101 protein-coding genes (1 of these 101 cut by a window edge) are annotated in these 114024 nt (G+C 61.3%); 42 read left to right on the top strand and 59 right to left on the bottom strand.

The genetic code is table 11. The features are described 5' to 3' along the window. The 4 genes from U862_RS0118810 to U862_RS0118795 all read left to right on the top strand — a co-directional run. Positions 1-26 carry the final stretch of a YgiQ family radical SAM protein gene (locus tag U862_RS0118810; RefSeq protein WP_025111843.1) on the top strand. It extends 2278 nt beyond the left edge of the window, so 26 of the gene's 2304 nt are visible here — the last part of the coding sequence; the start codon falls outside the window, past its left edge; it ends in the stop codon at positions 24-26. Positions 27-364: 338 nt separating this feature from the next. Next, positions 365-3640, top strand: a complete 3276-nt coding sequence (locus tag U862_RS0118805) for a DUF2126 domain-containing protein (RefSeq protein WP_025111842.1) — start codon at positions 365-367, stop codon at positions 3638-3640. An 88-nt stretch (positions 3641-3728) separates the two neighbouring features. Continuing rightward, positions 3729-6215 carry a circularly permuted type 2 ATP-grasp protein gene (locus U862_RS0118800; RefSeq protein ID WP_025111841.1) on the top strand — a complete coding sequence of 829 codons (2487 nt, stop codon included), beginning with the start codon at positions 3729-3731 and terminating at the stop codon, positions 6213-6215. Then, the gene (locus U862_RS0118795; RefSeq protein WP_025111840.1) at positions 6215-7108 is read left to right on the top strand and encodes a transglutaminase family protein; all 894 of its coding nucleotides are present in this window, start codon (positions 6215-6217) and stop codon (positions 7106-7108) included. The genes U862_RS0118800 and U862_RS0118795 overlap by 1 nt, the downstream gene beginning before the upstream one ends. A 127-nt stretch (positions 7109-7235) precedes the next feature. On the opposite strand, the gene U862_RS0118790 is transcribed toward U862_RS0118795, so the two are convergent. Together U862_RS0118790 and U862_RS0118785 are read right to left on the bottom strand one after the other, a co-directional pair. Beyond that, positions 7236-7421, bottom strand: coding sequence for a hypothetical protein (locus tag U862_RS0118790; protein WP_025111839.1), 186 nt, complete (start codon positions 7419-7421; stop codon positions 7236-7238). Positions 7422-7489: 68 nt separating this feature from the next. Continuing rightward, entirely contained in the window at positions 7490-8077 is a 588-nt protein-coding gene (locus U862_RS0118785; RefSeq protein ID WP_025111838.1) for a TIGR00730 family Rossman fold protein, read from the bottom strand. A 340-nt stretch (positions 8078-8417) separates the two neighbouring features. On the opposite strand from U862_RS0118785, the gene azu reads away from it, so the two are divergent. Next, positions 8418-8864, top strand: coding sequence for an azurin (azu, locus tag U862_RS0118775; protein WP_025111837.1), 447 nt, complete (start codon positions 8418-8420; stop codon positions 8862-8864). Positions 8865-9039: 175 nt separating this feature from the next. Here azu and nadE read toward each other — a convergent pair whose 3' ends face one another. The 4 genes from nadE to U862_RS0118755 form a co-directional block, all read right to left on the bottom strand. Beyond that, a complete protein-coding gene (gene nadE, locus U862_RS0118770; protein WP_025111836.1) occupies positions 9040-9867 on the bottom strand; it encodes an ammonia-dependent NAD(+) synthetase in 828 nt (275 codons plus the stop codon). Between the two features lie 4 nt (positions 9868-9871). Further along, on the bottom strand, positions 9872-11095 hold the full coding sequence (pncB, locus tag U862_RS0118765) for a nicotinate phosphoribosyltransferase (RefSeq protein WP_025111835.1): 1224 nt from the start codon (positions 11093-11095) through the stop codon (positions 9872-9874). 50 nt (positions 11096-11145) lie between these two features. Beyond that, a complete protein-coding gene (locus U862_RS0118760) occupies positions 11146-11400 on the bottom strand; it encodes a hypothetical protein (RefSeq protein WP_025111834.1) in 255 nt (84 codons plus the stop codon). Positions 11401-11582: 182 nt separating this feature from the next. After that, on the bottom strand, positions 11583-13037 hold the full coding sequence (locus U862_RS0118755) for a sodium:alanine symporter family protein (protein WP_025111833.1): 1455 nt from the start codon (positions 13035-13037) through the stop codon (positions 11583-11585). 163 nt (positions 13038-13200) lie between these two features. Between U862_RS0118755 and U862_RS0118750 the strand changes: the two genes are divergently transcribed. Beyond that, positions 13201-14010, top strand: a complete 810-nt coding sequence (locus tag U862_RS0118750) for a helix-turn-helix transcriptional regulator (RefSeq protein ID WP_025111832.1) — start codon at positions 13201-13203, stop codon at positions 14008-14010. Positions 14011-14038: 28 nt separating this feature from the next. On the opposite strand, the gene U862_RS0118745 is transcribed toward U862_RS0118750, so the two are convergent. Beyond that, positions 14039-14944 (bottom strand): LysR family transcriptional regulator, encoded by a 906-nt coding sequence (locus tag U862_RS0118745; RefSeq protein ID WP_025111831.1) that lies wholly within the window; start codon positions 14942-14944, stop codon positions 14039-14041. Between the two features lie 165 nt (positions 14945-15109). On the opposite strand from U862_RS0118745, the gene U862_RS0118740 reads away from it, so the two are divergent. From U862_RS0118740 to U862_RS0118700, 9 genes are all read left to right on the top strand, one after another. Then, positions 15110-16600: an aldehyde dehydrogenase family protein gene (locus U862_RS0118740; protein WP_025111830.1), complete on the top strand. Its 1491-nt coding sequence runs from the start codon at positions 15110-15112 to the stop codon at positions 16598-16600. A 147-nt stretch (positions 16601-16747) separates the two neighbouring features. Then, positions 16748-18031 (top strand): FAD-binding oxidoreductase, encoded by a 1284-nt coding sequence (locus U862_RS0118735; protein ID WP_025111829.1) that lies wholly within the window; start codon positions 16748-16750, stop codon positions 18029-18031. Between the two features lie 368 nt (positions 18032-18399). Beyond that, complete coding sequence (locus U862_RS0118730) at positions 18400-19533, top strand: ABC transporter substrate-binding protein (RefSeq protein ID WP_025111828.1); 1134 nt, start codon at positions 18400-18402, stop codon at positions 19531-19533. Positions 19534-19774: 241 nt separating this feature from the next. After that, positions 19775-20689 carry a branched-chain amino acid ABC transporter permease gene (locus U862_RS0118725; RefSeq protein WP_003221160.1) on the top strand — a complete coding sequence of 305 codons (915 nt, stop codon included), beginning with the start codon at positions 19775-19777 and terminating at the stop codon, positions 20687-20689. Between the two features lie 3 nt (positions 20690-20692). Then, positions 20693-21994: a high-affinity branched-chain amino acid ABC transporter permease LivM gene (gene livM / locus U862_RS0118720; protein WP_025111827.1), complete on the top strand. Its 1302-nt coding sequence runs from the start codon at positions 20693-20695 to the stop codon at positions 21992-21994. Then, positions 21991-22863 carry an ABC transporter ATP-binding protein gene (locus U862_RS0118715; RefSeq protein WP_025111826.1) on the top strand — a complete coding sequence of 291 codons (873 nt, stop codon included), beginning with the start codon at positions 21991-21993 and terminating at the stop codon, positions 22861-22863. The genes livM and U862_RS0118715 overlap by 4 nt, the downstream gene beginning before the upstream one ends. Next, a complete protein-coding gene (locus tag U862_RS0118710; protein WP_025111825.1) occupies positions 22860-23576 on the top strand; it encodes an ABC transporter ATP-binding protein in 717 nt (238 codons plus the stop codon). Before U862_RS0118715 ends, U862_RS0118710 begins: the two co-directional genes overlap by 4 nt. A gap of 746 nt (positions 23577-24322) precedes the next feature. Next, the gene (locus tag U862_RS0118705) at positions 24323-25087 is read left to right on the top strand and encodes an SDR family oxidoreductase (RefSeq protein ID WP_025111824.1); all 765 of its coding nucleotides are present in this window, start codon (positions 24323-24325) and stop codon (positions 25085-25087) included. 174 nt (positions 25088-25261) lie between these two features. Then, entirely contained in the window at positions 25262-26167 is a 906-nt protein-coding gene (locus U862_RS0118700; RefSeq protein WP_025111823.1) for a cation diffusion facilitator family transporter, read from the top strand. A gap of 123 nt (positions 26168-26290) precedes the next feature. Here U862_RS0118700 and U862_RS0118695 read toward each other — a convergent pair whose 3' ends face one another. The 7 genes from U862_RS0118695 to U862_RS0118665 form a co-directional block, all read right to left on the bottom strand. Continuing rightward, a complete protein-coding gene (locus tag U862_RS0118695; RefSeq protein ID WP_025111822.1) occupies positions 26291-27424 on the bottom strand; it encodes an AGE family epimerase/isomerase in 1134 nt (377 codons plus the stop codon). 179 nt (positions 27425-27603) lie between these two features. After that, positions 27604-28176: a HupE/UreJ family protein gene (locus U862_RS0118690; protein WP_025111821.1), complete on the bottom strand. Its 573-nt coding sequence runs from the start codon at positions 28174-28176 to the stop codon at positions 27604-27606. A 27-nt stretch (positions 28177-28203) separates the two neighbouring features. Beyond that, positions 28204-28818 (bottom strand): urease accessory protein UreG, encoded by a 615-nt coding sequence (gene ureG, locus U862_RS0118685; RefSeq protein WP_025111820.1) that lies wholly within the window; start codon positions 28816-28818, stop codon positions 28204-28206. 23 nt (positions 28819-28841) lie between these two features. Further along, on the bottom strand, positions 28842-29516 hold the full coding sequence (locus U862_RS0118680) for an urease accessory protein UreF (RefSeq protein WP_025111819.1): 675 nt from the start codon (positions 29514-29516) through the stop codon (positions 28842-28844). After that, on the bottom strand, positions 29513-30013 hold the full coding sequence (gene ureE / locus U862_RS0118675) for an urease accessory protein UreE (RefSeq protein WP_025111818.1): 501 nt from the start codon (positions 30011-30013) through the stop codon (positions 29513-29515). Before ureE ends, U862_RS0118680 begins: the two co-directional genes overlap by 4 nt. A gap of 306 nt (positions 30014-30319) precedes the next feature. Further along, entirely contained in the window at positions 30320-30952 is a 633-nt protein-coding gene (locus U862_RS0118670; protein WP_025111817.1) for a TetR family transcriptional regulator, read from the bottom strand. A gap of 173 nt (positions 30953-31125) precedes the next feature. After that, a complete protein-coding gene (locus U862_RS0118665; protein ID WP_025111816.1) occupies positions 31126-31590 on the bottom strand; it encodes a hypothetical protein in 465 nt (154 codons plus the stop codon). 385 nt (positions 31591-31975) lie between these two features. Between U862_RS0118665 and U862_RS0118660 the strand changes: the two genes are divergently transcribed. After that, positions 31976-34051 carry an AsmA family protein gene (locus U862_RS0118660; RefSeq protein ID WP_025111815.1) on the top strand — a complete coding sequence of 692 codons (2076 nt, stop codon included), beginning with the start codon at positions 31976-31978 and terminating at the stop codon, positions 34049-34051. Positions 34052-34170: 119 nt separating this feature from the next. On the opposite strand, the gene U862_RS0118655 is transcribed toward U862_RS0118660, so the two are convergent. Together U862_RS0118655 and U862_RS0118650 are read right to left on the bottom strand one after the other, a co-directional pair. Further along, positions 34171-34704, bottom strand: coding sequence for a bacterioferritin (locus U862_RS0118655; protein WP_025111814.1), 534 nt, complete (start codon positions 34702-34704; stop codon positions 34171-34173). Between the two features lie 91 nt (positions 34705-34795). Further along, entirely contained in the window at positions 34796-35713 is a 918-nt protein-coding gene (locus U862_RS0118650) for a LysR substrate-binding domain-containing protein (protein ID WP_025111813.1), read from the bottom strand. 120 nt (positions 35714-35833) lie between these two features. Here U862_RS0118650 and U862_RS0118645 point away from each other — a divergent pair, with 120 nt between their 5' ends. The 3 genes from U862_RS0118645 (at position 35834) to U862_RS0118635 (ending at position 37760) form a co-directional block, all read left to right on the top strand. Next, positions 35834-36472, top strand: a complete 639-nt coding sequence (locus U862_RS0118645) for an FMN-dependent NADH-azoreductase (protein WP_025111812.1) — start codon at positions 35834-35836, stop codon at positions 36470-36472. Further along, positions 36473-36778 (top strand): multidrug efflux SMR transporter, encoded by a 306-nt coding sequence (locus U862_RS0118640; RefSeq protein WP_025111811.1) that lies wholly within the window; start codon positions 36473-36475, stop codon positions 36776-36778. 91 nt (positions 36779-36869) lie between these two features. Then, positions 36870-37760 carry a triacylglycerol lipase gene (locus U862_RS0118635; RefSeq protein ID WP_025111810.1) on the top strand — a complete coding sequence of 297 codons (891 nt, stop codon included), beginning with the start codon at positions 36870-36872 and terminating at the stop codon, positions 37758-37760. A 159-nt stretch (positions 37761-37919) separates the two neighbouring features. Here the strand turns inward: U862_RS0118635 and U862_RS0118630 are convergent, their stop codons facing one another. Beyond that, entirely contained in the window at positions 37920-38807 is an 888-nt protein-coding gene (locus U862_RS0118630; protein WP_025111809.1) for a DMT family transporter, read from the bottom strand. A 96-nt stretch (positions 38808-38903) separates the two neighbouring features. On the opposite strand from U862_RS0118630, the gene U862_RS0118625 reads away from it, so the two are divergent. The 3 genes from U862_RS0118625 (at position 38904) to U862_RS0118615 (ending at position 41389) form a co-directional block, all read left to right on the top strand. Next, positions 38904-39698 (top strand): helix-turn-helix transcriptional regulator, encoded by a 795-nt coding sequence (locus tag U862_RS0118625; protein WP_025111808.1) that lies wholly within the window; start codon positions 38904-38906, stop codon positions 39696-39698. A 63-nt stretch (positions 39699-39761) separates the two neighbouring features. Then, complete coding sequence (locus U862_RS0118620) at positions 39762-40067, top strand: PsiF family protein (RefSeq protein ID WP_025111807.1); 306 nt, start codon at positions 39762-39764, stop codon at positions 40065-40067. A gap of 308 nt (positions 40068-40375) precedes the next feature. After that, positions 40376-41389: an AI-2E family transporter gene (locus U862_RS0118615; protein WP_025111806.1), complete on the top strand. Its 1014-nt coding sequence runs from the start codon at positions 40376-40378 to the stop codon at positions 41387-41389. 114 nt (positions 41390-41503) lie between these two features. On the opposite strand, the gene U862_RS0118610 is transcribed toward U862_RS0118615, so the two are convergent. Then, on the bottom strand, positions 41504-42778 hold the full coding sequence (locus U862_RS0118610; protein ID WP_025111805.1) for an Hsp70 family protein: 1275 nt from the start codon (positions 42776-42778) through the stop codon (positions 41504-41506). A 292-nt stretch (positions 42779-43070) separates the two neighbouring features. Between U862_RS0118610 and U862_RS0118605 the strand changes: the two genes are divergently transcribed. Beyond that, positions 43071-44021, top strand: coding sequence for a DnaJ C-terminal domain-containing protein (locus U862_RS0118605; protein WP_025111804.1), 951 nt, complete (start codon positions 43071-43073; stop codon positions 44019-44021). 23 nt (positions 44022-44044) lie between these two features. Continuing rightward, positions 44045-44350, top strand: a complete 306-nt coding sequence (locus U862_RS0118600; RefSeq protein ID WP_025111803.1) for a chaperone modulator CbpM — start codon at positions 44045-44047, stop codon at positions 44348-44350. 123 nt (positions 44351-44473) lie between these two features. On the opposite strand, the gene U862_RS0118595 is transcribed toward U862_RS0118600, so the two are convergent. The 26 genes from U862_RS0118595 to U862_RS0118470 form a co-directional block, all read right to left on the bottom strand. After that, positions 44474-45601 (bottom strand): sensor histidine kinase KdpD, encoded by a 1128-nt coding sequence (locus tag U862_RS0118595; protein ID WP_025111802.1) that lies wholly within the window; start codon positions 45599-45601, stop codon positions 44474-44476. Between the two features lie 157 nt (positions 45602-45758). Then, complete coding sequence (gene ureC, locus U862_RS0118590) at positions 45759-47459, bottom strand: urease subunit alpha (protein ID WP_025111801.1); 1701 nt, start codon at positions 47457-47459, stop codon at positions 45759-45761. A gap of 158 nt (positions 47460-47617) precedes the next feature. Further along, positions 47618-47923: an urease subunit beta gene (locus tag U862_RS0118585; protein WP_025111800.1), complete on the bottom strand. Its 306-nt coding sequence runs from the start codon at positions 47921-47923 to the stop codon at positions 47618-47620. Next, positions 47920-48456 (bottom strand): GNAT family N-acetyltransferase, encoded by a 537-nt coding sequence (locus tag U862_RS0118580; RefSeq protein ID WP_025111799.1) that lies wholly within the window; start codon positions 48454-48456, stop codon positions 47920-47922. Before U862_RS0118580 ends, U862_RS0118585 begins: the two co-directional genes overlap by 4 nt. Positions 48457-48461: 5 nt before the next feature. Continuing rightward, on the bottom strand, positions 48462-48995 hold the full coding sequence (locus U862_RS0118575) for a GNAT family N-acetyltransferase (protein WP_025111798.1): 534 nt from the start codon (positions 48993-48995) through the stop codon (positions 48462-48464). Positions 48996-49004: 9 nt separating this feature from the next. Continuing rightward, positions 49005-49307, bottom strand: coding sequence for an urease subunit gamma (gene ureA, locus U862_RS0118570; protein WP_025111797.1), 303 nt, complete (start codon positions 49305-49307; stop codon positions 49005-49007). Positions 49308-49464: 157 nt separating this feature from the next. Further along, on the bottom strand, positions 49465-50304 hold the full coding sequence (locus tag U862_RS0118565; RefSeq protein ID WP_025111796.1) for an urease accessory protein UreD: 840 nt from the start codon (positions 50302-50304) through the stop codon (positions 49465-49467). 30 nt (positions 50305-50334) lie between these two features. Further along, on the bottom strand, positions 50335-51033 hold the full coding sequence (gene urtE / locus U862_RS0118560) for an urea ABC transporter ATP-binding subunit UrtE (protein WP_025111795.1): 699 nt from the start codon (positions 51031-51033) through the stop codon (positions 50335-50337). Positions 51034-51173: 140 nt separating this feature from the next. Beyond that, positions 51174-52046 carry an urea ABC transporter ATP-binding protein UrtD gene (urtD, locus tag U862_RS0118555; RefSeq protein WP_025111794.1) on the bottom strand — a complete coding sequence of 291 codons (873 nt, stop codon included), beginning with the start codon at positions 52044-52046 and terminating at the stop codon, positions 51174-51176. Next, on the bottom strand, positions 52043-53122 hold the full coding sequence (gene urtC, locus U862_RS0118550; RefSeq protein ID WP_025111793.1) for an urea ABC transporter permease subunit UrtC: 1080 nt from the start codon (positions 53120-53122) through the stop codon (positions 52043-52045). Before urtC ends, urtD begins: the two co-directional genes overlap by 4 nt. Beyond that, positions 53122-54624, bottom strand: coding sequence for an urea ABC transporter permease subunit UrtB (gene urtB, locus U862_RS0118545; RefSeq protein ID WP_025111792.1), 1503 nt, complete (start codon positions 54622-54624; stop codon positions 53122-53124). The genes urtC and urtB overlap by 1 nt, the downstream gene beginning before the upstream one ends. Before the next feature lie 164 nt (positions 54625-54788). Beyond that, on the bottom strand, positions 54789-56054 hold the full coding sequence (urtA, locus tag U862_RS0118540; RefSeq protein ID WP_025111791.1) for an urea ABC transporter substrate-binding protein: 1266 nt from the start codon (positions 56052-56054) through the stop codon (positions 54789-54791). A gap of 323 nt (positions 56055-56377) precedes the next feature. Next, positions 56378-57388 (bottom strand): iron ABC transporter permease, encoded by a 1011-nt coding sequence (locus U862_RS0118535; RefSeq protein WP_025111790.1) that lies wholly within the window; start codon positions 57386-57388, stop codon positions 56378-56380. Further along, complete coding sequence (locus U862_RS0118530; RefSeq protein WP_025111789.1) at positions 57385-58332, bottom strand: ABC transporter substrate-binding protein; 948 nt, start codon at positions 58330-58332, stop codon at positions 57385-57387. Before U862_RS0118530 ends, U862_RS0118535 begins: the two co-directional genes overlap by 4 nt. Further along, the gene (locus U862_RS0118525; RefSeq protein ID WP_025111788.1) at positions 58329-59117 is read right to left on the bottom strand and encodes an ABC transporter ATP-binding protein; all 789 of its coding nucleotides are present in this window, start codon (positions 59115-59117) and stop codon (positions 58329-58331) included. Before U862_RS0118525 ends, U862_RS0118530 begins: the two co-directional genes overlap by 4 nt. A 113-nt stretch (positions 59118-59230) precedes the next feature. After that, complete coding sequence (locus tag U862_RS0118520; RefSeq protein WP_025111787.1) at positions 59231-61354, bottom strand: TonB-dependent siderophore receptor; 2124 nt, start codon at positions 61352-61354, stop codon at positions 59231-59233. A 150-nt stretch (positions 61355-61504) separates the two neighbouring features. Continuing rightward, positions 61505-62884 carry a PepSY domain-containing protein gene (locus U862_RS0118515; RefSeq protein ID WP_025111786.1) on the bottom strand — a complete coding sequence of 460 codons (1380 nt, stop codon included), beginning with the start codon at positions 62882-62884 and terminating at the stop codon, positions 61505-61507. A gap of 176 nt (positions 62885-63060) precedes the next feature. Next, entirely contained in the window at positions 63061-65181 is a 2121-nt protein-coding gene (locus tag U862_RS0118510; RefSeq protein WP_025111785.1) for a TonB-dependent copper receptor, read from the bottom strand. Between the two features lie 85 nt (positions 65182-65266). Next, positions 65267-65713, bottom strand: a complete 447-nt coding sequence (locus tag U862_RS0118505; protein WP_025111784.1) for a DUF2946 domain-containing protein — start codon at positions 65711-65713, stop codon at positions 65267-65269. A 21-nt stretch (positions 65714-65734) separates the two neighbouring features. After that, positions 65735-66214: a copper chaperone PCu(A)C gene (locus tag U862_RS0118500; RefSeq protein ID WP_025111783.1), complete on the bottom strand. Its 480-nt coding sequence runs from the start codon at positions 66212-66214 to the stop codon at positions 65735-65737. 48 nt (positions 66215-66262) lie between these two features. Beyond that, positions 66263-66661 (bottom strand): DUF2946 domain-containing protein, encoded by a 399-nt coding sequence (locus U862_RS0118495; protein ID WP_025111782.1) that lies wholly within the window; start codon positions 66659-66661, stop codon positions 66263-66265. Between the two features lie 112 nt (positions 66662-66773). Continuing rightward, a complete protein-coding gene (locus U862_RS0118490; protein ID WP_025111781.1) occupies positions 66774-67097 on the bottom strand; it encodes a DNA-binding protein in 324 nt (107 codons plus the stop codon). A gap of 3 nt (positions 67098-67100) precedes the next feature. Then, on the bottom strand, positions 67101-67436 hold the full coding sequence (locus tag U862_RS0118485; RefSeq protein ID WP_025111780.1) for a type II toxin-antitoxin system RelE/ParE family toxin: 336 nt from the start codon (positions 67434-67436) through the stop codon (positions 67101-67103). 56 nt (positions 67437-67492) lie between these two features. Beyond that, positions 67493-68218, bottom strand: a complete 726-nt coding sequence (locus tag U862_RS0118480) for a cobalt-precorrin-6A reductase (RefSeq protein WP_025111779.1) — start codon at positions 68216-68218, stop codon at positions 67493-67495. Then, positions 68215-69312, bottom strand: a complete 1098-nt coding sequence (locus tag U862_RS0118475) for a cobalt-precorrin-5B (C(1))-methyltransferase (RefSeq protein ID WP_025111778.1) — start codon at positions 69310-69312, stop codon at positions 68215-68217. The genes U862_RS0118480 and U862_RS0118475 overlap by 4 nt, the downstream gene beginning before the upstream one ends. Beyond that, positions 69305-70516 carry a bifunctional cobalt-precorrin-7 (C(5))-methyltransferase/cobalt-precorrin-6B (C(15))-methyltransferase gene (locus U862_RS0118470; protein WP_025111777.1) on the bottom strand — a complete coding sequence of 404 codons (1212 nt, stop codon included), beginning with the start codon at positions 70514-70516 and terminating at the stop codon, positions 69305-69307. The genes U862_RS0118475 and U862_RS0118470 overlap by 8 nt, the downstream gene beginning before the upstream one ends. A 232-nt stretch (positions 70517-70748) precedes the next feature. Here U862_RS0118470 and U862_RS0118465 point away from each other — a divergent pair, with 232 nt between their 5' ends. The 6 genes from U862_RS0118465 (at position 70749) to U862_RS0118440 (ending at position 83480) form a co-directional block, all read left to right on the top strand. Further along, complete coding sequence (locus tag U862_RS0118465; RefSeq protein WP_025111776.1) at positions 70749-71405, top strand: hypothetical protein; 657 nt, start codon at positions 70749-70751, stop codon at positions 71403-71405. 146 nt (positions 71406-71551) lie between these two features. Then, complete coding sequence (gene cobG / locus U862_RS0118460) at positions 71552-72850, top strand: precorrin-3B synthase (protein WP_025111775.1); 1299 nt, start codon at positions 71552-71554, stop codon at positions 72848-72850. Beyond that, the gene (locus U862_RS0118455) at positions 72843-73469 is read left to right on the top strand and encodes a precorrin-8X methylmutase (protein WP_025111774.1); all 627 of its coding nucleotides are present in this window, start codon (positions 72843-72845) and stop codon (positions 73467-73469) included. The genes cobG and U862_RS0118455 overlap by 8 nt, the downstream gene beginning before the upstream one ends. Then, positions 73466-74200: a precorrin-2 C(20)-methyltransferase gene (locus U862_RS0118450; RefSeq protein ID WP_115675182.1), complete on the top strand. Its 735-nt coding sequence runs from the start codon at positions 73466-73468 to the stop codon at positions 74198-74200. The genes U862_RS0118455 and U862_RS0118450 overlap by 4 nt, the downstream gene beginning before the upstream one ends. Continuing rightward, positions 74200-75900 carry a precorrin-3B C(17)-methyltransferase gene (cobJ, locus tag U862_RS0118445; RefSeq protein WP_025111772.1) on the top strand — a complete coding sequence of 567 codons (1701 nt, stop codon included), beginning with the start codon at positions 74200-74202 and terminating at the stop codon, positions 75898-75900. The genes U862_RS0118450 and cobJ overlap by 1 nt, the downstream gene beginning before the upstream one ends. 515 nt (positions 75901-76415) lie before the next feature. Beyond that, complete coding sequence (locus U862_RS0118440; protein WP_025111771.1) at positions 76416-83480, top strand: TcdA/TcdB pore-forming domain-containing protein; 7065 nt, start codon at positions 76416-76418, stop codon at positions 83478-83480. A gap of 91 nt (positions 83481-83571) precedes the next feature. Here U862_RS0118440 and U862_RS0118435 read toward each other — a convergent pair whose 3' ends face one another. Next, a complete protein-coding gene (locus tag U862_RS0118435) occupies positions 83572-84168 on the bottom strand; it encodes a MarC family protein (RefSeq protein ID WP_025111770.1) in 597 nt (198 codons plus the stop codon). Between the two features lie 255 nt (positions 84169-84423). On the opposite strand from U862_RS0118435, the gene U862_RS0118430 reads away from it, so the two are divergent. Both U862_RS0118430 and U862_RS0118425 read left to right on the top strand, forming a co-directional pair. Continuing rightward, positions 84424-85215 carry a hypothetical protein gene (locus U862_RS0118430; RefSeq protein WP_025111769.1) on the top strand — a complete coding sequence of 264 codons (792 nt, stop codon included), beginning with the start codon at positions 84424-84426 and terminating at the stop codon, positions 85213-85215. A 54-nt stretch (positions 85216-85269) separates the two neighbouring features. Continuing rightward, positions 85270-85980 (top strand): hypothetical protein, encoded by a 711-nt coding sequence (locus U862_RS0118425; RefSeq protein ID WP_025111768.1) that lies wholly within the window; start codon positions 85270-85272, stop codon positions 85978-85980. Between the two features lie 30 nt (positions 85981-86010). On the opposite strand, the gene U862_RS0118420 is transcribed toward U862_RS0118425, so the two are convergent. From U862_RS0118420 to gcbA, 12 genes are all read right to left on the bottom strand, one after another. Further along, positions 86011-88785 (bottom strand): hybrid sensor histidine kinase/response regulator, encoded by a 2775-nt coding sequence (locus tag U862_RS0118420; RefSeq protein WP_025111767.1) that lies wholly within the window; start codon positions 88783-88785, stop codon positions 86011-86013. A gap of 99 nt (positions 88786-88884) precedes the next feature. Further along, entirely contained in the window at positions 88885-90180 is a 1296-nt protein-coding gene (purD, locus tag U862_RS0118415; RefSeq protein ID WP_025111766.1) for a phosphoribosylamine--glycine ligase, read from the bottom strand. A gap of 147 nt (positions 90181-90327) precedes the next feature. Continuing rightward, the gene (purH, locus tag U862_RS0118410; RefSeq protein WP_025111765.1) at positions 90328-91935 is read right to left on the bottom strand and encodes a bifunctional phosphoribosylaminoimidazolecarboxamide formyltransferase/IMP cyclohydrolase; all 1608 of its coding nucleotides are present in this window, start codon (positions 91933-91935) and stop codon (positions 90328-90330) included. An 82-nt stretch (positions 91936-92017) separates the two neighbouring features. Beyond that, positions 92018-92338, bottom strand: coding sequence for a DNA-binding transcriptional regulator Fis (gene fis, locus U862_RS0118405; protein ID WP_002555375.1), 321 nt, complete (start codon positions 92336-92338; stop codon positions 92018-92020). Next, positions 92335-93345, bottom strand: a complete 1011-nt coding sequence (dusB, locus tag U862_RS0118400; RefSeq protein WP_025111764.1) for a tRNA dihydrouridine synthase DusB — start codon at positions 93343-93345, stop codon at positions 92335-92337. The genes fis and dusB overlap by 4 nt, the downstream gene beginning before the upstream one ends. A 185-nt stretch (positions 93346-93530) precedes the next feature. Then, positions 93531-94838, bottom strand: coding sequence for a DUF3426 domain-containing protein (locus U862_RS0118395; RefSeq protein WP_025111763.1), 1308 nt, complete (start codon positions 94836-94838; stop codon positions 93531-93533). A 30-nt stretch (positions 94839-94868) separates the two neighbouring features. Continuing rightward, on the bottom strand, positions 94869-95747 hold the full coding sequence (gene prmA, locus U862_RS0118390) for a 50S ribosomal protein L11 methyltransferase (RefSeq protein WP_025111762.1): 879 nt from the start codon (positions 95745-95747) through the stop codon (positions 94869-94871). 267 nt (positions 95748-96014) lie between these two features. Beyond that, on the bottom strand, positions 96015-97373 hold the full coding sequence (accC, locus tag U862_RS0118385) for an acetyl-CoA carboxylase biotin carboxylase subunit (protein ID WP_025111761.1): 1359 nt from the start codon (positions 97371-97373) through the stop codon (positions 96015-96017). Positions 97374-97390: 17 nt separating this feature from the next. After that, on the bottom strand, positions 97391-97855 hold the full coding sequence (gene accB, locus U862_RS0118380; RefSeq protein WP_025111760.1) for an acetyl-CoA carboxylase biotin carboxyl carrier protein: 465 nt from the start codon (positions 97853-97855) through the stop codon (positions 97391-97393). Positions 97856-97903: 48 nt separating this feature from the next. Continuing rightward, positions 97904-98356 carry a type II 3-dehydroquinate dehydratase gene (gene aroQ, locus U862_RS0118375; protein WP_025111759.1) on the bottom strand — a complete coding sequence of 151 codons (453 nt, stop codon included), beginning with the start codon at positions 98354-98356 and terminating at the stop codon, positions 97904-97906. Between the two features lie 241 nt (positions 98357-98597). Further along, positions 98598-99641: a methyl-accepting chemotaxis protein gene (locus tag U862_RS31510; protein ID WP_371262582.1), complete on the bottom strand. Its 1044-nt coding sequence runs from the start codon at positions 99639-99641 to the stop codon at positions 98598-98600. 954 nt (positions 99642-100595) lie between these two features. Then, a complete protein-coding gene (gene gcbA / locus U862_RS0118365) occupies positions 100596-102266 on the bottom strand; it encodes a diguanylate cyclase GcbA (RefSeq protein ID WP_025111757.1) in 1671 nt (556 codons plus the stop codon). A gap of 425 nt (positions 102267-102691) precedes the next feature. Between gcbA and U862_RS0118360 the strand changes: the two genes are divergently transcribed. The 7 genes from U862_RS0118360 (at position 102692) to U862_RS0118330 (ending at position 110262) form a co-directional block, all read left to right on the top strand. Next, the gene (locus U862_RS0118360; protein ID WP_025111756.1) at positions 102692-103759 is read left to right on the top strand and encodes a DUF2333 family protein; all 1068 of its coding nucleotides are present in this window, start codon (positions 102692-102694) and stop codon (positions 103757-103759) included. Between the two features lie 3 nt (positions 103760-103762). After that, entirely contained in the window at positions 103763-104320 is a 558-nt protein-coding gene (locus U862_RS0118355) for an NUDIX hydrolase (RefSeq protein WP_025111755.1), read from the top strand. A 187-nt stretch (positions 104321-104507) separates the two neighbouring features. Beyond that, positions 104508-104879, top strand: coding sequence for a translation initiation factor Sui1 (locus U862_RS0118350; protein ID WP_007914613.1), 372 nt, complete (start codon positions 104508-104510; stop codon positions 104877-104879). Positions 104880-105096: 217 nt separating this feature from the next. After that, positions 105097-107010, top strand: coding sequence for an arginine decarboxylase (gene speA / locus U862_RS0118345; RefSeq protein WP_025111754.1), 1914 nt, complete (start codon positions 105097-105099; stop codon positions 107008-107010). 232 nt (positions 107011-107242) lie between these two features. Continuing rightward, positions 107243-108583 carry a contractile injection system protein, VgrG/Pvc8 family gene (locus tag U862_RS0118340; protein ID WP_025111753.1) on the top strand — a complete coding sequence of 447 codons (1341 nt, stop codon included), beginning with the start codon at positions 107243-107245 and terminating at the stop codon, positions 108581-108583. Beyond that, positions 108580-109374, top strand: coding sequence for a DUF4123 domain-containing protein (locus U862_RS0118335; protein ID WP_025111752.1), 795 nt, complete (start codon positions 108580-108582; stop codon positions 109372-109374). Before U862_RS0118340 ends, U862_RS0118335 begins: the two co-directional genes overlap by 4 nt. A 12-nt stretch (positions 109375-109386) precedes the next feature. Continuing rightward, positions 109387-110262, top strand: coding sequence for an alpha/beta hydrolase (locus U862_RS0118330; RefSeq protein WP_025111751.1), 876 nt, complete (start codon positions 109387-109389; stop codon positions 110260-110262). Here U862_RS0118330 and U862_RS0118325 read toward each other — a convergent pair. Together U862_RS0118325 and U862_RS0118320 are read right to left on the bottom strand one after the other, a co-directional pair. Continuing rightward, positions 110256-111605 (bottom strand): MATE family efflux transporter, encoded by a 1350-nt coding sequence (locus tag U862_RS0118325; protein WP_025111750.1) that lies wholly within the window; start codon positions 111603-111605, stop codon positions 110256-110258. The two genes, U862_RS0118330 and U862_RS0118325, sit on opposite strands and share 7 nt — an antisense overlap. 162 nt (positions 111606-111767) lie before the next feature. Continuing rightward, a complete protein-coding gene (locus U862_RS0118320) occupies positions 111768-112061 on the bottom strand; it encodes a hypothetical protein (RefSeq protein ID WP_007963021.1) in 294 nt (97 codons plus the stop codon). A gap of 246 nt (positions 112062-112307) precedes the next feature. On the opposite strand from U862_RS0118320, the gene U862_RS0118315 reads away from it, so the two are divergent. The 3 genes from U862_RS0118315 to U862_RS0118305 are packed head-to-tail and all read left to right on the top strand — an operon-like array spanning position 112308 to position 113980. Then, the gene (locus U862_RS0118315; protein WP_025111749.1) at positions 112308-112610 is read left to right on the top strand and encodes a MazG-like family protein; all 303 of its coding nucleotides are present in this window, start codon (positions 112308-112310) and stop codon (positions 112608-112610) included. After that, on the top strand, positions 112610-113359 hold the full coding sequence (locus tag U862_RS0118310) for a methyltransferase (RefSeq protein ID WP_025111748.1): 750 nt from the start codon (positions 112610-112612) through the stop codon (positions 113357-113359). The genes U862_RS0118315 and U862_RS0118310 overlap by 1 nt, the downstream gene beginning before the upstream one ends. Positions 113360-113371: 12 nt before the next feature. Next, positions 113372-113980 (top strand): DUF4136 domain-containing protein, encoded by a 609-nt coding sequence (locus tag U862_RS0118305; protein WP_025111747.1) that lies wholly within the window; start codon positions 113372-113374, stop codon positions 113978-113980. Positions 113981-114024 lie beyond the last annotated feature (44 nt).

The raw sequence follows: 114024 nt of genomic DNA, 5'->3' as shown, positions 1-114024 counted from the left end.
CTCGCAAGCCAGTGGTCCCGCGCTAAGCCGCTTTTCAGCTCAACAGAACGCCAACCTTCGGGTTGGCGTTTTGCATTTCAGGGTTCAAGAAATGTGCTGAAACGACTGACCCCTTCGCAAGCAAGCCCGCTCCCACATTTGGAATACGCTCTCCGGTGGGAGCGGGCTTGCTCGCGAAGGCGTCCTCAAAGGCGCCGCATCAACAAATGCCGCCACATTTAGGCGCAACTTCGCTAAACCATTTCCCCGCATCGCCCGATTTTGGTGCTGTACTGCCCTGAGCATTCCGGGAAAGCGCCCAAGCCCCTGCATGGCATAAGTCTTGCGCGCTTTCGAATACGCTTAGGCTCGCAGGAGGCACGCCGTGTCGATTCATGTCGCATTGCATCACGTCACGCATTACCGCTACGACCGTGCTGTCGAACTCGGTCCGCAGATCGTTCGCCTGCGCCCGGCTGCCCACAGCCGCACGCGGATACTGTCGTATGCGCTGAAAGTCTCGCCCGAGCAGCATTTCATCAACTGGCAGCAGGACCCGCAGGGCAACTACCTCGCGCGTCTGGTCTTCCCCGAGAAAACCGACGAACTGCGCATCGAGGTTGATCTGCTGGCCGAAATGGCTGTGTTCAACCCGTTCGACTTCTTCCTCGAACCCTACGCCGAGACAATCCCCTTCGCCTACGCGGTCGATGAACGTAAGGAACTGGCGCCGTACCTCGAAACCCTGCCGCTGACCCCGGCTTTCAAAGCCTATCTGGACGGCATCGATCGCACGCCGCTGCCCGCCGTGGATTTCCTGGTGATGCTCAACCAGCGCCTCAGCGAAGACATCCGCTACCTGATCCGCATGGAGCCGGGTGTGCAGACCCCGGAGCACACCCTCGAACACGCCTCCGGCTCCTGCCGCGATTCGGCGTGGCTGTTGGTGCAGTTGCTGCGTAATCTCGGGTTGGCCGCACGGTTTGTCTCCGGTTATCTGATTCAACTCACCGCCGACGTGAAAAGCCTCGACGGCCCGTCCGGCACCGAAGTCGACTTCACCGACCTGCACGCCTGGTGCGAGGTGTACTTGCCCGGTGCCGGCTGGATCGGTCTGGATGCCACGTCCGGATTATTCGCCGGTGAAGGGCATATCCCGTTGGCCTGTAGTCCCGATCCGTCCTCGGCAGCGCCGATCAGCGGCTTGGTCGAGCCATGCGAATGCCAGTTCAGCCACGAGATGTCGGTGGAGCGGATCTGGGAAGCGCCACGGGTGACCAAGCCCTACACCGACGAGCAGTGGCAGGCGATTCAATCGCTGGGCCGACAGATCGATGCCGATCTGCTGCAAGGCGATGTTCGCCTGACCATGGGCGGCGAACCGACCTTTGTCTCCATCGACGACCCTGACGGCGCCGAGTGGAACACCGCCGCGCTAGGCCCGGACAAGCGCCGGCTCTCCGCCGAACTGTTTCAGCGCATGCGCAAGCATTACGCGCCGAAAGGCCTGGTGCATTTCGGTCAGGGCAAGTGGTACCCGGGCGAGCAATTGCCGCGCTGGTCGCTGAACTGTTACTGGCGCCGGGACGGCGTGCCGATCTGGCACAACAATGCGCTGATCGCCGACGAACAGCAGGATTACGGCGCCGACGGCGTGCTGGCCGGGCGTTTTCTGGCGAGTGTCGCCGAGCGCCTGAAGTTGCCCGCCCGCTTTGTGTTTGCGGCCTACGAAGACAACTTCTATTACCTCTGGCGCGAGGGCGCGCTGCCGAGCAACGTCAGCGCCGAAGACTCACGGCTGGAAGAACCGCTGGAGCGCGCGCGTCTGCGCAAAGTCTTCAGTCAGGGCCTGGATAAAGTGATCGGCCAGGTGCTGCCGCTGGCGCGCACCGCCAAGGGCGATCAATGGCAGAGCGGGCGCTGGTATCTGCGTGACGAGCATTGCCGACTGGTGCCGGGAGACTCGCCGCTGGGTTATCGCCTGCCGCTCGGTTCGCAGCCATGGGTGAAGGCCGCCGAGTATCCGTTCATTCATCCCAACGATCCGAATCAGGACTTCCCACCGCTACCGGATGCGGCCCAGCTCAACAGCCACGGCGAGGCGGCCCCGGCGCAGGAGCGCGCAGCGAAAGTCGACGAGTCCGCCGACTGGCTGACTCGCACCGCATTCTGTGCCGAGGCGCGCGAAGGGCGTCTGTATCTGTTCATGCCGCCGCTGGAGCGTGTCGAGGATTATCTGGAACTGGTGGCGGCTATCGAGGCCACCGCCGAAGAGCTGCATTGCCCGGTGCTGCTGGAAGGTTATGAGCCGCCGAGTGATCCGCGCCTGAGCAACTTCCGTATCACCCCGGACCCGGGCGTGATCGAGGTCAACGTGCAGCCGTCCGCGTCCTGGGACGAACTGGTCGAGCGCACCGAGTTTCTCTATGAAGAGGCACGGCAAACTCGCCTGACCACCGAAAAATTCATGATCGACGGGCGTCACACCGGCACTGGCGGCGGCAACCATTTTGTCCTCGGTGGCGCGACCCCGGCGGACTCGCCGTTCCTGCGCCGCCCGGATCTGTTGCGCAGTCTGATCAGCTATTGGCATAACCACCCGTCGTTGTCCTACCTGTTTTCCGGCTTGTTCATCGGCCCGACCTCGCAGGCGCCACGGGTCGACGAGGCGCGCAACGACGCCTTGTACGAACTGGAAATCGCTTTTGCGCAGATGCCGCAAGCGGGCGAGGAGTGTCCGCCGTGGTTGGTGGATCGGCTGCTGCGCAATTTGCTGATCGACGTCACCGGCAATACTCACCGTGCCGAGTTCTGCATCGACAAACTGTATTCGCCGGACGGGGCGACCGGGCGCCTCGGTCTGCTCGAGTTGCGCGCGTTTGAAATGCCGCCGCATGCGCGCATGAGTCTGGCTCAGCAGTTGTTGCTGCGGGCGCTGGTTGCGCGATTCTGGCGTGAACCGTATGCGCCGCCAAAACTGGCGCGCTGGGGCACCGAACTGCACGACCGGTTCATGCTGCCGCACTTCATCGAGCAGGATTTTGCCGACGTCATCGTCGAACTCAACAGTGCCGGTTATCCATTGCGCGCCGAGTGGTTCGCCGCGCATCTGGAGTTCCGTTTCCCCAAGGTCGGCGATTGGGCGGTCAATGGCATCGAACTGGAACTGCGCCAGGCGCTGGAGCCTTGGCATGTGCTGGGTGAGGAGGGCACGGCGGGCGGCACGGTGCGCTATGTCGATTCGTCGCTGGAGCGTCTGCAGATCAAACTCAACGGGCTGCCGCCACAACGTTACCTGCTGACCTGCAACGGCGTCCCGGTGCCGCTGCAGCCGACCGGGCGCATCGGCGAGTTTGTTGCCGGAGTGCGCTTTCGGGCCTGGCAACCGGCCAACTGCCTGCAACCGACCATCCCGGTGCACGCGCCGCTGGTGTTCGACCTGCTCGACACCTGGATGCAGCGCTCGCTGGGCGGCTGTCAGTACCACGTGGCGCACCCGGGCGGGCGCAACTACGAGACGCTGCCGGTCAATGCCAACGAAGCGGAGAGCCGGCGCATGGCGCGGTTTTTCCGCATCGGCCACACGCCAGGGAAACTTCCGATACCGAACCTGACAATCTCCGACGAGCTGCCAATGACGCTCGATTTGCGACGTTTCTGAGCCCTGCACGACATGCGGATTTTTCGTATATCCGCGTGTCATGCGCCTGCGTTAGTCTGACCGTTCCTTGCTGTCTGCCGAGCTTTCCATGCCTGACCTGCTAGACCGCTACCCGCGCACTGCGGGCACTTATCACGAACTGCTGGATGACAGCGGGGAGGTGCGCGCGCATTGGCGGCGGCTGTTTGATCAGTTACAGCGCAGCAGCCCGGCGCAACTGGTGCAGCGTCAGGCGTTGCTGGCGCGGCAGATCCAGGAAAACGGCGTCACCTATAACGTTTATGCCGATCCAAAAGGCGCGGATCGGCCGTGGGAGCTTGACCTGCTGCCGCACGTGATCGCCGCTGACGAGTGGCAGCATCTGTCAGCCGGGATTGCCCAGCGTGCGCGCCTGCTCAATGCCGTGCTGGCCGATCTGTATGGCCCGCAGCGGTTGATCAGCGAAGGACTGTTGCCGGCGGAACTGGTCTTTGGCCACAACAACTTTCTTTGGCCCTGCCAGGGCATTGCGCCGCCGGAAGAGGCCTTTCTGCATCTGTACGCCGTGGACCTAGCGCGCACGCCAGACGGTCGCTGGTGGGTCACCGCGGATCGCACCCAAGCGCCTTCGGGAGCGGGTTATGCGCTGGAAAACCGTACGATCGTGTCCCGCGCCTTTCCCGAGTTGTACCGCGACTTGAAGGTGCAACATCTGGCCGGATTCTTCCGCACGTTGCAGGAAACCCTCGCGCGTCAAGCACCGAGCGACGATGACGCACCGCTGGTGGTGCTGCTGACGCCCGGACGCTTCAACGAAAGCTATTTCGAACACCTGTATCTGGCGCGCCAGCTCGGTTATCCACTGGTGGAGGGCGGCGACCTGACGGTGCGCGACGCCACCGTGTACCTGAAAACCCTCAGTGGCTTGCGTCGGGTGCACGCGATCATGCGCCGTCTGGATGATGACTTCTGCGATCCGCTGGAGCTGCGCACCGATTCGGCACTTGGTGTTCCCGGTCTGCTTGAGGCGGTGCGCCAAGGGCGCGTGCTGGTCGCCAATGCACTGGGCAGCGGCGTGCTGGAGTCTCCGGGACTGCTCGGGTTTCTGCCAAAGATCAATCAGTACCTGTTCGGCGAAGAGTTGATCCTGCCATCCATCGCCACCTGGTGGTGCGGTGAGCCACCGGTGCTGGCGCAGGCGCTGGAAAAACTGCCGGAGCTGCTGATCAAACCGGCGTTCCCCTCACAAAGCTTTGCGCCGGTGTTCGGCCGGGATCTGAGTGAACAACAGCGTCAGGCGCTCGCCGAACGCATGCAGGCCCGGCCTTATGCCTACGTGGCGCAAGAGCTGGCGCAGCTGTCACAGGCACCGATCTGGCAAGCCGTGGACGGCCAGTTGCAACCGCGGGCCATCGGCATGCGCATGTACGCCGTGGCCAGTCGCGATGGTTATCGCGTGTTGCCCGGCGGCCTGACCCGGGTGGCCGCCGAGGCCGATGCCGAAGTGGTGTCGATGCAGCGCGGCGGGGCGAGCAAGGACACCTGGGTGTTGGGCGAGCGCCCGCCCAGTGGCGAGCAGTGGAAGACTCAACGCAACGTCGGCGTGCACGATCTGGTACGACGCGACCCGTACTTGCCGTCGCGGGTGGTGGAGAATCTGTTCTGGTTCGGCCGCTATTGCGAGCGTTGTGACGACAGTGCGCGATTGCTGCGAATCATGCTTGCGCGCTATGTCGACGGTGACGACCCGCAAGCCTTGCAGGCGGCGGTCGAACTGGGCGAGCGCCTGATGTTGTTGCCGGAGGAGGGCGAGCTGCCGGAGCGCTTGCTGGCAGCGCTGCTTGGCGAAGACTGGTCGTTCAGCCTGCGTTCCAACCTGCAACGCCTGCAGTGGGCGGCCTCGCAGGTGCGCGGCAAACTCTCGCGGGAAAACTGGCAGGCTCTGGTGGAGTTGCAGCGCGAAGCTATGGAGCTGGACACTGACGAGCCGGACTTCGGCGAGCTGCTGGATTTTCTCAACCGTTTGGTGATGTCACTGGCGGCGCTGTCCGGTTTTGCCCTGGACGACATGACCCGCGACGAAGGCTGGCGCTTCCTGATGATCGGCCGGCGCATCGAGCGCCTGCAGTTCCTCAGCAGCAGCCTCGCGGCGTTCCTGCGCGGTAGCGCCGCGTTCGATCAGGCGGGGCTGGAGTGGCTGCTGGAACTGGGCAACAGCAGCATCACTTACCGTTCCCGTTATCTGGCGGTGGCGCAGTTGATTCCGGTGCTCGACTTGTTGCTGCTCGACGAACAGAACCCGCATGCGGTGTTGTTCCAGTTGAAACTGGTGACCCGCACGCTGAAGCGCTTGAACGATGATTTTGGAGTGCCCCGCGAGGCCGGGCTGCCGCAACTGGTCGAGCGGCTGGCACGCTTTGATCTGGGTTGCCTGGAAAATTCGCTGTTCGGCGAGTCCAGCGTGCGCGCCGCACTCGATGGTCTGGCGGGCTTGTTGCAAGACATCGCCGAGGCCAGCGGGCAAGTCTCGGATCGTCTGGCCCTGCGTCACTTTGCCCATGTCGATGATGTCAGTCAGCGCACGGTGTCCGTCTGATGAGCGCGCATTACCAGATCTTCCACGACACCTGTTATCACTACGACAGTCCGGTGTCGCTGGCGCAGCAATTGGCGCACCTGTGGCCCCGTGAATGCACATGGCAGCGCTGCACCGAACAGCAATTGCTGATCAGTCCGGAGCCGACGAGCCGGCGCGATGAACTCGATGTCTTCGGCAACCCGCTGACCCGTCTGGCGTTCGAGCGACCGCACGACGAGTTGCAGGTCAACGCACGGCTCACCGTTGAAGTGCTGGCGCGGCCGCTGGCGGACTTCAGTCTCTCCCCGGCGTGGGAGCAGACGCGCAATGCGCTGACCTACAGCAGCCAGCCGTTGTCGGCCCCGATGCTGGAGGCTTGTCGTTATCGCTTTCAGTCACCCTACGTGCACCTGAAGCGCAGCTTTGTCGAGTTCTCTGAAAGCTGCTTCCCGCCGGGCCGGCCCTTGATGCTCGGCGTGCAAGCCTTGATGCAGAAGATTTTCAGCGAGTTCACCTTCGATGCCGAGGCCACTCAGGTGGCGACGCCGCTGGTGGAGGTGCTGGAGCGACGGCGTGGCGTGTGTCAGGACTTCGCCCATCTGATGCTCGCCTGCGTGCGCTCGCGGGGGCTGGCAGCGCGTTACATCAGCGGTTATCTGCTGACCCAGCCACCGCCGGGTCAGCCGCGGCTGATCGGTGCCGATGCGTCGCATGCCTGGGTGTCGGTGTTCTGTCCGGTGTTGGGCTGGGTGGATTTTGATCCGACCAACAATGTGCAGCCGGCGCTGGAGCACATCACCCTGGCGTGGGGCCGGGACTTTTCTGATGTGTCGCCGTTGCGGGGGGTGATTCTGGGGGGCGGCAGTCACGACCCGGAAGTGCGGGTCACCGTAATGCCACTGGAGGAGTGAAGATCAAATGTGGGAGCGGGCTTGCTCGCGAAAGCAATTGTTCAGTCACATCCAGAGTGAATGTTCCGACGCTTTCGCGAGCAAGCCCGCTCCCACAGGGATTGTGTTCAAGGTTTCAGCAGTTTGCTCAGGCGTCGGGCGCCTGATCTTTCGGTGCATCAACATCATCATCGTTGTCAGTCGCCACTTCACCGTCAGGGTTCAGTGCCGCTTCTTCAGCCATTTGTTTCTTGCGCTGAAGCTTTTCCTCTTTCTTCTGCTCCTTTGCCAGGTCTCGTTGACGTTTGGCGAAGGAGTAATTGGGTTTGGCCATGGGCGATCCTCTTGGGTCGAAGGTGAGGTTGAGCGGCGCGTATTCTGCCCTGTATCGGTGTCCGGCGGTTAGCCGGGTTTTTGGTCGACCCACTTGGGGGTGACGGTCGGCTTCCACTGATCGAGGGCGTCGAGCAGGGTTTGTGGCGATTCGCTCACTTGCAGCATGTCACGGTGTGGAGCGCGAACGAAGCCTTCGCCGACGATATGGTCGAGAAAAGCGGTGAGTTTGCTGTAAAAACCATTCACTTCCAGCAGGCCCAGCGGCTTGCCGTGATAGCCAAGCTGGCCCCAGGTCCAGACTTCGAACAGCTCTTCCAGCGTGCCGAGGCCGCCGGGCAGCGCGATGAACGCATCGCTCAGTTCGGCCATGCGTGCCTTGCGCGCGTGCATGCCGTCGACCACTTCGAGGCGGGTCAGGCTTTTGTGGCCGATTTCCTTGTCCATCAGGCTTTGCGGGATGATCCCGATCACTTCCCCGCCGGCGGCCAGTGCGGCGTCGGCGACAAGCCCCATCAACCCCACGGCGCCACCGCCATAGACCAGGGTCAACTGGCGCTCGGCCAGCGCGCGGCCAAGCGCTTTGGCGGCTTCGGTGTAAGCCGGATCAGTGCCGGCGTTGGCACCGCAAAATACACACACGGATTTGAGAGACATGCCTTCCTCCTGGGTCAATCCGTCACAGGGTAATGGCTGGCACGCCTTGATCCAAGGGCTAAACTTCGCGCTCTGGCGATTCAAAGGTACCGCTGGCGCCACAGGCGTAGGCGGCGAGCAAACTGCACAACAGACCGTTAAAGAACATGACAGGCACTCCGTCTCAGTAGATGGGCCGATCATAGGGCCGGCCGGGGAATCTGGCCGGTAGATTGTTTCGATGAGTGTCATAGCCTGAAAGTTGTATACAATTTTTGACTCAAGTCATAGGAACTTGCGAAGATTTCAGGCAGTCTTTCCACCATTCGTGTTTTTGTTAACCCTGCCTTGGAGATTCACCATGTTTTCCAAAGTTGTTGCGGTATCCCTGCTGGCGCTGGCCAGCAGCCAATTGATGGCTGCCGAGTGCAAAACCACCGTTGACTCCACCGACCAGATGTCCTTCAACACCAAGGAGATCGTGATCGACAAGAGCTGCAAGACCTTCACCGTCGAGCTGACCCACTCCGGCAGCCTGCCGAAGAACGTCATGGGCCATAACCTGGTCGTCAGCAAAACCGCTGACATGCAGCCGATCGCCACTGACGGCCTGGCCGCAGGCATCGACAAGAACTACCTGAAAGACGGCGACGAGCGCGTTATCGCTCACACCAAGATCATCGGTGCCGGCGAGAAAGACACGCTGACCATCGACGTATCGAAGCTGGCCGCTGGCACTGATTACGGCTTCTTCTGCTCGTTCCCGGGCCACATCTCGATGATGAAAGGCACCATTGCTGTCAAGTAAGCAGGTTTACCGCGTCATCGTTCTTCGCGAGCAGGCTCGCTCCCACAGGTTCTGTGTCTGACACCTGAAACCCTGTGGGAGCGAGCCTGCTCGCGAAGGGGCCCGACAGATGACCTGGTCAAAGAAAAGCCCGCTGAGGATCATTCCTCAGCGGGCTTTTTCATTCCATCGGCGATCAAGGCGCGAACGGCATGACACGCTTGTGATGGGTCTTGTTGTAGGTCGCGACGATGATATCGAACGCTTCCTGGCGCACCGGCTCGCCGTGCAGGAACGCGTCGATCTCGGCGTAGGTCACGCCATGGGACGCTTCGTCCGGTTTGCCCGGTGACAGGTCTTCCAGATCCGCGGTCGGCACTTTCTCCACCAGCGACTCCGGCGCACCGAAGCTGCGTGCGATTGCCCGGACCTGGTTTTTCACCAGGCCGCTGAGCGGCGCCAGATCACAAGCGCCGTCACCAAACTTGGTAAAGAAACCCATCACGGCTTCTGCCGCATGGTCGGTGCCGATCACCAGACCGTGCGCTGCGCCGGCGATGGTGTACTGGGCGACCATGCGCATCCGCGCCTTGGTGTTGCCGAGCACAAAGTCCACCGACACCGCGTGCTTGCCTTCAAACGCCGCGACTTCACTGGCCAGCGACTTGACCGCCGGGCCGATGTTGACGGTGTGGCGCTCGTCCGGGGCGATGAAGTCCACCGAAGCTTGTGCGTCGTGCTCATCGAACTGGGTTTCGTACGGCAGGCGCACGGCGATGAACTTGTAGCTGTGGTCGCCGGTGCGCTCGCGCAGTTCGCGCATGGCGCGCTGGGCCAAGAGACCTGCGGTCAGCGAATCGACACCGCCACTGATGCCCAGCACCAAGGTCTTGAGACCGGAGTTGACCAGGCAGTCCTGGATGAAGGTGATGCGCCGGGCGATTTCCGCTTCGAGGGCCTGGTGGCCGGCGAATGGCGGTTGGACCTTGAGCTGTTCAGCAATCTCACGCTGTACGGCTTGCATGAATTCACTCCTTGCTAGATAGACTGGAAACGGCAGGAACCTGGAAAACGTGTCGCAAATAGGCGACAAAGTTGGGGTCTTTACAGTGAGTCTTGCCGGGCTCGTCGGAGATCTTCGCCACCGGCTGGCCGTTGCAGGCAGTCATTTTAAGCACGATGCTCATCGGTTCGACACCCGGAATGTCACAGGTCAGGTTGGTGCCGATGCCAAAGCTGACGTTGATCCGACCGTGCAGCGCGCGGAAGATCTCCAGCGACTTTGGCAGGCTCAGGCTGTCGGAGAACACCAACGTCTTGCTCATCGGGTCGATGCCGAGCTTGTGGTAGTGGGCGATGCACTTTTCGCCCCACTGCACCGGATCCCCGGAATCGTGGCGCAGGCCGTCGAAGAGCTTGGCGAAGAACAGGTCGAAATCGCCGAGGAAGGCATCGGTGGTGATGCAGTCGGTGAGGGCGATCCCCAGCAAACCACGGTATTCCCGTACCCAACAATCGAGGGCGGCGATCTGGCTGTCGATCAGCCGTGGGCCGAGTTGCTGGTGGGCCATGATCCACTCGTGGGCCATGGTGCCCAGCGGTTTCATGTCCAGTTCTCGGGACAGATGCACGTTGCTGGTGCCGACGAAGCGCCCTGGGAAATCGTGCTTGAGCACGTTCACCACTTCTTCCTGCACGCGATACGAAAAGCGCCGGCGGGTGCCGAAATCGGCGACCTGCAACTGCGCCAGTTCATCGGCCGAGGCGTTGGCGCTGAGCCAGTCGAACTTGCGATACAGCTGTTCACGCGCCTGCACCAGTTCAATTTCCCGGTAGCGATAGCGGTTGCGCACTTCGCTGACGATCGCCAGCAGCGGCACCTCGTACAAAATCACATGCAGCCACGGGCCACGCAGACGGATGAACAGTTCGCCGTTTTCGATGCCGGTGTGCAGGTAGCGCAGGTTGAAGCGGAACAGCCCGAGAAACCGCAGGAAATCCGGTTTGAGGAAGCTGATGCGCTCGAGAAAACTCAACTGGTCGGCGCTCAGGCTCAGGTCGGCCAGACGCTCGATCTGATAGCGGATCTCGGCCAGATACGGCCGCAGGTCCTCGCTGTTACGGCAACGGAACTCCCATTCGACTTCGACGTTGGGGTAGTTGTGCAGCACCGCCTGCATCATCGTCAGTTTGTAGAAGTCGGTGTCGAGCAGGTTCTGCACGATGCGATCGGCAAACACACTCTCGCTCATAAACGGGGTCTCCTGGTGCACCGCGCATGGCGCGGTATCAAACAATGGTGCTAGTGGCGCATATCAGCGGTGGGGATTGCCAGCGCTTTTTTGCTTTCAGGTGAAAGATCCTCTGACGCCATACACCCTAGCCCACAGAACTTGGCTATTTTCGGTTGCGCCTCAAGCGCGGCTTGAATGACTTGCTCAAGTTGTTCCCCGCTTTTTAAATAATCAGCCAATAGAGAGTGTTTGGATATTAGAGGGATTTCAACTGCTTTGATCAAGGCTGCTCTGAGCATTTCTTGGGTGACTATTTTATACATGAATCACACCTCCTTTGAAGGTGATCTGTTCCAGTGTGTCGACGCCGAGTAATGTCCTTCGATTTTTTTTCAATCGTGACAGTTCGAAAAAAAGCATTGCTCTTTAAAGTTTATGTTTCAGTGGTAACTAGGTTTTTTCGGCAAAGCCATTATTTATTCTAATGGCTTTGTATTTTTTTGAACTAAGTTTGAATAGGCTGTTTGCTGATGTTTGAGGACTGAACGCACTCGCGATGAGGGCCGCGGTGCCGTGGCGGCCACGCTATAGGATCAAGATCCAGATCAAGGAATTTGCTTGAATCGAAAACTGGAGTCTTGACGCCGGCACGGCGTTGTTCGTCGTAGTCGCGCAAAACACGCATGCTGATTTTGAAGAGCAGGAACATGGCGACCAGGTTGACGAGCGCCAGCAGCGTCATGGTGATGTCGGCGAAAGCCAGAACAGTTGACAGATCTTCGACAGCCCCCCAGAACACTAATATCAACACCAGCGCACGATAGAAAAACAGCGTTTTTCGTGGTTCAGCAAATATGAACCGCAAGCTGTTTTCTCCCAAGTAGTAGTTGTACAACATTGCGGTAAAGACGAATAACGCAAGCATTATGCTGATAAATATCCGCCCCCATTCCCCGACGACGGCTGCCAGCGAGTTTTGCGCCAGAGCAATCCCGTCACCTTCAAACCCCGGTGTGTAGAAACCTGAAAGCAAAATCAATAACGCTGTACAGGTACAGATGACGAATGTATCGATGAAAACACTCAGCGCTTGTACGGCGCCTTGTGCAACCGGGTGTTCGATCTTCGCTACCGAGGCGACATTGGGAGCACTGCCGAGTCCTGCCTCGTTGGAGAAAACGCCTCGTCTGACACCCATGATGATTGCACTGCCAACCATTCCCCCAAACGCCTGATCCAGACCAAACGCGCTTTTGATAATGGTCATCAGCATGGCCGGTACCTGATCGAACTGCAGAGCGATCACATAGGTAGTGACGCCGACGTAGGCGAGAACCTTCAGTGGAACCAGAAGATCGGCTACCGCAGCTATGCGTTTTATTCCGCCGACGAAGACAGCTCCCAACATCAATGAAAGTACGAGCCCCGAGTACGTAGGCGACAAGCCAAATGCATCGTTTAGTGAGTGTGATACCGCATGGGATTCGAGACCATTGATTGCAAAACCGAAGGTCACCAGCAATAACACTGCCGAGATCATCCCGAGCCAGCGCTTGTCCAGACCGTGCTGGATGTACCAGGACGGGCCTCCGCGATACAGGCCTTTGCCATCGCTGCGCTTATACAGTTGCCCTAACGTACACTCGAAGAAGCTGCTCGACATGCCTAGAAGAGCGGTCATCCACATCCAGAATACTGCGCCGGGCCCGCCCATGCTCACTGCAATCCCGACGCCAACTATATTGCCAGTACCGACACGGCCGGCAAGGCTGAGCGTCAATGCCTGAAATGAACTCAAATGATGGCTGCTAGCGCGCCAGCTGCCGTGGAGAACGCCGAACATATGGGGGAAATATCTGAACTGGACAAATTTCGACCGGATGGTGAAGTAGCCTCCCAGTCCTAGAACTAAAGGTATCAATACCTTGCCCGACAGAAAGTCGTTGATGATGTCTAGCATTCAAAGCTCCTTGCTATTTAGAGTGCTGGCGTATTAATGGTGTCTGCGTTTCAGGAGTCGTAATATCCAGCCATATTTCATTCGATGCAATTTCGCAAGTTGCTTAAATGTGATGCGAGTTGCTGCTATGGTTGCCGCCTCTTGATTTCTGTTGGGTCATTGTATGTGTGAATTTCTTCCGGCTAACTTGAAGCTGCTGTGTGGTCACTACAGATCTGTCGCAGAAGTTTGTAGGAAACTTCGAATTAATCGTGGGCAATTCAATAAGTATCTTTGTGGGAAAAGCGTTCCAACACCTTTCAATCTCAAACGCATTTGTGATTTTTTTGGCGTGGAAGAGTTTGAGATAGGTTTGCCGCCGGAGCAATTTATTGCCCTGATTGGCGATAAGGCTAATAAGAATCAGGCCTCGGGAGCAGCGGTGGCATCACGGATAATGCATGAACACCTTCGTCAACAGTCTTCACCTGAACTGAAAACCCATGTCGGCTACTACTATGAGTATTACCATGCTATGACTGAACCTGGCTCCATCCTGTGTTCGCTTGTGCACGTGCGGGAGGAAGGTGATGACATTGTTTACGAGCGAAACGAGCGCTTACAGATTGCCGGGGCGGGAGGGGATTTTGAACGGTATCAATATCTGGGTATTGCTTATTACCTGCGCGATCGCCTGTTTTTTGTCGATTATGAATCGCTGACTTCAAACGAGATCAGCCAAACCATTCTCATCCCGAGTTTCAAAAGCTGTATCACGCGGCTCAATGGTTTGAAGTTGGGGGTTTCTGCTGCTGATCACCGTGCTCCTTCTTGTTCAAGGGTCGTTTGGGAGTTTCTTGGGCGCGATATCAATCGGGTCGATGCTTATCGGCGCGTTCGGCTGTACAAGCCGGATGATTGCGCTATAGACGCCGATTTGCGTGCACGTCTCGCTCAAGCCCAGGTTGTGGATAGCTTGTTTGTGATCGCCTGACGAATTCCCTGGAGCTGCCGAAGGGAAATCAGTCGTCGTCGGGGCTATCGATCTGCTCCAGCATCCACTTCACAAAATCGCGCACCTTCGGCACTTCCGCCGCATGTTCCGGGTAAGCCAGGTAATAGGCGTCGGAACTGGGCATTGCATGCTGCCAGGGAATGACCAGTTTGCCGTCGGCCAATTCCTCTTCCACCAGAAAGCGTGGCAACAGCGCCACGCCGCAGCCGACCTGGGCGGCGCGGATGCACATATAAAAGGTTTCGAAACGCGGCCCGTGGTAGCTGTGTTCGGTGTGGTAACCCTGACTGTCGAACCAGTCGTGCCACGCCTGTGGGCGCGAGGCGTTTTGCAGCAGCACCAGATCGGTCAGATGCGTCGGGTCGGTGAATGGCTGATCCGGCAGGCTGCCCGGCGCACAGACCGGCACCAGCTCTTCGCCGAACAGCTTCAGGCACTCGGTGCCGGGGCGTGAACCCTGGCCGAAATAGAACGCCAGATCGCTGCGCCCCTGCAGCAAATCATCCGCCTCTTGCTCGTTGCAAAGATCGAGATGGATCGACGGATGGCGCAGACGCCAGCCCTTCAGGCGCGGTACCAGCCAGCGGGCGCCGAAGGTCGAGGGCGTAGAGACGCGCAGGACTTCGGTCTCGCCGCCGTAGGAACGCAGGTAATGCGTCGACATTTCCACTTGGGTGAGGATTTTTCGGACTTCCACCAGGTACAAATCCCCGGCCGGGGTCATTTGCAGGCGACGACGCACTCGCCGGAACAACAAGTGCTGCAACAATTCCTCAAGCTGCGCCACTTGCTTGCTGACAGCGCTCTGGGTCAGGTTCAGTTCCTCGGCGGCCCGGGTAAAACTCAGGTGCCGGGTCACGGCCTCGAAGCACTGCAATGCGGTGATCGACGGCAGGTGGCGTTTATTCAGCATGGGTGATCCCTTTTTCTTGTCTTTCTATGCGCAGCATGAATAAACGGAATGATATCTCGCGTAAAGGTCGTTTGTTGCCTCGTCGTACTGACGCTACAACTAAAGGCCTGCCCGGTCGTGAACATTCGGCCGCACCCATTCAGTTTTTCGCTTGAGGAGTGACCCATGGTTGCCGCATTGCTTGATCGTCTTGGCGTGAACCCGGCCCTGTACCAGAACGGCAAAGTGCCGGTGCATTCGCCCATTGACGGCAGCCGCATCGCCGCCGTGAACTGGGAAGGCCCGGCCGAAGTCGAGCAGCACATCAGTCGCGCAGATCATGCGTTCGAACAATGGCGCAAGGTGCCGGCCCCGCGTCGTGGCGAGCTGGTGCGCCAGTTCGGCGAAGTGTTGCGCGAGTACAAGGCTGACCTCGGCGAGCTGGTGTCGTGGGAGGCGGGCAAGATCACCCAGGAAGGTTTGGGCGAAGTGCAGGAGATGATCGACATCTGCGACTTCGCCGTCGGCCTGTCCCGTCAACTGTACGGCTTGACCATCGCCTCCGAGCGCCCGGGCCACCACATGCGTGAAACCTGGCATCCGCTGGGCGTGGTCGGCGTGATCAGTGCCTTCAACTTCCCGGTTGCGGTGTGGGCGTGGAACACCACGCTGGCGCTGGTCTGCGGTAACCCGGTGGTGTGGAAACCGTCAGAAAAGACCCCGCTGACCGCGCTGGCCTGCCAGGCGCTGTTCGATCGCGTGGTGAAGAATTTCACCGATGCTCCGGCGCATCTGTGCCAGGTGATCATCGGTGGTCGCGATGCCGGCGAGGCGCTGGTGGATGACCCGCGCGTTGCGCTGATCAGCGCCACCGGCAGCACCCGCATGGGCCGCGAAGTGGCGCCGAAAGTCGCCGCGCGTTTTGCCCGCAGCATCCTCGAACTGGGCGGCAACAACGCGATGATCCTCGGCCCGAGCGCCGATCTGGACATGGCCGTGCGCGCCATTCTGTTCAGTGCGGTCGGCACTGCCGGTCAGCGTTGCACCACCTTGCGCCGCTTGATTGCCCATGAGTCGGTGAAGGAAGAGATCGTCACCCGTCTCAAGGCCGCCTACGCGAAAGTGCGCATCGGCCATCCGCTGGAAGGCAATCTGGTCGGCCCGCTGATCGACAAGCACAGCTTTGAAAACATGCAGGACGCGCTGGAGCAGGCGTTGAGCGAGGGCGGCCGGGTGTTTGGCGGCAAGCGTCAGCTTGAAGCGCAATTTCCCAACGCCTACTACGTGTCGCCGGCGATCGTTGAAATGCCGGAGCAGAGCGATGTGGTCTGCAGCGAAACCTTCGCGCCGATCCTCTACGTGGTCGGTTACAGCGACTTCCAGGAAGCGTTGCGCCTGAACAACGCAGTGCCACAAGGCCTGTCGTCGTGCATCTTCACCACTGACGTGCGCGAGGCCGAGCAGTTCATGTCGGCGGTCGGCAGCGACTGCGGCATCGCCAACGTCAACATCGGGCCGAGCGGCGCGGAAATCGGCGGGGCGTTTGGTGGCGAGAAAGAGACCGGCGGTGGTCGCGAGTCGGGCTCAGACGCCTGGCGCGCGTACATGCGCCGCCAGACCAACACCGTGAACTACTCGCTGGAGTTGCCGCTGGCGCAGGGCATTACCTTCGACTGACAGGTGGATCCCCCCCCTGTGGGAGCGAGCCTGCTCGCGAAAGCGCTGGGTCAGACGACATCGATGTTGGCTGATATACCGCTTTCGCGGGCAAGCCCGCTCCCACAGGGTATGCAGTGTTTGGCAGGTTTCTGTTGGAGTCTGGCAATGCCGTTACGCGAAGAATGTCTGTGGGAAAAACTCACGCCGCAACGCCCGGATAACGCCGCGCTGCGCGGCGCAGTCAAAGTCGATGTCTGCGTGATCGGCGCCGGGTTTACCGGGTTGTCGGCGGCGCTGCATCTGTTGGAAAAAGGCAAGCGCGTCTGCGTGCTGGAAGCGCATCGCGCCGGGCACGGCGGTTCCGGACGCAACGTCGGGCTGGTCAACGCGGGGATGTGGATCCCGCCGGACGAGATCGAGGCCGGGTTTGGCGAGGCCGTTGGCAGCCAGCTCAACCGCATGCTCGGGGCGGCGCCGGCGCTGGTGTTCAGCCTTGTGGATAAATACCACATCGATTGCCAGTTGCGCCGCGAAGGCACCCTGCACATGGCGCACAACGCCAAGGGCGAGGCGGATCTGCGCAGTCGCGAGCAGCAATGGAAACGCCGCGGCGCTCCGGTCGAACTGCTGACTGGCAAGGCCTGCGAGCAGGCCACTGGCACGCAAAAAATCGCTGCCGCACTGCTCGACCGCCGCGCGGGCACCCTCAACCCGATGGCCTATGTCACCGGGCTGGCCAATGCGGTGAAAGGCCTGGGCGGGCAGATGTTCGATCACTCGCCCGTCACCCGCCTCGAACGCCAGGGCCAGCAATGGTCGGTGCAAACCGAGCAGGGCTCAGTGCTTGCCGAACAAGTGGTCATCGCCTCCAACGCCTACACCGAAGGCGACTGGACCGAACTCAAGCGCAATTTCTTCCCCGGTTATTACTATCAGGTCGCTTCGGTGCCGCTGACCGAAGACGCGGCCCAGGAAATCCTCCCGGGCGGGCAGGGCTCGTGGGACACGCGGCAGGTGCTGAGCAGTATTCGCCGCGACAAGGACGGCCGGTTGTTGCTGGGCAGTCTGGGTAACGGCAATCAGAAACCGACCTGGTTTCTCAAGGCCTGGGCCGACCGGGTACAGCAACATTACTTCCCCAACCTGAAACCGGTGGAGTGGGAGTGCACCTGGACCGGGCGCATCGCCTTCACGCCCGATCACCTGATGCGCCTGTTCGAGCCGGCGCCCGGCCTGGTCGCCGTCACCGGTTACAACGGTCGCGGCGTGACCACTGGCACCGTGGTCGGCAAGGCCTTCGCCGATTACCTGTGTCACGGCAATCCTCAAGCCCTGCCGATCCCCTTCGCACCGATGCAGCCCTTGGCCGGTGTCGGCTTGCGCAGTTGCCTGTACGAGGCCGGGTTCTCGCTGTATCACGCGGGCCAGTGCCTGCGCATCGTCATTTGAGTGTTGAAATATGTTGCCGGAAGCGGCGCTTTTCGACGCAACGACTAGCCTGTAATGGTGCGGGTTGTAGCAGTCCCGCACCAGCAGTGTGCAGTTCGGTGACGCGAGCTGTTACAGGCTGGTTGCACGTCGTTTGGTGCCGCGGTTGCAATGATGGCGCAAGCGGGTTGCGCCCACGATTTAAAAAGGTTTCACCTTCCGCGGTTTAGACGGTTGCACGCCCAATGAAAATGGGAACGAAACAGTCGAAATAACAAGAAAGCAGCGACTTTTTGAAGAATAAAAAACCGATGGCACGGCGCTTGCTCAGAGCATTCAGTGAAGTGAAGTCGCAGTGCCAACTAAAAAAAACCTTGGAGCACCACCTCATGTCCCAGACGTTTTACAAGAAAGGCTTTCTGGCCCTCGCAGTCGCAACTGCGCTGGGTGTTTCTGCGTTTGCTCAAGCTGATGTGAAAATCGGTGTAGCGGGTCCAATGACTGGCGCCAACGCGGCATTTGGCGAGCAGTACATGAAGGGTGCACAGGCAGCGGCGGACGCGGTCAACGCGGCAGGCGGCGTCAACGGCGAGAAAATCGTACTGGTCAAGGGCGATGACGCCTGCGAACCGAAACAGGCGGTGACGGTCGCCAAGGACCTGGTCAACCAGAAGGTTGCCGGTGTGGTCGGTCACTTCTGCTCTTCCTCCACCATTCCAGCCTCGGAAATCTACGACGAAGCCGGCGTCATCGCGATCACCCCGGGTTCCACCAACCCGCAAGTGACCGAGCGCGGCCTGAGCGCCATGTTCCGTATGTGCGGGCGTGACGACCAGCAAGGCATCGTGGCTGGCGACTACATCGTCGACGTGCTCAAGGGCAAGAAAGTCGCGGTGATCCATGACAAGGACACCTATGGTCAAGGTCTGGCCGATGCGACCAAGGCGCAGCTGATCAAGCGCGGCGTGACCCCGGTGATCTACGAAGGCCTGACCCGTGGCGAGAAAGACTTCAGCGCCCTGGTTACCAAGATCCGCGCTGCGGGCGCCGATGTCGTGTACTTCGGCGGCCTGCACCCGGAAGCCGGTCCGCTGGTCAAGCAACTGCGCACCGAAGGCCTGAAAGACGTGAAGTTCATGTCTGACGACGGCATCGTCACCGACGAACTGGTGACCACTGCCGGTGGCCCGCAATACGTCGATGGCGTGCTGATGACCTTCGGCGCCGACCCGCGCCTGCTGCCGGAAAGCAAGGCGGTGGTCGAGCAGTTCCGCAAGGCTGGCACCGAGCCTGAAGGCTACACCCTGTACGCCTATGCTTCGATCCAGACCTTGGCCGCCGGTTTCAACGGCGCCAAGTCCAACAGTGGCGAGAAAGCCGCCGAGTGGCTGAAAGCCAACCCGGTGAAAACCGTCATGGGCGAGAAAGCCTGGGACAAGAAGGGCGACCTGAAAGTGTCCGACTACGTGGTTTACCAGTGGGACGCGAGCGGCAAATACCATCAGCTGGAAAAACAGAAGTAAGGGCTGACGCGATCAGCTGAACAGCCATTGCTCCATGTGGGAGCGAGCCTGCTCGCGAAGACGGAATGACTGCCAACACATGTGTTGAATGTTCAACCGCTTTCGCGAGCAGGCTCGCTCCCACAGTGGACAGAGGCGGTTTGACTGATCGTGTCTGCATTGCTCCGACGTAAATCTGTATTTTTCCTAGAAGAGCCGCCCGCCCACCGGTGGGCAGGTTCTCATTGCGTGAGATTGCGTTATGGATGGTATTTTCCTGCAGCAACTGGTCAACGGCCTGACCCTCGGGTCGGTCTATGGCCTGATCGCCATCGGCTACACAATGGTCTACGGCATCATCGGCATGATCAACTTCGCCCACGGCGAGGTTTACATGATTTCTGCTTACCTGGCGGCAATCAGTCTGGCTCTGCTGGCTTACTTCGGTATCGAATCCTTCCCGCTGTTGATGCTCGGCACGCTGGTCTTCACCATCGTCGTCACTGGCGTTTATGGCTGGGTGATCGAACGCGTCGCCTACAAACCTCTGCGCAACTCCACCCGACTGGCACCACTGATCAGCGCCATCGGGATCTCCCTGATCCTGCAAAACTATGCCCAGATCAGCCAGGGCGCCCGTCAACAGGGTGTTCCAACGCTGCTCACCGGTGCCTGGCGCATCGACGTCGGCACAGGCTTCGTCCAACTGACCTACACCAAGGTGTTCATTCTCGTCGCCGCGTTCGTCGGCATGGGCCTGCTGACCTACGTGATCAAGTACACCAAGCTCGGCCGCATGTGCCGCGCCACCCAGCAAGACCGCAAGATGGCTTCGATTCTGGGGATCAACACCGACCGGGTGATTTCCTACGTGTTCATCATCGGTGCAGCGATGGCGGCCCTGGCCGGCGTGCTGATCACCATGAACTACGGCACGTTCGACTTCTACGCAGGCTTTGTCATCGGCATCAAGGCGTTCACTGCCGCGGTGCTTGGCGGGATCGGCTCGCTGCCCGGCGCGATGCTTGGCGGGATCATCCTTGGCATCTCCGAGTCGCTGTTCTCGGGCCTGGTCAACTCCGACTACAAAGACGTGTTCAGCTTCTCGCTGCTCGTACTTGTTCTGGTCTTCCGGCCGCAGGGCCTGTTGGGCCGTCCTCTTGTGTCGAAGGTGTAAGCGATGTCTTCAACCACTCAAAAAAACATCGATATCAAAAAAAGCCTGGTTGAGGCGATTCTTGCCGGCCTCATTGCCCTGATCGTCTTTGGCCCGATTGTCGGCGTGGTGCTCGAGGGTTACAGCTTCAACCTCCAACCGACCCGCGTGGCCTGGATCATCGGCATTGTCATGATTGGCCGCTTTGCCCTCAGCCTGTTCCTGCAAACGCCCAGAGGCCTGAAGATTCTCGACGGATTCGAGAGCACCGGTTCCGGTGTGCATGTGCTGCCTGCCGATCACAAGTCCTCGCTGCGCTGGATTATCCCGTTACTGATTGTGCTTGCGGTCATCGTGCCGTTTGTTTCCAACTCCTATCTGTTGGGCGTGGTCATCCTCGGGCTGATCTACGTGCTGCTGGGGCTGGGGCTCAATATCGTGGTCGGCCTCGCTGGTCTGCTCGACCTCGGTTATGTGGCGTTCTACGCCATCGGTGCCTACGGTCTGGCGCTGGGTTATCAATACCTCGGGCTGGGCTTCTGGACCGTGCTGCCACTGGCGGCGATCACCGCAGGTCTTGCCGGCTGCATCCTCGGTTTCCCGGTGTTGCGTCTTCACGGTGACTATCTGGCGATCGTGACCCTGGGCTTCGGTGAAATCATTCGCCTGATCCTCAACAACTGGCTGTCGCTGACCGGTGGCCCGAACGGCATGCCGGCGCCGCTGCCGACGTTCTTTGGTCTGGAGTTCGGCAAGCGGGCGAAGGATGGCGGGGTGCCGTTTCACGAGTTCTTCGGCATCGCCTACAACCCGGACGTGAAGTATTACTTCATTTACGCGGTGTTGTTCCTGGTGGTGCTGGCTGTGCTGTACATCAAGCATCGTCTGGTGAAGATGCCGGTAGGCCGCGCCTGGGAAGCTTTGCGTGAAGACGAAATCGCCTGTCGCTCGATGGGCCTCAATCACGTGCTGGTCAAACTCTCGGCGTTCACTATTGGAGCATCGACAGCCGGTCTGGCCGGGGTGTTCTTCGCCACCTATCAAGGCTTCGTCAACCCGACCTCGTTCACCTTCTTCGAATCGGCGCTGATCCTCGCCATCGTCGTGCTCGGCGGTATGGGTTCGACCATCGGCGTGGTGATCGCGGCGTTCGTGCTGACCGTTGCCCCGGAACTGCTGCGCGGCTTCGCTGAATACCGCGTGCTGCTGTTCGGCATCCTGATGGTGTTGATGATGATCTGGCGACCACGCGGGCTGATCCGCATCAGCCGTACCGGGGTCACTCCACGCAAAGGTGCCATTCACTATGAGAGGACTGCGCCATGAGTGAAGTCGTACTCTCTGTGGAAAAACTGATGATGCACTTCGGTGGCATCAAGGCCCTGAGCGATGTCAGCCTCAAGGTCAAACGCAACTCGATCTTCGCCCTGATCGGCCCCAACGGCGCAGGCAAGACCACCGTGTTCAACTGCCTGACCGGCTTCTACAAGGCCTCTGGCGGCAAGATCGAACTCAACGTGCGCGGCCAGCAGACCAACGTCATCAAACTGTTGGGCGAGTCGTTCAAACCGACCGATTTCGTTTCGCCGAAATCCTTCCTCAGTCGCCTGTACTACAAGATGTTCGGCGGTACGCACCTGGTGAACCGTGCTGGCCTGGCCCGGACGTTCCAGAACATTCGCCTGTTCAAGGAAATGTCGGTGCTGGAAAACCTGCTGGTGGCCCAGCACATGTGGGTCAACCGCAACATGCTGGCCGGCATCCTCAACACCAAGGGCTATCGCAAGGCCGAAAGCGACGCGCTGGATTGCGCGTTCTACTGGCTGGAAGTGGTGGATCTGGTGGACTGCGCCAACCGCCTGGCCGGTGAGCTGTCCTACGGCCAGCAACGCCGTCTGGAAATTGCCCGGGCCATGTGCACGCGACCGCAGATCATCTGCCTCGACGAACCGGCCGCCGGCCTCAACCCTCAGGAAACCGAAGCGCTGAGCGCGATGATCCGGCTGCTGCGCGACGAGCACGATCTGACCGTGGTGCTGATCGAACACGACATGGGCATGGTAATGAGCATTTCCGACCACATCGTGGTGCTGGATCACGGCGTTGTCATCGCCGAGGGCGGCCCCGAGCAAATCCGTCACGATCCGAAAGTGATTGCCGCCTACCTGGGCGCCGACGAAGAGGAGCTGGTATGACCCGACCGATCCTCGAACTCAAAGACCTCGACGTGTTCTACGGTCCGATCCAGGCCCTCAAGGGCGTATCGCTGCAGATCAACGAAGGGGAGACCGTGAGCCTGATCGGTTCCAACGGCGCGGGCAAATCCACGCTGCTGATGTCGATCTTCGGCCAGCCACGGGCCGCGGGCGGGCAGATCCTTTATCAAGGCGTCGACATTACCCACAAGTCATCGCACTACATCGCCTCCAACGGCATTGCGCAGTCGCCTGAAGGGCGGCGGGTGTTCCCCGACATGACCGTCGAGGAAAACCTGCTGATGGGCACCATCCCGATTGGTGACAAGTATGCCAAGGAGGACATGCAGCGCATGTTCACGCTGTTCCCGCGGCTCGAAGAGCGCCGCACTCAGCGGGCGATGACCATGTCCGGCGGCGAGCAGCAGATGCTTGCCATTGCCCGGGCATTGATGAGTCGGCCAAAGCTGTTGCTGCTCGATGAACCGAGCCTGGGCCTGGCGCCGATCGTGGTGAAGCAGATCTTCGCAACGCTGCGCGAACTGGCGAAAACCGGGATGACGATCTTTCTGGTCGAACAGAACGCCAACCATGCGTTGAAGCTGTCGGATCGCGCGTATGTGATGGTCAACGGCGAGATTCGCCTGACCGGTACCGGCAAGGAACTGCTGGTGAACGAGGAGGTGCGCAACGCCTATCTGGGCGGGCACTGACGCTTCTTGAGTTGTCCACAAGCCCCGCGACGAAAGTCCCGGGGCTTTTTACATCTCAAACTCACCGCAAGTTCTGATCTTCGCCATTTTTCAGAATTGTGGAAAACAAATTCCCGAAGCTGCCAAAGCGCGACATATAGACGCTGCAAATGGCTGTTTTTCCACAGTTTTGACTTGTCCCCGTTTGCTGTGGAACTGGCTGTGAATAACGTGGGAGTAGCTGGCTGCAGCCCTTTTGAAACGTGGCTTGCAGGGCGGTGAGTGTTTTTTGATCAGGCGTTTTTACTGGAGCTGAAGCCGTCGTTGTCAACCTTTTTATACTCGCGACCAGACAGACGATTCCATGTGAGCAAGCCTGTGGATAAGTCTGTGACTAAACTCTGGAAAGACCGCGCTGAGGGCCGTAATTACTGGCCTCGCGCAATCACTGAGGTGACTGGTCGGTCGTGCAAAATGCCATGCCCGGCACAACTGCCGCTTCAGGGTCAAGCAAAAAACTTTCTATTTCCCGCGCAAAGCCTTGTGTGGCGTGGCTTTGCGCGTTTCCACTTGCCCCCGGAAACTGTGGAAGGGACTGTGGATAAGGTGCGCGCACATGGCTACAGGCCACGGTCGCTATAGGTTTGGCAGGGTTGGTTGTTTTTTGTACAGCTTGTGGGTGTTGCCCGTGAAAGCGCGGGCGGGCATGCTGCCTGCTGATTTTCTATTCCAGGGGCTGCCCCGGCGGCCGAAGCAAGGAGAACACGATGTCCAACACCCTGTTTATCACCGGCGCGACGTCCGGATTTGGTGAAGCCTGTGCCCGCCGTTTTGCCGAGGCTGGCTGGAAACTGGTGCTGACCGGCCGTCGTGAAGAACGCCTCAGCGCTCTGTGCGCCGAGTTGTCGAAGCAGACCGAAGTGCATGGCCTGGTGCTTGATGTGCGTGATCGCAAGGCGATGGAAGAGGCAATCGCCAATCTGCCGCCATCCTTCGCCAAGCTGCGTGGCCTGATCAACAACGCCGGGCTGGCGCTGGGCGTCGATCCGGCGCCCAAGTGCGACCTCGACGACTGGGACACCATGGTCGACACCAACGTCAAAGGCCTGATGTACAGCACCCGTCTGCTGCTGCCGCGTCTGATCGCGCATGGTCGCGGTGCCGCCATCGTCAACCTCGGCTCCATCGCCGGTAACTATCCTTACCCGGGCAGCCACGTGTATGGCGCGACCAAGGCGTTCGTTAAACAGTTTTCGCTGAACCTGCGTTGCGACCTGCAAGGCACTGGCGTGCGCGTCAGCAACATCGAGCCGGGTCTGTGCGAAAGCGAGTTCTCGCTGGTGCGTTTTGCCGGTGACCAGGAGCGTTACAACGCCACTTACGCCGGGGCCGAGCCGATCCAGCCGCAGGACATCGCCGAGACCATCTTCTGGGTGATGAATGCGCCGGCGCACATCAATATCAACAGCCTCGAGCTGATGCCGGTGAGCCAGACCTGGGCCGGGTTTGCCATCGAGCGTAACAAGGCCTGAGACCGGGTTGAGGCCATTCGCGAGCAGGCTCGCTCCCACTTTGCAATGCATTCCTGTGTGGGAGCGAGCCTGCTCGCGAAGGGGGCAAATCAGCCAAAATAGGGCAATAAGGTAAACTCATCTCCGATAAACCCCACCGCGCCCCGCGGTTCAAGGGTTTTTAGAGGAGGCTACGTGAGTAACCGAGGTGAGCAGGCGCTGCTCAAACAATCGACCATCCTGATGTTCGCGGTGTCGATCGCCGGGATCGTCACCGGTTTTATTTCTGGTTCGCAATCCATCCTTTTCGATGGTTTTTTCTCGCTGATCGCCACCTTCATCAAAGTACTGATGCTGATCACCGCCAGGCTGATCGCCAAAGAGAGCAATCATCGCTTCCAGTTCGGCTTCTGGCATCTGGAGCCGATGGTGTTGCTGATCGAGGGCAGTTTCCTGCTGTTGATCGCCATCTATGCGTTTCTCAACGGTGTGTTCGGCATCATCAACGGTGGCCGCGAGATCGAACTGGGGCTGGTGATCATTTATGCGGCGGTGTTCACCGTCGTTGAATTCGCCTACTTCTTCTACGTGCGTCGACGCAATCGCAAACTCAAGTCCAGCCTGATCCAGTTCGACAACATCAGTTGGCTGGTGGACGCGATGCTGTCGGTCGGCCTGTTGATCAGTTTTCTCGCGGCGCTGTTGCTCAAGGCTCAGGGCTTTGAGGAGTGGGCAAAGTTTGTCGACCCGCTGATCCTGATCGTGCTGGCCCTGACCATGTTGCCACCGGCATTCAAGATCCTTGGCCCGGCGCTGCGCGATGTACTGGGCATTGCCCCGGACACGCTGGATGACCAGGTGCGGCAGGTGATGGAGGCGGCGAAGGTCGAGCATGGTTTCGACGATTACGTGACCTACGTGCAGAAGCACGGGCGGGCGCGATTCATCGAGATTCATGTGGTGTTGCCGGCCGATTATGCGCTGAGCAGCGTGGGTCAGCTGGATACGCTGCGTGAGGAGATTTCGGCGCAGTTGGGCGAGCCGGATGCGGCGCGATGGTTGACCATCAGCTTTACCGGCGACAAGAAGTGGATTGCCTAGAGACCGTGTAATGGCTATTCGCGAGCAGGCTCGCTCCCACACTGGAATTGTGCCGGACACAATATTTGTGAACAGCACAGGTCAACTGTGGGAGCGAGCCTGCCCGCGAAAGCTGTCTGTCAATCAACGCAGATAGTCGGCCAGCCCGCTGTAGCACGTCGCCAAGTGATAAGGCGTCGTCGACGGCATGTCCTTGCGGCTGACTTCACCCTGCTCATCCCGGCACTCATGCCACCCGCCCGCATGCAGAAACCGCTGCTGCAGCGCTTGCAACTGGCACAGCACCGTAGCTTCGCTGCCCGGGCGCAATGTCAGTGCACGCAGGTATTCCGCCTGAGCCCAGATGCGCTGGGTCGAATCCTTCGGCCGTCCATCCAGTTGCAGATCGAGCATCGCCCGCACCGCACCTGAAGGCTGTTCAACGCCGAACTGTTCGGTGAAAGCGAATGCCCGGTCCAGCGCCGCGTGCAGTTTCGAGCCGCGCAGCAATGGCGACGATTCCAGCAGGAAATACCATTCGAACTGATGGCCCGGTTCGTACCAGTTATCCACAGCGCCCAGCGGTTTCTCCATCAGCACGTTGTCTTGCGGGTCGACGAAGTGTTTGTGCATGGCTGTGCATAACTCGACCAATGCTTGCTGCGTCTGCGCATCTTCGCGCACGGCGAGGGTGGCGAGGAATGCTTCGGCCAGGTGCATCAGCGGGTTTTGCAACGGGCCGGTTTGCAGGCTGCTCCAGTCGCGGTCCAGGCATGCTTCGTACAAGCCATCGCCGGTGGCAAAGCGTTGGGCGATAACTTCCAGTGCGGCGTTGAGCGTGGATTCCACCAGTGGCTCGCCGGACTTGGCCCAGTAATGTGCGCAGGCGAACAGGATGAAGGCGTGGGTGTAGAGGTCTTTGCGTTGATCCAGCGGCTGGCCCTGCGCATCGATGCTGTAGAACCAGCCACCGTGCTCGGCATCGTGGAAGTGCCGTTGCAGCGAGCGGAACAGTGCGGCGGCGCGCACATCGGCGTTATCCACAACCCCGATCAGGCTGGAAAACAGATACAGCTGCCGTGCGCAGGCCATCGCTCGATAGCGTTGTGGCAACAGCGGCTGGTGGGCGGCGTCCAGTGCTTCGTAAGGCAGCGCCATGTCGGCGTTCCAGCCCGGGCCTTGCCAGAGCGGCACGATCACGTTCAGAAAGTGCTGTTGCACGTCGCTGAACAGGGCGGTCAATTCAGGCAGGGAGGTGGAGCGGGAAGCATGGGGCATTGGCGGACGTCGTCACGGCTGGGGCGATTGCGCGACATGGTAGCAGAGCGGCGGCCTGATGAGACGGGTGTCTGTCAGTCCGCCTTCGCGAGCAAGCCCGCTCCCACAGTGGATTTGCAGCGTACACAAAACCTGTGAGAGCGGGCTTGCTTGCGAAGGGGCAGTTCAGGCGATAGAGATCAACCGGCCAGCAACCACGCGCCAGTCACTGCCGAAGCCGCACCCGCCAGTCGCACCAGCGGCGCGGCAGCCTGTGGCAGGACGCGAACAACCGCATAACCCGCCGCATGCAACGCAGCAGTCGCAGCCACGAAACCGGCGGCATACGCCCAAGGGCTGGTCATGTCCGGCAACTCCAGGCCATGCGCCACACCATGGAACAACGCAAACAGCGCCGTTGCGGCCACCGCGATCACCAGCGGCGGACGCACGGCCAGCGCCACCGCCAGACCCAGCGCCAGCACGGACGCGGCGATCCCGCTTTCCAGCGCCGGCAGCTCCAGCCCTTCGAACCCGAGCATCCCGCCGATCAGCATAGTGCCGACAAACGTGCACGGCAGCGCCCAGCGCGCGGCCCCTTGCTGCTGCGCCGCCCACAGGCCGACCGCGACCATCGCCAGCAAGTGGTCGAGGCCGCCGATCGGGTGGCTGATACCGGCGACCAGACCGCTGTCGCCGTGGCCCGGGTGGGCGAAGGCCAGTGCCGGGGTCAGCAGCAGCGCCACGGCGCCGAGAATGCGTTTGAGTGTCATGGATAAGCTTCCTTGTTGGTCAATAAGTCAGGCGGCGTTCAGCAGGCCCTGGCGCTCGATGAAGGCGATGATCTCGTCCAGGCCCTGGCCGGTTTTCTGGTTACTGAAGACAAATGGCTTGCCGTTGCGCATGCGCTTGGTGTCGCTATCCATCATTACCAGCGAAGCGCCGACCAGCGGCGCCAAGTCAATTTTGTTGATCACCAGCAAGTCCGACTTGCAGATACCGGGCCCACCTTTGCGCGGGAGTTTGTCGCCGGCCGAGACGTCGATCACGTAGATGGTCAGGTCAGACAATTCCGGGCTGAACGTTGCCGACAGGTTGTCGCCGCCGGACTCCACCAGAATCAGGTCCAGCCCCGGAAAGCGCCGGTTCAGTTGGTCGACCGCCTCGAGGTTGATCGAGGCGTCTTCACGAATCGCCGTGTGCGGGCAGCCACCGGTTTCCACGCCGATGATCCGTTCAGGTGCCAGCGCTTCGTTGCGCACCAGAAAATCGGCGTCTTCGCGGGTGTAGATGTCGTTGGTGACGACGGCCAGGTTGTAGCGTTCGCGCAGCGCCAGGCACAGGGCCAGGGTCAATGCGGTCTTGCCGGAACCGACCGGACCGCCGATGCCGACGCGCAGGGGTTGTGTGTTCATGTGCTTCTCCAAGATGACAGGCCCTAGGAACGGAACAGGCGGCTGTACTGGCGCTCATGCGCCATGCACGCCAGGGACAGGCCAAACGCGGCGCTGCCCAGGTGTTCGGGATTGATGCGGGTGGCGTCCTGCTGCGTCTGTTGCAGCAGTGGCAGCAGTTCGCTGGTCAAGCGCTGGGCGGCTTGCTGGCCCAGCGGCAGGGTTTTCATCAAGACGGCGAGCTGGTTTTCCAGCCAGCTCCACAGCCACGCCGCGAGGGCGTCCTGCGGGCTGATGCCCCAGGCGCGAGCGGCGAGTGCCCAGCCGAGGGCCAGATGCGGCTCGGCGCATCGTTCGAGAAAGGTCCTGGCCGGTGCGTCGAGTTCCGGCAAACCGTTGAGCAATTGCTGCAACGAGTAACCCATCTGCCGGCTCTCCAGATGCAACTCGCGGGTCTCGCGGCTGGCGCGGTGGGTTTCGCAGATGCGCAGCAGTTCATCCCAGTTTTCCTCGGCCGCCGCCTGACAATGGGCGAGCAACAGCGGCGCTTCGAAACGGGCAAGGTTGAGCCGCAACTGATCGCTGATCCAGCGGCGGGCGCTTTCCGGGTTGTTCACGCGGCCGTTATCCACCGCCATTTCCAGGCCTTGCGAATAGCTGTAGCCGCCAATCGGCAATTGCGGACTGGCCAGGCGCAGCAGCGCCCAGGCCGGATTCACAGGCGTACGCCGAACTGATGGAGTTTGGGCGCGTAGTTGAAGTCTTCGTCGCCGTGCCGCGAATGGTGATGGCCACCGCCGTAGGCGCCGTGTTCTGGCTGGAACGGCGCTTCAATCGCCTCGACCTGCGCGCCGAGCTGTTCAAGCATGGCCTTGAGCACATAGTCGTCGAGCAGGCGCAGCCAGCCATCGCCCACTTGCAGCGCAACGTGGCGGTTGCCCAAGTGATAGGCGGCGCGGGTCAGTTCGAAGGCATTGGCACAGGTGACGTGCAGCAGTTGTTCGGGGCGGGCGCAGACGCGAACGATGCGGCCGTCCTCGGCCTGCAGGCATTCGCCGTCATATAACGGCGGCTGACCGCGCTCCAGAAACAACCCGACGTCTTCGCCATCGGCACTGAAACAGCGCAGACGGCTTTTGCTACGCGCTTCGAAGGTCAGGTGCAACTCAGCGGACCAGACAGGTTGAGGGTCGATTCTGCGATGAATCACCAGCATCGGAAAGCTTCCAGCAATGGACTTGTAGGGAGGGCTAGAGCAAGGGGCTTGCCAACCGGACGAGATGTAGGAAATCCCTGTCGGAGCGTAGTGGATGTTTCAAGATGTTGCAGAATTTTGGAAGATTTTGGTGCGTGAAGATTTTTACATGCACCAAATGTGAGCTTCGACACATAACCAATGTGGTAGCGGGCTTGCTCGCGAAAGCGCTCTTGCAGTCAATTCATGGCTGACTGAACGGACGCTTTCGCGAGCAAGCCCGCTCTCACAGGGGATCTGAGTTGTGTCTGAAAAAGAAAGAGGGGATTACTCGGTGCTGCCCAGCCCTTGCCAGTGCTTGAGGCCGATAAAGATGAAGCGCAGTTGCTGGGTGATCTTCGCCTGTGGCGTCAGATGTTCCGGCAGGGCTTCGGCGGGCGGGTCGATGATGTCCGGCAGGGTGGCGAACACCGATTTGACGATCAGGTCGGCCATCACGCTCAGGCCGGCAGCGTCCAGATGTTGCAGCTTGGGCATCAGCGTCAGGTCGGCCGCGAGGTCGGCGCTGATGTTCTCGCGCAGACGGCCAATCGCCTGGCGCACCGGCAGCGAGCCGCCGTACTGCTCGCGAGCGAGAAAGAGGAACTGCGAGCGGTTGGCGCTGACCACGTCGAGAAAGATCCGCACCGAGGCATCGATGATGCCGCCCATGACGAATTCGTTGTGGCGCACCAGGCGGATGGTCTCGCGGAAGGTCTGGCCGACTTCACTGACCAACACCAGGCCCAGCTCGTCCATGTCGGCAAAGTGCCGATAGAAACCGGTGGGCACGATGCCGGCGGTCTTGGTCACTTCGCGCAGGCTCAGGCTGCCGAATCCTCGGCCGCTTTCCATCAAATGGCGGGCAGCGTCCATCAGGGCATTGCGGGTCTGTTGTTTCTGTTCGGCGCGGGGCAGCATCGCAATGGCGTTTTCTTGAGCGGGACAAGCGCCGCACTCTAGCAAATCGGCTTTGTCGGCGTCGAACGGCAGGGGAGCGTCAGCGAGGGGAAATACGGTTTTGCGATGGGCCGGGGCTTAAAAAGTCAAAAGCCCAATCGGCTGATTGGGCTTTTTTCCAGGCCGCCACGGGCTTAGCTCAAGGCGCTGTTGCGTTCGATCACGCGGTCACCACCACCTTCGGCCAGCGTTTGACCTTGTGGGGTTTTGTCGTAGCCGTCGGAAGCCAGGGTCTGACCTTGTGGGGTTTTGTCGTAGCCGTCGGAAGCCAGGGCCTGACCTTGTGGAGTCTTGTCATAGCCGTCCTGAACCAGGCCTTTCTCTTCGAGGCGATCACGGCCACCTTCTGCTACAGCTTGACCTTGTGGCGTCTTGTCGTAGCCATCTTGTACCAGGCCTTTTTCTTCCAGGCGATTACGGCCGTTTTCAGCCAGGGTCTGACCTTGAGGAGTGCGGTCGCCACCGTCAGCAGCAACAGTCTGGCTGAACACCGAGTGGTTCGATTTCACTTGTGGGGTAGCCTGATCGGCAGCGGGCAGGGCGAAAGCAGCGCTGGCTAGCATCGACAGGGTAAGGCTGAGCAGTAATTGGCGTTTCATGATGGGTTGCTCCTTGGGAGGGCGATAAAGTGGGTACGAAGCCAATGCTACTCTCGATAAGTCGATATAAAAGTTCATAAACGCAATGGTAATAATCAACAGAATTGATTGTTCTGCCGAGGCGCTCTAGCTCGGGCGTTTGCGGACGGTGGTTTTGCACCGCAGTGGGTATTTTCCACTCACTCGCGCCTCGCAAATGTGCGGGTGGCGGTAACGCTGTTCGACCATTCGGTCAGCATTCGGGCGATTTTTTGTCCTGGAATCTATATTCCGATTAAACCTGCGCACTGTTTGTCAGTCGTAGATTTCATGAGGGCCGCTTTGGCCCGCCGTTTCAGCTGTGCGTCGCGAAGTCGGCGTGCGGTCGTCATCAGGAGTCTTGTGCATGACGCGCACCGGAAAAATCTTCAGTTGGACCTTCGCCACTCTCGTACTGCTGCTGGCAATGATGGTTCTGATCATCGTGTTCTTCGATTGGAACCGGATCAAACCGCCGCTCAACGCCAAAGTCTCGGAAGAACTGCATCGACCGTTTGCCATCAATGGCAACCTCGCGGTGCTCTGGCAGCGCGAGCCGGACGAAGGTGGCTGGCGGGCCTGGGTGCCATGGCCGCACGTGGTGGCTGAAGACTTGACGCTGGGCAATCCCGATTGGTCCAGGCAGCCGCAGATGGTCACGCTCAAGCGCGTGGAACTGCGTATCTCGCCACTGGCACTGCTGGCGCAGCGAGTGACGATCCCGCGCATCGACCTGACCGAGCCCAACGCGCAACTGCAACGCCTGGCCGATGGCCGCGCCAACTGGACGTTCAAGTTCGATCCGAAGGACCCGAATGCCGAGCCGTCCAGTTGGGTGGTGGACATCGGTGCAATTGGCTTCGACAAGGGCCACGTCACGCTGGACGACCAGACGCTGAAGACCAATCTGGACGTGGTGATCGATCCGCTGGGCAAGCCGATTCCGTTCAGCGAGATTGTCGGTGACAAGGCCGCGAAGACCGCGCAGGACAAGGGTGCCGCGCCACAGGACTATGCCTTTGCGCTGAAGGTCAAAGGTCAGTACCACGGTCAGAATCTCACCGGCCAGGGCAAGATCGGCGGGCTGTTGGCGCTGCAGGACGCGAACAAACCGTTCCCGCTGCAGGCCCAGGCGAAGATCGGTGCCACCAGCATTGAACTGGCCGGCACCCTGACTGACCCGCTCAACCTCGGCGCCCTCGATCTACGTCTGAAACTGGCCGGCGCCAGCCTCGGCAACCTCTATCCGCTGACCGGGGTGACGCTGCCGGACACGCCGCCGTATTCCACCGACGGTCACTTGATCGCCAAATTGCATGACGCCGCAGGTGCCAGATTCACCTATGAGCAGTTCAACGGCAAGATCGGCGGCAGTGACATTCACGGTGACCTGACCTACGTCGCCAGCCAGCCACGGCCAAAACTCAGCGGTGCGTTGCTGTCCAATCAACTGCTGTTCGCTGACCTCGCGCCGCTGATCGGTGCCGACTCCAACGACAAGCAAAAGGCCCGCGGTGGCGAGAGCAAACAGCCGACGGACAAGGTGCTGCCGGTCGAGGAGTTCAAGACCGACCGCTGGCGCGCGATGGACGCCGACGTCGAGTTCACCGGCAAGCGCATCGTGCACAGCGAAAAACTGCCGTTCACTGACCTTTACACCCACCTGAAACTCAACGATGGCGAACTCAGCCTCGAGCCGCTGCGCTTTGGCGTGGCCGGCGGCAATCTGGATGCGCAGATTCGCCTCAACGGCCGTACCGAGCCGCTGGAGGGCCGGGCCAGACTGACCGCGCGCGGCTTCAAGCTCAAGCAGTTGTTCCCGACCTTCGAACCGATGAAAACCAGCTTCGGTGAGCTCAATGGCGATGCCGACATCAGCGGTCGCGGCAACTCCGTCGCCCAACTGCTGGGCGGTGCCAACGGCAACCTGAAGATGCTGATCAACGACGGTGCGATCAGCCGTGAGCTGATGGAACTGGCGGGGCTCAACGTCGGCAACTACGTGGTCGGCAAGATCTTTGGCGACAAGGAAGTGAAGATCAATTGCGCCGCAGCGGATTTCGACATCAAGACTGGCCTGGCGACCACACGCCTGTTTGTCTTCGATACCGAGAACGCGATCATCTATATCGACGGCACGGCGAATATGGCCACCGAGCAACTGGACCTGACCGTGACCCCGGAATCCAAGGGCTGGCGTTTGATTTCGCTGCGCTCGCCGTTGTACGTGCGCGGCAAGTTCATCAAGCCCGATGCTGGGGTGAAGGCGGTGCCGCTGTTGTTGCGCGGGGCGGGAATGGTCGCGTTAGGCGTGATCGCTGCGCCGGCGGCGGGGCTGCTGGCGCTGGTGGCGCCGAGTGGTGGTGAGCCGAATCAGTGTGCGCCGTTGCTGCAACAGATGAAGGCGGGCAAGGCGCCCGTCACCGTCAAGCCTACAAAGTGATCGGTGACTGACAGGGCCGCTTCGCGAGCAAGCCCGCTCCCACCCTCGACCGTATTTCATCTGGATAAATACGGCCGAGGGTGGGAGCGGGCTTGCTCGCGAAGGCGGTTTTGAATGGCTTACAGGTCTTTCAGAATGTCGGCCATGTCATCGGCATGCTCTTCTTCCTGCGCCAGGATGTCTTCGAAGATGCGTCGGGTGGTCGGGTCTTTTTCGCCGATGTACTGAATGATCTCGCGGTAGCTGTCGATCGCAATCCGCTCCGCCACCAGGTCTTCGTAGACCATTTCCTTCAAGGTGTTCCCGGCCACGTACTGGGCATGGGACATTTTTGACAGCAGGTCCGGGTTGAACTCCGGCTCACCGCCCAGTTGCACGATGCGCTCGGCCAGACGGTCGGCGTGTTGCGCTTCCTGGGTGGCGTGTTCGAGGAATTCGTCAGCCGCCACATTGGCCTTCAGGCCGTTAGCCATGAAGTAGTGACGCTTGTAACGCAGTACGCAGACAAGCTCGGTGGCCAGCGATTCATTGAGCAAGCGCAGCACTTCCTCGCGGTTGGCGCTGTAGCTCTCGGTTACCGCGCCGTTCTCGACGTGTTGCCGTGCGCGTGCGCGCAGGGTTTGTACATCAGACAAATGCAGGTCATCGCTCATTTCGATCTCCAGGAGGCTAATCCAATGGGCGCCACGCTCTACAGGCGTGATCGCGTACCCAAGTTGTGAGTCATGCGCGATGCAAAAAGTTTTATGAGATTTCGGGCGACCTTGGCGTCAGCCCGGACAACTGCGCTTCCTCACGCAACCAGGCAAAAAATGCCCGCACCGGCGGATGCCGCTCGCGCCCCGGCACGCACAGTGCGCTATAGCCCGCGCCATCGACCTGCGCCTGGCCCTTGTACGGCACCAGCAAGCCACTGGCGACGCTTTGCGAGACCAGAATATTGCTCGCCAGCACCAGGCCTTGCCCGGCAATCGCTGCTTGCAGGGCGTAATGCTCCTCGTCGTATTCTCGGACCGCCGGTTGCTGCTTGAGCCAGTGTTCGCCGGATTTGGCGCACCACGCCTCCCAGCCATGGGCATATAGCTTTGAGTTGTGCCACCGCACGCTGATCAGCGCCGGCGTGCGCCGGGCGGCCAGCGCCACCTGCTCCGGCGAGCCATATACGCCGAACGACTCATCGAACAGGCACAAGCCGTAGAGAGTGGGGTAGTCGTCGAGGCTGTAGCGCAGCACCAGATCGACGCTGGCGTCCTGATGCAGGTCGATGACTTCGCAGTGGGTGTCGAGCCGCACGTTGATGTTCGGGTGTTGTGCATAAAAACGCCCGAGGCGCGGCACCAGCCACAACGCGGCAAACGCGGCGGTGGTCGACAGCGTCAGGCTGCTGCCGCTGCGGTGCGGGCGCAGGGTGTCGACGCTCTGCGCGACTTCCAGCAGTGCGCCGTGCAGGCTGCGAAACAGCCGCTCACCGCCCTCGGTCAGGCGCACCTGACGCGGCAAGCGTTCGAACAGCGCCACGCCGAGCCAGTCTTCCAGCGAACGGATCTGATGGGAAATGGCCGTGGGCGTGACCGACAACTCTTCAGCGGCAGCCTTGAAACTCAGCAGGCGCGAGGCGGACTCGAAGGCGCGCAAGGCGGTCAGCGGCAACGAAGCGAACATTTGAAAACTCCATGGATGAAATAGATTCATCCAGACTGATTTTTACTCATTTGAGGCTGTGCTGATCTGCCAGCAATCTGGCGCTACACACCACTCAAGTCTAGTCTCAAGGAGTTTCAGATGAGCAAGATTCTTGCGATTCATGCCAGCCCACGCGGTGACCGTTCACACTCACGGCGCCTGGCGGAAAGCTTCCTCAGTGCCTGGCAAGTGCGCCACCCACAGGCGCAGGTCACCCGTCGCGAAGTCGGACGGGCACTCATTCCGGCAGTCAACGAGGCATTCGTGGCGGCGGCGTTCTACCCGCAACCGCAAGCGCGGCCGTTGTCGATGCAGGCGGATCTGGCGCTCAGCGATCAACTGGTCGGCGAGTTGTTCGAGCATGACCTGCTGCTGATTTCCACGCCGATGTACAACTTCAGCGTGCCCAGTGGCCTCAAGGCCTGGGTCGATCAGATCGTGCGCCTGGGCCTGACCTTCGATCACACCCTCGACAACGGCGTGGCCCAGTACACACCGCTGCTGCAAGGCAAGAAAGCACTGATCGTCACCAGTCGCGGCGGGTCCGGTTTCGGCCCCGGCGGTGAACTGGAAGCACTGAATCACGCCGATCCGTGGCTGCGCACCGCGCTGGGGTTTGTCGGCATCAACGACGTCAGCGTGGTCGCGGCCGAGGGTGAAGAGTCGGCGGAACGCACCTTCGCGGTGTCGGTGGCCGAGGCCGAGCAGTGTTTGCTCGACCTCGCCCTGGTGTTCTAGATGGCCTGGCTGTTACTGCTGATCGCCGCCGGGTTCGAAGTCACGTTCGCCATGAGCATGAAGTACGCCGAAGGCTTCACCCGCTTGTGGCCGTCATTGATCACTGTGGCGGCGGCGATTGGCGGGATCTGCTTCCTGACGTTGGCGATGCGCGAGTTGCCGGTGAGCGTCGCCTACCCGATCTGGACGGCGATCGGCTCGTTGGGCACGGTGTTTCTCGGTTTTGCCCTGCTCGGCGAAAGCCTGACCCTGGTCAAACTGCTATCGGTGGGGCTGATTGTGGCGGGGGTGGTGGGGCTGAAGTAGGCTGGTCGTGGCGTTGTCATCATCGAGGAGGATGCTTGGCGGGCGTTTTGCACGTCTGGCATCCACTCAGCGACCACAAGGATGTTTGCCCATGTCACAAGGTACGGCGACACGTTATCCATTGGTGCTGGTGCCGGGCATGCTCGGCTTTATCCGGCTGCTGCTGTACCCGTACTGGTACGGGATCATCAAGGCGTTGCGCCGCGGTGGTGCGACGGTGATCGCGGTGCAGGTGTCGCCGCTGCATTCCACCGAAGTGCGCGGCGAGCAGTTGCTGGCGCGGATCGACGAGATTCTGCGCGAGACCGGCGCGGCCAAGGTCAATCTGTTCGGCCACAGTCAGGGTTCGTTGACCGCCCGTTATGCCGCTGCCAGGCGACCGGATCTGGTCGCGTCGGTGACCTCGGTGGCCGGGCCCAATCACGGTTCGGAACTGGCTGACTATCTGCAAAAACACTACCCGGCGGACAGCGCCAAGGGTCGCCTGCTTGAGGCCCTGCTGCGTTTTGTCGGCTGGCTGATGGCGGTGCTGGAAACCGGTTACCACGGGCCGAAACTGCCGGTCGATATCCACGCTTCGCACCAATCGCTGACCCACGAGGGTGTGGCGCTGTTCAATCAGCGTTATCCACAGGGCCTGCCCGAGAACTGGGGCGGACACGGGCCGGAAGAGGTCAACGGCGTGCGGTATTACTCGTGGTCGGGCACGTTGCAACCCGGCAAGACCGATCGCGGCGGCAACCTGTTTGATGGCACCAACCGCAGTTGTCGGCTGTTCGCGAAAACCTTCGTGCGCGAGCCAGGGCAGTGTGACGGGATGGTCGGGCGGTACAGCTCGCACCTGGGCACGGTGATTGGCGACGACTATCCGCTGGATCACTTCGACATCGTCAACCAGTCGCTGGGGCTGGTGGGCAAGGGTGCGGACCCGGTGCGGTTGTTTGTCGAGCATGCGGCGCGGCTCAAGGCTGCCGGCGTGTGAAGGTCAGTTACACCGCGTTATCGTTCTTCGCGAGCAAGCCCGCTCCCACATTTGGAATGCGTTCCCCTTTGGGAGCAATCCTGCTCCTACAGTTGTCCGCATTCCACCTGTTGGAACTCGGTCGAATGTGGGAGCGAGCCTGCTCGCGAAGAGGCAGGATCAAGCGACGCTGAGTTTGCGGCCCAACACCGTGGTCCAGCGCTCGGAAAGAATCACCCCGCCCAACGTCAGCAGACCACCGACCAGGTGATACATCGCCAACTCTTCCTTCAACACCACCGCGGCAATCAGCGCGGTAATCAGCGGCAGCAGGTTGAAAAACAACGTCGTGCGGCTCGGTCCCAGGCGCTGCACAGCCTGCATCCACGCCAGCGGCGCGAGCATCGACGCCAGCAGGCACGCATACAACACCAGCGGAATATTCTGCAGGGTCAGGCCGGTTTTCGGCGACGCGGCATACAGCGGAAACAGCACCACAATCGCCACCAGCACCTGCAGGTACAGCAACACCAGCGGCGGCAGGCGCAACTGCCATTTTTTCAGCAAGGTGCTGTAGATCGCATAGGCCAGGGTGGCGATCAACATCATCGCATCGCCCATGTTCACCCCGTGTTGCAGCAAGGCGCCGAGGCTGCCGGACGACACCACCACCAGTACGCCGGCGAACGACAGCACCGCGCCGAACAATGCACCGGCGGTCAGGCGCTGGCCGAGGCTGATGATCGCCATGGCCAGGGACATCAGCGGCATCAGCGACAGAATGATGCCCATGTTGGTTGCTGTGGTCAGGGTCGCGGCGAAGTAGGCCAGGCTTTGATAGACCGCCATGCCCAGCACGCCGAGGATGAAGATCTTGCCCAGGTTCGGGCGAATCTGCGGCCAGTGCGCGATCACTGCCTTGAGCATGAAGGGGGTGAACAGCAGGCCGGCCAGTAGCCAGCGGTAGAAACCGATCTCGGCGGGGAAGATCGCCCCGACGGCCAGTTTGTTGATCACGGTATTGCCGGCCCAGATGAAAATCGCCAGCAGGGGAAACGCGTATTGCATGGGTTAAAACCAGAACGTTGATGAACGGTGATTATCCCCTGTCTGGATGCAGCCCTATACTGCGAACCAGACAACCTGCCTCTGAAACCGGACAGCATGAACAGTAAACACATCGATCTGCTGGATTTCAGCGAACTGCCGTCAGCGGTGTACTTCCGCTACGCCGACTTCAACACCCATGAATACGCCGCGCCGCACCGTCATCCGTGGGGCACGCTGGAGTATGCGGCCCACGGTGTGCTGCACATGGACGTCGACGGCAGCCGCTTCATGTCGCCGCCGCAATATGCGGTGTGGGTGCCGCCGCAGGTCGAGCACAGTTTCTACAGCCACCAGCCGGTCAATTATCGCGCGGTGTGCCTCGATCCCAAGGTCTGTGTCGATCTGCCGGCACGGGCCTGCACGCTGGCGATCAGCGACATCCTCAAGGCGATTCTCAAGGACTTCGCCGCCCGTGACGTGAAAATCCCCGAACTCGCTGCCGACCAGCGCCTGGCCCAGGTGCTGGTCGATCAGTTGCAACAGGCGCCGGTGCATGAATGCTATCTGCCGTATGCGAGCCATCCCGGGTTGCTGGCGATCCTCGACGCGCTGCAGGCCGACCCCGGGAGCAATCAGCCGCTGGCGCACTGGGCGGCGCAGGTGCACGTCAGCGAGCGCACGCTGGCCCGGCAGTTTGTGCGCGAGCTGGGGATGAGTTTCGGCGAATGGCGCCAGCGCCTGCGTTATCTGGCAGCGATCGAGGCACTGGAAAGTACCCGGAGCGTGCAGGAGATCGCCTTCGACCTGGGTTACAGCAGCGGCTCGGCGTTCATTGCCATGTTTGCCCGGCAGGCGGGGTGCACGCCGGAGCAGTATCGTCGCAGCCACCTGGAAGGCAGGAAGGTGTAACAAGATTTGGCTACACTTCAGCGGAGGCCGCATCCATCGGTGCGGCGACAAGGAGAAAACTCCATGAAGATGTTGCGTGTCCCTTTGTTGATGATCGGTCTGCTCCTGTGTTCCCAGGGTTTCGCCGCCACGGCGCAACAGAACAAAATGACCACCTGCAATGCCGACGCTACCGCCAAGAGCCTCAAGGGCGATGAGCGCAAGACTTTCATGAGCACCTGCCTCAAGGCCGCGCCGGCCGCCAACGACGCCAAGACCCTGACCCCGCAGCAGGAAAAAATGAAAACCTGCAACGCCGACGCGAAAACCAAAGCCCTGACCGGCGATGCGCGCAAGACATTCATGAGTGATTGCCTGAAGAAAAAATGATTCTCTGATCAGTGGGTGAGCGTGCCGGCCTCATCGCGAGCAGGCTCACTCCTACAGGGGAACGCATTTCAAGTGTAGGAGTGAGCCTGCTCGCGATGGCGTCTGCTGCTGCACCGCCAATCTCAAACCCTGCATAACCCAGGGGTTGCCACATGGGTGGTGAATGCAGCAGTTCCAATGTGGGAGCGAGCCTGCTCGCGAAGAGGACGGTCATGGCACCGCCAATCTCAAACCCTGCATATTTCTAGTGCTCACCCCGGATCGCTGGCAGACTGCCAATCCTTTTACGCCGTTCGTTTTGAGGCTGTATGCCAACGTTTTCTGAGCGTCATGTTGTGTTTTGGGTCAGTTGCATCATCATTTGCGGCGGTTTGCTGCTGGCGTTGCCGTTGCGCTTGTTGCCCAGCCTGCTGGCCGGTCTGCTGGTGTTCGAGCTGGTCAACATGCTCACCCCGCAACTGCAACGGCTGATCGAAGGCCGGCGCGCGCGCTGGCTGGCGGTGGCGCTGCTGGGCACGCTGGTGGTCAGTGTGCTGGCGCTGATTTTTGCCGGGGCCATCAGTTTCCTGCTGCACGAAGCGGAAAATCCCGGCGCCTCGCTCGATAAATTCATGGGCGTGGTCGATCGCGCTCGCGGTCAACTGCCGCCATTTCTCGACAGTTACCTGCCTGCCAGCGCCGCCGAATTCCGCGTGGCCATTGGCGACTGGGCGAGTAAGCACCTGGCCGACCTGCAACTGGTGGGCAAGGACGCCGCGCACATGTTCGTCACCTTGCTGATCGGCATGGTGCTGGGCGCGATCATCGCCCTGCAGCGAGTGCCGGACCTGACCAAACGCAAACCGCTGGCCGCCGCGCTGTTCGACCGTTTGCACCTGCTGGTGCAGGCGTTCCGCAATATCGTCTTCGCGCAGATCAAGATTTCCCTGCTGAACACCTTCTTCACCGCGATCTTCCTCGCGGTGATCCTGCCGCTGTTCGGCATCAAGCTGCCGCTGACCAAGACTTTGATCGTCCTGACCTTCCTGCTCGGCCTGCTGCCGGTGATCGGTAACCTGATGTCGAACACGCTGATCACCATCGTCGGCCTGTCGCTGTCGATCTGGGTGGCAGTGGCGGCGCTGGGCTATCTGATTTTCATCCACAAGCTCGAATACTTCCTCAACGCGCGCATTGTCGGCGGGCAGATCAGTGCCAAGTCGTGGGAGTTGCTGCTGGCGATGCTGGTGTTCGAAGCCGCGTTCGGCCTGCCGGGAGTGGTGGCGGGGCCGATTTATTACGCGTATCTGAAGAGTGAGTTGAAGCTGGGCGGGATGGTCTGATCCAGGCTTTGTAGCGTCTGAGCCGGCGCTGTCGCGAGCAAGCCCGCTCCCACAGGATCACACCGAACCTGTGGGAGCGGGCTTGCTCGCGAAGGGCGCACCGCTCATTCTGGATCAGTTCATCGAGCCATAACGTTTCATGGCCTCGATCGCCAGACCGCTGCCGATGCTGCCAAAGATGTTGCCTTCCACGTGCCGCGCGTTCGGCAGCATTGCCGAGACGCTGTTGCGCAGCGCCGGGATGCCGCTGGAGCCGCCGGTGAAGAACACTGTGTCGACCTGACCCACGGCCACGTTCGCGTCGTTCAACAACTGCGTGACGCTGCCACGCACGCGCTCAAGCAGCGCGTCGATGGACGATTCGAACAAGGCGCGGCTCAGTTCCACGCTCAGGCCTGGCTCGATCCGGTCCAGCGGCACATGACGGCTGTCGGTGTGGGTCAGCTGGATCTTGGTTTCTTCGACTTCCATCGCCAGCCAGTGCCCGGCGCGCTGTTCGATCAGCTTGAACAGGCGATCGATGCCGCCAGTGTCCTCGATGTCATAGCGCATGCTGCCCAGCGCCAGGCTGGATTTTTGCGAGTACACCGAGTTGATGGTGTGCCAGGTCGCCAGGTTCATGTGGTGGCTGGTCGGCATGTAGGCGCCGCTTTTCATGCGGCTGCCATAGCCGAACAGCGGCATCAGGCCTTGCAGGCTCAGCTGTTTATCGAAGTCGGTACCGCCGATGTGCACGCCGCCGGTGGCGAGGATGTCGTCGTGGCGGTTGTCCATGCCGCGACGCTCGGGCGACAGGCGCACCAGCGAGAAGTCGGACGTACCACCGCCGATGTCGACGATCAGTACCAGCTCTTCTTTTTCGATGGTCGACTCGTAGTCGAAGGCTGCGGCAATCGGCTCGTACTGGAACGAGACGTCCTTGAAGCCGAGCTTGCGCGCCACTTCCACCAAAGTGTCTTCGGCTTCCTGGTCGGCCAGCGGATCGTCATCGACGAAAAATACCGGGCGACCCAGTACCACTTGTTCGAATTCCCGACCGGCGGCCGTTTCGGCGCGGCTCTTCAGTTGTCCGATGAACAGGCCGAGCAAGTCCTTGAACGGCATCGCCGTGCCGAGGACGCTGGTGTCGTGCTTGATCAGCTTGGAACCGAGCAGGCTCTTGAGCGAGCGCATCAGGCGGCCTTCGTAGCCTTCCAGGTACTCGTGCAGCGCCAGGCGACCGTAAACCGGGCGGCGCTCCTCGATGTTGAAGAAGACCACCGACGGCAGGGTGATCTTGTCGTCTTCCAGCGCGATCATCGTTTCCATGCCGGGGCGCAGCCAGCCGACGGTGGAGTTGGACGTGCCGAAGTCGATGCCGCAGGCACGGGCTGGAGAGGCGTCTTTCATGTCTTTCGGTTCCGGTCAAAAAAACGGCCGCGCAGTGTATGTCAGTGCGCGCCAGATTCGAAGGCCGGTCATCAGCTATTTCGCGACTAGACTGGGTTGAAAGCGCGGACTTTGCCCCAAACTTGCTGGCATGGGCCGGCAGAACCACCGGCGGTCGCAAGAACCGCCGTCCACTGCCGATAAACTTCTGCTGCGCCACCCGGTCACAACCTTGAGATCGGTCAACCTGGCGTGCGCACATTGGCGCATGCTGGCATCGGCGCGAAATCGATAACGGATGGTGATTCCTTCGATGGACTTCAAAGACTATTACAAGATACTCGGCGTGGAGCCGACGGCAGACGACAAGGCGATCAAGGCGGCCTATCGCAAGCTGGCGCGCAAATACCACCCCGATGTCAGCAAGGAAAAAGACGCCGAGGCCAAGTTCAAGGACGCCTCGGAAGCCTATGAAGCGCTGAAAAGTGCCGACAAGCGCGCCGAGTACGACGAACTGCGTCGCTACGGCCAGCACGGTCAGCCGTTCCAGGGGCCACCGGGCTGGCAGAGCCGTGGCGGCTTTGGTGGCGGTGGCGGTGACACCGGCGACTTCTCGGACTTCTTCAGTTCGATCTTCGGCAATCGCGGCCCCGGTTTCGGTGGCGGCGAAGGTCGGCAACAACGCAGTGCAGGGCGCCGAGGGCAAGACGTGGAAATGGAACTGCCGATCTTCCTTGAGGAGACGCTGTCGGACGAGTCGAAGAAAGTCAGCTTCCAGGTGCCGCAATACAACGCCAACGGCCAGCACGTCAGCAACACCAGCAAGAGCCTGAACGTGAAGATCCCGGCGGGCGTGACCGATGGCGAGCGTATCCGCCTCAAGGGCCAGGGCGCGCCGGGCATCGGTGGCGGGGCCAATGGCGACCTGTACCTGACCATTCGCTTTGCGCCGCACCCGAAATTCGATGTCGAAGGCGACAATCTGATCATCACCCTGCCGCTGGCGCCGTGGGAACTGGCACTGGGCGCCGAAGTGGCCGTGCCGACCCTGACCGGCAAGATCAACCTCAAGGTTCCGGCCGGCAGCCAGAATGGCCAGCGCATGCGCGCCAAGGGTCATGGCTTGAAAAACAAGGCCGGTGAGCGCGGTTATCTGTTCGTGCAGCTCAAAGCCGTGATGCCGAAAGCCTCGGACGACGAGGTCAAGGCGCTGTGGCAGGAGCTGGCAAAGAAAGCCGCCTTCAATCCGCGAGAGAACTTCTAAATTCGACGACGGAGTAGCCCATCATGAGCAGCCCCCTGATCGTTCAACTGGACATGGCAGAATTTTGTGAGGCGGCCGATTTATCGGACGTCTACGTGATCGAAATCGTCGAACACGGCATCCTCGAACCTCAGGGCGCGCAGCCCCGGGAATGGCGCTTCACCGACTACGAGCTGAGTCTGGCCAAGCGCGCCGCCAAGTTGCGGCGCGAGCTGGAGCTTGAGTGGGAGGGCGTCGCTCTGGCGCTCGATCTGCTTGAGGAAGTGCATGAGTTGCGCGCGGAAAACCGCATGCTCAGGCAGCGCTTGGGGCGCTTGGTGGTTGAGTAGTCTGTCTGATGTTTATCGGTTGCTTGATCGGGCCTCTTCGCGAGCAAGCCCGCTCCCACATGTGATCGCGGTCTCCTGTGGGAGCGGGCTTGCTCGAGAAGAACGATAACGCGGTCAGCCTGCTTAAACCGTTCTGGGCAACACCACACTGAACAACGTCCCGTCAGCCGCGCTCGAGCTGACTTCGATCGTCCCGCCATGCGCGGTGACCACTTCCTTGACGATAAACAGGCCCAACCCGAGGCTGGTCGACGGCTGCCCGAGTTCTTCGTCGGCGCTGCGCACCAACGGGTCGAAAATCGTGCCAATGGCTTCTTCGGAAATCGGCGGGCCATAGTTATGCACCGACAAACACACACTGTCGCCCTCGCCGCTGAGTGTGAGGGTTACGTCGCGATTGTTCGCACCGTGCTGCAGGGCATTGCCGATCAGGTTTTGCAGGAGCTGATCGAGCCGTCCGGCATCCCAGGTACCGCGCGTGTCGCCGTTCACCTTGAGCTTCGGATCGCACTCCGGATTGCCGGCGCAGGCTTCAGCAATTGCCGCCCGTGCGGCAGCAGCCAGGTCCATCGGTGCCGGTTCGATCGGCAGGCTTTTACCCAGACGGCTGCGCACCAGCTCCAGCAGGTCGCTGACCATCACTGCCATGTGCCGCGCGCCGCGCTTGATGTGCAGGGCGCAGGCCAGGGCATCGCCCTCAAGGCTGGCTTTGCGCAGCAGCAATTCGGTGGACATGCTCACCGCCTGCAGCGGCGCGCGCAGGTCATGGCCGAGAATGGCGAGGAAGATGTCCCGCGAGCGATTGACCTGTTCGGCGTAGGCGGCGGTCGATTCGGCGAGGGCTTCGTCGATGGCTTCGTTGAAACGGATCATGTCCTGAAAGTAAGTCTTGTCCGACGATTCGAGACTCTCGACCCACAAGCGGATCACGCAGGCGCGCAGGTGACGAAATTCGCTGGTCATCTGCACCAGATCGAAACCCACGGTGTGGCGCAGCTCGCCATGACTGGCGCCGGCCTTGTCCAGGCTCGGGGTCTTTTCCGGGCCTTCGCCCTTGGCTTTGGCAGCCTGTTCGACAGGACTCTGCGGCTGGTTCATGTCGCGGGCAGCGGCCCGCAGAATGGCACTGGCGTGATCACGCAGCGCGGCTGAATCCAGATAGTCGGCGGCCGGCGTGATGGTCGCGGCAAACTGTTCCCACTCATCGACGATAGGGTCGATGTTGGCCACGATGAACTCGGAAAGACGCATGGGCAGTACCTGAAAAGAGGTGGCGCGAATCGAATAGTAGTCCCTTTGGCGGGAAATACACGATCAGATCCAACGGCGGTTTTTCACACCCATGAAAAAGGCCCCGGGTCTGTGCGCAAGGCACCGGCCCGGGGCCTTTTACCGTGTGTCGGCCGCCTCAGAACAGGAAGTAGCGCTGGGCCATCGGCAGGGTTTCAGCCGGTTCACACCACAGAAGCACACCGTCGGCCTTGACCTGATAAGTCTGCGGGTCGACATCGATGTTCGGCAGGTAGTCGTTGTGGATCAGGTCGGTTTTCTGCACGTTGCGGCAGCCTTTGACCACGCCGATTTTCTTCTTCAGGCCCAGGGACTCCGGCAGTCCGGCCTCTTGGGCTGCCTGGCTGATGAAGGTCAGGCTGGTGGCGTGCAGCGAGCCACCGTAGCTGGCGAACATCGGGCGGTAGTGCACCGGTTGTGGGGTCGGAATCGACGCGTTGGCATCGCCCATGAGGCTGGCGGCAATCGCGCCGCCCTTGAGAATCAGCGTCGGTTTCACGCCGAAAAACGCCGGACGCCACAGCACCAGGTCGGCCCATTTGCCAACTTCGATCGAGCCGACTTCATGGCTGATGCCATGGGTGATCGCCGGGTTGATGGTGTACTTGGCGATATAGCGTTTGGCGCGAAAGTTGTCGTTGCCTTCGCCGTCCTGAGGCAGTGGGCCGCGCTGCTTTTTCATCTTGTCGGCGGTCTGCCAGGTGCGTGTGATGACTTCGCCGACGCGGCCCATGGCCTGGCTGTCGGAGCTGATCATCGAGAACGCGCCGAGGTCGTGGAGAATGTCTTCGGCGGCAATCGTCTCGCGGCGGATGCGGCTTTCGGCGAATGCGACGTCTTCGGCAATGCTCGGGTCGAGGTGGTGGCAGACCATCAGCATGTCGAGGTGTTCGTCGATGGTATTGCGGGTGAACGGTCGGGTCGGGTTGGTCGAACTCGGCAATACGTTCGGGAAACCGCAGGCCTTGATGATGTCCGGCGCGTGACCACCACCCGCACCCTCGGTGTGGTAGGTGTGGATGGTGCGGCCCTTGAACGCGCCGAGGGTGGTTTCGACGAAGCCGGATTCGTTGAGGGTGTCGGTGTGGATTGCCACCTGCACGTCGTACTGGTCGGCGACGCTCAGGCAGTTGTCGATGCTCGCCGGGGTGGTGCCCCAGTCTTCGTGCAGTTTGAGGCCGATGGCGCCGGCCTTGACCTGTTCGATCAACGGCTCCGGCAGGCTGGCGTTGCCCTTGCCGGTGAGGCCGATGTTCATCGGGAACGCATCGGCGGCCTGAAGCATGCGCGCCAGGTGCCACGGGCCGGAAGTGCAGGTGGTGGCGTTGGTGCCGGTCGCCGGCCCCGTGCCGCCACCGATCATGGTGGTGACACCGCTCATCAGCGCTTCTTCGATCTGCTGCGGGCAGATGAAGTGGATGTGCGTATCGATGCCGCCGGCGGTGAGGATCATGCCTTCACCGGCAATCACTTCAGTGCTGGCGCCGATGGCGATGGTCACGTTCGGTTGCACGTCCGGATTGCCGGCCTTGCCGATCGCGGCGATGCGCCCGTCCTTGAGGCCGACGTCGGCCTTGACGATGCCCCAATGGTCGATGATCAGCGCGTTGGTGATCAACGTGTCGACCACTTCGGCTGCCAGCAACTGGCTCTGGCCCTGGCCGTCGCGGATCACTTTACCGCCGCCGAACTTCACTTCTTCGCCGTAAGTGGTGAAGTCCTTTTCGACTTCGATCCACAGTTCGGTGTCCGCCAGGCGCACCTTGTCGCCGACGGTGGGGCCGAACATGTCGGCGTAGGCTTGACGCGAGATCTTCATGTGTTCGCCTTGGAATTCAATTGGTTTTGAGATCGTTCGCTGCGCTCACTTTCGCGAGCGGGCTCGCTCCCACAGGGGATCGGATGCCCGCTGGAGGAACTCGGTTTAATGTGGGGGCGGGCTTGCTCGCGAAGGGGCCAGAGCAGACACCGCATTACTTAAAGGTCACCCATGACCCGCCCGGCAAAGCCGAACACCCGCCGATGCCCGGCGTACTCCACCAGCTCGACCTCGCGGCTCTGCCCCGGCTCGAAGCGCACGGCGGTTCCGGCCGGAATATTCAGGCGCATGCCACGGCTGGCGGCGCGATCAAAGGTCAGCGCATCGTTGGTTTCGAAGAAGTGATAGTGCGAACCGACCTGGATCGGCCGGTCGCCGCTGTTGGCGACTTTCAGGCTGATGGTGCGGCGGCCGACATTCAGTTCGATGTCGCCGGGCTGGATCTGGTACTGGCCGGGAATCATGGCCGGGCTCCTTGCAGAATCTTGTAATAGAGGGCGGTCGGTCGATAGGTGCCGTGCGGGTCGCAGGCGTAGTCGGGGATTTCGCCGGCTCGGGTGTAACCCAGGGCCTTGTAGAAATCCTCGGCGGGGGAGCCGGCCTCGGTGTCGAGGTAGAGCATGCCGCGCTTGTGCTTGGCTGCCTCGAGTTCCAGCGCACTCATCAATTGCTGGCCCAGGCCGCGCCGGCGCGCCTGTTCGCGCACCAGCAGTTTTTGCACTTCGGCGCGATTGAGGCCATTGGCCTTCTGGCACAGGCCCAGTTGCACACTGGCCTGCACCTGTTCGTCCTTGACCACCACCCAGAGCAACACGCTGCCCTTGTTCACTTGTTGCTGCACATCATCGAAATAGGCGCGGGCCTGGGCGGCATCGAGGTCGGCCATGAAACCGACGCTGGCGCCATAGCCTACGGCGTCGAGCAGCAGATCAATCAGGCCCTGACGATAGTGCGCAAAACTTTCCGCATTGACCCGTCGCAGTTGGGCGGCGTTCATCGGTGTCACTCCTTGTTGGCTGCAGGCGGCTCCGCGCCAGGGTTGAGGATCAGTTGCATGAACGTCAGGTCGAGCCAGCGGCCGAACTTGGTGCCGACCTGCGGCATCTGCCCGGTGACGCTGAAACCGGCGCGCTCATGCAGACGAATGGAAGCGGCGTTGCCACTCTCGATTGCGGCGACCATCACGTGCTTGTCGCAGGCTTTCGCCCGTTCGATCAGTGCGCTCATCAATTTCGGACCAAGGCCATTGCCGCGCTGGTCGCTGCGCACGTAGACCGAGTGCTCGACGGTATGGCGGAACCCGTCGAACGGTCGCCAGTCGCCAAACGAAGCGTAGCCGAGCACGCAGTTGGCGGTGTCGACGATCACCAGAATCGGGTAGGCCTGGGCCTGACGGGCGCTGAACCAGGCCTGGCGGTTGCCGAGGTCGACCGCCGATTCGTTCCAGATCGCGGTGGTGTTGAGTACCGCGTCGTTGTAGATGTCGCGGATCGCCGGCAGGTCGGCGTGCAGGGCATCGCGCAGGGTGTAGGTCATGGCGCGGCCTCAGACGATGGGCTGGTGGACGGTGACCAGTTTGGTGCCGTCGGGGAACGTTGCTTCGACCTGGATCTCCGGGATCATTTCCGGGATGCCTTCCATCACCTGCTCGCGGCTCAGCAGGGTAGTGCCGTAGTGCATCAGTTCGGCCACGGTCTGGCCATCCCGTGCGCCTTCAAGCAGCGCTGCAGAGATGAAGGCCATGGCTTCCGGGTAATTGAGTTTCACACCGCGCGCCAGGCGGCGCTCGGCGACGAGGCCGGCGGTGAATATCAGCAACTTGTCTTTTTCGCGTGGGGTCAGGTCCATTGTGGGTATCCATCAGGGCAGATTGAAAAGAGTCGGGACTGTTGGCACAGATCTCTGTGGGAGCGAGCCTGCTCGCAAAGGCGTCGGCCCAATCAATATTTGAGGTGACTGATACAGCGCTTTCACGAGCAGGCTCGCTCCCACATTGGAATGCATTTCAGGTGTTCCAGATTCGGGGTGGCTGGGCCTCGCGGCCGAGCAAGGCCGGGCGCAGCAGGCGCCACAGGTCGATCAGCCAAGCGCGGGCCAGCAGCGCCTCGCTCGCCAGGCAGCGGGCGACGAGCAACCCTGGCAGTTGGGTCAGATCGCCGCGCACCTCATGGCCCAGCGATCGACAACGCTCCAGCAGTTCGGCATCGATTTCTCCGGTGACCAGCAGCGTCGCAAACACCGGATTGCCATCCAGGCCGATGGGCGAGTCGAGCAGGCCGTCATTGCCGCTGATACGCTGGCGCTCGTGCCAGAGCAAGCGGCCGTCGCGGCGAATATCCAGGTGCGCCTGAAAATGCCCAAGGTCGAAACGCTCGCCACTGGCCGGGCGACCCAGCGCCACCACGTCCCAGTAGAACAGCCGCGCATCGCCCTCAAGCTCGATCGAGGTCGTGAGTTGCGCCTGGGCGGCGCTGTAGACGATGGTTTCCTGCGGCAGCCATTCGAGCGTCGCGCCAGCCGCCACTTTCAGATCGAGTTGCTGATACGCCGGCCCCGCCGCGCGATACCACTTGGCCGCGCCTGGGCTGGTGATCTGCGCCCAGGCGTGCGGTTCGACGCGGGCGCTGATGTTCAGCCGGTCACCGCCGGCGATCCCGCCCGGTGGGTGGACGATAATGTGCTGGCAGACCTCAGGGCCTTCGGCGTACAGGTGCTTTTGCACCCGCAGCGGGCCGAGGTGGCGACGTTGAACCGGGCGCGTGCAGTCGCCGAAGCGGGCGTAGGCCAGCTCCAGCTCGGCGTGCCAGCTTGGGGTAAACAGGGCAGTGGGAAGCGCTAGATTCATGGTTTGTAATTATCGTTAGGAAGCTACAGATTAAATCGTTACCAGACCTCGTACACCCTCGGCCTCCATATTTTCACCGCGACCCTGCTGCACGATCTCGCCCCGGGACATCACCAGGTACTGATCGGCCAGCTCCGCGGCGAAATCGTAGAACTGCTCCACCAGCAAAATCGCCATGTCGCCACGGGCCGCGAGTGTCTTGATTACCGCGCCGATCTCCTTGATCACCGACGGCTGAATGCCTTCGGTGGGTTCGTCGAGGATCAGCAAACGCGGGCGACTGGCCAGTGCGCGACCGATCGCCAGTTGCTGTTGCTGGCCGCCGGACAGGTCGCCACCGCGCCGCTGCTTCATTTGTAGCAGCACCGGGAACAGTTCGTAGATGAAACTTGGTACTTCTTTCGCTTCGCTGCCGGGAAACCGTGACAGGCCCATCAGCAGATTCTCTTCCACCGTCAGCCGGCCGAAGATTTCCCGGCCCTGTGGCACATAGGCGATCCCGGCGTGCACACGCTGGTGCGGCTTGAGCGTGGTGATCGCTTTGCCTTCCCAATTCACCCCACCTTCCCTGGACGGCAGCAGGCCCATCAGGCACTTGAGCAGGGTGGTCTTGCCCACGCCGTTGCGCCCGAGCAGGCAGGTGACCTCGCCGACCTTCACGTCAAAGCTCAGGCCACGCAGGATGTGGCTTCCGCCGTAGTACTGGTGCAGTTTGTCGACTTGCAGCATTCTCAAATTCTCCCTGTTGCACACAGAACCCTGTGGGAGCGAGCCTGCTCGCGAATGCGGTGTGACATTCAGCATGTTCATCGCCTGATGCACCGCTTTCGCGAGCAGGCTCGCTCCCACAGGTTTTGTATTCGCAAACCTCAGCGGCCGAGGTAGACCTCGATCACCCGCTCGTTTTCCTGCACCTGCTCAAGCGAGCCTTCGGCCAGCACGCTGCCCTGATGCAGCACCGTCACATGGTCGGCAATCGAGCCGACAAAGCCCATGTCGTGCTCCACCACCATCAGCGAATGCTTGCCGGCCAGCGACTTGAACAGCTCGGCGGTGAATTCGGTTTCGGCATCGGTCATGCCCGCCACCGGTTCGTCGAGCAACAACAGCTGCGGGTCTTGCATCAGCAGCATGCCGATCTCCAGAAACTGTTTCTGGCCGTGGGACAACAGGCCTGCCGGGCGATTGACCGATGTGGTGAGGCGAATGGTCTCCAGCACCTCGCTGATGCGCTCGCGCTGCTCGCCGCTCAGGCGTGCACGCAGACTGGCCCACACCGATTTGTCGGTTTTTTGCGCCAGTTCCAGGTTTTCAAACACGCTCAACGCTTCGAACACCGTTGGCTTCTGAAACTTGCGGCCAATGCCGGCCTGGGCGATCTGCACTTCGCTCATCTGCGTCAGGTCGAGTGTTTCACCGAACCACGCTTTGCCATGACTGGGCCGGGTCTTGCCGGTGATCACGTCCATCAGCGTGGTTTTACCCGCGCCATTGGGACCGATGATGCAGCGCAATTCGCCGACGCCGATGTACAGGTTCAGATTGTTCAGCGCCTTGAAGCCGTCGAAGCTGACGCTGATGTCTTCCAGGGTCAGGATTGTGCCGTGGCGGGTATTCAGCCCGGGGCCGACGCGCTGGCCGAGACCGAGTGCATCGCGGCTGGTGCCGGCGTCCTTGTTCGGTTCAAGCGGCGGAAAAAACGCCGGTTCCAGCATGAATTCAGCGCTCGCTGTCACTCTCATTGCTCACCTCGTTTCTTCAGCAGGCCGATCACACCTTTGGGCAGGTACAACGTCACGACGATGAACAGTGCACCGAGGAAGAACAGCCAGTATTCGGGGAAGGCCACGGTGAACCAGCTCTTCATGCCGTTGACCACGCCAGCGCCGAGCAGCGGGCCGATCAACGTCCCGCGCCCGCCGAGGGCGACCCACACGGCGGCTTCGATGGAGTTGGTCGGCGACATTTCGCTGGGGTTGATGATCCCTACCTGCGGCACGTACAACGCCCCGGCCAGACCGCACAACACTGCGCTCAGAACCCAGACGAACAACTTGAAACCGCGCGGGTCGTAGCCGCAGAACATCAGGCGGTTTTCCGCATCGCGCAGCGCGGTCAGCACCCGGCCGAACTTGCTCTGCGCCAGACGCCAGCCGATGAACAGGCTCGCCACCAGCAGCAACACCGTGGCCAGAAACAGCACCGCGCGGGTGCCCGGCTCGGTGATGCCGAACCCCAGAATCGTGCGGAAATTGGTGAAGCCGTTGTTGCCGCCGAACCCGGTCTCGTTGCGGAAAAACAGGAGCATGCCGGCGAAGGTCAGGGCCTGGGTCATGATCGAGAAATACACGCCCTTGATCCGCGAGCGGAAGGCGAAGAAGCCGAACACCAACGCGAGTAGCCCCGGCGCCAATACCACCAGACACATCGACCAGATGAAACTGCTGGTGCCGCTCCAGTACCACGGCAATTCGCTCCACGACAGAAACGTCATGAACGCCGGCAGGCCGTCGCCAGCCGCCTGACGCATCAGGTACATGCCCATCGCATAGCCGCCGAGGGCGAAGAACAAGCCGTGGCCCAACGACAGCAACCCGGCGTAACCCCAGACCAGATCGAGCGCCAGGGCGACGATGGCGTAACAGAGGATTTTGCCGACCAGCGTCAGGGTGTACGCCGAGACGTGCAGCGCGCTGTCCGGCGCCAACAATGACAGCAGCGGCAGGGCGATCAGCAGTGCGAGGATCAGCGCCCCGACTGCGATCGTGACTTTCGGCCCGGCCTTCTGTGTGGCGGTGACTAATAGAGGCTGGTTCATCAGTCGATCACCCGTCCTTTCAGTGCGAAGAGGCCTTGCGGACGTTTCTGGATAAACAGAATGATCAACGCGAGGATCAGGATTTTGCCCAGTACCGCACCGATCTGCGGCTCAAGAATCTTGTTCGCGATGCCCAGACCGAACGCCGCGAGCACGCTGCCGGCCAGTTGCCCGACACCGCCCAGCACCACCACCAGGAATGAATCGATGATGTAGCTCTGGCCGAGGTCCGGGCCGACGTTGCCGATCTGGCTCAGCGCCACGCCACCGAGGCCGGCGATGCCCGAGCCGAGGCCGAAGGCGAGCATGTCGACGCGTCCGGTGGGCACGCCGCAGCAGGCGGCCATGTTGCGGTTCTGCGTGACCGCACGCACGTTGAGGCCCAGGCGGGTCTTGTTCAGCAGCAGCCAGGTCAGCACCACCACGAACAAGGCGAAGGCGATGATCACGATGCGGTTGTACGGCAGCACCAGATTCGGCAGCACTTGAATGCCGCCGGACAGCCAGGCCGGATTTGCCACTTCAACGTTCTGCGCACCGAACAGCAGGCGCACCAACTGGATCAGCATCAGGCTGATGCCCCAGGTGGCGAGCAAGGTTTCCAGAGGCCGGCCGTAGAGGTGACGAATCACCGAGCGCTCCAGCGCCATGCCGATTGCCGCCGTGACCAGGAACGCCACCGGCAGCGCGATCAACGGATAAAACTCGATGGCTTGCGGGGCGTAGCGCTGGAACATCAACTGCACCACGTAGGTCGAGTAGGCACCGAGCATCAACATCTCGCCGTGAGCCATGTTGATCACGCCCAGCAGACCGAAGGTGATCGCCAGCCCGAGTGCCGCGAGCAGCAGAATCGAACCGAGGGACATGCCGCTGAACGCCTGGCCCAACACTTCACCGATCAGCAGTTTGCGCTTGACCTGAGCGAGGCTGGTTTCGGCGGCGGTGCGCACGCCGGTATCGCTTTCGACGCCGGGTTCGAGCAAGCCTTCGAGGCGAGTGCGGGCCAGTGGGTCGCCGGTTTCACCGAGCAGGCGCACGGCGGCCAGACGCACCGCCGAGTCGGCATCCACCAGTTGCAGGTTGGCCAGGGCCAGGCTCAGGGCGGCGTGGACGCTTTCGTCTTTTTCGCCAGCCAGTTGCTGGTCGAGGAATTTCAGCTGCGCGGGTTTGGCGCTTTTCTGCAATTGCTGCGCAGCGCTCAGACGGGTTTTGGCGTCGGCGGCGAGCAATTGGTGGCTGGCCAGTGCGGTGTCGATCAGACCCCGCAGGCGATTGTTCAGGCGCAGGGTTTTGGCTTGGCCGTCGATGGTCAATTCGCCTTGTTGCAGGGCGTTGATCAGCGCGATGCGGGCCGGATCGGGTTGCGCAGCCCAGGCTTCCAGCAGTTTCGCTTGCTGCACGGGGTTGGCGGCGACGAAGTCTTCGGCTTCGCCGGCAAAGGCGGTCATCGGCAACAACAGTGCGATGGCAAGAATGAAACGGTAAAGGGTAGTCGGCATAAAGAGTCGCCTTGCGCGGACTATGGGTGGGAGCGGGCTCGCTCGTGAAAGCGGACTCACGTTCAACACGTCAGTCGTCTGACACACCGCTTTCGCGAGCAAGCCCGCTCCCACAGGGGGACTGTGCCGGCCTCACGCCAAGCGCAAGGCTGACACCCAATGACTCAGTTGCTCTTCACCGCATAATCGGGCTTCTTGTCGTTGCCATCGATAAACGGACTCCACGGTTGCGCGCGGATCGGGCCTTCGGTCTGCCACACCACGTTGAACTGACCGTCGCCCTGGATCTCGCCGATCATCACCGGCTTGTGCAGGTGGTGGTTGGTCTTGTCCATGGTCAGGGTGTAGCCCGACGGCGCGGCGAAGGTCTGGCCGGCGAGCGCTTCGCGGACCTTGTCGACGTCGGTGGACTTGGCTTTTTCGACCGCCTGCGCCCACATGTGGATGCCGACGTAAGTAGCTTCCATCGGGTCGTTGGTCACGGCTTTGTCGGCGCCCGGCAGGTTGTGTTTTTTCGCGTAGGCCTTCCAGTCAGCAACGAACTTCTTGTTCACCGGGTTCTCGACCGACTCGAAGTAGTTCCACGCCGCGAGGTTGCCCACCAGCGGTTTGGTGTCGATGCCGCGCAGTTCTTCTTCGCCTACCGAGAACGCCACTACCGGAACATCGGTTGCCTTCAGGCCCTGGTTGGCCAGCTCTTTGTAGAACGGCACGTTGGAGTCGCCGTTGACCGTGGAGATGACCGCAGTCTTGCCGCCAGCGGAGAATTTCTTGATGTTGGCGACGATGGTTTGGTAGTCGCTGTGACCGAACGGGGTGTAGACCTCTTCGATGTCCTTGTCGGCCACGCCTTTGGAGTGCAGGAACGAGCGCAGGATCTTGTTGGTGGTGCGCGGGTAGACGTAGTCGGTGCCGAGCAGGAAGAAGCGCTTGGCGCTGCCGCCTTCCTCGCTCATCAGGTATTCAACCGCCGGGATCGCTTGCTGGTTCGGTGCGGCGCCGGTGTAGAACACGTTCGGCGACATTTCTTCGCCTTCGTATTGCACCGGGTAGAACAGCAGGCCGTTAAGTTCTTCGAACACCGGCAGTACCGATTTGCGTGACACCGAGGTCCAGCAGCCGAACACGACCGCGACCTTGTCCTGGGTCAGCAACTGCCGGCCCTTTTCCGCGAACAACGGCCAGTTCGACGCCGGGTCGACCACCACCGGTTCGAGCATCTTGCCGTTCACCCCGCCCTTGGCGTTGATCTCGTCGATGGTCATCAGCGCCATGTCTTTGAGCGACGTTTCGGAGATCGCCATGGTGCCGGACAACGAATGCAGAATCCCGACCTTGATGGTCTCGGCAGCCTGGACAGTCCAGGTCATGCCCATCGCGGCAATGCTTGCCGTGAGTGTGAAAGCCTTGATCAAACTGCGACGCTTCATTGTGCGATCTCCATGAACGTTTAATTTTTCTGGTTGGCAGATGCGGACGACTGAAGGTGTGTTTTGCAAGGGCTGTGCCCGGTCGGGATCGGGCAGGAAAATGTCGGTTTAGAGCGGTTGCGTGTTGGTGGGGTGCACCATGAAGGAACGAGCCGCGTGTGACGGTGCGCTCGAATGCGCCAGATTAGGGCGCAGGTTTCACGAACGACGCCGTCCACTGTGGGAGCGAGCCTGCTCGCGAATACGGTGTGTCATTCAGCAATGCTGTTGACTGACACTCCACATTCGCGAGCAGGCTCGCTCCCACGTTGTTCTGTGTTGGATTAGCGGCGGCGCATGAGGCCGATGAAGAAGACGCCGCCGATGGCCGCGGTGGCGACGCCGATGGGCAGGTCTTCCGGCGCGATCAGGGTCCGGGCGGCGACATCGACCCAGACCAGAAACAGGCTGCCGAGCAACACACAGGCCGGCAGCAGGCGGCGATGTTCGGCGCCGACCAGACGCCGGGCAATGTGCGGCACCATCAGCCCGACAAAACCGATCGAGCCGCTGATCGACACCAGCACACCGGTCATCAGCGAGGCGATCACAAACACCCGCAAACGCACCGACCGGGCGTTCAGGCCGAGGGTCACGGCGGTCTGCTCGCCGGCCATCAGTGCGTTCAGCGGTCGGGCCATGCCCAACAGCAAACCGAGACCGAGCAGCACGCTCAGGGCCGGCACCGCCAGCAATTCCCAGCGCGCCAGGCCAAGACCGCCGAGCATCCAGAACATCACCGCCGAGCTGGCGCGGTGGTCGCCCATGAACAGCAGCAGGTTGGCGATCGCCATCATCACGAACGACACCGCCACACCGCACAGCAGCAACCGGTCGCTGTCGAGCCGGCCTTGACGATTGGCAATGCCCAGCACCAGAAACATGCTCAGCAATGCACCGATGAACGCAGCAATCGGCAAGGTCAGCAGGCCGACGATTTCACCGATGTGCAACACCACGATCACGGCGCCCAACGTTGCGCCGGAGGTGACGCCGAGCAGGTGCGGATCTGCCAGTGGATTGCGCGTCACCGCTTGCAGCACCGCGCCGATCAACGCCAGACCGGCACCCACCAGCGCCCCAAGCAACATTCTCGGCACACGGATCAGCCAGACGATGTGTTCCTGTCCGGCGCTCCAGCTCTCGTCGCCGAGACCGAAGGCCTTGTGCAGCAGAATCCGCCACACCACCTCCACCGGCACCCGGGCGGGACCGAAGCCAAGCGAGACCACGCACGACACCAGCAACACGGCGCCGAGGGCGATCAGCAACAGGGCGTAGCGACGGTCGATCATTCGCCGTGGAACCCCTTGGCCAGGGTTTCCACCGCCAGCACGTTATCGATCCCCGGCGTGGCCTGCACGTAAGGGATGACGATGAAGCGCTGGTTCTTGATCGCGTCCACCGACTGCAGCGCCGGGTTCTTCAGCAGGAATTCGATCTTCTGCTCGGCGGTGATTTCGCTGTAGTCGACGATCACGATCACCTGCGGATTGCGTTCGACCACGGTCTCCCAGTTGACCCGGGTCCAGCTCGCCTCGACGTCATCGAGAATGTTGCGCCCGCCTGCGGCATCGATCAGCGCCTGCGGCATGCCCAGTCGGCCGGAGGTCATGGCGCGGTCTTCGCCGCTGTCGTAGAGGAACACGCGCGGCTGGCTGGCGGGCAGGTCTTTGCGGATCTCGGCGACCTGCTGCTGCATGTCGGCGATCAGGGCGTTGGCGCGATCCTGCACGTCGAAGATTTTGCCGAGGTTGCGCAGGTCGTTGTAGGTGTCCTCCAGTGTCGCCGCCGGGCGCTTCATCACGAAGGCGCAGGATTCGGTCAGCTCATAGACGTTGATGCCCAGCGGTTGCAGGGTCTGCGGAGTGAGATCGCCCCCGACACGCATGCCGTAATCCCAGCCGGCGAAGAAAAAATCGACGTTGGCGTTGAGCAGGGTTTCCACCGACGGGTACTTCGCGGCCAGCTCCGGCAAACCGTCGAGCAGCGACTGCATCTCGGGCGTCACCGACTTCCAGCCACTGACACCGCTGTACCCGGCCATGCGCGATTTGAGGCCGAGCGCGAGCATCATCTGGGTCATGTTGATGTCGTGGCTGACCGCATGCCCTGGCGCTTGCTTGAAGGTCACTTCGCGGTTGCAGCTGTGAACGGTCAGCGGGTACTTCGTGGCCTCGGCCAGGGCTTGAGCACTGCACAACAAAAGAGCGACGCAAAGCAGGGAACGCACAGTCATGGTCGGGTTATCCAGGTGATTCGCGGGTAGCCGTGGAGGGGATGGGAATCGATCAGCGCTTCGACGCCGAACACCTCGCGCAGCAGTTCGACGGTGAGGACTTCTTGCGGCGTGCCGCTGGCGACGATGCGCCCGTGATTGATCACGTACAGACGGTCACAGAAGGCGGCGGCCAGGTTCAGGTCGTGGATGCTGGCGAGTGTGCCGATCTGCAGGCGCTTGACCAGTTGCAGCAGTTCGAGCTGATAGCGCGGGTCGAGGTGGTTGGTCGGCTCGTCGAGGATCAGCAGTTGCGGCTGCTGGGTCAGGGCGCGGGCGAGGATCACGCGCTGTTTTTCACCACCGGAAAGCGTGGCGAAAGCGTGGTCTTCGAAGCCGTCGAGGCCGACCGATTTGAGCGCCTGAGTCGCAAGATTCCGGTCTTCCAGCGTATCGCCATCGAACAGGCCTTTGTGCGGTGTGCGGCCCATGGCGACGACCTCCTCGACGGTCAGGCCGAAGGCATCGGGGAATTCCTGCAGGACCACGGCGATGCGTTGTGCACACCAGCGCGAGGACTGTTTCCACACATTGTGGTGATCGAGTCTGACCTCACCGTTTTCCGGCTGGCTGAAGCGATAGGCGCAGCGCAACAGGCTGGTCTTGCCGCTGCCGTTGGGGCCGATCAAACCGACAAACTCACCGGCAGCCACCTGCAACGAGGCGTCACGCAGCTGGAACTGGTGATGGCAGTGGCCGTGGCCCAGAGGTGTCCAGGCGAGGTTGGTGAGGGTCAGTGAGGTCATGCGTCTACTCTGAAATATTCGGTGTTGCTGATGGCGCCCTCGCGAGCAGGCCCGCTACCACAATGGATTGCATTCAATGTGGGAGCGAGCCTGCTCGCGAAGGCGCCGGTACATCAAAAGGTGTAATCCGCGGTGACGAAGAATGATCTCGGCTCGCCGAGAATCCATTGCTGGCCTTCATTGTATTGGCTTTGCGCATATTGGCGGTCAAACAGATTGTTCACCTGCAGGCCCAGCGTGGTGTTGCGCAAGGCTTGCCACGACAGCGTGGCATCGACCACGGTGTAGCTCGGCAGCTCGTTGCGGTTGGCCATGTCGGCGTAGCGCGCATCGACGTAACGCACGCCGGCACCGGCCTTCAGGTCATCGCTGAGTTTTTTGTTCAGCCACAGATTGGCGGTGCGCCGTGGCACGTCCACCGGGCGGTTGCCGTTATACGACAGGGTTTGCCCATTCACCACTTCGGAGAAGTCATCGTACTTGGCTTTGACGACTGCAGCGTTGGCCTGCAGTTGCCAGGCGTGGGGCAATTGCAGGTCGAGGCTGGCTTCCAGGCCATTGGTGGATTGCTGGCCGACTTGCTGCTTGAGCGTCGGGTTGCCCGGATCGTCCGTCAGCAGCTTCTTTTTGACGATGCGATAGGCCGCCAGGGTGAACTCGCCGCGCTGATCCCAGAACAACTGCTTCATGCCGATCTCGGTCTGGCGTGCGGTCGACAGGTCGTACTGCTGCTGGCTGGGGCTCAGGGATATCAGGCCGCCGATACCGTCAGTGCTGGTCGCGACCTGAGCGTAAAACGAGGTCTCGGGCGTCAGCGCAAATACTAGTCCGGCCTTCCAGTTGTTGCCGGTCAGGGTCTTGTCGCTCTGGCTGCCGTCCACCAGATTGTTGCGATCAACGTGCACGTAATCGCGGCGTACACCGGTTACCAGCGACCAACGCTCGCTGAGTTGCGTGCGGTTTTCGGCGAACAGCGACATCTGTTTCGTGGTGCTGTCGAACTGATCACGGTACGGGTTGGCGCTTTCGAAGTCGCCCGGTTGCGGGTGATACAGGTCCAGCGCCTGGCCGTTCGGCAACACGTCGTTGAACGGCGAGTTGCTGTTGAGCTGGAAGCGGATGCGGTTGTAATCGACGCCGGTCACGGTCTGGCTGTCGAGGCCGAACAGCGAGTGCTTGAAGGTGAAGGTCTGGCGGTCCCCGACCTGCTCCTGTTGGTGGCCGATACCGAAGTAACCGCTGCGACTGAGTTGTTGAGTGGTGGTGTCGAAGTTGTAGTTCTCGGCGTTCTGCCAGCGGCGTTGGGCCTTGAGGTAATACAGTTGGTTGCTGGCGCTGAGCGCATCGTTGATCTGCCAGTCAGTGGTCAGGCGCGTCCATTGGTCGTTGTAGTGCTGCTTGTCGTCGCGCACGTTGTAGTTCTTGTTGCGCAGGCTGTCTTGCAGCCGGCCGTTGATCAGTGGCGTGCCGAAGTAGTTTTGTGGCCGCTGGTCCCCGTAGTCATGGGCGAGGGTGAAAGCCAGATCATCGGTAGCCTGCCAGCGCACGGCGGCGCTGATGAAGTCGCTGGAGGAGTCGCCGCGATCGATCCAGCCGTTGCTGCGCAGGCGATTGAGATTGAGGCGATAGCTCAGGGTATCGGTCAGCGAACCACCGCTGTCGAACGCCTGCTGCTGACGATCATATGAGCCGTAGCCGACGCGCAGATGGTTTTCGATTTCGCCGCTGAACGGTTTCTTCGCAATCACGTTGACCACCGCACCGGTCGCGCCTTCGCCGTACAGCACCGAGGCCGGGCCGCGCAGCACATCGACGCGCTCCACCGACCAGGTGTCGACCGGGAAGGTCGCGGTGCCCATGCCGGTGTACATCCGGTTGCCGTCATACAACTGCATCACCGAACTCTGCCCGGTAAAACCGCGTGCCTGCAACGAGGTGCCGCCATCGCCTGGGGTACCGGTGCGGCTGATGCCGGTGCTGCGCGACACGGCGTCCTGCACGCTGCGATCGCCCCGGGCACGCACTTGTTCGCCACTGAGGCTTTCGACGCTGGCCGGGGTTTCCATGGCGCTGAGGTTCAGGCGTGAACCGGCGGTGGTCGGCGTGGTCAGGCTGACGCTTTCGTCGTCAATGGCCGGTGCGCTGATGGTGCCGGTGGGCAGCGTCAGCGGTTGGCTGTCGGCATTGGCGTGGTTCAGGGCGAACAGGCAGAGGCTGGACAAGAGGTACTTGTTCATCGGGGTGGTGAATCACTTCTTCAAAAGAAAGCCCGCAGCTTTTGGCCGCGGGCAGAGTGGCAAATATGGGTTATACAGTAACACTAAAAAATGCCGGCTTATAAGAGCCGGCAGTTTAAAGAACTGTCTAAAATGCGCATCTCGCCTGTTTCATGATGAAGTTGAGGCAGATTCAGGTTGGCGCCCCAGACGCGACAACAGCACTCGATCCAGCAACCAGACCGCCACCAGCGAAGCCCCCACCAGCGGAAAAATCACCGCCAGCACCAGCATGATTGCCACGCCGGTTTTCCATTTCGGCAGGTCATGACGTAGCGGCGGCACGCCGAACTTGCCCTGCGGGCGGCGCTTCCACCAGATCACCACACCGCTGACGGCGCTGAGCAGAATCATCAGGCAGATCAGCAACACGACGATCTGGTTGAAGGTGCCGAACATCTTGCCTTCGTGCAGCATTACGCCGATTTCCGTGGCCCGCGCCACCGCGCCGTACTGCTCGAAACGCACATCGGCGAGGACCTTGCCGGTGTACTGATCGACATGCAGGGTGGCGTCGTTGCGCGGATCGTCGGCGAATACGGCGATGGTGAACACCCCGGTGGCGGTGGTCGGCAGGGTGATGCTGTAGCCCGGCTCGACCTTGCGTTCAATTGCGATGTCCTGCACCGCTTGCAGGCTGATGGCGGGCGCGGCAGGGCCGTGCTGCATGCCGCCGTGGGCCATGTGCTCGGCATGGTCGCCGGACATCGGCATCGGCGTGTTTTCCATCGCCCACGGCACGGTCTGGCGCGCGGCATTGTTGAGGCTGCCGGCCTCGACGTCGGAGGTTGGCACGTTGTTCCACATGGCGGCCGGGAACACGTTCCACACCTGGGCGTACTGCTTGCCCCAGAACCCGGTCCAGGTCATGCCACTGAGCAGCATCACCAGCAGCAGCGCCGCGCCCCAGAACCCGGTGACCGCATGCAGATCACGCCATAGCACGCGCCCGCGGCTGTTCAGTCGCGGCCACAGAATCCCGGCGGACTGACCTCGCGGCCACCACAGAAACACCCCCGACACCACCAGCACTACGCCCCAACCGGCGGCGAGTTCGATCAAGCGGTCACCGACGGTGCCGATCATCAGTTCGCCGTGAATCGCACGGGCGATGGCCTGCAGGTTCTGCCTGGCATCCTGCTCGCCGAGGATATCGCCGTGGTACGGATCGATGAACACGTTGAGTTCGTGACCTTCGTTTTTCACCACGAATTGCGCGCTGCGTTCGGCATTCGCTGGCGGCAGGTACTGGGTGATCTGGCCCTGTGGATAAGCGCTTTTCACCCGTTGCAGCAGGTCATCGGCCGGCACCGTGTGATGCCCGGCCGGTACTTTGAGCAAGCTGCTGTACATCAGTGAATCGAGTTGCGGTTTGAACAGGTAGATGATGCCGGTCAGGGCCAGCATCACCATGAAAGGGGCGACGAATAGCCCAGCGTAAAAATGCCAACGCCAGGCCAGGTTGTAGAAATTCGCTTTGGGCTTTTGCATCACGTGTGCTCCGCTTGGCTTGGATCTTTTAGTTGTTCTGTATCGGTAGCGTCACCGCTGCACTCCTGTGGGAGCGGGCTTGCTCGCGAAGACGGCGGCACGCTCAACATTGTTGGCGCCTGATACACCGCTTCGCGAGCAAGCCCGCTCCTGCAAAGGCAGGGTGTGCCTCTTTGTCAGAAACTCATGTCGACCTTGGTCCAGAGCGTGCGCCCCGGTTCATTGATCGCTTGCGGGTCGTTGGCCGGGTAGCCGAAACCGGCGTTGCCCGCCAGGTTCAGGTGCTCGGCATAAGCCTTGCCGAACAGGTTGTCGACGCCGGTGCTGACCTTCCAGTTCTTGTTGATCCGGTAGGCGCCGTTGAGCGAGAACACGCCAAAGCCGCCGCTCTTGTCGTAGTCCTTGCCGACTACGTTGCCCTTGTTCTGGTCGATGCGGTTTTGCGCCGCGACCACGCGCCACAGCGCGCCGGCGCTCCAGTTGTCTTCGCTGTAGGTGAGGCCGAAACGCGCATCCAGCGGCGGCATTTGCGGCAGGGCTTTGCCGTCGCTGCTGTTTTTGCCCCAGGCATAGGCCAGGGTCGCGTCGGCTTTCCAGTTGTCGGTGAGCTTGTACGCAGCGCCGAGTTCGCCGCCCATGATCCGTGCGTCGATGTTTTGTGCGCGGGAGGTGCTCATGCCCATCATCGTCGGCGTGTAGTCGAACAGGATGTAGTCGCGCACCACGCCGATGTAGCCCGAGGCCCAGGCCTCAAGGTCGGCACTCTTGTAGTTCACGCCGAAGTCGAACTGGGTGGTCTTTTCCGGTTTGATCGAATCGAAAGCGTTCACCGAACCGGCCGGGCCTGACTTGGGCGAAAACAGCTCCCAGTAATCCGGGAAGCGCTGCGCGTGGCCGAGGCCGGCATAGAGCGTGGTTGGGCTGTCAGCGAGGTCATGCTCGTAACGCACGAAGCCGCTGGGCAGGGTGTCGGCGCGGGTGTCGTCGGCGGTCGGGTTCGGGCGGCTCATCATCCCGGAGCCAATGCTCTGTCGGTAATCCTTGGCCGAGGCGCGGTCGACACGGGCACCGGTAATCAGGCGATCACGGTCAGCGGCGTACCAGGTCATTTCGCTGAACACGCCGTAGTTATGGAAATCGGCGTCCTTGGTGTACGGCTGATCCTTGTAGGTGTCGATGCCCATGCCGCTGCGCTGGCGGTGTTCGTTGGTCTGCGCATCGAGGCCGGTGATCAACTGGATATCGGCCCAGCGCCAGGTCGCCTTGATCCGCGCGCCGAGGGTGCGGCGGTCGACGTTGGACGCCATCGGCCCGGCCATCATCCCGGTGCCGGACGGCGTGCGCAGGGTGTAGTTGTCCATCACGTGGTCGGCGTAGTTGTAGTAGACCTGCGCTTCGAGTTTCTCCAGCACGTCAGTGATGTTGGATTTCTCGAAGCGCAGTCCGAGGCTTTCACGCAGGAACTGCGAACCGTCCATGCCGCGTCCGGCGTAACGCGCTTCGCCGTCGCCTTTGCCGGCGGTGAGTTCGATCAGGGTGTCGGCGTCCGGGGTCCAGCCGACGGCGATGTCACCGTTCCACTTGTCGTAGCGCGACGGCACGGTGTCGTTGTTGCCGTCGCGATAGTCGTCGGAGTGCGCGGTGTTGCCGATCACCCGCACGTAGCCCAACGGCCCGCCGGCGGCAGCATCAACCACTTTGTCGAAGCGCCCGTTGGAGCCGGCCAGCACGCTCGCGTTCACCCGGGTGCCGAGTTCGCCGAAGCTTTCCGGTTCACGGTCGAAGAGCACCGTGCCGGCCGACGCGCCCGGGCCCCAGAGCACGGTTTGCGGGCCTTTGATCACCGTGAGTTTGTCGTAGGTTTCCGGCGAGATGTACGAGGTCGGTGCATCCATGCGGCCGGGGCAGGCACCGAGCAGCATGCTGCCGTTGGTGAGGATATTCAGGCGCGAACCGAACATGCCGCGCAGTACCGGATCGCCGTTGGTACCGCCATTGCGCACCAGGGCAAAGCCCGGAATGGTCTTCAGGTAATCGCCGCCGTCGCTGGCGGGTACCGGCTGGCGCGGGTCCTTGGGGTTGGTGACGATGGTCAGCGGCGAGCTGGGGGCGATTGCGGTGATCACCGTCGGGCTGAGTTCTTCGTTGTGCCCGGCGTGGTCATCAGCCAGCGCCAGCGGGGACAGCAGGACGCCGCAAAGGACGGCGGTAGCGTGCGAGAAACGAATGCGCGATTCGTTCAAGGCGAAGGACGCCTGAGCTGCGCTCAAGCGTGGAACAGCGGAAAACCTGGACATGACAATTTCCATCAAACAGTCGTAAACGACACGGCCGGCAGCCTGAAGCTGTCTTCTCAACCGTGTGCAATCAAAGGTGCGGTGTTTACGCGAGGATGGGCGGAGCGCGGGTGCGGGCGCCGGGGAAGAAGGTTTGCCGGGCATGGCCCAGGCGCGGGGAGGACGGGATGAAGGTGTTGACGTGAGCGATGCTGAACGTCGCGAAGCTGCCGCCACCGGTCAGCGCCGGGCAGTTGAACAGCAGGCTGCAATAACCGCACTTTTCCCACAGGGCGTGGTGCGAGGATTGCGGCGGACAGTGTTCGGCAGCCGGTTGTGCGCCGTGCGCGGAATGGTCCATGCCGGGCATGTCCATCGACATGTCCATGCTCATTGGCATGGAAGTCGAGGCGTGCTGATCCATCGGCATCGACTGAGAAATCAGGGGGCCGATGAAGATCATCAACATGGCGAACAGGGCGATCCAGCTACCGCGGGTCAGAGTCTGGCTCTGGCGGTGCAGGCGGGACGCCCCGGCGCGTTGCGGGCGCACGGGCGTGGTCAGCCGGATCGGTTACTGGGCGTGATCGTGCGCCTGGGTTTCTTGCGGCGGCTTCTTCTGCACCGCGACCTCGACCGTCACGTCACCGGCCTTCTCGAAATGCAGGGTCAGCGGGAAGCGTTTGCCGTCGCTGAGCAGGTTGCGGTCTTTCGGGTTGAGCAGCATCACGTGATAAGCCATTGGCGCGAACGTCACCTTGCCGCCGGCCGGGATCACGACATTGGGCACCTGCTGCATTTTCATCAGGTCGCCCTGCATCACATGCTCGTGCAACTGCGCTTGGTCTGTGATTGGCGAATCGACGCTGAGCAAGCGGTCGTCTGTCTTGCCGGGATTGCTGATCACGAAGTAAGCGGCGACGGTCGGCGCGTTGGGCGGTAGCTCCTGCGACCACGGGTGAGCGATTTCCAGCTCGCCCGCCTTGTATTCGTGGGCATGGGCGAAGCACGCCGGCAGCAACAGCGCAGCGATGACGAAGAATTTGTTCAACATGGCAGTTCTCCAAAACGATTTGATACGCAGGTCAATTGCGAGAACAAATCAAACCAGAGGCGAGGCGCGGGGATTGAGGCTCGGCCATTGCTGGCGCGGTGTCGGTGTTTGCAACGAGGGCGGCGCCACGCTGCGATTGCTTGCATAGCGGGCGAAATACAGCTGCGGTGTATGACCCGGCAACGCCACCAATGGCGCTGAGCCCGAGCAGCACCAGCAATGCTGCATGTTGGAATGGGTGTCATTGGACGGGGCTTTCTGCTCCGGGGTGCCGATGTTGATCGCCACCATCTTCGTCCCGCTGCCGGTGCAGAAACTGCTCCACAGCAATTGTTCGGCCGGTGAATTGGCCGCCTGCGCCATCGCTCCGGTCATCGGCATGGCGAGCATGTTGAACAGCACTGCAAAGCAGGCGATCCAGGCAATGGCTAGCCGGTGTCGGTTCATGGGACAGATCCGTTGGGTGGGCGATCAGGCGCGGCTATTTAGCCTGATCAGGGCCGATAAGTAAAAAGACGTCGTGCGGTTTGGTGTCGCACGTTTTTTTTCAATGACTTGGTCAATTCACAGGTACGGCATGAACCTGCATATCCACACCAAGCGTAGCGCGGATTACCGAAAATATTTTGGCCAGGTTGTCCATGCTCGGGTTGCCTTTGGCTGACAGCATTCGATGCAGGCTTTTACTGGGCTTTTCGGTCTCCCTTGCAAGCTCTTCGAAGCCTACAGTCGCATTGACAAGATCCCGCAAAATTATTCTCGCCATTTCTGGTTCGCCATTCAGGAACAGCGTCGCGGCCTCATCCAGCAGTGCCTGAGCAAACTCCGGATCACGTTGGGCACGTTCTGCTATTGAATGTTTGTAGCTTCGAGTGAGAACCATAAATTACCTCCGGTCCTGTTCAGCTTTTTTTCGAGATCGAAATTCGGCAATCAATACCTTCGCCTGTTTGATGTCTTTTTTCTGTGTGGATTTATCCCCTCCACCGAACAAGATGATCAGCCGTTTTCCTTCTTGTATCAGGTAGATTCTGTACCCTGGGCCCCAATTGATTTTGTATTCGCCTAGACCGTCGAACCACTTGATATTGGAAGTGTTGCCCATTTCCAATCGAATCAGGGCAGTCGAAACCTTGAGTGCAGCCTGTACACCCAGAGTGGAAATCCACTGGCCAAACGGGCTTGATTGGTCTTCTTCCAGATATTCTTCGAGTGTGATCACGGCTGGCCCTGAAGGTAACAAATAGGTTACTTATCATGCAAGTCGTGGATACTGCCTCATAAGGCGATATCCTCCAATGCAACAAGTGTTTCCTGAAGCGACAGAAACTCCCGACCAACCGCCGGCAACACCGGCCGCTTCAACACCAGCACCGGCACCCCCAATTCTCGCGCCACTTCCAGCTTTGGCTCGGTCGCGGTGCTGCCACTGTTCTTGCTGATCAGCACATCGATCTGCCGGCGTTCGAACAGCGCGCGCTCATCCTTCAGCAAAAACGGCCCACGGGCGCCGATCACTTCGCAGCGCTCGTTGCCGGGATAGACATCGAGGGCGCGCAGGGTCCAGAACTGTTCGGCGGGGATTTCGTCGAGGTGCTGCAGCGGTTCGCGGCCGAGGGTAAACAGCGGGCGGCGGAACGGTTTGAGCGCGCGGATCAGCTCGGCCCAGTCGCTGACCTCTCGCCAGTCGTCGCCCGGTTGCGGCTGCCACGCCGGGCGGCGCAGGGCCCAGCAGGGGATGCCGGCCAGTTGCGCAGCGCTGGCGGCGTTGTGGCTGATTTGCGCGGCGTACGGGTGGGTGGCGTCCAGCAGCAGGTCGATGCCTTCAGCGCGAATGAACTGCGCCAGGCCTGCTGCACCGCCGTAGCCGCCAACCCGCACCTGGCAGGTCAGATCAGTCGGCACCCGGCCCACGCCGGCCAGGCTGTAAATGTGGGACGGCCCCAGCGTGCGGGCGATGGCCAGCGCTTCGGTGACGCCGCCGAGCAACAAAATCCGCTTCATGCAAAACCTCCAGCGTGGCCGACGATGCCGCCCTGACGATCAATTGCAAACACCTCGATCTGCACCTGCGCCGGCACCACGCTGCGGGCGAAATTCAGCGCGTGGCGACAGACTTCATCCCCCAGCGCGATGCCCGCCGCACTGGCCATCGCCAAGGCCTGCTGGCTGGTGTTTGCCGCACGGATGCCTTGCTGCAAAACCTCATCGGCGCCGATCGCCGCCGCCCACTCGGCCAGTTGCGGCAAGTCGATGCTCGAATGCCGCGAGTGCAGGTCCATGTGCCCGGCCGCCAGTTTGCTGATCTTGCCGAAGCCGCCGCACAGGCTGAGTTTATCCACAGGCACTTTGCGCAGATGCTTGAGCACCGCGCCGACAAAGTCGCCCATTTCGATCAGAGCGATTTCCGGCAGGTCGTAGACCCGGCGCATGGTGTCTTCGCTGGCGTTGCCGGTGCAGGCGGCGATGTGCAGGAAGCCGTTGGTTTTGGCGACGTCGATGCCCTGATGGATCGAGGCGATGTACGCCGCGCAGGAGAACGGCCGGACGATGCCGCTGGTGCCGAGAATCGACAGGCCGCCGAGGATGCCCAGACGCGGATTCATGGTTTTCAGCGCCAGCGCTTCACCGCCCTCGACGTTGACCGTGACCTCGAAGCCGCCAGCGTAACCGCTTTGGGCGGCAAGCAGGTTCAGGTGATCGCCGATCATCTTGCGCGGCACCGGATTGATCGCCGGTTCACCGACGCCGAGCACCAGCCCCGGCCGGGTCACGGTGCCGACGCCTGCGCCGGCGATGAAGCGGACCCCCGGCTCGGCCAGCAGCCGCACGTGTGAATAGAGCAACGCGCCGTGGGTCACGTCCGGGTCGTCGCCGGCATCCTTGATCGTTCCGGCTTCGGCGCCGCCCTCGGTCAACCGACAGAATTCCAGGCGCATCTGCACCTGCTTGCCCTTGGGCAGGACGATCTGCACCGCGTCCGCCGAGACACCGCCGAGCAGCAGGCGTGCGGCGGCCAGGCTGGTGGCGGTGGCACAGCTACCGGTGGTCAGGCCGCTGCGCAGGGGCGCGGGTTGTTCGGCGGTTTCGTCACGCATCGAGAGGTTTGACCAGATCGAGCAAGGTGATCGGCAGCGCCTGGCGCCAGGTGTCGAACTCGCCAAGCGGCTGTGCCTGGGCAACGTGGATGCGGGTCAATTCGCCGCCATGGCGCTCGCGCCAGTTCATCAGGGCGAGTTCACTTTGCAGGGTCACGGCGTTGGCGACCAGCCGGCCACCGGGTTTGAGCTGTTCCCAACAGGTCTCGAAGACCCCTTCGCGGGTCACGCCGCCGCCGATGAAGATCGCGTCGGGGCGCTCCAGCCCGGCGAGGGCCTGCGGTGCCTTACCGCGAATCAGCTGCAGCCCCGGCACGCCCAGCGCATCGCGATTGTGTTCGATCAGTTGCTGACGACCGTCATCGGCCTCGACGGCCAGCGCCCGGCAACTCGGATGCGTGCGCATCCATTCAATGCCGATCGAGCCACTGCCGGCGCCGACGTCCCAGAGCAGTTCACCGGGCGTCGGGGCGAGGCGGGCGAGGGTGATCGCGCGCACGTCACGCTTGGTCAGTTGGCCGTCGTGGCGGAAGGCCGAGTCGGGCAGGCCCGCGAGTCGCGACAGCCGTGGAGCCTCGGCGTCGGCCAGGCATTCGATGGCGATCACATTCAGATCGGCAATCGGCGGGTCGCTCCAGTCATTGGCGATGCCGTCGGTGCGCCGTTCGGCATCGCCGCCCAGATGCTCCAGAACGCTGATGCGACTGCCGCCAAAACCGCGCTCGCGCAACAACGCCGCGACCGCTGCCGGGCTCAGCCCGTCATTGCTCAGCAACAACAGGCGCACACCGCTGGACAACTGTGCATTCAGCGCGGCCAATGGCCGGGCCACCAGCGACAGCGTTACGATTTCTTGCAGCGGCCAGCCGAGGCGAGCCGCTGCCAGCGCACAGGAAGACGGCGCAGGCAGGATCAGCATCTCGTCGCTCGGCACCTGCCGCGCCAGGCTCGCGCCGACGCCATAGAACATCGGATCACCGCTGGCGAGCACGCAGACCGCTTCGCCACGGCGCGCCAATGCCGGCGCGAGGGAAAACGGGCTCGGCCACAATTCGCGTGCGCCGCGAATGCACACTGGCAGCAAGTCCAGCTGTCGCTGGCCGCCAATGATCCGCGCGGCGCCCAGCAGGGCACGCCGGGCGTTTTTGCCCAGGCCCTTGAAGCCGTCCTCACCGATTCCCACAACCGTCAGCCAGGGTGTCATGCCGTTCCTCTGTTCCGAGTACATCTTGAAGGTCGACATGATAGCGCGGTGGCTTTGATCTGACTCAGGTCTATCGGTGGCGAAGGGAGGAACGCACCAGATACATGAGGTTTATAAAAATCAATTATTCGAGGCTTCAACTTTGTTAGTTTGCCTTGGTTGAGATTTTGAAGTTCTGAATACTCTTGGGCTTTCAGTGTGTTTTATTTTATTTAATAGGGAAAGAATCAGTATGGATACTGAGTTGCGCATGGAAGCGGGCAGTTGGCATGCAGTAGTAATGAACGATACGTTGGTGACCGGCTTTGAAAAGCAGGCGGTAGTCGACAGAAACTTTTTCAATAACTGCATATTTCTCGCCTCCTTCAAGGCGAATAAGCTTTATGACAGCGATAAGAATCCAGGTGAATGGTTCGACTACTATGTCGGCGTACTCTGGTCGTATGGCTGGAGTTTTGATGAAGAGCCTGTCGAGTTTGTTCAGCCGCAGTTTTCCGGGAGCGTACAGCAAGCCTGGATGATGTCGGCCGCACGTCTGGTTACGCGGTCTCAGCTGGCACAGGTTGAGGCGGCACACGCTGCACTCGAAAAAGATGCACTGTTGCTGGCCAAGTTCGCAGGCTCGAGTGTCAAGACACATAAGTCCCACATCGTGCCGGTGCGCTATGGCGCCAATGGTGAGCTGGTGGTGGTGCTCAGTCAGATCAGGTTTATCAAATCGGTCATGCGCACAACGTATCTCTTCTGGCAGATCCATCAGCCAATGTCTCAACTGGATATCCGCGCCAGAAGACTGGTGATCAACCGTCGGGCAATGGACGCCAATCGTGAAAGGCTGGCGTTGGCCATTCGTGACATTCCGTTCAAGCTGGAGGAACACGAGCTCTGAGAGCCGGCGGGCTCAGGTATTTATCGTTAGGGCGAGGATTCCGACCGGCAGGCATTTTCATGCGCTTGGGCAAAGCAGGCATAATGGCGACCTTTCGCCCCTCACAGCGCTGCCAGCCAGTCGGTCATCCCTTGAACGAACGCCCAATGTCCACCGCTCTACGCCCCTCGGCTTGTCCGGGGTTGTTGCGTATCGTCCAGGCACTGGATGGCGGTATCTGCCGGATCAAGCTCAATGGCGGTTCGATCAGCGCCGATCAGGCTGATGCAGTGGCCGATGCCGCCGAGCGTTTCGCCAGCAGCGCGATCGAGGCGACCAACCGCGCCAATCTGCAGATTCGCGGCATCGGCGGACAGTCTGCTGCATTGATTGACAGCTTGCTGGACGCCGGTCTCGGGCCGCGAACCGCGGCCGGCGACGACGTGCGCAACCTGATGCTCAGCCCCGCCGCGGGGATCGACCGGCAGATGTGTCTGGATACGCGCGCCCTCGCCGGGCAGATCCTCGACACCCTGCAAAGCCATCCGCGCTTCCACGAGTTGAGTGCCAAGTTCGCCGTGCAACTGGACGGTGGTGAAGCGCTGGCGATGCTCGAACATCCACATGACCTGTGGCTGGCGGCGTTCGAGCGCGAGGGCAAAACGCTGCTGGCGTTCGGTCTGGCCGGGTGCCCGACAGATCGTGCGGTCGGCGCCGTGGCGCTGGAAAACGGCCATGCGCTGGTGGTCTCGGTGCTGGAGCTGTTCCTTGAACGGGCACGGCCAGAGCAGACGCGCATGCGGCACTTGCTCGAAGAGTTGCCGCTGTCGGTATTTGTCGAACAGCTCGCTGCACGCTTGCCGATCAAGGCGATCGGCGACTGGCAACGCATGCCGGCCGCCGCTGCGCTGCACATCGGCGCTCATTCGCAGCACAACAGCGACCTGACATACGTAGGCGCGGTGCCGGCGCTCGGTCGTCTCGACCCGGGCATGCTGCGCGGCGCCGCACAACTGGCCCGCGACTTCGGCGATGGCAGCCTGCGTTTCACACCGTGGCAAAGCCTGTTGTTGCCCAACGTCAAGGCGAGTGACGCCGCGTACGTGCTCCGTAGTCTGGAGCAACTCAACCTGTTGACCCTGGCCAGCGAGCCCTTGTCGCGCCTGATCGCCTGCACGGGATCCAGCGGCTGCGGCAAAGGTCTGGCCGATACCAAGCGCGATGCCCGTCTGCTGGCGACGTTGTTGCCGCGAGCGCTTGATGTGCACCTGTCCGGCTGTCCGCGTTCCTGCGCCGCTGCGCACGCTGCTCCGGCGACGTTGCTGGCGGTCGGCAGCGGTCATTACGACCTTTATTTTCGCGATGCAGCACGGCCGGGTTTCGGCACGCTGCACGCACGCAACCTTACTATTGAAGCGGCCGCGACCCTGCTCGACGCCCGCTCACGGAGCCCCCTTGATGCTTGATTACATCCGCGACGGTCAGGAGATCTATCGCAACTCCTTCGCGATCATTCGCAGCGAGGCCAATCTGGCGCGCATCCCGGCCGACCTGGAAAAACTTGCAGTGCGGGTGATCCACGCCTGCGGCATGGTCGAGGCCGTCGATGGTCTGCAGTTCTCCGAAGGCGCAGGCAAGGCCGGGCGCGATGCGCTGGCGGCCGGTGCGCCGATCCTGTGTGATGCACGGATGGTCTGCGAAGGCGTGACCCGTGCCCGCCTGCCGGCCAACAACCCAGTGATCTGCACCCTGCGCGACGACAGCGTCCCGGCGCTGGCCCGTGAGCTGGGCAACACCCGTTCCGCCGCGGCGCTGGAACTCTGGCGTCCACACCTGGAAGGCAGTGTGGTGGTGATCGGCAACGCGCCGACCGCGCTGTTCTATCTGCTGGAAATGCTCGACGCCGGTGCGCCGAAACCAGCGTTGATCCTCGGCTTCCCGGTGGGTTTCGTGGGTGCGGCGGAATCGAAAGCGGCGCTCGCGGCTGACAGTCGCGGTGTACCGTTCGTGATCATGCAGGGCCGCCTGGGCGGCAGCGCCATGGCCGCCGCAGCGGTGAATGCTCTCGCCACGGAGATCGAATGATGCAGGCCAAAGGACGTTTGATCGGTCTGGGCGTCGGTCCGGGTGATCCGGAGTTGATCACCGTGAAAGCCTTGCGTCTGTTGCGCGAATCGCCGGTGGTGGCGTACTTCGTCGCCAAGGGCAAGAAAGGCAACGCCTTCGGCATCATCGAGGCGCACCTGCAAGACGCGCAGAATCTGCTGCCGCTGGTGTACCCGGTGACCACTGAAGTGTTGCCGGCACCGCTGTCGTACGAGCAAGTGATCAGCGATTTCTACGACGAAGCCGCCGAGACGGTGGCCGCGCATCTGGATGCCGGTCGCGATGTGGCGGTGATCTGCGAAGGCGATCCGTTCTTCTACGGCTCCTACATGTATCTGCATGACCGTCTGTCTACGCGTTACGAAGCCGAAGTGGTGCCGGGCGTGTGTTCGATGCTCGGCGGCGCTTCGGTGCTCGGTGCGCCGCTGGTGTATCGCAACCAGAGCCTGTCGGTGCTGTCCGGCGTGCTGCCGCATGATGATCTGAAGCGTCGTCTTGCCGACGCCGACGCAGCAGTGATCATGAAGCTGGGACGCAACTTTCCGAAAGTCCGACAGGTGCTCGAAGAGCTCGGTCTGGCCGAGCGGGCGCTGTACGTCGAGCGCGCGACCATGGCCAATCAGAAGATCGTGCCGCTGGATCAGGTCGAGCCCATGTCCTCGCCGTACTTCTCGCTGATCATCGTCCCGGGCGAACGGTGGCAAGGCTGATGAATCCTTCAACACCCGCCATCGTTATCCTCGGTCAGGGCAGCCTGGCCACTGCCCTGCGCATCCAGCAGGTCTATCCCGCCGCGCAGATCCACGGCCTGGCCGGGCGGGTCGAGGGCGCCGATCGCACCTATCAGGAGTTCGGCTCAACCCTGCGTGAGTTGTATCAGCAGGACACACCGATCATTGCCCTGTGCGCGGCCGGCATCGTCATCCGCACCCTGGCGCCGCTGCTGCTGGAGAAGGGCGCCGAGCCTGCGGTGCTCGCCGTTGCGGAAGACGGCAGCGCCGTGGTGCCGCTGCTTGGCGGCCTCGGCGGGGTGAACGTCATGGCCCGCGAGATTGCGGCCGGGCTGCAAGTGGCCCCGGCGATCACCACCAGTGGCGAGTTGCGCTTCGGCACCTGCCTGCTCAATCCGCCGAGCGGCTATGCCTTGGCGGACCTGGAGCTGGGCAAGCGGTTTGTCTCGGATCTGCTGGCCGGGCACAGCGTGCGTATCGAAGGCGCGGCGCCGTGGCTGGAACAGGCGCAGTTACCGGAAAATCCGCAGGCGCAGCGCTCGATCCACATCAGCAGTGCCGAGCGTGCCGCGAGCGCCCATGAATTGTTGATCTACCCGCGCAGCGTTGCGGCGGCGGTGACAGGCGCTGTCGGCGATCTGCCGAATGCCGTGCGCGCGGCGTTGCAGCAAGCGAACGTCGCAGTGCAAGCGTTGGCCTGCCTGGTGGCGGCTGACAGCGAAATGGCCTCGGCGGATTTGCGTGAAGCGGCTTTGGTACTGGGTGTGCCGCTGCGTTTTGTGGCGGCACAAAACGGCACCGCAGCAGTGGCGCGCAGTGCACTGCCAGGGGCCAGGGTCACTGAGGTGGGCGGGCTGGCGATCGCTGTTGCCGAACAGCCGCTGGACATCGCGCAAATCGGGCGCCCACGGGGACGTCTGGCGGTGATTGGCCTGGGGCCCGGCGCGGCAGAGCTGATGGTGCCCGCCGTCAAAGCCGAACTGGCGCGCGCTACCGATGTGCTCGGCTACGAAACTTATGTGCGCATGGCCGGGCCGTTTCGCGACGATCAAGTGCAGCACTGCACCGACAACCGTGAAGAAATGCAGCGTGCCCGCCACGCCTTCCGGCTGGCCGCGCAGGGGCGTTCGGTGATCGTGGTGTCGTCCGGCGATCCGGGGGTGTTCGCCATGGCGGCGGCAGTGCTCGAAGCGTTGCACGAGTCGGATGATCCGGCCTGGCACAGCGTCGATCTGCAAATCCTGCCGGGCGTCTCCGCCTCGCTGGCTACCGCAGCGCAGGCCGGTGCGCCGCTGGGGCATGACTTCTGCGTGATGTCGCTGTCGGACAACCTCAAGCCGTGGTCGATCATCGAGAAGCGCCTGGACCTGGCCGCTGAGGCCGATCTGGCGTTGGCGTTCTATAACCCGATCTCCCGCGCCCGTCCGTGGCAATTGGGCCGCGCGCTGGAAATCGTCGCGCAACACCGCACGCCTGAGACGCCTGTGGTGCTGGGGCGGGACATCGGCCGGCCGGGCCAGACCCTGCGCACCACCACATTGGGCGCGTTGACCCCGGATCAGGTGGACATGCGCACCATGGTGCTGATTGGCTCGTCCACGACCTGCACATTCCCCCGCGCCGAAGGTGGCGACTGGGTCTACACGCCCCGCTGGTACGGCGAAAAGCCGCTGTCCTGAGTCCCTGCGCAGCCCTTCGGGGCTGCGGTCTTTTTCGCCGCTGTCAGATCGTTGCAGCGAACGGCGTCATTCGCGATTGTTTCCGGATTTGACCGTGTCGGATTGTTCACCGGTATCCGTCCGACATCTGACCGTCGCTCGTCAGCGAATTCTTGTTACTTACGTTCTGTCTTATCTCATTAGTCAGTAGATGACGCCTTATTGACGTCTCAATGTCTTTGTTTGTTCGAGGCGCACTTACGGCGGGTACGTCAATGACATGTCCGGTGACAGGTATTGGACGTTACATTCTTTATTGGTTATGACTTTTTTGCTGTTTTCTGAAACTTGCTGAATGTTTTCCCGTTTGAGCGCGTTGTTATTGCCCGGTAGTTTTGCCGCATCGGAATCTGCTGTTCAGCTGCTGTATGGGGGACTCGGGACTTTACCTGTAGGCCTTCAGTGCACTGTCGTGTCCGAACTTCCCGAATGTTTCGGCCGGGTTATCGCGCGCAATCAAAAGGATATTGAGTCCAATGCAATCAATAGATCAGAACAGAGAACAGTTTGTTAATTTTGTCGATCTCTTCAAGTTGAAAGACCTTGAGCAAGCGTTGTCATCGCATAAAGGCAGTCAACATTACGATTCGGTATTGCGTTATTACTTTGCCTGCGTGGGCAAACTCGAGTCACCAGAGTTGATGGAACCGTTGGCCTTGCTCAAACAGACGCTGGAGTTGTTGCGCGGACCGGTCCGGGTACCGCGAGCGAGCGATGTGCAAGCGCCGGCCGCAGCGGACCTTCCACAGATCTGCGAAAAGATCGAAGGGTTCGAAACGCGCCTGCGCTTTGGTATCGAGCAAATGAAAATACCTCCCACGGCGGTGCCGAAGGCCATGCACTTTGTCTGGCTCGGCGGTGGCATTGGCGAGATCCAGCGCGATTATCTCAATGTGTGGCGGCAGGTACTGGCGGGGCAGGGCTATTCCCTCAACCTGTGGTACGGCAGTGATGCGCTTCTGGCGCATCAGACCAACAAGCTGATTGTTGAGGCGGCCAAGGCTGATGCATTGCTTCAGGTCGGGGATAGAACCATCACCGAGGACGAACTGGCGACGCTGTACGAAGAGCGCGCGATGGTGCTCAAGCAACAGATGTTCGAGCACATCAACACGGCCGTCGCCGCCGGGCAATCGGCTGATGACGCCAGAATTGACCTGCTGACCCGGGCCTATGGCCAGGAAGCGGGGGCGTTGGAAGCGCTGCTGGAGCGCAATCGTCACAGCCTGCTGGCGCTGGCCGGTGAGGACCTGAATCTGCGCGATGTGGGTGACGCGGGAAAGCCGTTGCAGTTACAGGACATTTACCTGCGTGAAACCCGTTTGCGCGGCAATCTGGCGGCGGCCTCCGATATCGTGCGGGTCGAAGCTCTGTTCAATGAAGGGGGAGTCTACGCAGACGTGGATAATCTGCCAGCGCTGGCGCAGCGGCTGGGCACCACCGATATCAGCGAATGGGGTGGGGATGCGCGCATGGGAGCGTTGCAACTGTTGCTCGATCACAACCCCCACTGGATGCCCGGGCGTCAGGCATTGCGCAGTCGCTACACCGATTATTTCGACTCCATTCCTGTGCAGCACCGCGCGCAGTTGGAGGCATTTGCCAAGGCCGGCCCCACATTGGGTCAGGTTTTTGAGCTTCCGGTGCCGGGGATGGCGCGTGCTCACGAGCTGCGCGCGGTGGTCGATGGTGCTTCGCTGAGCAACGCATTTCTGCAGGCTCACCCTCGCGCCGCGATGCTCGAATCGGTGATCGAGCGAATGCGCTTCAACTATGAAGTGATCGACGAAGCGACGTATCTGGCGGTCAGGCGCGGCGTTGCGCGGATTGATTTTGATGGCATGATCCAACTGGCGCGCGAGGTGCTCGAGCGCACCTACGGGCCGCTCGACCGGCTGTCGATGGAGCAAGACATTTCCGCCAATTTGCTGGCCAGTGCGGCCGCTGGATATTTCAGCGATGGCATTCGTCTGCAGAGCGAGTGGACTATCTACCTGACCGGTCCCGGGGCCATGCGCAGTGGCATGGCGGATTACGACAGGCAGCATTTCACTGCCGCCGGGGCACAAGCGGCTCGCGAGCAGCTTGGCATTGCACCGTTGGCAATGATCAATCGTGCGACAGAAGAAGAACAGGACCATTCCTGGAAAGACAACGAAACCGACCCGCAGAAATGGTTGGCCGATGAGCAGGCCCGCTGGCAGGCAGGACAATACCCAACTCGCTACCTGGGTGATGTCGCGCAGTTGCTCAAGCATTCAACGATCGAATTCGACAACGGCTGGCCACTGATCGAAGGGCGTCCGGTGCTGCTGAGCGACATTCTGCAAAAGCTGGTCGACACCTTGGGTGAGCCGTTCATTCGAGCAATGCGGCGCAGTCACAACGGACCGATTACTTTTGAAACCCCGCTGCCGCTGAGTTTCGACGACCGCCAGGCGATCAAGGCCCAGCCTGTCGAGGTATTGGCGCCGGGGTCATTGAGCGACCCGAAAACCCAGCTCATGGGCCTCGATGAACTGCTCAGCGCAATGGCCAAAGGCACCTTGCATCTGGCGCATGCCAGCCCGTTGCAGCGCCTGACGCTTGGCATGCTGCTGGGTGCGCAGACCTTGGACAACCGACGCTTCGCGTTGCTCGCCGAGGAGCTGGATAACCTCGCCAACAGCGTGGTTGAGTTGGGCGCTTCCAATCGCTATGCGGCCATCGAGCGGCAGTTGTACAAGCGCCGGACACCGGCGTTCATGGCGGGAATGGCCAGCGTGTTCGATGAACCAATGCCGGTGCCCGGGAGTGCGCTGGCGCTCAAGGACGTCGCACTGTCTCAGGCCCATACGCCGTTTCAGTGGGGCCGCCAGGTGGCGCGTATCCGGCAGCGGGCGACCCTGGAACACCAGGAACATATCGTTGAGCGCACGGAACAGGTGCTCGAGGAGTTCAACGGCACACACTTCAAACCGGTGCCACAGGATCTGTTGCTGCACAGCGCAGGTGAAGCCGTCGGGGGGCGCTGTTATCCGTTGGCGCTGGTGGTGAGCGCCGCGCTGACCCGTGGTGAGCAGGCTTTCGGCCGCTTGCGCGAGCGCTTCTATCTGGCGGTCGTCGCCCCTGAACAGAGTGATTCGCTGGCGTTTCTCGATGCACTGGAGCAATTGCGCGATGTTCAGCTCAGGGATGTGGGGCAGGCGCTTGGACGGGTCAACCTGGCTGAGGTGACCACCCGCCTCGAGCGTTATTCCGGCCACGGCACCTTTATGCTCAACTCCGATAACCACGCCATGCTCGTGGCGAAAACTGTCGACGCCGGGCAGGCCAACTTCCATTTCTATGATCCCAACTTCGGGCTGTTCAAGTACGCCAGCCCCGCAATGTTCAAGCAGGGACTGGCGGACTTTTTCCTCAAGCAGGGCATGGCCGGGTACTACGGCGCCTATGGCGAACCCGCCGCTCCGGAGTTCGATCTGATTGAGGTGCATGGACAACAAGTGGCCGCCCTGCAAGTGTCCGGCGGGTTCTCTGTCGGGCAGTTGCTGGAGTCCGATGCCTTGCCCCAGCAACCCTCGTTGCGTCCGATTCGTCGACGTCTGGCCAGCGCCCATGGTCAATCGCTGGTGGAGAATGCCCATCTGGGCCGCAGCCTGCTGGAACTGGACAGTCGCTGGTGGGGGCAGCAGATCGCCCATGTGACGGCAGGCCTGCAGGATCTGCATGACGTGCCCAAAGCATTGGTGCCCGTGTTTGAAACGCTGGAGATCACCGCCGAGGGCCGATACCGGATGAGCCTGTTCGATCCATCGAACGGGCAGTTTGTGACGCAGGTGATCAGCGATGAACCTCGCCTGCTGCGCATCAAGGATTACCTGACGGAGCAGTTTGCGACATTGGGGCGAAAACCCGGAGGCCCCGGTGGGCTGCCGGATCCGTCCGAGGTAGCCAGCGTGCACACGCTCAATGCCGGGTTCACCATCCAGGCCTTGATGAATGCCCTGCGTAAACGCGAGGGGGACGACCGGACGCTGACCCTGGCTGTGCGCCTGCACGCCTATGTCAACTATGCGCAACTGGCCCATGGCACGTTCATGGATGTTGCCGGCGTGGTCAAACTGGTCCAGACCGCGCTGAGCGAAGAGAAGGCCATTGCCCGCACTTGCGCCCCCGTGGTCGGTGAAGCCCTCGGGCATGTGGCCAATGAAGGCGTTGGCGCATTGTTGGGGCTGGCCAATGTAGGCTTCGATATCTATCAATTGGCAACCGCCGAAAACGATGTGGACAAGGCGCAGTTCGGCACGCAGCTGGCGTTTGACTCCGCGGGCCTGGTGTTGACCGGTGCCGGCCTGGCGGCGGCCGCCACGGGAGCTGCGACGGCGGCGGCGGTGCTGGGCGGCGTTGGCGTCATGTTCGGTGGTTTGGCCGTCGGTGTGGCCGCACTGGCCCAAGGATTTGCCAGCATCGCTCGGGACGCGCAAGCAGTCGGGTTGTTTTTCGATGCCCTCAAGCGCAGTGCCTATGGCGTCGGCTATCGCTTTGACGAGGCCTTGCAATCGTGGGTGGTGCAGCCTTCCTCCCTGAGTATCGAATGCCTGGATCTGAAGGCTGGGCGACTGCTGTTGGGGCGTCCGAAACTGCTCAGGCTGCGCGACCATTTCGGCGTGCCGGACTGCGATCCTGATGATGCCAAGGCAATCGATATCCGCCAGCAGCTGGGGTTGCCGGGGCAGATCAGACGCGTGCTGCCTGCAGGGCAACGCATCATCCTGCCGTGCACGCCGCAGGCGTATTACGGTTATGAGTACAAGGCGTTGCCCTTCGCCTCCTGGCGACACGACACCGGTTTCGAGACGGCACGTCAGCTTGAGAAAAAGGGTCGGGACGGGCAGTGGCAGTTTCTGTTCACGTTTTACTCTTTTCCGTCCCACTACATTGTTCAGCGGTTGCTGCCGTCCTACCGGGATACGCTGATCCGGGTGCTGCTGGATGCAGCCGATCGGGAGCTGGTCGTGCCGGATCTGCCGCAGGCTTGGCAGGGCAAGGTGTCGTATGAACTGACGGGGGCCGGGGCTTCGTGCTCGTTGAGCCTGACCCGCGGGATCAAGGTCGAACTGCAGGCGCCGGGTATCAGCGATCGTTGCCGCTGGGTGCTGGTGGCAACCTGGGCCACGCAGAGCGATGTGCTCCTGGGCCGATATGGCGCGTTGTCTGTCGGCGGTGTCGAGGTGACGTGCTCAGGCAAAGGGCGTCATGAAGTGCTGGTCAGGCTGGCCGATCAGCGCCTGTTCAGGCTCGATCGTGCAGCACTGACGTTCGAGCTGCTGGAGGACACCGCGCCGCCAGGTCTCGATGAGTCGGCATTGCTCCAACACTACAAAACGCTCGCCCGGGAGCACCGTCTGGCGCTGCCTTATACGCCGGTTCGCCATTACCTGATCCCCTTCGAATCGCCACAAAAACCGCGTTACACCACAGCCTGGTATGACGCCGGCGAAGACCGCTTCCTGTATATCCGCAATGAACAGGTGCAGGCCGACAAGGCATTGTTGGGCGCGGTGGTCGACGGGTTCGCGTACTTCCATGAAACGGAGAATGCGTTTGTCTGGCAAGTCGACGCCGTCAGCGGGTTGCTCAAACACCGCTATCGGCTGTTGCAGATGCCGGGCAAAAGCTCGGTGCTCAGCATCGAGGCGGATGAACATGGGGTGATTCATGTTGTGCAGACGCTTGTTCAGGAGAGGCACGAGACGCTGCAGTACAGGTTCCTGATTCATCAGGGGCAGCTGCTGCTGAGCTCCATCACCCACGATATGAATCGGCGGCTGTCGCTCGAATTGTCTGGCGTCGACACGCTAAACCGATGGCAGCAGGTGGTGGGTGACTATCTGCCGCAATTGCCGGAGCCTGAAGAGGACGGAGCAACCACGATTGACTGGGAGCCGGCGTCTTACGTGTCGGTGTGCTGGATGTTCGAGCCCAATATGCGGGACATGGTCTGGATTCGCAGTCGCGACCGTTTGTTGATTCATCCGGTGCCGCGCCCGAAGCGCGCGCGCGGTTGGCCTGACTCGATCAAGAACCTGAACGATCTGATGCTGCTGACACTGGCGCAGGACAGTGACCTGTTCGTCGTTTACGACCGGCCCAGGCAGCGGCTTTGCCGGCTCGAGCGGACAGTGTCCGAAGGCAAGTCCAACTGGTCGCATGCGTGGTTGGAACCGAGTGGTCTCCAGCAGGTTGTGGCCGTCGGGGATGCCTATCAGGCTGTTACCGAAGACGGTTTGTTCTTCAATCTGAACCGGCAGGGCGAGGTGCGGTTTGGCGGCGTCACCGAACAATGGCTCAAGGGGCGTGCGCACTGGTGGCAGGCACTGGATGCGGTGCTGGCGCAGTACCCGGTCGAGGGTTTTGCGATTCTCGGTTTGCGCAACACCCAAGTCGATGCGCCTCTGTGCGCCTGGTATGTGGATCAACGCCTGTTGCTCACCGAGCCGGCAAGCCGAGGCGACACCCGTCTTCTGGGCGTTACCCCGGACAAACGACACGTCTGGCTGTTCGAACCGGCGACTGGGGAGATCACCCGTCAGACGTTCATCGATCCCCGGCAATTCACACGGGCATTCGGTGATGGTGTGCAGTTGTTGCACGATGATGTGTTGCCGCCATCGCAACAGGAATGGGAAGACTGGACGTTTGCCGACGTGAGTCTCGACGGTAGCGGCCTGCGGGGTGTTTCGGTTGAAGGCGTAATGCTGACGCTCACGTTCGATCATGGCGAACGGATCACCGGGGTCAACAACGCCTGGGTCGCAGCGCAAGGCGAGCAACTGGTCGAGCGTCTGCAAACGTTGCTGGAAACGTTCGAGCACGAGGCCTTTGTCTCGGTGGAGTCAGGACCTGGCCGCTTGCAATGGTATGACGTGCAGCGCGCCAGGCTGATCCAGATTGCTGACGCTGATCTGCCCGCCGACTTCGACCTGTTGGGTACGCGGCGTCAGGCTCAGGTGCTGCTGCATCAGCGCGGCGACGGAATCGTGCAGAGCTACCCCGCTCGGCAGCGTCTCGGACCGTTCGATTACCTGCAGCGAAATGCCAAGGTGCTGGTGGTCGAGGGGCAGATGAGGATCGGTGATTTGCTGCCGTTGCTGCCAGACGGGGTTAACACGCTGGTTCTGCGATTGGGACAGGGGGCGCTGTTCCATCTGTCCAGAGCGCTGTGGCTCAGGCTGCAGTCCGTCATCGTCGACTGCCGCCACGCGGCAAGCGAGACCATCACGCTCCCGGGCAAACTGAACTGGGCGCTGCAAAGCCCGCAAAAGCTGCAACTGGAGATCGTCGAAGAACACCTGGTCATTATTGATCCGGACACTGAGCACAGTCTGATCTTGCGGGATGTGTTCAGCACCGATTCGGCGCTGTGTGGTGAAGTGTTCCTCGGCTTTGACGGACAGTTTTCGCTGCCGGTGTCGCGCCTCGTGCAAAAAATGCGCGGGCGTCAGGCGAGTGCCACGATGGCTACGATGGAGGAGTTGCTGGCCGTCGCCGTTGCGTAGTCATCCTGAAGGTCTGAAGCCGATCTGAATCGGTGTGCCCGGCAGGCAAAGGCCACGAGCAGATGTGCTCGCGGCCTTTGCCGTGATCAAGTCAGGGCACCAGATAGCCCTTGACGCCGGTGAAGATGATCTGCGCTGCCAATGCACAGACAAACAGCCCCATCAGTCGACTGACGATCTGCAATCCCTGATCGCCCAGAATCCGCTCGATCCGGTTCGACAGATACAGCACCACGCCGACTGTGAAACTGGCCAGGGCGATGCTCATGATGGCGGTGAGTTTGTCGTCCCAGTGTGGCTGGCTGACACCCATGACCAGCAGGGCACCGATGGTGCCGGGGCCAACCGTGAGAGGAATGGTCAGCGGCACGATGGTCACGTCCTGTTGCACGTTGTCCGCCTGCACGGCCGGCTTGCCTTGGGCCATGCCCAGCGCCGAGATGAACAGCACACTGCCGGCGCCGATGCGGAACGCGTCGACGGTGATCCCGAACACATCGAAAATCACTCGCCCGAACAGATACAGCAGGACGCTGGAAACCAGGGTGGCCACCGCCACTTTCCAGGCCAGGCGCCGTTGCTCCTTGCGCGAATATCCACGGGTCAGGCTGATGAAGCAGGACAACACGAAGAACGGGCTGTAGAGCACCAGCATCTTCAGGTAAACGCTGAATAACACGTGGAGCATGAGGGCGGCTCGCATCCGGAGAGTGAGGCAGCGAGTCTATCAGTCGGTTAGTTGCTTGTGTGTGCAAAAGTTAATGCGTGCGCCAGTGGCTGTTCTGAATGGAGTCTAGTTAGTTGTTTTATTGTTGTTTGTTGGTTTTATTTTGTTGCTTGTATATGGTGTTACAGGTTTTGGTTTGTGGTTGTTCGTCTGTTTGGTTATTGTCTTTCTGGCAAGTTCATGAGGGACTTGCTAATACTTAATAAGGAAGTTTTTATGCATAATCAAGTTGTTCTCGATGGTTATATTTCTGCCTGCGTTAAAGCGATTGAGGCGTGTGAGATTGACGATCCGATCGTTATTCGTCCGCGTGGCCTGATGGCGGTTGGGGACACTATCGAAGCACCTTCGAAAGGCTCTGTTGTGGGTGAAGGTACGCTGGGTTTTGCCGGAAAACTTACTCCCGAAAACCGTTCGGATGCCGAAAACGCCTTTCTCTTCGCAACCCGCGCAGCGAATAAACTGTACCCCGCAGAACATCAGGGTAAAGAATGGTATTTGCGCTTTCGCGAAGTCATGACCCTGGCCGGCTGGACACCGATCAGCAAGTACTACAGTGATCTGGGCGTGGCTGGCACCAGCGTGCGCATGGACAAGCTTGTACTGGAAATTCTCGGCTCGGTGGTTGCCGGCGTTGCTCTGCCTGGCCCGACTACCGCATTGATGCTCAAGGTTGCGGGGGATGCGATTGCAGCCCTGCAGAAGCGTGATACTACTGCGCTGACGGTCTATGAGCGCAATCTGCTGGAACATGGTGTTGGCGGCATCTCGGCCGGTGCATGTGTCGAAGTTGAAGGCGAGGCCATCATGGCCGTGGGTGCGGTGCGTTTCCAGCGCAAGAACAGTTCTACCCAAGTCATGTTCGTGGACGTCGATGTGCGAAATGTGAATCTGTATCGCGGCGAAACGGTATTTGCCAAGAATACATTGGTGGCTGACGCTGTTCGTGAATCGATCAAGAGCAAACTGATTCCTCACAAGGACCTGATCATCGATATTGAAATCTAAACGATTGAAAAAGGCAGCTGATTGTCGGCTGCCTTTTTTGTCAGGGACGTTGATATGAATTGCGAATATTCTGTATTGATCGTCGGAGTGGCTGTTGTAGTGATTCCGTCTGCGGATGATTCAAAACACTATAAGGATTTGATCAACTCCATGTTGCTGGCGCAACTGGCAGCCAACAAGAAGATCGAAAAAACACCGAGCGTCAACTGGTATGACGTGTATGTGGGATTTCTGGACAACTATTGGTTGCGCCATTCAAGAGCACGCCAGGATCTGTTTATCGCACACGATAATATCGAGTCGGTCGCTGACTGGACCGTCGCGGCGTTGTTCAAGGGCACGGCGGCTGACAAAAGCGCTGCGGCTTTGGTGCTGCGGCGCCTGACGCTTCTGTCTGGCACTGAGCCGGCATTGGTGTTGTTGCGACAGCATGTGCAGAAAGTCTCCCCGCCTGAACCGGATGAGACGCTTGCGTCCGCCAGGGCTGTGCGCCTGCTGGTAGCCGTCGCGAACTCGCCGACGTCGGTGACAAGTGTCTACCTCGAACTCGAGACCGACCGGATCCTGGGCTGCAACCCTTTGGCTGAGCTGTTTCAGGCCGGGGAGGTGCGCGGCAGCGTGTGCATGCGTTATGCCGCGGCCTCGTTGTCCGAAACCCTCTACGCGCCGGTACGCGAAGCCATTGCCCTGAAAATCAGGGACAGGCTGGATGACAACGTTGCGATGCTGACGTTGCCCGATGAAGAACGCGTTGCAGACAATTGAGGCACGGCCGGACAGGCGCGATGCACCTGCTCAAAAGGTCGAGGCCGTGCGGTTCTGCTGATCACGCTGCGCCACCCAATGCTCGATCAACTCACGTAACTGCGACAACTCCACCGGTTTGGCCATGTGTCCGTCCATTCCGGCCTGGCGTGCGCGTTCCTTGTGCTCGGCGAGGATATGCGCGGTCAACGCCACGATCGGCGTGCGGATGCGCTGGTTGCTGACTTCCCACGCGCGCAGTTGCTGGGTCGCCGAGAAACCGTCGAGGATCGGCATTTCGCAGTCCATCAGCACCAGGTCGTAACGCTGGGCCTTCATCGCCTGCAGGGCTTCTTCGCCGTTGCTGGCGGTGTCCGGTTGCAGGTTGAGCTTGCCGAGCATGCCGCGGATCACTTTGGTCGAAATCGTGTTGTCTTCAGCGACGAGAATGCGGAAGTCGCTCGGCACCTTGGCTGCCGTGGCGGGCGTGACGACTTGCGGCTGGAACACCACCTGGCCCTTGTTACGCTGGTTCAACTCATCGGCGAGCGTGGTCTTGAGCGTATAGCCGGCCACCGGTTTGGCGAGGATGCGCTTGATCCCGGAGTTGCGCGCGATGATCTTGCTCGGCGCGTTGCTGATGCCGGTGAGCATGATCAACAGGATGTCGTGGTTCAGGCTCGGATCTTCCTTGATCTTGGCCGCCAGTTGCATGCCGGTCATGCCGGGCATGTTCTGATCCAGTAACACCACATCGAAGTAGTCACGCAGGTGCGCCTTGGTGCGCAGCAGCGCCAGCGCTTCCTTGCCCGAGGGCACGGCGCTGACGTTCAGGCCCCAGGCGCTGCACTGCTGCACCAGCACCTTGCGGCAAGTGTCGTTGTCGTCCACCACCAGCACGCGTGCACCCTGTAGCGGGCCGTCGAGGTCGGAAGTCGGGTGTTCGAGACGGTCGGGGTCCAGCGGCAGGGTCAGCCACAACGTGCTGCCCTGGCTGGCGCCACTCTTGATCCCGAATTCACCGTGCATGAGACGGATCAGTTGCCGGGCGATCACCAGCCCGAGATTGCCACCCAGACGATTGGCCGAGAGGAAGTGCTTGCTGTGCAGTTCGGCGTGCATCAGCGCGTCGCGCTCTTCCGCATCCATCGGCTGCCCGCTGTCCTGCACGGCAATGCGCAGGCGCGGTTTGACGCTGCGTTCGTCGAGGGCGACGACGATCAGCACTTCGCCTTCGTCGGTTTTCTTCAGGGCGTTTTCCAGCAGGCTCAACAGGGTCTGGCGCAGGCGAGTCGGGTCACCGCTGATCACGCGCGGTACCTGCGGCTGGATGAAGCTGATCAGCTCGACGTTCTGCTGTTCGGCCTTGGCCCGGTAGATGCTCAGGCAATCGTCGATCAGGGCATTGAGGTCGAACTGCACGTCGTCCAGTTCGATCTGCCCGGATTCGAGCTTGGAGATGTCGAGGATCTCGTTGATCAGTGTCAGCAGTTCGTTGCCGGCGCTGTGGATGGTCTGCACGTAGTCGCGTTGCTTGACCGACAATGGTGTGCCCAGCAGCAGCTCGGTCATGCCCAGTACGCCGTTCATCGGGGTGCGGATTTCGTGGCTGATCTTGGCGAGGAATTCGGCCTTGGCGTTGATCTCGGCGTTGCTCGCAGCGAGATCGCGGCTGATGCTGAAGCGGCTTTCGGTGATGCTGCGCTGGCGCTCACCCAAGGCGATGCTCATCAGCAGGCCGCTGACGCAGATGAACGCCATCAGGGTCATGATCAGGCCTTGCGGCGCGACCAGGGTCAGCCCCAGCAATGCCGGCAGGATGATCAGCGTGCCAATGTTGAAAACCACCATCCCGGCTACGAACAGCCGTGCTGGGCGGTAACCCTTTTGCCAGTGATAGAAGCCCACCAGCAACATGCTCAGACCGGCCAAAGCCACCAGCGCGTAAGTGATGATGTTCAGCGGCAGGGTGTTGACGAACAACAGCAGCAGGCTGCAGATCACGATGAACAGAATGTCGCCCAGCAACAGTTTGTTCAGCGGGTGTGCGCCGAGCGGGGCGAAGAAGCGCAGGGCGAACATCAACCCGGCCGGGGCGGTCAGCAGCAGGGCCAGATAGGCGCCGGGAGTCTGGATCGCGTGCCAGTTCGGCAGCCAGGGGCCGGCGAGATTGAGCAGCAGCAACAGACTCAGGCCCAGCAGGCCTTCGCAGACGGCGAGCCACAGGCTGCTGCGCGAGCGCGAGTAGGCGTAGCGCACGAGGTTGTGCAACAGCAACATGCCGAGGCAGCCGAACAGCAGGCCGAAGATCAGGGTCTGGTTCTGGTTGGCGGCACTCATCACCGCCGATTGCAGGGTGATGTGCGGGCGCAACTGATGGTCGGAAACCATCCGCAGATAGACGTCGAGGGACTTGTCGCTTTGCGGCAGCGGCAGCAGGAAATCGCTGCTCGGCAGCGGACGTTCGACCTGCGGCTGCTGGGTGCCGGAGATCCGTTGCTCGATCAGCTTGTCGCCGTCCAGCACGTAGAGACTGAGCCTGGACAGGTCGGGGGCGAAGATTCGCAGCACTTGCTCGTGCTTGCCCGGCGCCAGTTTGAAGCGCAGCCACAGTGCGCCATCGGGTTCGGCGGCCGTGAGGCGGTCGAGTTCGATGGGGCTGAATTGATTGGTGTAGCGAGCCGAGCGGATGTCGCTCAGTTGCAGATTGCCCTGATCGTCAAGCAATACCGACCAGCCACTGCCTTGCGCGGCCTGGGCCGGAGGCATGCAGAGCAAGGTCAACAGCGTGACGGTGAAACTTATGGCAATCCTGAGCCAGCGCACGGCGAAATCCCTTCGTAGGTTGATGCCAGAATATAACGATGCGCGGCGGCGGAACAGCCCGGCGAGGGACTGCATCCCGCGCCGGACTTGAAGGACAGCTTATTCCTGGGTTTCGCCACGTTCACGGGCAATGGCGCGGTAGCCAATGTCCTTGCGGTAGAAGCAACCTTCCCAGTCGATGGCAGCGGCCAGCTTGTAGGCTTGTTGCTGGGCTTCGCTCACGCTGGCGCCCATGGCAGTGGCGCAAAGTACGCGACCACCGGCAGTCACCACGGTGCCATCCTTGAGCGCGGTGCCGGCATGGAAGACTTTGCCTTCCAGGCTTGCCGCCGTGTCCAGGCCGTTGATCGCTGCGCCTTTGGCGTAGTCGCCCGGGTAGCCGCCAGCGGCCAATACGATACCGACGCTCGGGCGCGGATCCCACTGCGCTTCAACCTTGTCCAGCGCTTGCGCCAGGGCGGCTTCGACCAGCAGCACCAGGCTCGACTGCAGACGCAGCATCACCGGTTGGGTCTCCGGGTCGCCGAAGCGGCAGTTGAACTCGATGACCTTCGGATTGCCGGCCTTGTCGATCATCAGACCGGCATACAGGAAGCCGGTGTAGACGTTACCTTCTTCGGCCATGCCGCGCACGGTCGGCCAGATCACCAGATCCATCACGCGCTGGTGCACGTCGGCGGTGACCACCGGGGCAGGGGAGTAGGCACCCATGCCGCCGGTGTTCGGGCCGCTGTCGCCGTCGCCAACGCGTTTGTGATCCTGGCTGGTCGCCATCGGCAGGACGTTCTTGCCGTCGACCATAACGATGAACGACGCTTCTTCGCCGTCGAGGAATTCTTCGATCACCACGCGCGAACCGGCGTCACCGAAAGCGTTGCCGGCGAGCATGTCGCGCACGGCCTCTTCGGCTTCAGCCAGGGTCATCGCGACGATCACGCCTTTACCAGCCGCCAGGCCATCGGCCTTGATCACGATCGGTGCGCCTTTTTCACGCAGATAAGCCAGGGCTGGCTCGATCTCGGTGAAGTTCTGGTAGTCGGCGGTCGGGATCTTGTGACGGGCCAGGAAGTCCTTGGTGAACGCTTTCGAGCCTTCCAGTTGCGCAGCGCCTGCGGTCGGACCGAAGCAGTCCAGGCCACGGGAGCGGAACAGGTCGACCACGCCAGCCACCAGCGGCACTTCCGGGCCGACGATGGTCAGGGAAACGTTTTTCTCGGCAAAATCGGCCAGTTGCTCAAGGGCCAGCACGTCGATGGCAACGTTCTCGCACTTGGCTTCAATCGCAGTGCCGGCATTGCCCGGCGCGACGAAAACCTTCTGCACACGCGGATCCTGAGCCACTTTCCAGGCCAGGGCGTGTTCACGGCCACCGCTGCCAATGATCAAAACATTCATTTCAAAAACCTCAAAAATCTGTCAGGCGCTGCTGGAGCGCTTTATGTGGGAGCGAGCCTGCTCGCGAAAGCGGTGTGTCAGTCAAAACAGCTGTGACTGACAGATTGCATTCGCGAGCAGGCTCGCTCCCACATTTGAACCGGTGTATCAGTGACGGAAGTGGCGCATGCCGGTGAAGACCATGGCGATGCCGGCTTCATCGGCAGCAGCAATCACTTCAGCATCACGCATCGAGCCGCCTGGCTGGATCACCGCCGTGATGCCGACCTTGGCGGCGTTGTCCAGACCGTCGCGGAACGGGAAGAACGCGTCCGAGGCCATCACCGAACCGGCAACTTGCAGGCCCGCGTGCTCAGCCTTGATCGCAGCGATACGCGCAGAGTTTACGCGGCTCATCTGACCGGCGCCGACACCGATGGTCTGACGGTTCTTGGCGTAGACGATGGCGTTGGATTTAACGTACTTGGCGACTTTCCAGGCGAAGATCAGGTCGTTGATTTCCTGTTCGGTCGGTGCGCGCTTGGTCACCACTTTCAGGTCGTCGGCGCCGATCATGCCGATGTCGCGGCTCTGCACCAGCAGGCCACCGTTGACGCGCTTGTAATCCCAGGCTGCTGCGCGGTCTGCCGACCACTCGCCGCAGGCCAGCAGGCGCACATTGGCTTTGGCGGCGACGATGGCGCGGGCTTCTTCGCTCACGCTTGGGGCGATGATCACTTCAACGAACTGGCGCTCGACGATCGCCTTGGCGGTCTCGGCATCCAGTTCACGGTTGAAGGCAATGATGCCGCCGAACGCCGATTCAGTGTCGGTGGCGTAGGCCAGTTCGTAGGCCTGACGGATGCCGCCTTCGGCGTCCGGGCTCACGGCCACGCCGCACGGGTTGGCGTGCTTGACGATCACGCAAGCCGGTTTGACGAAGCTCTTCACGCATTCCAGCGCGGCGTCGGTGTCGGCCACGTTGTTGTACGACAGCTCTTTGCCTTGCAGTTGGGTCGCGGTGGCGATGCCGACTTCGGCAGGCTTGGCCTCAACGTAGAACGCCGCGCTCTGGTGCGGGTTCTCGCCGTAGCGCATTTCCTGGGCCTTGATGAACTGGCTGTTGAAGGTGCGCGGGAATTCGCTGCGACCTTCGGTGCTCAGGGTCTCGGCAGCCTGGTTCACGGTGCCCATGTAGTTGGCGATCATGCCGTCATAGGCCGCGGTGTGTTCGAAGGCCTTGAGCATCAGGTCGAAACGCTGGGCGTAGGTCAGGCCACCGGCCTTGAGGTTTTCCAGGACGTTGGCGTAATCGCTGGCGTTGACCACGATCGCCACGTCTTTATGGTTTTTCGCCGCCGAACGGACCATGGTCGGGCCGCCGATGTCGATGTTTTCGATCGCGGTCGGCAGGTCACAGCCTGGCTTGTTGATGGTGGCTTCGAACGGGTACAGGTTGACTGCCACCAGGTCGATCGGCTTGATGCCGTGTTCGTTCATGATGGCGTCGTCGATACCGCGACGACCGAGGATCCCGCCGTGGATTTTCGGGTGCAGGGTCTTCACCCGACCGTCCATCATTTCCGCGAAACCGGTGTAATCCGCGACTTCCACTGCAGCAACACCGTTGTCGCGCAGCAGCTTGAACGTCCCGCCGGTGGAGAGGATCTCGACGCCCAGGGCTTCGAGCTCCTTGGCGAATGCGAGGATCCCGGTCTTGTCGGAAACGCTGATCAAGGCGCGGCGGATCGGCAGGCGGGTAGTCTGGTCGGTCATCTCAATTTCCATCAAAAGCAAGGGAAGTCAGCAAAAAAGGCGACCGGTTTTACGCGGGCGCCTTTCTGGTTTGATTGAATGCTTACAGCAGATCGTACTGCTTGAGTTTCTTGCGCAGCGTGCCGCGGTTGAGTCCCAGCAGCTCACTGGCCTTGGTCTGGTTGCCCTTGACGTAGTTCATCACGCTTTCGAGCAGGGGAGCCTCGACTTCGGAGAGCACCAGGTTGTACACATCCGTGACGGACGCGCCCTCAAGGTGGGCGAAATAATTGTGCAGCGCCTTCTCGACACTCCCGCGAAGGGTCTGACCTTCTTCGCTCGGGGTATTGAGGTGCTGTTTCAAATTCACGTTGTCGCTCACGGGTGTTGTTCCACTCACTAAAGTCTCGGTCATCATCGTCATGCGGCCACCCCTTCTTCGTCCCCTGTCAGGCTCTTGTAACGCTCGGCGAAGAACTCCCGAACGTTGGCGCATTGTGTTTCCGTACCATCCAAACGATTGAAGTGGGCGCGAAACTCCCTGGCGCCCGGCAAGGTTGCGAGATACCAGCCCACATGCTTGCGGGCAATACGTACGCCCATCACATCCCCATAAAAGGCGTGAAGTGCGGCCAGATGCTCCAGCAGGATGCGTTCCACTTCGATCAGCTCCGGCGCCGGCAATTTCTCGCCGGTACGCAGGAAGTGTTCGATCTCACGAAAAATCCATGGCCGCCCTTGGGCAGCCCGACCTATCAGCAGGCCATCGGCACCGGTCGCGTCGAGCACGTAACGGGCCTTCTCCGGCGAATCGATATCGCCATTGGCAAACACCGGAATCGACACCGCCTGCTTGATCGCGGCAATCGTGTCGTACTCGGCAACACCGGTGTACAGATCGGCGCGCGTGCGACCATGCACTGCCAACGCCGTAATGCCGGCCTGCTCGGCGATCTTCGCCACGGTCAGGCCGTTCTTGTTGTCGCGATCCCATCCGGTGCGGATCTTCAAGGTCACCGGCACATCCACTGCAGCGACGACGGCCTGCAGGATCTCGGTAACCAGTGCTTCGTCTTTCAACAATGCGGAACCGGCGGCCTTGTTGCAGACCTTCTTTGCCGGGCAACCCATGTTGATATCAATAATCTGTGCGCCCAGTTCGACGTTGGCCCGGGCCGCATCCGCCAGCATCTGCGCGTCGCCACCGGCAATCTGCACCGAGCGTGGCTCGGGATCGCCTTCGTGGATCATGCGCATGCGCGACTTGCGGGTATTCCACAGGCTCATGTCACTGGTGACCATTTCCGAGACTACAAGCCCTGCGCCCAAACGCTTGCACAGCTGACGAAAGGGCTGGTCGGTGACCCCCGCCATCGGGGCGAGAATCAAACCGTTCTGCAATGTATATGGGCCGATGCGTACCGCCGACATAGGACTTCCCTGAAGTGGGGCCGGATCATGAGAGTTCGAAAAAGGGTTGGCATGATACCCGCTCTCGATGACTGGATAAAGGCTGAATTGAACAAAATCTGAACAGTTATTCTGTTATTGCCAGCGGTTTGGTTGGCGTGCGCCCAGTCAGAAAACCGCCGTCAAACCTGAAGCGCTGCAACGGTTCACTCGGGTGAGTGGAAACTCAGGCTGTAATTCACCGCTTTAGGGCCTGGGTCGAGGATATCCAGCGCGATGTGGATCGGCGTCTGCGGTGGCATTTCCGCCAAGCCTTCAAGGTCGCCGTTGAGGTATTCGCCGGGTTTGAAGCGACGACTGGCGATCAGATGACCATTGAGATCGGCGAAGCGCAGCTCCAGCAGCGGGAATGGCTGAGAGAACGTCGCGCGGTTATAGATGATTGCATCCACCACCAGCGCACCGCTGAACTCGGGATGGCTGCGCACCACCAGGTTACTGCTTTTGATTTTGCCAATGTCGACCTTGGACGGCACCGTGCAACCCATCTGCGGGCAGAACTGCTGGAACCACGGGCGGTACTGATCCTGGCGCGCCAGTTCGTCGAAATGATAGGCGATGTACTGACCGGCAAGGCCTGCAGCGGCCAGCAGCACCAGCAAGGTCCAGAGCAGGCGTCGGCCCCAGGGCGAGCGGCGTTTTTGCCAGTCGAGTTGCAGCGGGTCGTCGGTCAGGTCTTGCAGCACTTCTGCGCGTACACCTGGCTCCGCCCGATCGCGTTTTTTGCGCAGCGGTTCGATCGACGGCAGGTCATCGTCATCGGGTTCCGCGCTGGCCGACAGGCGTTCGCGGCGGACATTCGGGTCGATTGGATCGTGCAGGCGCAGTTGCGGAATCGGTGGTTCGTCATCCAGATCCACCGGTTCGAGCGACAGCGAAGGCTCGGTGCGGGCGGTTTTTACCGGTTCCGGCTCGACGATCTCGGGTTCGATTTCATCTTCGGGATCGGGCAGGCGCTCATCGTCGCGCGCGCTGAACAGGCTGTCGCGCCACACCGTTTCATCGGCTTCAGGACTGTCACGCCGGGCACTCAGGGATTCTTCGCGCTGACGACCGAATTCGGTGGTCGGCTGGATTTCCCGTTGTTCGAGGCGGGCCAGTTCTTCGTCCAGATCCAGGCTGTCCAGGTCCAGCTCGCTGGCGCTCCATTGCTTTTGGCTGATGGCGCGCGGCGCGGGCGGTTCGGCACTGGCCGGTGTTTCGACCACCGGCGGTTGTACGCGGGTCGGCGGCGCGCTGACTTCAGGTCTGGCCTGAGGCGGCTGCACGATGGCCGGTGCCACTGGCGTCACCGCTTCCTTGCCCGCGTGTTGCTCCAGCAGCTGTTTGGCGGCGTTGAACACTTGCAGGCAGGAGCCACAGCGAACCACCCCGCGGGCCACGCTCAATTGAGCATGGCTGACGCGGAAGCTGGTTTGGCAATGCGGGCACTGGGTGACGAAACTGTCGGTCATGCGGCGATCCGGTTTATGCAGGCGGTCATTCTAGCGCCGACGGCCGGTGATACGCACCCAGCCATCGCGATTGGCGATCGGGTCCAGATCGAAGTCCTGAGCATAGGCCGCAGCCACTTCTTCGCCCTGTTCGGCGAGGATGCCCGACAGCGCCAGGCGACCGCCGGACTTGACCAGGCTGGACAGTTGCGGCGCCAGCGAAACCAGCGGGCCGGCCAGAATATTGGCCACCAGCACGTCGGCTTTGACCTGCGGCAGATCTTCCGGCAGGTACAGCGGGAACAGTTCGTCGGCAATGTTGTTGCGCCCGGCGTTGTCGCGCGAGGCTTCCAGCGCCTGTACGTCGATGTCGGTGCCGACGGCTTCTTTCGCGCCGAGCAGCAGGGCGGCAATCGCCAGAATCCCCGAGCCGCAGCCGAAATCCAGCACGTTGCAGTCTTTCAGGTCCTGACCGTCGAGCCATTCCAGGCACAGAGCGGTGGTCGGGTGGGTGCCGGTGCCGAACGCCAGGCCCGGATCCAGCAGCAGGTTGACCGCTTCAGGCTCGGGCGCGGCGTGCCAGCTAGGCACGATCCACAGGCGCTGACCGAAACGCATTGGCTGGAAACCGTCCATCCAGCTGCGTTCCCAGTCCTGGTCTTCGATGACTTCGCTGTGATGCTCCGGCAGCGGACTGCCGGTCAGCAGTTCCAGGTGTGCCAATACCGGCGCATCTTCGGTGCCACCCTCGAACAGGGCCAGCAGATGAGTGTGCGCCCACAGCGGGGTGGTGTTGAGTTCCGGCTCGAAGATCGGCTGATCTTCGGCGTCCATGAAGGTCACCGAAACGGCGCCGACTTCAAGGAAAGCGTCTTCGTAGGTTTCGGCTTGTTCCGGGCTGATGGCGAGACGTACTTGCAGCCAAGGCATGGCGGGCACCTTTGAAAAAATATGATTGCAGCCTAGCGGCCAGCGAGAAGCGCGCAAGTTTACGCGAGCGCAGGCGGTTTGTGGGAGAGACTTGAAACGCCATTCCCTTGTAGGAGTGAGCCTGCTCGCGATGGCGATGGTGCTGTCGACACATATACTGGATGTGCCGGCCTCATCGCGAGCAGGCTCACTCCTACAGGAGGTTTATGTAATCTGCAGAAACAACAAAGCCGCCCGAAGGCGGCCTTGTTGGGTGCGGGCTGAAGCTTAGTGCTTTTCGCCAGCCAGCTTGTGCTCGAGGTAGTGAATGTTCACGCCCCCTTTGCAGAAGCCTTCGTCACGAACCAGATCACGGTGCAACGGGATGTTGGTCTTGATCCCGTCAACCACGATTTCGTCCAGGGCATTGCGCATGCGTGCCATGGCTTCGTCGCGGGTGGCGCCGTAAGTGATCAGCTTGCCGATCAGCGAGTCGTAGTTCGGTGGAACCGCATAACCGCTGTACAGGTGCGAATCGACGCGAACGCCGTTGCCGCCCGGGGCGTGGAAATGCTTGACCGTGCCCGGGCTCGGCATGAAGGTTTTCGGGTCTTCAGCGTTGATCCGGCACTCCAGCGAGTGACCGCGGATAACCACGTCATCCTGAGTGAACGACAGCTTGTTGCCCGCAGCGATGCTGAGCATCTCCTTGACGATGTCGATACCGGTGACCATTTCCGAAACCGGGTGCTCCACCTGAACACGAGTGTTCATTTCGATGAAGTAGAAACGACCGTTCTCGTACAGGAACTCGAAAGTGCCGGCGCCGCGGTAGCCGATATCGATGCATGCCTTGACGCAGCGAGCCAGAACTTCCTGGCGCGCCTTCTCGTCGATGCCCGGTGCCGGCGCTTCTTCGAGAACTTTCTGGTGACGGCGTTGCAGCGAGCAATCGCGGTCGCCCAGATGGATGGCGTGACCCTGGCCGTCGGACAGCACTTGCACTTCGACGTGGCGCGGGTTGGTCAGGAATTTTTCCAGATAGACCATCGGGTTGCCGAACGCTGCGCCTGCTTCGGTGCGGGTCAGTTTGGCGAAGGCGATCAGGTCTTCTTCCTTGTGCACCACGCGCATGCCGCGACCACCACCGCCGCCAGCGGCCTTGATGATCACCGGGTAACCGACTTCACGGCCGATGCGCAGTGCCGTTTCTTCGTCTTCCGGCAGTGGGCCGTCAGAACCGGGAACGGTCGGTACGCCTGCTTCGATCATCGCGTGCTTGGCCGACACCTTGTCGCCCATCAGGCGAATGGTTTCGGCTTTCGGGCCGATGAAGGCGAAGCCGGAGTTCTCGACCTGCTCGGCAAAGTCGGCGTTTTCCGCGAGGAAACCGTAGCCTGGGTGAATGGCGGTAGCGCCAGTCACTTCAGCGGCCGCGATGATTGCCGGGATGTGCAGGTAAGAGTGCGCGGCAGAAGCCGGGCCGATGCAGACGGATTCGTCTGCCAGACCCAGGTGCATCAGCTCTTTGTCGGCCTTGGAGTAAACGGCGACGGTCTTGATGCCCATCTCTTTGCAGGCACGCAGAATCCGCAGGGCGATCTCACCGCGGTTAGCGATCAGAACTTTTTCCAACTTCGCAGTCATCAAAGGCTCTCCGCAGTTCAAACGATGGTGAACAGCGGTTGGTCGTACTCAACCGGCTGGCCGTCTTCGACGAGGATGGACTCGATCACACCGCTGGTTTCAGCTTCGATGTGGTTCATCATCTTCATGGCTTCGACGATGCACAGAGTGTCGCCCTTCTTCACGGTCTGGCCGACTTCAACGAAGGACGGCGAGGTTGGCGAAGATTTGCGATAGAAGGTACCGACCATCGGCGAACGGGCAACGGTGCCGTTCAGCGCTGGCGCAGCAGCGACAGCCGGGGCTGCAGCAGCCACCGGAGCAGCGGCAGCGGCAGGTGCGGCAGCCGGTGCTTGCATCGGAGCCGGAGCGTAGTACTGCTGAGCCGGGGTCTTGCTGTGACGGCTGATGCGTACGGACTCTTCGCCTTCCTTGATCTCGAGCTCGTCGATGCCGGACTCTTCCAGCAATTCGATCAGTTTCTTAACTTTACGGATATCCATGAATCATCAACTCCCAAGGGTCGGTCAGGGGCGTTTAACGCTTGTAGTTCAAGTCGTTGCCTGTGTTTCAAGCTGTTCTAGTGCAGCCTCCAGGGCCAGTCGGTAACCGCTGGCGCCAAGGCCGCAGATCACTCCCACCGCTACATCGGAGAAGTAAGAGTGATGGCGGAAAGGTTCGCGTTTGTGCACGTTGGACAAATGCACTTCGATGAATGGGATGCTCACTCCCAGCAGCGCGTCACGTAATGCGACACTTGTGTGTGTAAAAGCTGCTGGATTGATCAGGATGAAATCCACACCTTCGCCGCGGGCGGCGTGGATGCGGTCGATCAATTCGTACTCGGCGTTGCTTTGCAGATGCAGCAGGTGATGGCCGGCTTCACGGGCGCGACGCTCCAGATCCTGATTGATCTGCGCCAGGGTCGTTGAACCGTAAGTGCCGGGTTCGCGGGTGCCGAGCAGGTTCAGGTTGGGGCCGTGCAGCACCAGTAGGGTTGCCATCTGCATGTTCCTTGTTATGAATGAGCAGTCGTCAGAACCCGGCGACTATGCCGCAAAGGCTTTGTGACTGTCCAGTTCTCTGCAATAGCCAGCACGATGACCGATGTTTGCGCGAAATTTGTGACCGAGTGATTAGATCCGGTCACTTGTAGTGATTGTGCTGACGCCTTCGCGAGCAGGCTCGCTTCCACAGGGGTGCATATTCCAGTGTGGGAGCGAGCCTGCTCGCGATAGCGGTTTATCAGACGCGGAATGCCTGCACGGCGGTATGCAATTGCCCGCCCAATACCAGCAGGTTCTCGCCCTGTTCCCGACCTTCGCCGATGCGCAGCAGGTTAGCCCCACCCAACTGATGGATCCGCTCACTGTGGTCGCGGATCTCGCTGACTGCGCCACTTTGCTGCGCAGTGACGTCGGCGATGCGGATCGCCGTGTCGGAAATGGTCTGGATCGCACCGACGATTTTATCCAGCGCGCCGTCGGCCGCTTGCGCTTGATTGGCTGTGGCTTCGGCGTGTTCGACCTGCGCGCGCATGCCTTCGACCGATTGTCGGGCGGCGGTTTGCAGGCCGGCGATCAGGGTCTGGATTTCCGCCGTGGCGCCCGCCGTGCGCTGTGCCAGTGAGCGCACTTCCTCGGCCACCACGGCAAAACCGCGGCCCATTTCCCCGGCCCGTGCCGCTTCAATGGCCGCGTTGAGCGCCAGCAGGTTGGTCTGGTCGGCGATCGAGCGGATCACCGTCAGCACGCCGCCAATGGTCGCCGACTCTTCGGCGAGGTGCTCGATCATCTGCGCGTTGCCTTGGACTTCGCCGACCAGCGCATGCAGGCCGGTGAGGCTTTGGCCGATCACGGTTTGCCCGTGCTCGACGGCTAGCCCGGCATGACGACTGGCGTCCGCGGCCTGACGCGCATCGCCGGCGACTTGCTGAATCGTGGCTTCCAGTTCGCCCAGAGAATCGCGAATCAGCGCGGTGTCCCCGGCCTGATGCTCGGCGCCTGTGTGCAAGTCGTTACTCAGCTCGGCCAGCGTGCGGCTGCTACCGGCGACCTGTTCGGCGTTGCCGCGAATCGTGCCGACCAGATCCACCAGGTACGCACGCAGTCGATTGAGCGACGCTTGGATGTCGTGCAGTTCGCGGTTGGTTTTGCCCAGATGGATATCGCGACTGAAATCACCCTCGGCCCAGGTCGACAGCGCCGGGGCCAGGTTGGTCAGGGTGCGGGCCAGGCGCCGTTGCAAGGTGTCGATCAGCAGCGCAATCAGCAGGATCAGGCCGATCATCACGCCTTGCATCAACCGCACTTCGCCCTGGATCTGCCCGTGCTGAGCGCGCACCACCGGCTCGAGGCCGGCAATGGCCTGCTGCACGGCGGCGATCTTCAGGTGCGTCGCGGTGCTCAGGTCGGTGCGTTTCTGGATCAGCTCGCGGGTGCGTTCCAGCTCTGCGGGGTAACGCCCCAGCAGGCTGTTGAGTTCGCGCTTGAGGCCGACGCCGGCGTCTTCGGCAGCGGCTTTTTCAGTGCTTGCAATGCCCATCATCGCGGCGAAATCATCACTGCCGGATTCGTTCTTGGCGACCACGCCGAGCAGGGGCAGGGTGTCGATGGCCTGCGCCTGGGTGCGGATGTTGGCGACTTCACGTTCGACGTCGGCGGCCAGTTCACTGCGACCACTGCTCACCAGTTTGTCGCGAGCCAGCGACAGCTTGCCCAGATGCTGGGAAGCTGCGAGCAGCGGCGTCAGGTACATCGCATTGCCGTTGGCATAGGTGTTCAACTGGTCGAGGCTGGCGCTCAGTTCGCGTTCGGCCTGCAACAGCAGCGCTTGTGGATCGCCGGCCAGTTTGCCGGCCGCGAGCAGGTCGGTCTTGCTGAATTCTTCAAGGCTCGACAGGCTCGGGCGCAGGGTCTCGGCCAGCGCTGGCGGCAGTTCGCCAAGTTCTTTCTGCAAACCGTCGATGGCCTGACTGGCGCTGCTCAGGCGCAAGGCATCGCCGCTGCCGAGGTAGTCCTCGACATTGCGTGCCACGTCATTCTGAAATTGCTGCGACAGCCCCAGGTAGCGCTCCATCAACAGATACGGACGCTCCAGGGCTTTTTGCGACCACCACAGCGTCGCGCCGAGGGCCACGCAGACGGCGACCAGCAGCAGAGTGTTGAGATTGGTGAGCAACTTCAGGCGCATGACGGCTACCAACGGCAGAAATGGTAAGCGCCTGAATTTATTGCGGTTCTGTTACAGGGTTATGACCGAATCGGTGGAATCCGATGAAAAAGTGGCACTTTGCTTTGAGTCGCGCGCGGTCTGCACGCGATTGCGTCCGGCACCCTTGGCGCGGTACAGCGCTTCGTCGGCCTGGCTGGCCATCATCAGGCTGTCAGAGTCCTCGCGCATTTCCACCACGCCGGCGCTGAAGGTGCACCACAAATCCTGCGGCTGGGCCGGGTAGTGGATCTCGGCGAAGCGCTGACGGATCTCGTCGAGCACTTTGTGCGCCGCTTCTATATCCGTGTCGGGCATGACGATGGCGAACTCTTCGCCGCCGTAACGGCCGATGAAATCGGTCTTGCGCAGGCGTTGCTTGAGGAACAGCGCCAGGCTCTTGATTACCCGGTCGCCCATCGGGTGACCGTGGCTGTCGTTGACCCGCTTGAAATGGTCGATGTCGAGCATGGCAAAGCTCAGCGGCTTGTTCTCGCGGCGGGCGCGGAACGAGCAGTCTTCGAGCAATTGCAGGATGTGCGTGTGGTTGTACAGGCCGGTGAGGCTGTCGCGGACCATCCGTGCTTTCAGATTGCGCGCGCGGGCGGCACGGTTGCGCACGGTAGTGATCAGGTGCCGTGGCTTGATCGGCTTGGTCAGAAAGTCGTCGCCGCCTTCACTCATCGCGTCGAGCTGTTTGTCCAGATCGTCCTCGGCGGACAGATAGATGATCGGCACACTGACGTAACGGTCGTTGTGGCGGATGACCTTGGCCAGCTCGGTGCCGGTGCAGGCCGGCATGTACATGTCGAGGATGATCAGATCCGGCTGGAAATCCGCCAGCTCGGCCATCGCCTGGATCGGTTCGATCAGGGTGCGGGTGACGATCCCGGCGCTGTTGAGCAGGCGTTCGGTGTGCAAGGCCTGCGCGCGGGAGTCGTCGATGATCAGCACTTTATAAGGCTCGTACTGCGCAACGCAGGTCAGGACTTCAATCTTCTCCAGCAGGCTCGATGCTTCGAGGGTGCCGGTGAGAAATTCCTGGCCACCGGCGCGTACTGCCGCGAGGCGGGTTGGAGTGTCGGTTTCGTGCAGGCTGAAGAACAGCAGCGGCAACGGTTCTTCCAGGCCCACTTGGGCTTCGGCTGCGAGTTGCAGGCCGACACCGGCGCCGCTGAAGTCCACGTCCATGACGATCGCGGCCGGCAAACGCTCGACCATCGAGGAGCGAAACGCCGACACACTATCCAGCGCCTGCGCGGTCAGCCCGAAAAATTCCAGTTGCTTGGCCAGGCGTTCGGCGCGGTCGTGATCCTGCAGCAACACATAGATCGGTTTGCGCAGCGGCGGCAGAAATGTCTGGTCAAGTTGATCGCCATGACGCAGGCCGGTACGCGACAGGCGTTGCATCAAGCGATTGAGATCGGTGATCAGGCCACTGCTCAGGCGGCCGCGATTGGCATCGACGGCGTTCAGCGATTGGCTGATGTGGTGGGCCAGTTGCGTGTGCTCGGGCTGCTCGAAGCGCTCGGCAAAACGCAGCAGGCGCAGGTTGGCCTCGCTCAGTTCGGCGAGGTCGGCAGTGGACCACTCATTGCGTTGCAGGCGTTGCCATATCTCAAGAATCTGACGTGCCTGATGAATTACCCGCTGGGCAAAGTGGTGCTTGAGGCGCTCACGGCTGGGGTCTTCTGGCTCGGTCATATCCTGACTACTAGTTAGGGTGCATGCTGAGATCGACTGGTGGCTCTATGCTAGCACCTCTTTTCCCTTATATGAGTGTCGTGCGTCAATAATCTGCGGTGCTGCGCAATTCAGTTTCTGACCGGAGGGTATCGGATTGGACCTGTTCGTCGTCAGGCTCCCCGCAAACCGGGCACATGGTGCCGATCAGCGGGCGAAAAAGCCTGTGCGGGCAACACGCTGACACACATGCACATTAATCTGCTATTGCTGCATCCGGACCTTTGCTGCTGACGCTGCATCAGGGAAACCCTTAGAAAATAGCCGGTCAGTGTCGCGCCTTCTGTGGATTTTCTGCTTCTATTCAATGGCGAGTGCCGGCCTCGGCACGTTGTTGTATGGTTGTGGTCGAACCGTTGAACCCAAGTGATTGAAAGGATATCGCCATGCTGGACTGGAAGAACCGCGCGGGCAGCGCGCCTGAACGTGCCGCTGAGCCGAAGTCGGCCGCCCGCAGCTATGTGGGTGGGCTGTTGTTCAGCCGCGCGCTGGCCACGCTGATCGGCATTTATCTGCTGGTCACCATCGGCCTTGGCTGGTACTGGAGCGAGGAGCCGGCGCTGTTTCCGGTGGCGCAGAACGCCCAGGTCGCGGCCGAGAAAGAAGGCAAGCAGATGGTCGTCGGCTACACCACGGTCGAGACCCTGAAGACCGTCGCCGGCACTTTGCTGAACAAGCCGGGCGGCTACATTTCCAACGACCGTTTCCCGCCGGGCCTGTGGATGGACAACATGCCGAGCTGGGAATACGGCGTGCTGGTGCAGGTGCGTGACCTGACCCGCGCCCTGCGTAAAGACTTCGCCCGCTCACAGTCACAGTCGGCTGAAGACGCCGATCTGGCCAAGGCCGAGCCGCGTTTCAACTTCGATAACAAGAGCTGGATCCTGCCGTCGAGCGAATCTGAGTATCAGGAAGGCATCAACTCCCTGAGCCGTTATCAGGCGCGTCTGTCCGACCCTTCGCAGAAAAACGCGCTGTTCTACGCCCGCGCCGACAACCTGAACAACTGGCTGGGCGATGTCGGCACCCGTCTGGGCTCGCTGTCGCAACGCCTGTCGGCCAGTGTTGGCCGGGTCAAGCTCAACACTGCGCTGAAAACCGAAGTCCCGGCCGTTGGCGAAGTGCCGCAAGTGGACGAGGAGGTCGTCGAGACCCCGTGGATGCAGATCGACAACGTGTTCTACGAAGCTCGCGGTCAGGCCTGGGCGCTGTCGCACTTGCTGCGCGCCATCGAAGTCGATTTCGCCGATGTGCTGGCGAAGAAGAACGCCACCGTCAGCGTGCGCCAGATCATCCGTGAACTGGAAGCGTCGCAGGAGCCGGTCTGGAGCCCGATGATCCTCAACGGCAGCGGCTTCGGCGTATTGGCCAACCACTCGCTGGTCATGGCCAACTACATTTCCCGGGCCAACGCCGCAGTGATCGATCTGCGTCAACTGCTCAATCAGGGCTGAGTCATGGTCGATAGCGCCAAAGAGGCGGCCCACCGCGCCGCCTCCGATGCCGAACAGATCGCCTGGGTCGACGAGCAGGACAACCTGCTCGGCGCCCTGGTGCGGGCCGATTTGCGTGAGCGCGGGCTGATCGGTCGCGGTACCTACATCATGCTGTTCAACTCTGCCGGTGAACTCTGCGTGCACCGGCGCACCTTGAGCAAGGCCATCTATCCCGGTTACTGGGACGTGGCGGCCGGCGGTATGGTGCAGGCGCACGAGACCTACGCCGAGTCGGCAGCCCGTGAACTGGAAGAGGAGCTGGGCGTGGGCGGGGTGGAACTGACCGCCCACGATCATTTCTTCTTCGAAGACACCGACAACCGCCTGTGGTGTTCGGCGTTTTCCGCGGTGTGGGACGGGCCGCTGAAACTGCAGCCGGAAGAAGTCCTGGAAGCACGCTTCATTCCGGTCGCGCAGGTGCTCCTGGAAATCGAGCAAAAGCCTTACTGCCCGGACTCCTTGGCAGCGTTGAAGCGTTATCTGAAGGCTCAGCAAAGCGACGTCGCAAAGAACACATGAATTGGCGCCGATTGGCTCTTAGCAATTGCGCTTTTTGCCGTTACACTGCGCGACCTTTTCAAGCTGTGCCGGCCTGCTTTTGCAGGGGATCCGGTGCAGTAGCGCTGCCCCTGCCTGAGTGGGGCTTCGCGGTCGATAACCTTGCCCGAGGTTGCGATCAGTCTTTGTCCTCCCAAGAGGATTGCCGGTGGCCAAAAAAGCCGCATCCTTCGCCGCCCTTGGTGGCCTGGTATTTTCCACCGACGCAGGTCGTCATTGCCCGGAATGCAGTAAGCCGGTGGACGCCTGTATCTGCAAACAAACCGTGATCCCGGCGGGCGACGGCATTGCCCGCGTGCGCCGCGAGAGCAAGGGCCGTGGCGGCAAGACGGTGACCACCATCACCGGTGTGCCGCTGGCCGAAGACGCCCTCAAGGAGCTGGCGACAACGTTGAAGAAACGTTGCGGCACCGGTGGGGCGTTGAAGGACGGGATCATCGAAATCCAGGGCGATCATGTCGAGCTACTCTTGGCAGAGCTGATCAAGCACGGTTTCAAGGCGAAGAAGTCCGGCGGCTAGCAGCCTCTGTGAAAACCACCCGCGGCTTGATCCGGTGCTGACATGCTCAGCGCCGGCGTCGTCTCCATGGTTTTCACAGAGCCTGTTCATACCGGTTTCTAAACTACACGCTGTCAGCGCGGTCTACCGCGGCGCTGACGAACCGTCATTTTCATTCTTTAGACTGCGCCGGCCTGAGATCAGGCGACGCACTATGACTTCTTTATAGGGGACTTCGATGTCCGTACGACGCACACGCAAAGACGATGGCAGCCAATGGACAGTTGCGGACAGCCGCAGTGTTTACGGGATTCGCCATTGGGGGGCCGGGTATTTCGCGATCAATGACGCCGGTCGCGTCGAAGTTCGTCCGAACGGCCCGAGCAGCTCGCCTATCGACCTGTTCGAACAAGTCGACCAACTGCGCAAGAGCGGCTTGTCCTTGCCGTTGCTGGTGCGTTTCCCCGACATCCTGCAAGATCGCGTCCGTCAGCTGACCGGTGCTTTCGACTCGAACATCGAGCGTCTGGAATACCAGAGCAAATACACCGCGCTGTACCCGATCAAGGTCAACCAGCAAGAAGCGGTGATCGAGAACATCATCGCTACCCAGAACGTTTCCATCGGTCTGGAAGCCGGCTCCAAGCCTGAACTGCTGGCGGTGCTGGCACTGGCGCCGAAGGGCGGCACCATCGTCTGCAACGGTTACAAGGACCGCGAGTTCATCCGTCTGGCGCTGATGGGCCAGAAACTCGGCCACAACGTGTTCATCGTGATCGAGAAAGAATCCGAAGTCGGTCTGGTGATCGAAGAAGCAGCCTCGCTCAAGGTCAAGCCACAGGTTGGCCTGCGCGTGCGCCTGTCGTCGCTGGCTTCGTCGAAGTGGGCGGACACCGGTGGCGAGAAATCCAAGTTCGGCCTGTCGGCGGCGCAACTGCTGTCGGTGGTCGAGCGTTTCCGCGCCGCCGGCCTGGATCAGGGCATTCGCCTGCTGCACTTCCACATGGGTTCGCAGATCGCCAACCTCGCGGACTACCAGCATGGCTTCAAGGAAGCGATCCGTTACTACGGCGAGCTGCGCAACCTTGGCCTGCCGGTCGATCACATCGACGTTGGTGGCGGACTGGGTGTCGACTACGACGGTACTCACTCGCGCAACGCCAGTTCGATCAACTATGACATGGACGACTATGCCGGTGTCGTGGTCGGGATGCTCAAGGAGTTCTGCGATGCGCAGAGCCTGCCGCACCCGCACATTTTCTCCGAAAGCGGTCGCTCGCTGACCGCTCACCACGCGATGCTGGTGGTGCAGGTGACCGACGTTGAAAAACACAACGACGAAATCCCGCAGATCGAAAACAAGGAAGCGCTGCCGGAAACCGTGCAGTGGCTGGTTGACCTGCTCGGCCCGACCGACATCGAAATGGTCACCGAGACCTACTGGCGCGCCACGCACTACATGAGCGACGTGGCTTCGCAGTACGCCGATGGCAAGCTGACCCTGGCCGAAAAAGCCTTGGCCGAACAGTGCTACTTCGCCGTGTGCCGCCGCCTGCACAACTCGCTGAAGGCACGTCAGCGTTCTCACCGTCAGGTGCTCGACGAACTCAACGACAAGCTGGCCGACAAGTACATCTGCAACTTCTCGGTGTTCCAGAGCCTGCCGGACACCTGGGCGATCGATCAGGTACTGCCGATCATCCCGCTGCACCGTCTGGACGAAGAGCCACTGCGCCGTGCCGTGCTGCAAGACCTGACCTGCGACTCCGACGGCAAGATCAACCAGTACGTCGACGAGCAGAGCATCGAAACCAGCCTGCCGGTACACGGTTTGAACGAGGGCGAAGACTACCTGCTGGGTGTGTTCCTGGTCGGCGCCTATCAGGAAATCCTCGGCGACATGCACAACCTGTTCGGTGACACCGACTCGGTGAACATCTACCAGAACGCCGATGGCAGCGTGTACCACGCCGGTATCGAAACCCACGACACCATCGAAGACATGTTGCGCTACGTGCACTTGTCGCCGGAAGAACTGATGACCCACTACCGCGACAAGTGCGCCAGTGCCCGCATCAGTGCCAGCGAGCGTACGCAGTTCCTTGATGCCTTGCGTCTGGGCCTGACCCGTTCCTCCTACCTGTCTTCCTGAGAACAGGTGCGCTCCCGTCGGGTTGTCTGAAGTTTTTCCGCAAACTGCGGAAAACTCGGATAACCCGGTGGGACATCTCCCAAAATCCTCGCGAAATGTTTGGCTAACTGCATCAGAAAAGTCATCCGGTCTGCTTTTCGCGTAGGTCATTTCCTAAGTTGTACTTCAGCTCTCTACTCGGCCATGGCTCTCGGCGAGAATCCCCGGCCGTCCCTCCTGTAGAGATCCGCCCATGTTCGATTCAGTCAACGAGCCGTCGTTTCGTCTCGATGTTGCAGGGCTTTCCGACCCCTTCGAGGTGCTGGCCTTTACCGGAAGTGAGGGGATCAGCGAACCCTTTGCCTTTGACATCGATCTGTTGATCGATGACGCGCAACTGGACCTTGCCAGCCTGCTTTTTCGTTCGGCGTTCCTGCAGTTCGGCCCCATGCACAATGGCCTCAATGGCCAGTTGCAGAGTGTCGTCCAGCATGAGCATGGCGAAGGTTCACGGTTGTGTCGGGTGAAACTGGCGCCGAAGCTCGGTTGTCTGGAACTGCGTTTCAGCCAGCGGATTTTCAGCAGCCAGAGCGTGCCGCAGATCCTTGCGCAGGTGCTCAAGGAACATGGAATTGTCGGTACGCAACGACGCTTCGATCTGCACCGCGAATACCCGGTGCGGACCTTTTGCACCCAGTACCGCGAATCGGACCTGCAATTTGTGCAGCGGCTGTGTGCGCAGGCGCGGATCCACTATTACTTCGAGCACAGCCCTGAGGCACATTGTCTGGTGTTCGCCGATGATCCGGCGCATCTGCCCGTGGCTGATGGGGCGTCTGTGGACAATGGCGCCGAGCCGGCGGTGCGTCGCTGGCAGGTGCAAGTGCAGGCGCCGGGTGTGCACGAGCCTGCTGCCGGAACCCACAGGGCCGAAGGCCGCAGCGACCTGCCGACCGTGCGCAGTGCCCACTGGCTGGCGCTGGCCGGGCATCCGTTGGCCGAGTGCAACCGTCGCTGGTTGCTGAGCCGTATCGAGCATCGCGGTGATCCTGCCTGCGAGCCGTCTTACAGCAATCGGCTGTTCGCCGCAGCCGAGGCGCCACTCCCTGCACCCGTGAGCATTTGTGCGAGGCCGCGCATGCACAGCCTGCAACGGGCCTGGGTGGTGATGGTCGACGAGCCACAACCGGATCAACTGCGGTCGGTGGCGGTTCAGTTTGACTGGCTTTATCAGGGGGAGGGCGCTGCCGCCAGCCACTGTTGGCTGCCCCTGGCGCCGGCATTGAGCGATACGTCGCCGGCGTCGTTGCGCGAAGGGGTCGAAGTGGTGGTGAGCTTTCTGGAGGGCGATCCGGATCAGCCGGTAATCAGTGGTTTCCTGCAGAAATCGGCAGCGCTCGAAGACGACCATGAGCTTTTGCCTCCCGTGCTGCCGGACGTGTTGCCCAGCGCGGGCCTGACACAATGGCTCGCCGGCGGCGAACCCATGCTGCTGTTGTGTCTGATCCCCGGGGGTGGCAGTTACAACCACTGCACGGCGTCAATCTGCAGTTGCCGGTTGCTCGCGTCGCTGGATCAGGGCGATGCCACTTGAGCGGCGCGGGGTTTGCCCGGCAGGCGAATTGGCTGTTGCTTGATGGCACCGATGCGCAGCAAGCTCTGGCGACACTGCGCCAGGGATTTGCCGGGGTACGTTGCTCGCGGTTGTTCGATACCACCGAGTTTGCCGCCGTGAGCGAGTACGGGCCGCTGCTGGTCGATTTGCACGATTGCCCGGCATTGGTCGCGCTGTGTCACCGCGACCCGCAAACCTGGCGTGGTCTGCTGCTGGCCAGTGAGACCTCTGAGCAGATCTTGTTGAGCCACCTGCGCCGGATGCTGACGGTTTCCTTCGGGCCCAGCCACCGTGCCTTGCTCGGGTACTACAACCGCCACACGGCCAGTTACTTCTTCGATGCCTGTGACGCCAGTGACTTGAGCCGCTGGCTTGGGCCGATCGACCTGTTGCGCTGGTTCGGTGGCACCTGGGCCGACTTTGCCATTGGCAGTCAGGGCTGGCAGCAACTGCGTAATCCGCGGTGGGCGGTGGAACCGCTGGGGATTGATGAAAGCCTCACCCGTCGCCAGCGTGAGCGCTTGCAAAGCTGCCTGCTGGAGCAGCACATCTGGCGCTGGTGCCAATCGCTGGGAACCGATTACGCGCGGATGGTCTCCCATGTGCAGGAGGGGTTGACCCTGGGTTTCAGAGACCGGACGGTGCTGGATGGCTGGTTGTGGCTACGCTTGCAGCATCCCCGGGCGGAACTGCCTGGCGTGCCGGACGGGCTGACCCAGCAGGAACGGCTCAACCATGTGCGACGACGCTGGCAGACAGATCAATTTTGAGGTGCGTCACCGATGGCAAACACTTTGTGGCAACGGTTCGGCGCAATCCTCGGCGGGTTCCTGCTGCTGGTGCTTTCGGGGTGTTCTCCGGTCAAGGTGCTCAATGCGCTGACACCCGATGACACGTTCCAGAGAACCGCTGGCATTGCCTATGGCGATGATCCTCGACAGAAACTCGACGTCTATGTGCCACGGCAGCCGCTGGAAGATGCACCGGTGGTAGTGTTTTTTTACGGTGGCAGCTGGAACAGCGGTGATCGCGGCGATTACGCTTTTGTCGGCGAGGCGCTGGCGTCGCGGGGGATTGTCGCGGTGCTGGCGGATTATCGGCTGTACCCGCAAGTGCGCTATCCACTGTTTCTTGAGGATTCGGCGCGGGCAGTGGCCTGGACCCGGGCCCATATCCGCGAGTTCGCCGGCAACCCGCAGCGCCTGTACCTGTTGGGCCACAGTTCCGGCGCGTACAACGCGGCGATGCTGGCGCTCGATCCTGACCTGCTTGGCGCGGTAGGCATGTCGTCAAAAGACCTCAGCGGCTGGATCGGCCTGGCCGGGCCGTATGATTTTCTGCCGATCAAGAACGCCGACGTGCGCCCGGTGTTTTTCTGGCCGAACTCACCGCCGCAATCGCAGCCGATCAATCACGTCAGTCGCGGCGCTCCCCCGGCGCTGCTGATCGCCGCGACCAGGGACAATCTGGTCAACCCGACGCGCAACACTGCAGGCCTCGCGCGCAAACTGCGCGAGGCGGGCGTACCGGTGCAGGATTTGTACTACGCGCGCCCCAGTCATGTGACGCTGGTGGCGACCCTGTCGCGGCCGCTTCGACGCCTGGCGCCGGTGCTGGATCAGGTGGTTGCGTTCGTCAGACACACGCCGGCTCAGTGAGCCGTGCCGCTGAACCAGCCATCATTGCGGCGCAGCCACAGGGCCAGTGCGCCGAGGGTCAGGCTGCGCAATACCATGAACAACAGAAAAGTTATCCACAACCCGTGATTGCCCAACCCCTGCAGCGCCCAGGCAAACGGCAACAGCAGCGCGACGGTCAGCAGCATGCCGTTGCGCATTTCCCGGGCGCGGGTGGCGCCGATGAACAGGCCGTCGAGCAAATAGCTCCAGACTGCAATCAACGGCAGCACGGCCAGATAGGGCAGATAGATGAACGCGGTGTCGCGCACGCTCTGGATATCGGTCTGCATTTCGATGAACAGATGCCCGGCGAACAGAAACAGCGCGGCGAAACCGAGGCTGGCCAGTAGCGACCAGCCCCCGGCCACCACCAATGAGCGGCGCAGGGCGAGGCGATCGCGGGCGCCGATGGCGTGTCCGCACAAGGCTTCGACCGCATGCGCCAGACCGTCCAGTGCGTGGGCGGTCAACAGCAGGCCGTTGAGCAGCAGGGCATTGGCTGCCACGGTGGCATCGCCGAGTCGCGCGCCTTGCACGGTGATCAGGAAAAACACCGATTGCAGCGCCAGGCTGCGAATGAAAATGTCGCGATTGACCGCCAGCAGCGGGCGCCAGCTCTGCCACACCTTCAACGCCGCCCAGGCGATGTGCCCGGGATAGGCGCGCAATGCGCCGCGGGTCAACCACAGGCCGAGCAGGGCGCCGCTCCACTCGGCGATGACCGAGGCCCGGGCCGAACCGGCCACGCCCCACTCCAGGCCAATGACGAACCACAGGTTGAGGGCAATGTTGATCAGGTTGGTGCTCAGCAGAATCGCCAGCGGCGCCCGGGCGTTCTGGGTACCGAGGAACCAGCCGACCAGTGCGTAACTGGCCAGCGCTGCCGGCAGCCCGAACAACCGGGTGTGGAAGAACTCGCGGGTCAGTTGGTCGAGTTCCGCCGAAGGCTGCATGAAATGCAGGGCCACGCCGCTCAACGGCACGCCCAATGTGCCGAGCACGATCGCCAGCCCCAGAGCCAGCAGCAAGCCTTGCAACAGAATCTGCCGCAACGCCGCGCCGTCGCTGCGCCCGGCGGCCTGCGCGGCAAACCCGGTGGTGCCCATGCGCAGAAAGCCCATGGCCCAGGCGAGAAAGGTGTAGAGACTGGCGCCGACCGCCACGGCGCCCAACTGATGGGCGTGGGGCAGGTGGCCGATGACGGTGCTGTCGACCAGCGCCACCAGCGGCACGGAAATATTCGAAAGAATCATCGGCGCGGCAAGCGCCCAGACCTTGCGGTGAGTCGGGCGGTCGCGCCAGTCGGCAATCAGGTTGGACATGCGGGCTCCTTGGGGGAGCGGGGATTGTAGCGATTCATCGGGTTCGCAGTGCGATCCATTGTGGGAGCGAGCCTGCTCGCCAAAGCGTCAGGTCTGTCAAAGCAGTGCTGAATGACACATCGCCTTCGCGAGCAGGCTCGCTCCCATCGGGAGGCACCGGTGTCAGTGGATGATCCAGCTCAGCAGCCACAACCCCAGCAGCAACCAGATGATCCCGGCAATGATCGACGCATTCATGAACGCGCGGATCGCCGACCACAACAGCATCAAACCGACGATCAGCGCGAGGATGCTGATGATCGAGGTGTCCATGCCCAGCGTTTTGGCCAGGCCGTCGACAAAGTTGCCACCGGCGTTGCTCAGAATGTTGAACAGGCCGCTGAGCCCATCGACGATGAAGCGGATGATCGAGCCGAGTGCCTGGCCGAGCCATTCGAAAAAGCTTTCTACCTGCATGTGTGCATCCTGATGAAAGAGCTGAGCCTTGGGCCACAACGCAGGTGGCCGAGTTCCCTGCAACTATAGAGGGTTTGCACCGAGCTTGTGTGGGAGCGGGCTGGCTCGCGAAAACGGTGTGTGATTCAACTCATCAGTCATTTGACCCACCGCATTCGCGAGCAAGCCCGCTCCCACCAAAAGCACAGCGTGCCCCTTGCCTTCGCTTGGCATCCCCCCGAAGCTATACGCCTTCAGGAGAGCCCGATGAACCTTGTTGAACTGACCGAACGCCTGCACACCATTCGCGATCGCAATGACTGGCGGCAATTTCACAGCCCGAAAAACCTGGCCATGGCCGCCAGCGTCGAGATGTCTGAACTGGTGGAGATTTTCCAGTGGCTGACCGAAGACCAGTCGCGCCAGTTGCCGGCGGACAAACTGGCACATGCCGGGCAGGAAGTCGGCGACATCGTGCTGTATCTGTTGCTGCTGTGCAGCGAGTTGGGGCTGGACATGAATGAAGTGGTGAGTAGCAAGCTCGCCGACAGCGAACGGCGGTTCCGCTGATGAGCGACCGGCATTTCGATCAGTTGGCGACCCGCTTCGCCGAAAAAATCTACGGCGGTGCCAAAGGCGCGATTCGCCTCGCGGTGCTGCAGGCCGACCTCGCCGAAGCGCTGCCGGACCGGCCGTTGCGGGTGCTGGACATCGGCGGCGGCCTGGGCCACATGTCGTTGTGGCTGGCCGAGCGTGGCCATGAGGTGACCTTCACCGAACCGGCCGAGCCGATGCTCGAAGGCGCTCGTCAGCGCTTCGCCGATGCCGGGCAAACCGCGACATTCATTCAGGCGCCGTGGCAGGAACTGCTCGGTCAGCTCACCGAACCGTACGATCTGGTGATCTGCCACGCGGTGCTCGAATGGCTGGCCGAACCCCACGCGATCCTGCCGGTGCTGCATCAATTGACCAAGCCCGGGGGCTGGCTGTCGCTGGCGTTCTACAACCGTGATGCGCTGATTTATCGCAACCTGCTCAAGGGCCATTTCAAGAAAATGCGCAAGAACGTCATGGCCGGCGAAAAGCAGAGCCTGACCCCGCAGCAGCCACTTGATCCACGGGAATTGGCGACGCAACTCGAAGGCTTGTGGCAGGTCGAAACCCAGAGCGGGGTGCGGGTTTTCCACGACTATATGCCGGTGGAATTCCAGGCCCGCGTCGAACTGGCGGACTTGCTGGAAATGGAACTGGCGCACCGTCGTCACCCAAGCTTCGCCGGGCTTGGGCGTTACTTGCACTGGATCTGCCGGCCGATCTGATCGGAGCACTACATGAAAGCACAATCGGGGTTATTGCTGATCTGTCTGGGGTTGGCCGCCTGCCAGGGCAGCAACCCCTACGTGGCGCAGTCGCGGCCTTTGCCGCCGGCGCCGCCGCAAGCCGCCACCACGTTCGACCGCAGTGCGTATCCGGCACCGCCGCGCGATTACGGGCGCTACCGCAGTTGGGCCTGGCTCAACGGCCAGTTGCCGCCGGGCACGGCGTGGGCCGATTCAGCGCAAGTGGCTGAGGCGGTCAGCAACGCCCTCGACCAGCGTGGCTTGCGCCCGTTGCACGACAATCGTCCGGCCGACCTGTTGGTCAGTGCCAATCTGCGTCTGGAAACCCGCCTGCGTCAGGTGCAGAACGATTATGGTTACGGCGGATACAGTGGCTATGATCGATACGGGCGTGGTTACGGCATGTACAACAGCGTGCCGATCGTTCGCACTTATCAGGAGCAGGTGGTCGTGGTGCAGGTCAATCTGTTCGACGCCGGCACCGGTCAACCGGTGTGGAGCGCCAGCGCCGAAACGGCCAACCAGGGCAGCCAACTCGTGCGCACCGACGCCATTCGCGAGGCTTTGGAAAAAGCCATGTCGGCTTATCCGCCCAGCTAAACTCCAGGTGAGAACGCTTCGCAGGTTCATGCCTTCAACCGGAG

The sequence above is a fragment of the Pseudomonas sp. H1h genome, from assembly GCF_000633255.1.
Lineage (GTDB): Bacteria > Pseudomonadota > Gammaproteobacteria > Pseudomonadales > Pseudomonadaceae > Aquipseudomonas.
This window is presented reverse-complemented; position numbering and strand designations above follow the sequence as displayed.

What these genes read in the sequence shown, in the direction of transcription:
- U862_RS0118800 (WP_025111841.1), top strand. Translation starts at nt 3,729, where the DNA reads ATGCCTGACCTGCTAGACCGCTACCCGCGCACTGCGGGCACTTATCAC.
- U862_RS0118795 (WP_025111840.1), top strand. Translation starts at nt 6,215, where the DNA reads ATGAGCGCGCATTACCAGATCTTCCACGACACCTGTTATCACTACGAC.
- U862_RS0118790 (WP_025111839.1), bottom strand. Translation starts at nt 7,421, where the DNA reads ATGGCCAAACCCAATTACTCCTTCGCCAAACGTCAACGAGACCTGGCA.
- U862_RS0118785 (WP_025111838.1), bottom strand. Translation starts at nt 8,077, where the DNA reads ATGTCTCTCAAATCCGTGTGTGTATTTTGCGGTGCCAACGCCGGCACT.
- azu (WP_025111837.1), top strand. Translation starts at nt 8,418, where the DNA reads ATGTTTTCCAAAGTTGTTGCGGTATCCCTGCTGGCGCTGGCCAGCAGC.
- nadE (WP_025111836.1), bottom strand. Translation starts at nt 9,867, where the DNA reads ATGCAAGCCGTACAGCGTGAGATTGCTGAACAGCTCAAGGTCCAACCG.
- pncB (WP_025111835.1), bottom strand. Translation starts at nt 11,095, where the DNA reads ATGAGCGAGAGTGTGTTTGCCGATCGCATCGTGCAGAACCTGCTCGAC.
- U862_RS0118760 (WP_025111834.1), bottom strand. Translation starts at nt 11,400, where the DNA reads ATGTATAAAATAGTCACCCAAGAAATGCTCAGAGCAGCCTTGATCAAA.
- U862_RS0118755 (WP_025111833.1), bottom strand. Translation starts at nt 13,037, where the DNA reads ATGCTAGACATCATCAACGACTTTCTGTCGGGCAAGGTATTGATACCT.
- U862_RS0118750 (WP_025111832.1), top strand. Translation starts at nt 13,201, where the DNA reads ATGTGTGAATTTCTTCCGGCTAACTTGAAGCTGCTGTGTGGTCACTAC.
- U862_RS0118745 (WP_025111831.1), bottom strand. Translation starts at nt 14,944, where the DNA reads ATGCTGAATAAACGCCACCTGCCGTCGATCACCGCATTGCAGTGCTTC.
- U862_RS0118740 (WP_025111830.1), top strand. Translation starts at nt 15,110, where the DNA reads ATGGTTGCCGCATTGCTTGATCGTCTTGGCGTGAACCCGGCCCTGTAC.
- U862_RS0118735 (WP_025111829.1), top strand. Translation starts at nt 16,748, where the DNA reads ATGCCGTTACGCGAAGAATGTCTGTGGGAAAAACTCACGCCGCAACGC.
- U862_RS0118730 (WP_025111828.1), top strand. Translation starts at nt 18,400, where the DNA reads ATGTCCCAGACGTTTTACAAGAAAGGCTTTCTGGCCCTCGCAGTCGCA.
- U862_RS0118725 (WP_003221160.1), top strand. Translation starts at nt 19,775, where the DNA reads ATGGATGGTATTTTCCTGCAGCAACTGGTCAACGGCCTGACCCTCGGG.
- livM (WP_025111827.1), top strand. Translation starts at nt 20,693, where the DNA reads ATGTCTTCAACCACTCAAAAAAACATCGATATCAAAAAAAGCCTGGTT.
- U862_RS0118715 (WP_025111826.1), top strand. Translation starts at nt 21,991, where the DNA reads ATGAGTGAAGTCGTACTCTCTGTGGAAAAACTGATGATGCACTTCGGT.
- U862_RS0118710 (WP_025111825.1), top strand. Translation starts at nt 22,860, where the DNA reads ATGACCCGACCGATCCTCGAACTCAAAGACCTCGACGTGTTCTACGGT.
- U862_RS0118705 (WP_025111824.1), top strand. Translation starts at nt 24,323, where the DNA reads ATGTCCAACACCCTGTTTATCACCGGCGCGACGTCCGGATTTGGTGAA.
- U862_RS0118695 (WP_025111822.1), bottom strand. Translation starts at nt 27,424, where the DNA reads ATGCCCCATGCTTCCCGCTCCACCTCCCTGCCTGAATTGACCGCCCTG.
- U862_RS0118690 (WP_025111821.1), bottom strand. Translation starts at nt 28,176, where the DNA reads ATGACACTCAAACGCATTCTCGGCGCCGTGGCGCTGCTGCTGACCCCG.
- ureG (WP_025111820.1), bottom strand. Translation starts at nt 28,818, where the DNA reads ATGAACACACAACCCCTGCGCGTCGGCATCGGCGGTCCGGTCGGTTCC.
- ureE (WP_025111818.1), bottom strand. Translation starts at nt 30,013, where the DNA reads ATGCTGGTGATTCATCGCAGAATCGACCCTCAACCTGTCTGGTCCGCT.
- U862_RS0118670 (WP_025111817.1), bottom strand. Translation starts at nt 30,952, where the DNA reads ATGCTGCCCCGCGCCGAACAGAAACAACAGACCCGCAATGCCCTGATG.
- U862_RS0118665 (WP_025111816.1), bottom strand. Translation starts at nt 31,590, where the DNA reads ATGAAACGCCAATTACTGCTCAGCCTTACCCTGTCGATGCTAGCCAGC.
- U862_RS0118660 (WP_025111815.1), top strand. Translation starts at nt 31,976, where the DNA reads ATGACGCGCACCGGAAAAATCTTCAGTTGGACCTTCGCCACTCTCGTA.
- U862_RS0118655 (WP_025111814.1), bottom strand. Translation starts at nt 34,704, where the DNA reads ATGAGCGATGACCTGCATTTGTCTGATGTACAAACCCTGCGCGCACGC.
- U862_RS0118650 (WP_025111813.1), bottom strand. Translation starts at nt 35,713, where the DNA reads ATGTTCGCTTCGTTGCCGCTGACCGCCTTGCGCGCCTTCGAGTCCGCC.
- U862_RS0118645 (WP_025111812.1), top strand. Translation starts at nt 35,834, where the DNA reads ATGAGCAAGATTCTTGCGATTCATGCCAGCCCACGCGGTGACCGTTCA.
- U862_RS0118640 (WP_025111811.1), top strand. Translation starts at nt 36,473, where the DNA reads ATGGCCTGGCTGTTACTGCTGATCGCCGCCGGGTTCGAAGTCACGTTC.
- U862_RS0118635 (WP_025111810.1), top strand. Translation starts at nt 36,870, where the DNA reads ATGTCACAAGGTACGGCGACACGTTATCCATTGGTGCTGGTGCCGGGC.
- U862_RS0118630 (WP_025111809.1), bottom strand. Translation starts at nt 38,807, where the DNA reads ATGCAATACGCGTTTCCCCTGCTGGCGATTTTCATCTGGGCCGGCAAT.
- U862_RS0118625 (WP_025111808.1), top strand. Translation starts at nt 38,904, where the DNA reads ATGAACAGTAAACACATCGATCTGCTGGATTTCAGCGAACTGCCGTCA.
- U862_RS0118620 (WP_025111807.1), top strand. Translation starts at nt 39,762, where the DNA reads ATGAAGATGTTGCGTGTCCCTTTGTTGATGATCGGTCTGCTCCTGTGT.
- U862_RS0118615 (WP_025111806.1), top strand. Translation starts at nt 40,376, where the DNA reads ATGCCAACGTTTTCTGAGCGTCATGTTGTGTTTTGGGTCAGTTGCATC.
- U862_RS0118610 (WP_025111805.1), bottom strand. Translation starts at nt 42,778, where the DNA reads ATGAAAGACGCCTCTCCAGCCCGTGCCTGCGGCATCGACTTCGGCACG.
- U862_RS0118605 (WP_025111804.1), top strand. Translation starts at nt 43,071, where the DNA reads ATGGACTTCAAAGACTATTACAAGATACTCGGCGTGGAGCCGACGGCA.
- U862_RS0118600 (WP_025111803.1), top strand. Translation starts at nt 44,045, where the DNA reads ATGAGCAGCCCCCTGATCGTTCAACTGGACATGGCAGAATTTTGTGAG.
- U862_RS0118595 (WP_025111802.1), bottom strand. Translation starts at nt 45,601, where the DNA reads ATGCGTCTTTCCGAGTTCATCGTGGCCAACATCGACCCTATCGTCGAT.
- ureC (WP_025111801.1), bottom strand. Translation starts at nt 47,459, where the DNA reads ATGAAGATCTCGCGTCAAGCCTACGCCGACATGTTCGGCCCCACCGTC.
- U862_RS0118585 (WP_025111800.1), bottom strand. Translation starts at nt 47,923, where the DNA reads ATGATTCCCGGCCAGTACCAGATCCAGCCCGGCGACATCGAACTGAAT.
- U862_RS0118580 (WP_025111799.1), bottom strand. Translation starts at nt 48,456, where the DNA reads ATGAACGCCGCCCAACTGCGACGGGTCAATGCGGAAAGTTTTGCGCAC.
- U862_RS0118575 (WP_025111798.1), bottom strand. Translation starts at nt 48,995, where the DNA reads ATGACCTACACCCTGCGCGATGCCCTGCACGCCGACCTGCCGGCGATC.
- ureA (WP_025111797.1), bottom strand. Translation starts at nt 49,307, where the DNA reads ATGGACCTGACCCCACGCGAAAAAGACAAGTTGCTGATATTCACCGCC.
- U862_RS0118565 (WP_025111796.1), bottom strand. Translation starts at nt 50,304, where the DNA reads ATGAATCTAGCGCTTCCCACTGCCCTGTTTACCCCAAGCTGGCACGCC.
- urtE (WP_025111795.1), bottom strand. Translation starts at nt 51,033, where the DNA reads ATGCTGCAAGTCGACAAACTGCACCAGTACTACGGCGGAAGCCACATC.
- urtD (WP_025111794.1), bottom strand. Translation starts at nt 52,046, where the DNA reads ATGAGAGTGACAGCGAGCGCTGAATTCATGCTGGAACCGGCGTTTTTT.
- urtC (WP_025111793.1), bottom strand. Translation starts at nt 53,122, where the DNA reads ATGAACCAGCCTCTATTAGTCACCGCCACACAGAAGGCCGGGCCGAAA.
- urtB (WP_025111792.1), bottom strand. Translation starts at nt 54,624, where the DNA reads ATGCCGACTACCCTTTACCGTTTCATTCTTGCCATCGCACTGTTGTTG.
- urtA (WP_025111791.1), bottom strand. Translation starts at nt 56,054, where the DNA reads ATGAAGCGTCGCAGTTTGATCAAGGCTTTCACACTCACGGCAAGCATT.
- U862_RS0118535 (WP_025111790.1), bottom strand. Translation starts at nt 57,388, where the DNA reads ATGATCGACCGTCGCTACGCCCTGTTGCTGATCGCCCTCGGCGCCGTG.
- U862_RS0118530 (WP_025111789.1), bottom strand. Translation starts at nt 58,332, where the DNA reads ATGACTGTGCGTTCCCTGCTTTGCGTCGCTCTTTTGTTGTGCAGTGCT.
- U862_RS0118525 (WP_025111788.1), bottom strand. Translation starts at nt 59,117, where the DNA reads ATGACCTCACTGACCCTCACCAACCTCGCCTGGACACCTCTGGGCCAC.
- U862_RS0118520 (WP_025111787.1), bottom strand. Translation starts at nt 61,354, where the DNA reads ATGAACAAGTACCTCTTGTCCAGCCTCTGCCTGTTCGCCCTGAACCAC.
- U862_RS0118515 (WP_025111786.1), bottom strand. Translation starts at nt 62,884, where the DNA reads ATGCAAAAGCCCAAAGCGAATTTCTACAACCTGGCCTGGCGTTGGCAT.
- U862_RS0118510 (WP_025111785.1), bottom strand. Translation starts at nt 65,181, where the DNA reads ATGTCCAGGTTTTCCGCTGTTCCACGCTTGAGCGCAGCTCAGGCGTCC.
- U862_RS0118500 (WP_025111783.1), bottom strand. Translation starts at nt 66,214, where the DNA reads ATGTTGAACAAATTCTTCGTCATCGCTGCGCTGTTGCTGCCGGCGTGC.
- U862_RS0118495 (WP_025111782.1), bottom strand. Translation starts at nt 66,661, where the DNA reads ATGAACCGACACCGGCTAGCCATTGCCTGGATCGCCTGCTTTGCAGTG.
- U862_RS0118490 (WP_025111781.1), bottom strand. Translation starts at nt 67,097, where the DNA reads ATGGTTCTCACTCGAAGCTACAAACATTCAATAGCAGAACGTGCCCAA.
- U862_RS0118480 (WP_025111779.1), bottom strand. Translation starts at nt 68,218, where the DNA reads ATGAAGCGGATTTTGTTGCTCGGCGGCGTCACCGAAGCGCTGGCCATC.
- U862_RS0118475 (WP_025111778.1), bottom strand. Translation starts at nt 69,312, where the DNA reads ATGCGTGACGAAACCGCCGAACAACCCGCGCCCCTGCGCAGCGGCCTG.
- U862_RS0118470 (WP_025111777.1), bottom strand. Translation starts at nt 70,516, where the DNA reads ATGACACCCTGGCTGACGGTTGTGGGAATCGGTGAGGACGGCTTCAAG.
- U862_RS0118465 (WP_025111776.1), top strand. Translation starts at nt 70,749, where the DNA reads ATGGATACTGAGTTGCGCATGGAAGCGGGCAGTTGGCATGCAGTAGTA.
- cobG (WP_025111775.1), top strand. Translation starts at nt 71,552, where the DNA reads ATGTCCACCGCTCTACGCCCCTCGGCTTGTCCGGGGTTGTTGCGTATC.
- U862_RS0118455 (WP_025111774.1), top strand. Translation starts at nt 72,843, where the DNA reads ATGCTTGATTACATCCGCGACGGTCAGGAGATCTATCGCAACTCCTTC.
- U862_RS0118450 (WP_115675182.1), top strand. Translation starts at nt 73,466, where the DNA reads ATGATGCAGGCCAAAGGACGTTTGATCGGTCTGGGCGTCGGTCCGGGT.
- cobJ (WP_025111772.1), top strand. Translation starts at nt 74,200, where the DNA reads ATGAATCCTTCAACACCCGCCATCGTTATCCTCGGTCAGGGCAGCCTG.
- U862_RS0118440 (WP_025111771.1), top strand. Translation starts at nt 76,416, where the DNA reads ATGCAATCAATAGATCAGAACAGAGAACAGTTTGTTAATTTTGTCGAT.
- U862_RS0118435 (WP_025111770.1), bottom strand. Translation starts at nt 84,168, where the DNA reads ATGCTCCACGTGTTATTCAGCGTTTACCTGAAGATGCTGGTGCTCTAC.
- U862_RS0118430 (WP_025111769.1), top strand. Translation starts at nt 84,424, where the DNA reads ATGCATAATCAAGTTGTTCTCGATGGTTATATTTCTGCCTGCGTTAAA.
- U862_RS0118425 (WP_025111768.1), top strand. Translation starts at nt 85,270, where the DNA reads ATGAATTGCGAATATTCTGTATTGATCGTCGGAGTGGCTGTTGTAGTG.
- purD (WP_025111766.1), bottom strand. Translation starts at nt 90,180, where the DNA reads ATGAATGTTTTGATCATTGGCAGCGGTGGCCGTGAACACGCCCTGGCC.
- purH (WP_025111765.1), bottom strand. Translation starts at nt 91,935, where the DNA reads ATGACCGACCAGACTACCCGCCTGCCGATCCGCCGCGCCTTGATCAGC.
- fis (WP_002555375.1), bottom strand. Translation starts at nt 92,338, where the DNA reads ATGACGATGATGACCGAGACTTTAGTGAGTGGAACAACACCCGTGAGC.
- dusB (WP_025111764.1), bottom strand. Translation starts at nt 93,345, where the DNA reads ATGTCGGCGGTACGCATCGGCCCATATACATTGCAGAACGGTTTGATT.
- U862_RS0118395 (WP_025111763.1), bottom strand. Translation starts at nt 94,838, where the DNA reads ATGACCGACAGTTTCGTCACCCAGTGCCCGCATTGCCAAACCAGCTTC.
- prmA (WP_025111762.1), bottom strand. Translation starts at nt 95,747, where the DNA reads ATGCCTTGGCTGCAAGTACGTCTCGCCATCAGCCCGGAACAAGCCGAA.
- accC (WP_025111761.1), bottom strand. Translation starts at nt 97,373, where the DNA reads ATGACTGCGAAGTTGGAAAAAGTTCTGATCGCTAACCGCGGTGAGATC.
- accB (WP_025111760.1), bottom strand. Translation starts at nt 97,855, where the DNA reads ATGGATATCCGTAAAGTTAAGAAACTGATCGAATTGCTGGAAGAGTCC.
- aroQ (WP_025111759.1), bottom strand. Translation starts at nt 98,356, where the DNA reads ATGGCAACCCTACTGGTGCTGCACGGCCCCAACCTGAACCTGCTCGGC.
- U862_RS31510 (WP_371262582.1), bottom strand. Translation starts at nt 99,641, where the DNA reads ATGATCGGCCTGATCCTGCTGATTGCGCTGCTGATCGACACCTTGCAA.
- gcbA (WP_025111757.1), bottom strand. Translation starts at nt 102,266, where the DNA reads ATGACCGAGCCAGAAGACCCCAGCCGTGAGCGCCTCAAGCACCACTTT.
- U862_RS0118360 (WP_025111756.1), top strand. Translation starts at nt 102,692, where the DNA reads ATGCTGGACTGGAAGAACCGCGCGGGCAGCGCGCCTGAACGTGCCGCT.
- U862_RS0118355 (WP_025111755.1), top strand. Translation starts at nt 103,763, where the DNA reads ATGGTCGATAGCGCCAAAGAGGCGGCCCACCGCGCCGCCTCCGATGCC.
- speA (WP_025111754.1), top strand. Translation starts at nt 105,097, where the DNA reads ATGTCCGTACGACGCACACGCAAAGACGATGGCAGCCAATGGACAGTT.
- U862_RS0118340 (WP_025111753.1), top strand. Translation starts at nt 107,243, where the DNA reads ATGTTCGATTCAGTCAACGAGCCGTCGTTTCGTCTCGATGTTGCAGGG.
- U862_RS0118330 (WP_025111751.1), top strand. Translation starts at nt 109,387, where the DNA reads ATGGCAAACACTTTGTGGCAACGGTTCGGCGCAATCCTCGGCGGGTTC.
- U862_RS0118325 (WP_025111750.1), bottom strand. Translation starts at nt 111,605, where the DNA reads ATGTCCAACCTGATTGCCGACTGGCGCGACCGCCCGACTCACCGCAAG.
- U862_RS0118320 (WP_007963021.1), bottom strand. Translation starts at nt 112,061, where the DNA reads ATGCAGGTAGAAAGCTTTTTCGAATGGCTCGGCCAGGCACTCGGCTCG.
- U862_RS0118315 (WP_025111749.1), top strand. Translation starts at nt 112,308, where the DNA reads ATGAACCTTGTTGAACTGACCGAACGCCTGCACACCATTCGCGATCGC.
- U862_RS0118310 (WP_025111748.1), top strand. Translation starts at nt 112,610, where the DNA reads ATGAGCGACCGGCATTTCGATCAGTTGGCGACCCGCTTCGCCGAAAAA.
- U862_RS0118305 (WP_025111747.1), top strand. Translation starts at nt 113,372, where the DNA reads ATGAAAGCACAATCGGGGTTATTGCTGATCTGTCTGGGGTTGGCCGCC.